The 111,885-nt window shown below is 72.5% G+C and carries 96 protein-coding genes and 1 riboswitch; of the genes, 51 read left to right on the plus strand and 45 right to left on the minus strand.

Features of this window, described 5'->3' with window-relative positions:
- The first annotated feature begins 63 nt into the window (after positions 1-63).
- From ACQB60_RS41680 to ACQB60_RS41700, 5 genes are all read left to right on the plus strand, one after another.
- The gene (locus ACQB60_RS41680) at positions 64-1,290 is read left to right on the plus strand and encodes an HD-GYP domain-containing protein (protein ID WP_496931398.1); all 1,227 of its coding nucleotides are present in this window, start codon (positions 64-66) and stop codon (positions 1,288-1,290) included.
- 168 nt (positions 1,291-1,458) lie between these two features.
- A complete protein-coding gene (locus ACQB60_RS41685) occupies positions 1,459-2,439 on the plus strand; it encodes a tetratricopeptide repeat protein (protein WP_496931314.1) in 981 nt (326 codons plus the stop codon).
- Positions 2,440-2,527: 88 nt separating this feature from the next.
- Positions 2,528-3,178 carry a peptide deformylase gene (gene def / locus ACQB60_RS41690; protein WP_496931315.1) on the plus strand — a complete coding sequence of 217 codons (651 nt, stop codon included), beginning with the start codon at positions 2,528-2,530 and terminating at the stop codon, positions 3,176-3,178.
- A gap of 312 nt (positions 3,179-3,490) precedes the next feature.
- Complete coding sequence (locus tag ACQB60_RS41695; protein WP_496931316.1) at positions 3,491-4,597, plus strand: terpene synthase family protein; 1,107 nt, start codon at positions 3,491-3,493, stop codon at positions 4,595-4,597.
- Complete coding sequence (locus ACQB60_RS41700) at positions 4,594-5,967, plus strand: bifunctional albaflavenone monooxygenase/terpene synthase (RefSeq protein WP_496931317.1); 1,374 nt, start codon at positions 4,594-4,596, stop codon at positions 5,965-5,967. Before ACQB60_RS41695 ends, ACQB60_RS41700 begins: the two co-directional genes overlap by 4 nt.
- Positions 5,968-6,015: 48 nt before the next feature.
- Here ACQB60_RS41700 and ACQB60_RS41705 read toward each other — a convergent pair whose 3' ends face one another.
- Positions 6,016-7,056, minus strand: a complete 1,041-nt coding sequence (locus ACQB60_RS41705) for a ribonucleotide-diphosphate reductase subunit beta (RefSeq protein ID WP_496931318.1) — start codon at positions 7,054-7,056, stop codon at positions 6,016-6,018.
- Positions 7,047-9,446, minus strand: coding sequence for a ribonucleoside-diphosphate reductase subunit alpha (locus ACQB60_RS41710; RefSeq protein ID WP_496931319.1), 2,400 nt, complete (start codon positions 9,444-9,446; stop codon positions 7,047-7,049). Before ACQB60_RS41710 ends, ACQB60_RS41705 begins: the two co-directional genes overlap by 10 nt.
- A gap of 142 nt (positions 9,447-9,588) precedes the next feature.
- A riboswitch (adenosylcobalamin-variant (AdoCbl-variant) riboswitch) is annotated at positions 9,589-9,687 on the minus strand.
- Positions 9,688-9,798: 111 nt separating this feature from the next.
- Between ACQB60_RS41710 and ACQB60_RS41715 the strand changes: the two genes are divergently transcribed.
- The gene (locus ACQB60_RS41715; protein WP_496931320.1) at positions 9,799-10,563 is read left to right on the plus strand and encodes a hypothetical protein; all 765 of its coding nucleotides are present in this window, start codon (positions 9,799-9,801) and stop codon (positions 10,561-10,563) included.
- Here the strand turns inward: ACQB60_RS41715 and ACQB60_RS41720 are convergent.
- The 6 genes from ACQB60_RS41720 to ACQB60_RS41745 all read right to left on the minus strand — a co-directional run bounded on the left by ACQB60_RS41720 (position 10,560) and on the right by ACQB60_RS41745 (position 16,549).
- Positions 10,560-11,189: a GNAT family N-acetyltransferase gene (locus ACQB60_RS41720; protein ID WP_496931321.1), complete on the minus strand. Its 630-nt coding sequence runs from the start codon at positions 11,187-11,189 to the stop codon at positions 10,560-10,562. The two genes, ACQB60_RS41715 and ACQB60_RS41720, sit on opposite strands and share 4 nt — an antisense overlap.
- Positions 11,190-11,263: 74 nt before the next feature.
- A complete protein-coding gene (gene mctP, locus ACQB60_RS41725; protein WP_496931322.1) occupies positions 11,264-12,904 on the minus strand; it encodes a monocarboxylate uptake permease MctP in 1,641 nt (546 codons plus the stop codon).
- Complete coding sequence (locus tag ACQB60_RS41730) at positions 12,901-13,170, minus strand: DUF3311 domain-containing protein (protein WP_496931323.1); 270 nt, start codon at positions 13,168-13,170, stop codon at positions 12,901-12,903. The genes mctP and ACQB60_RS41730 overlap by 4 nt, the downstream gene beginning before the upstream one ends.
- Before the next feature lie 110 nt (positions 13,171-13,280).
- Entirely contained in the window at positions 13,281-13,490 is a 210-nt protein-coding gene (locus tag ACQB60_RS41735) for a CstA-like transporter-associated (seleno)protein (RefSeq protein ID WP_496931324.1), read from the minus strand.
- Positions 13,487-15,610, minus strand: coding sequence for a carbon starvation CstA family protein (locus tag ACQB60_RS41740; protein ID WP_496931325.1), 2,124 nt, complete (start codon positions 15,608-15,610; stop codon positions 13,487-13,489). Before ACQB60_RS41740 ends, ACQB60_RS41735 begins: the two co-directional genes overlap by 4 nt.
- 153 nt (positions 15,611-15,763) lie before the next feature.
- Entirely contained in the window at positions 15,764-16,549 is a 786-nt protein-coding gene (locus ACQB60_RS41745; protein ID WP_496931326.1) for a GntR family transcriptional regulator, read from the minus strand.
- A 361-nt stretch (positions 16,550-16,910) separates the two neighbouring features.
- Between ACQB60_RS41745 and ACQB60_RS41750 the strand changes: the two genes are divergently transcribed.
- From ACQB60_RS41750 to ACQB60_RS41765, 4 genes are all read left to right on the plus strand, one after another.
- Positions 16,911-18,182 carry an extracellular solute-binding protein gene (locus ACQB60_RS41750; RefSeq protein ID WP_496931327.1) on the plus strand — a complete coding sequence of 424 codons (1,272 nt, stop codon included), beginning with the start codon at positions 16,911-16,913 and terminating at the stop codon, positions 18,180-18,182.
- A gap of 127 nt (positions 18,183-18,309) precedes the next feature.
- A complete protein-coding gene (locus ACQB60_RS41755; RefSeq protein WP_496931328.1) occupies positions 18,310-19,296 on the plus strand; it encodes a carbohydrate ABC transporter permease in 987 nt (328 codons plus the stop codon).
- Complete coding sequence (locus ACQB60_RS41760) at positions 19,293-20,123, plus strand: carbohydrate ABC transporter permease (RefSeq protein WP_496931329.1); 831 nt, start codon at positions 19,293-19,295, stop codon at positions 20,121-20,123. The genes ACQB60_RS41755 and ACQB60_RS41760 overlap by 4 nt, the downstream gene beginning before the upstream one ends.
- A 6-nt stretch (positions 20,124-20,129) precedes the next feature.
- Positions 20,130-21,623, plus strand: a complete 1,494-nt coding sequence (locus tag ACQB60_RS41765; protein WP_496931330.1) for a glycoside hydrolase family 3 protein — start codon at positions 20,130-20,132, stop codon at positions 21,621-21,623.
- A 61-nt stretch (positions 21,624-21,684) separates the two neighbouring features.
- Here ACQB60_RS41765 and nagB read toward each other — a convergent pair whose 3' ends face one another.
- Positions 21,685-22,470, minus strand: coding sequence for a glucosamine-6-phosphate deaminase (gene nagB / locus ACQB60_RS41770; protein WP_496931331.1), 786 nt, complete (start codon positions 22,468-22,470; stop codon positions 21,685-21,687).
- A 202-nt stretch (positions 22,471-22,672) separates the two neighbouring features.
- Here nagB and ACQB60_RS41775 point away from each other — a divergent pair, with 202 nt between their 5' ends.
- From ACQB60_RS41775 to ACQB60_RS41785, 3 genes are all read left to right on the plus strand, one after another.
- Complete coding sequence (locus tag ACQB60_RS41775) at positions 22,673-23,749, plus strand: SIS domain-containing protein (RefSeq protein WP_496931332.1); 1,077 nt, start codon at positions 22,673-22,675, stop codon at positions 23,747-23,749.
- Positions 23,750-23,806: 57 nt separating this feature from the next.
- Complete coding sequence (locus tag ACQB60_RS41780; RefSeq protein WP_496931333.1) at positions 23,807-24,400, plus strand: TetR/AcrR family transcriptional regulator; 594 nt, start codon at positions 23,807-23,809, stop codon at positions 24,398-24,400.
- A 355-nt stretch (positions 24,401-24,755) separates the two neighbouring features.
- Positions 24,756-26,222, plus strand: a complete 1,467-nt coding sequence (locus ACQB60_RS41785) for a histidine kinase N-terminal domain-containing protein (RefSeq protein ID WP_496931399.1) — start codon at positions 24,756-24,758, stop codon at positions 26,220-26,222.
- Positions 26,223-26,429: 207 nt separating this feature from the next.
- Here ACQB60_RS41785 and ACQB60_RS41790 read toward each other — a convergent pair whose 3' ends face one another.
- Together ACQB60_RS41790 and ACQB60_RS41795 are read right to left on the minus strand one after the other, a co-directional pair.
- Complete coding sequence (locus ACQB60_RS41790; protein ID WP_003992873.1) at positions 26,430-26,687, minus strand: WhiB family transcriptional regulator; 258 nt, start codon at positions 26,685-26,687, stop codon at positions 26,430-26,432.
- Positions 26,688-27,003: 316 nt separating this feature from the next.
- The gene (locus ACQB60_RS41795) at positions 27,004-27,972 is read right to left on the minus strand and encodes a diacylglycerol/lipid kinase family protein (protein WP_496931334.1); all 969 of its coding nucleotides are present in this window, start codon (positions 27,970-27,972) and stop codon (positions 27,004-27,006) included.
- Positions 27,973-28,051: 79 nt separating this feature from the next.
- Here ACQB60_RS41795 and ACQB60_RS41800 point away from each other — a divergent pair, with 79 nt between their 5' ends.
- Positions 28,052-28,504: a hypothetical protein gene (locus tag ACQB60_RS41800; protein ID WP_496931335.1), complete on the plus strand. Its 453-nt coding sequence runs from the start codon at positions 28,052-28,054 to the stop codon at positions 28,502-28,504.
- A 33-nt stretch (positions 28,505-28,537) separates the two neighbouring features.
- Here ACQB60_RS41800 and ACQB60_RS41805 read toward each other — a convergent pair whose 3' ends face one another.
- From ACQB60_RS41805 to ACQB60_RS41815, 3 genes are all read right to left on the minus strand, one after another.
- On the minus strand, positions 28,538-29,572 hold the full coding sequence (locus tag ACQB60_RS41805; RefSeq protein WP_496931336.1) for an RNA polymerase sigma factor SigF: 1,035 nt from the start codon (positions 29,570-29,572) through the stop codon (positions 28,538-28,540).
- A complete protein-coding gene (locus ACQB60_RS41810; protein WP_384842458.1) occupies positions 29,569-29,982 on the minus strand; it encodes an ATP-binding protein in 414 nt (137 codons plus the stop codon). Before ACQB60_RS41810 ends, ACQB60_RS41805 begins: the two co-directional genes overlap by 4 nt.
- Positions 29,983-30,241: 259 nt before the next feature.
- Entirely contained in the window at positions 30,242-30,502 is a 261-nt protein-coding gene (locus tag ACQB60_RS41815; protein WP_496931337.1) for a UBP-type zinc finger domain-containing protein, read from the minus strand.
- Between the two features lie 47 nt (positions 30,503-30,549).
- Here ACQB60_RS41815 and ACQB60_RS41820 point away from each other — a divergent pair, with 47 nt between their 5' ends.
- The gene (locus tag ACQB60_RS41820; protein WP_496931338.1) at positions 30,550-32,148 is read left to right on the plus strand and encodes a Na+/H+ antiporter; all 1,599 of its coding nucleotides are present in this window, start codon (positions 30,550-30,552) and stop codon (positions 32,146-32,148) included.
- A gap of 12 nt (positions 32,149-32,160) precedes the next feature.
- Here ACQB60_RS41820 and ACQB60_RS41825 read toward each other — a convergent pair whose 3' ends face one another.
- From ACQB60_RS41825 to ACQB60_RS41840, 4 genes are all read right to left on the minus strand, one after another.
- A complete protein-coding gene (locus ACQB60_RS41825) occupies positions 32,161-33,084 on the minus strand; it encodes a 1-aminocyclopropane-1-carboxylate deaminase/D-cysteine desulfhydrase (protein ID WP_496931339.1) in 924 nt (307 codons plus the stop codon).
- Positions 33,085-33,180: 96 nt separating this feature from the next.
- A complete protein-coding gene (locus ACQB60_RS41830; protein WP_496931340.1) occupies positions 33,181-33,771 on the minus strand; it encodes an N-acetylmuramoyl-L-alanine amidase in 591 nt (196 codons plus the stop codon).
- Positions 33,772-33,923: 152 nt separating this feature from the next.
- Positions 33,924-34,157: a hypothetical protein gene (locus ACQB60_RS41835; protein WP_384842474.1), complete on the minus strand. Its 234-nt coding sequence runs from the start codon at positions 34,155-34,157 to the stop codon at positions 33,924-33,926.
- 111 nt (positions 34,158-34,268) lie between these two features.
- A complete protein-coding gene (locus tag ACQB60_RS41840; RefSeq protein ID WP_496931341.1) occupies positions 34,269-36,917 on the minus strand; it encodes a rhomboid family intramembrane serine protease in 2,649 nt (882 codons plus the stop codon).
- Between the two features lie 180 nt (positions 36,918-37,097).
- Between ACQB60_RS41840 and ACQB60_RS41845 the strand changes: the two genes are divergently transcribed.
- The 5 genes from ACQB60_RS41845 to ACQB60_RS41865 all read left to right on the plus strand — a co-directional run bounded on the left by ACQB60_RS41845 (position 37,098) and on the right by ACQB60_RS41865 (position 42,076).
- A complete protein-coding gene (locus ACQB60_RS41845) occupies positions 37,098-38,504 on the plus strand; it encodes a family 2B encapsulin nanocompartment shell protein (RefSeq protein WP_496931342.1) in 1,407 nt (468 codons plus the stop codon).
- A gap of 98 nt (positions 38,505-38,602) precedes the next feature.
- On the plus strand, positions 38,603-39,649 hold the full coding sequence (locus ACQB60_RS41850) for a family 2 encapsulin nanocompartment cargo protein polyprenyl transferase (protein ID WP_496931343.1): 1,047 nt from the start codon (positions 38,603-38,605) through the stop codon (positions 39,647-39,649).
- A 147-nt stretch (positions 39,650-39,796) separates the two neighbouring features.
- On the plus strand, positions 39,797-40,042 hold the full coding sequence (locus ACQB60_RS41855; RefSeq protein WP_496931344.1) for a hypothetical protein: 246 nt from the start codon (positions 39,797-39,799) through the stop codon (positions 40,040-40,042).
- Between the two features lie 176 nt (positions 40,043-40,218).
- Complete coding sequence (locus ACQB60_RS41860; RefSeq protein ID WP_496931345.1) at positions 40,219-40,941, plus strand: ANTAR domain-containing protein; 723 nt, start codon at positions 40,219-40,221, stop codon at positions 40,939-40,941.
- A 118-nt stretch (positions 40,942-41,059) separates the two neighbouring features.
- Positions 41,060-42,076 carry a hypothetical protein gene (locus ACQB60_RS41865; protein WP_496931346.1) on the plus strand — a complete coding sequence of 339 codons (1,017 nt, stop codon included), beginning with the start codon at positions 41,060-41,062 and terminating at the stop codon, positions 42,074-42,076.
- On the opposite strand, the gene ACQB60_RS41870 is transcribed toward ACQB60_RS41865, so the two are convergent.
- On the minus strand, positions 42,073-42,669 hold the full coding sequence (locus ACQB60_RS41870; protein ID WP_496931347.1) for a CGNR zinc finger domain-containing protein: 597 nt from the start codon (positions 42,667-42,669) through the stop codon (positions 42,073-42,075). The two genes, ACQB60_RS41865 and ACQB60_RS41870, sit on opposite strands and share 4 nt — an antisense overlap.
- A 25-nt stretch (positions 42,670-42,694) precedes the next feature.
- Here ACQB60_RS41870 and ACQB60_RS41875 point away from each other — a divergent pair, with 25 nt between their 5' ends.
- Positions 42,695-43,594 (plus strand): EamA family transporter, encoded by a 900-nt coding sequence (locus tag ACQB60_RS41875; RefSeq protein ID WP_496931348.1) that lies wholly within the window; start codon positions 42,695-42,697, stop codon positions 43,592-43,594.
- A 2-nt stretch (positions 43,595-43,596) separates the two neighbouring features.
- Here ACQB60_RS41875 and ACQB60_RS41880 read toward each other — a convergent pair whose 3' ends face one another.
- Positions 43,597-44,367 (minus strand): tyrosine-protein phosphatase, encoded by a 771-nt coding sequence (locus ACQB60_RS41880; protein WP_496931349.1) that lies wholly within the window; start codon positions 44,365-44,367, stop codon positions 43,597-43,599.
- Between the two features lie 192 nt (positions 44,368-44,559).
- On the opposite strand from ACQB60_RS41880, the gene ACQB60_RS41885 reads away from it, so the two are divergent.
- The 4 genes from ACQB60_RS41885 to ACQB60_RS41900 all read left to right on the plus strand — a co-directional run bounded on the left by ACQB60_RS41885 (position 44,560) and on the right by ACQB60_RS41900 (position 47,541).
- On the plus strand, positions 44,560-45,174 hold the full coding sequence (locus ACQB60_RS41885; protein ID WP_496931350.1) for an HAD-IA family hydrolase: 615 nt from the start codon (positions 44,560-44,562) through the stop codon (positions 45,172-45,174).
- Between the two features lie 98 nt (positions 45,175-45,272).
- Positions 45,273-45,407 (plus strand): tyrosine-protein phosphatase, encoded by a 135-nt coding sequence (locus tag ACQB60_RS41890; protein ID WP_496931351.1) that lies wholly within the window; start codon positions 45,273-45,275, stop codon positions 45,405-45,407.
- A gap of 129 nt (positions 45,408-45,536) precedes the next feature.
- Positions 45,537-46,466: a sigma-70 family RNA polymerase sigma factor gene (locus tag ACQB60_RS41895; protein WP_496931352.1), complete on the plus strand. Its 930-nt coding sequence runs from the start codon at positions 45,537-45,539 to the stop codon at positions 46,464-46,466.
- 46 nt (positions 46,467-46,512) lie between these two features.
- Complete coding sequence (locus tag ACQB60_RS41900; RefSeq protein ID WP_496931353.1) at positions 46,513-47,541, plus strand: serine/threonine dehydratase; 1,029 nt, start codon at positions 46,513-46,515, stop codon at positions 47,539-47,541.
- Here the strand turns inward: ACQB60_RS41900 and ACQB60_RS41905 are convergent.
- Positions 47,507-48,040: a hypothetical protein gene (locus ACQB60_RS41905; protein ID WP_496931354.1), complete on the minus strand. Its 534-nt coding sequence runs from the start codon at positions 48,038-48,040 to the stop codon at positions 47,507-47,509. The genes ACQB60_RS41900 and ACQB60_RS41905 overlap by 35 nt on opposite strands.
- Positions 48,041-48,153: 113 nt before the next feature.
- The gene (locus ACQB60_RS41910) at positions 48,154-51,789 is read right to left on the minus strand and encodes a molybdopterin-dependent oxidoreductase (RefSeq protein WP_496931355.1); all 3,636 of its coding nucleotides are present in this window, start codon (positions 51,787-51,789) and stop codon (positions 48,154-48,156) included.
- A gap of 208 nt (positions 51,790-51,997) precedes the next feature.
- On the opposite strand from ACQB60_RS41910, the gene ACQB60_RS41915 reads away from it, so the two are divergent.
- Positions 51,998-53,218 carry a M20 metallopeptidase family protein gene (locus tag ACQB60_RS41915; protein WP_496931356.1) on the plus strand — a complete coding sequence of 407 codons (1,221 nt, stop codon included), beginning with the start codon at positions 51,998-52,000 and terminating at the stop codon, positions 53,216-53,218.
- Between the two features lie 397 nt (positions 53,219-53,615).
- Positions 53,616-54,587, plus strand: coding sequence for a helix-turn-helix domain-containing protein (locus ACQB60_RS41920; protein WP_496931357.1), 972 nt, complete (start codon positions 53,616-53,618; stop codon positions 54,585-54,587).
- Between the two features lie 46 nt (positions 54,588-54,633).
- Here ACQB60_RS41920 and sodN read toward each other — a convergent pair whose 3' ends face one another.
- Positions 54,634-55,029, minus strand: a complete 396-nt coding sequence (gene sodN / locus ACQB60_RS41925) for a superoxide dismutase, Ni (RefSeq protein WP_384842533.1) — start codon at positions 55,027-55,029, stop codon at positions 54,634-54,636.
- Between the two features lie 164 nt (positions 55,030-55,193).
- Here sodN and sodX point away from each other — a divergent pair, with 164 nt between their 5' ends.
- On the plus strand, positions 55,194-55,658 hold the full coding sequence (gene sodX / locus ACQB60_RS41930) for a nickel-type superoxide dismutase maturation protease (RefSeq protein ID WP_496931358.1): 465 nt from the start codon (positions 55,194-55,196) through the stop codon (positions 55,656-55,658).
- Here sodX and ACQB60_RS41935 read toward each other — a convergent pair.
- Entirely contained in the window at positions 55,562-56,191 is a 630-nt protein-coding gene (locus tag ACQB60_RS41935) for a CGNR zinc finger domain-containing protein (protein WP_496931359.1), read from the minus strand. The two genes, sodX and ACQB60_RS41935, sit on opposite strands and share 97 nt — an antisense overlap.
- A 91-nt stretch (positions 56,192-56,282) precedes the next feature.
- On the opposite strand from ACQB60_RS41935, the gene ACQB60_RS41940 reads away from it, so the two are divergent.
- A complete protein-coding gene (locus ACQB60_RS41940; RefSeq protein WP_496931360.1) occupies positions 56,283-57,065 on the plus strand; it encodes a class I SAM-dependent methyltransferase in 783 nt (260 codons plus the stop codon).
- A gap of 78 nt (positions 57,066-57,143) precedes the next feature.
- Here ACQB60_RS41940 and ACQB60_RS41945 read toward each other — a convergent pair whose 3' ends face one another.
- Genes ACQB60_RS41945 through ACQB60_RS41955 form a run of 3 tightly spaced genes read right to left on the minus strand, consistent with a single transcriptional unit; the run spans position 57,144 to position 59,975 of the window.
- Positions 57,144-57,950: an amino acid ABC transporter ATP-binding protein gene (locus tag ACQB60_RS41945; protein ID WP_496931361.1), complete on the minus strand. Its 807-nt coding sequence runs from the start codon at positions 57,948-57,950 to the stop codon at positions 57,144-57,146.
- A complete protein-coding gene (locus ACQB60_RS41950) occupies positions 57,950-58,960 on the minus strand; it encodes an amino acid ABC transporter permease (protein ID WP_496931362.1) in 1,011 nt (336 codons plus the stop codon). Before ACQB60_RS41950 ends, ACQB60_RS41945 begins: the two co-directional genes overlap by 1 nt.
- A gap of 43 nt (positions 58,961-59,003) precedes the next feature.
- The gene (locus ACQB60_RS41955; RefSeq protein ID WP_496931363.1) at positions 59,004-59,975 is read right to left on the minus strand and encodes an ABC transporter substrate-binding protein; all 972 of its coding nucleotides are present in this window, start codon (positions 59,973-59,975) and stop codon (positions 59,004-59,006) included.
- 661 nt (positions 59,976-60,636) lie between these two features.
- Here ACQB60_RS41955 and ACQB60_RS41960 point away from each other — a divergent pair.
- From ACQB60_RS41960 to ACQB60_RS41975, 4 genes are all read left to right on the plus strand, one after another.
- Positions 60,637-61,851 carry an NAD(P)-dependent malic enzyme gene (locus ACQB60_RS41960; RefSeq protein ID WP_496931364.1) on the plus strand — a complete coding sequence of 405 codons (1,215 nt, stop codon included), beginning with the start codon at positions 60,637-60,639 and terminating at the stop codon, positions 61,849-61,851.
- Between the two features lie 132 nt (positions 61,852-61,983).
- Positions 61,984-62,946 carry a zinc-binding dehydrogenase gene (locus tag ACQB60_RS41965; RefSeq protein WP_496931365.1) on the plus strand — a complete coding sequence of 321 codons (963 nt, stop codon included), beginning with the start codon at positions 61,984-61,986 and terminating at the stop codon, positions 62,944-62,946.
- A 110-nt stretch (positions 62,947-63,056) separates the two neighbouring features.
- Positions 63,057-63,266, plus strand: coding sequence for a helix-turn-helix domain-containing protein (locus ACQB60_RS41970; protein ID WP_384842560.1), 210 nt, complete (start codon positions 63,057-63,059; stop codon positions 63,264-63,266).
- Entirely contained in the window at positions 63,266-63,856 is a 591-nt protein-coding gene (locus ACQB60_RS41975) for a Clp protease N-terminal domain-containing protein (protein ID WP_496931366.1), read from the plus strand. The genes ACQB60_RS41970 and ACQB60_RS41975 overlap by 1 nt, the downstream gene beginning before the upstream one ends.
- Before the next feature lie 225 nt (positions 63,857-64,081).
- Here the strand turns inward: ACQB60_RS41975 and ACQB60_RS41980 are convergent, their stop codons facing one another.
- Positions 64,082-65,101 (minus strand): PadR family transcriptional regulator, encoded by a 1,020-nt coding sequence (locus ACQB60_RS41980; protein WP_496931367.1) that lies wholly within the window; start codon positions 65,099-65,101, stop codon positions 64,082-64,084.
- A gap of 1 nt (position 65,102) precedes the next feature.
- The gene (locus ACQB60_RS41985; protein ID WP_496931368.1) at positions 65,103-66,035 is read right to left on the minus strand and encodes a DUF4097 family beta strand repeat-containing protein; all 933 of its coding nucleotides are present in this window, start codon (positions 66,033-66,035) and stop codon (positions 65,103-65,105) included.
- Between the two features lie 173 nt (positions 66,036-66,208).
- On the opposite strand from ACQB60_RS41985, the gene ACQB60_RS41990 reads away from it, so the two are divergent.
- Positions 66,209-67,060: a hypothetical protein gene (locus ACQB60_RS41990; protein WP_496931369.1), complete on the plus strand. Its 852-nt coding sequence runs from the start codon at positions 66,209-66,211 to the stop codon at positions 67,058-67,060.
- 12 nt (positions 67,061-67,072) lie between these two features.
- On the opposite strand, the gene ACQB60_RS41995 is transcribed toward ACQB60_RS41990, so the two are convergent.
- On the minus strand, positions 67,073-67,708 hold the full coding sequence (locus ACQB60_RS41995) for a TetR/AcrR family transcriptional regulator (RefSeq protein WP_496931370.1): 636 nt from the start codon (positions 67,706-67,708) through the stop codon (positions 67,073-67,075).
- 110 nt (positions 67,709-67,818) lie between these two features.
- Here ACQB60_RS41995 and ACQB60_RS42000 point away from each other — a divergent pair, with 110 nt between their 5' ends.
- Entirely contained in the window at positions 67,819-68,817 is a 999-nt protein-coding gene (locus ACQB60_RS42000; protein ID WP_496931371.1) for a TIGR03620 family F420-dependent LLM class oxidoreductase, read from the plus strand.
- A 36-nt stretch (positions 68,818-68,853) separates the two neighbouring features.
- Here the strand turns inward: ACQB60_RS42000 and ACQB60_RS42005 are convergent, their stop codons facing one another.
- The gene (locus ACQB60_RS42005; protein WP_019075209.1) at positions 68,854-69,036 is read right to left on the minus strand and encodes a DUF6104 family protein; all 183 of its coding nucleotides are present in this window, start codon (positions 69,034-69,036) and stop codon (positions 68,854-68,856) included.
- A gap of 191 nt (positions 69,037-69,227) precedes the next feature.
- Here ACQB60_RS42005 and ACQB60_RS42010 point away from each other — a divergent pair, with 191 nt between their 5' ends.
- The 7 genes from ACQB60_RS42010 (at position 69,228) to fxsT (ending at position 80,948) form a co-directional block, all read left to right on the plus strand.
- Positions 69,228-69,608, plus strand: a complete 381-nt coding sequence (locus tag ACQB60_RS42010) for a CU044_2847 family protein (protein ID WP_496931372.1) — start codon at positions 69,228-69,230, stop codon at positions 69,606-69,608.
- On the plus strand, positions 69,601-71,667 hold the full coding sequence (locus tag ACQB60_RS42015; RefSeq protein WP_496931373.1) for a VMAP-C domain-containing protein: 2,067 nt from the start codon (positions 69,601-69,603) through the stop codon (positions 71,665-71,667). The genes ACQB60_RS42010 and ACQB60_RS42015 overlap by 8 nt, the downstream gene beginning before the upstream one ends.
- 154 nt (positions 71,668-71,821) lie before the next feature.
- Entirely contained in the window at positions 71,822-72,823 is a 1,002-nt protein-coding gene (locus tag ACQB60_RS42020) for an AAA family ATPase (protein ID WP_496931374.1), read from the plus strand.
- Between the two features lie 5 nt (positions 72,824-72,828).
- Positions 72,829-76,644, plus strand: a complete 3,816-nt coding sequence (locus tag ACQB60_RS42025; RefSeq protein ID WP_496931375.1) for an SAV_2336 N-terminal domain-related protein — start codon at positions 72,829-72,831, stop codon at positions 76,642-76,644.
- Positions 76,641-76,796 carry a hypothetical protein gene (locus tag ACQB60_RS42030; RefSeq protein ID WP_496931376.1) on the plus strand — a complete coding sequence of 52 codons (156 nt, stop codon included), beginning with the start codon at positions 76,641-76,643 and terminating at the stop codon, positions 76,794-76,796. Before ACQB60_RS42025 ends, ACQB60_RS42030 begins: the two co-directional genes overlap by 4 nt.
- Positions 76,793-78,019 (plus strand): FxsB family cyclophane-forming radical SAM/SPASM peptide maturase, encoded by a 1,227-nt coding sequence (locus ACQB60_RS42035; RefSeq protein ID WP_496931377.1) that lies wholly within the window; start codon positions 76,793-76,795, stop codon positions 78,017-78,019. The genes ACQB60_RS42030 and ACQB60_RS42035 overlap by 4 nt, the downstream gene beginning before the upstream one ends.
- A 70-nt stretch (positions 78,020-78,089) precedes the next feature.
- A complete protein-coding gene (fxsT, locus tag ACQB60_RS42040; protein WP_496931378.1) occupies positions 78,090-80,948 on the plus strand; it encodes an FxSxx-COOH system tetratricopeptide repeat protein in 2,859 nt (952 codons plus the stop codon).
- Positions 80,949-81,040: 92 nt separating this feature from the next.
- Here fxsT and ACQB60_RS42045 read toward each other — a convergent pair whose 3' ends face one another.
- The 4 genes from ACQB60_RS42045 to ACQB60_RS42060 all read right to left on the minus strand — a co-directional run bounded on the left by ACQB60_RS42045 (position 81,041) and on the right by ACQB60_RS42060 (position 87,709).
- Positions 81,041-84,847: a multifunctional oxoglutarate decarboxylase/oxoglutarate dehydrogenase thiamine pyrophosphate-binding subunit/dihydrolipoyllysine-residue succinyltransferase subunit gene (locus ACQB60_RS42045; RefSeq protein WP_496931379.1), complete on the minus strand. Its 3,807-nt coding sequence runs from the start codon at positions 84,845-84,847 to the stop codon at positions 81,041-81,043.
- Between the two features lie 266 nt (positions 84,848-85,113).
- On the minus strand, positions 85,114-86,193 hold the full coding sequence (locus tag ACQB60_RS42050; RefSeq protein WP_496931380.1) for a sensor histidine kinase: 1,080 nt from the start codon (positions 86,191-86,193) through the stop codon (positions 85,114-85,116).
- A gap of 13 nt (positions 86,194-86,206) precedes the next feature.
- Positions 86,207-86,947: a response regulator transcription factor gene (locus ACQB60_RS42055; RefSeq protein ID WP_384842611.1), complete on the minus strand. Its 741-nt coding sequence runs from the start codon at positions 86,945-86,947 to the stop codon at positions 86,207-86,209.
- A gap of 66 nt (positions 86,948-87,013) precedes the next feature.
- Complete coding sequence (locus tag ACQB60_RS42060; protein WP_496931381.1) at positions 87,014-87,709, minus strand: spermidine synthase family protein; 696 nt, start codon at positions 87,707-87,709, stop codon at positions 87,014-87,016.
- 8 nt (positions 87,710-87,717) lie between these two features.
- Between ACQB60_RS42060 and ACQB60_RS42065 the strand changes: the two genes are divergently transcribed.
- Together ACQB60_RS42065 and ACQB60_RS42070 are read left to right on the plus strand one after the other, a co-directional pair.
- Complete coding sequence (locus ACQB60_RS42065; RefSeq protein ID WP_496931382.1) at positions 87,718-87,960, plus strand: hypothetical protein; 243 nt, start codon at positions 87,718-87,720, stop codon at positions 87,958-87,960.
- A 92-nt stretch (positions 87,961-88,052) separates the two neighbouring features.
- A complete protein-coding gene (locus tag ACQB60_RS42070) occupies positions 88,053-88,937 on the plus strand; it encodes a rhomboid-like protein (protein WP_496931383.1) in 885 nt (294 codons plus the stop codon).
- Here ACQB60_RS42070 and ACQB60_RS42075 read toward each other — a convergent pair.
- The 5 genes from ACQB60_RS42075 to ACQB60_RS42095 are packed head-to-tail and all read right to left on the minus strand — an operon-like array spanning position 88,889 to position 93,396.
- Positions 88,889-89,527 (minus strand): hypothetical protein, encoded by a 639-nt coding sequence (locus ACQB60_RS42075; RefSeq protein ID WP_496931384.1) that lies wholly within the window; start codon positions 89,525-89,527, stop codon positions 88,889-88,891. The two genes, ACQB60_RS42070 and ACQB60_RS42075, sit on opposite strands and share 49 nt — an antisense overlap.
- Positions 89,524-90,894, minus strand: a complete 1,371-nt coding sequence (locus tag ACQB60_RS42080; RefSeq protein ID WP_496931385.1) for a hypothetical protein — start codon at positions 90,892-90,894, stop codon at positions 89,524-89,526. Before ACQB60_RS42080 ends, ACQB60_RS42075 begins: the two co-directional genes overlap by 4 nt.
- On the minus strand, positions 90,891-91,730 hold the full coding sequence (locus ACQB60_RS42085) for an ABC transporter ATP-binding protein (RefSeq protein WP_496931400.1): 840 nt from the start codon (positions 91,728-91,730) through the stop codon (positions 90,891-90,893). Before ACQB60_RS42085 ends, ACQB60_RS42080 begins: the two co-directional genes overlap by 4 nt.
- Positions 91,731-91,786: 56 nt before the next feature.
- Complete coding sequence (locus tag ACQB60_RS42090) at positions 91,787-92,815, minus strand: zf-HC2 domain-containing protein (protein ID WP_496931386.1); 1,029 nt, start codon at positions 92,813-92,815, stop codon at positions 91,787-91,789.
- Positions 92,812-93,396 (minus strand): RNA polymerase sigma factor, encoded by a 585-nt coding sequence (locus ACQB60_RS42095; protein ID WP_496931401.1) that lies wholly within the window; start codon positions 93,394-93,396, stop codon positions 92,812-92,814. Before ACQB60_RS42095 ends, ACQB60_RS42090 begins: the two co-directional genes overlap by 4 nt.
- Before the next feature lie 176 nt (positions 93,397-93,572).
- Between ACQB60_RS42095 and lon the strand changes: the two genes are divergently transcribed.
- On the plus strand, positions 93,573-96,002 hold the full coding sequence (gene lon / locus ACQB60_RS42100; protein WP_496931387.1) for an endopeptidase La: 2,430 nt from the start codon (positions 93,573-93,575) through the stop codon (positions 96,000-96,002).
- Positions 96,003-96,070: 68 nt separating this feature from the next.
- Here the strand turns inward: lon and ACQB60_RS42105 are convergent, their stop codons facing one another.
- A complete protein-coding gene (locus ACQB60_RS42105) occupies positions 96,071-96,922 on the minus strand; it encodes a lysozyme (RefSeq protein ID WP_496931388.1) in 852 nt (283 codons plus the stop codon).
- 240 nt (positions 96,923-97,162) lie between these two features.
- On the opposite strand from ACQB60_RS42105, the gene ACQB60_RS42110 reads away from it, so the two are divergent.
- Positions 97,163-97,672, plus strand: a complete 510-nt coding sequence (locus ACQB60_RS42110; protein WP_496931389.1) for a MarR family winged helix-turn-helix transcriptional regulator — start codon at positions 97,163-97,165, stop codon at positions 97,670-97,672.
- 18 nt (positions 97,673-97,690) lie between these two features.
- Here ACQB60_RS42110 and ACQB60_RS42115 read toward each other — a convergent pair whose 3' ends face one another.
- Positions 97,691-98,536, minus strand: a complete 846-nt coding sequence (locus ACQB60_RS42115; protein WP_496931390.1) for a hypothetical protein — start codon at positions 98,534-98,536, stop codon at positions 97,691-97,693.
- Positions 98,537-98,916: 380 nt separating this feature from the next.
- On the opposite strand from ACQB60_RS42115, the gene ACQB60_RS42120 reads away from it, so the two are divergent.
- The 5 genes from ACQB60_RS42120 to ACQB60_RS42140 are packed head-to-tail and all read left to right on the plus strand — an operon-like array spanning position 98,917 to position 104,798.
- A complete protein-coding gene (locus ACQB60_RS42120; RefSeq protein WP_496931402.1) occupies positions 98,917-101,967 on the plus strand; it encodes a sensor histidine kinase in 3,051 nt (1,016 codons plus the stop codon).
- Positions 101,964-102,458, plus strand: coding sequence for a roadblock/LC7 domain-containing protein (locus tag ACQB60_RS42125; protein ID WP_496931391.1), 495 nt, complete (start codon positions 101,964-101,966; stop codon positions 102,456-102,458). Before ACQB60_RS42120 ends, ACQB60_RS42125 begins: the two co-directional genes overlap by 4 nt.
- Complete coding sequence (locus ACQB60_RS42130; protein ID WP_496931392.1) at positions 102,455-102,886, plus strand: DUF742 domain-containing protein; 432 nt, start codon at positions 102,455-102,457, stop codon at positions 102,884-102,886. Before ACQB60_RS42125 ends, ACQB60_RS42130 begins: the two co-directional genes overlap by 4 nt.
- Positions 102,867-103,493, plus strand: a complete 627-nt coding sequence (locus ACQB60_RS42135) for a GTP-binding protein (protein ID WP_496931393.1) — start codon at positions 102,867-102,869, stop codon at positions 103,491-103,493. Before ACQB60_RS42130 ends, ACQB60_RS42135 begins: the two co-directional genes overlap by 20 nt.
- A gap of 48 nt (positions 103,494-103,541) precedes the next feature.
- Positions 103,542-104,798, plus strand: a complete 1,257-nt coding sequence (locus ACQB60_RS42140) for a styrene monooxygenase/indole monooxygenase family protein (RefSeq protein WP_496931394.1) — start codon at positions 103,542-103,544, stop codon at positions 104,796-104,798.
- Here ACQB60_RS42140 and ACQB60_RS42145 read toward each other — a convergent pair.
- The 3 genes from ACQB60_RS42145 to ACQB60_RS42155 all read right to left on the minus strand — a co-directional run bounded on the left by ACQB60_RS42145 (position 104,782) and on the right by ACQB60_RS42155 (position 111,712).
- A complete protein-coding gene (locus ACQB60_RS42145; RefSeq protein WP_496931395.1) occupies positions 104,782-107,076 on the minus strand; it encodes a serine/threonine-protein kinase in 2,295 nt (764 codons plus the stop codon). The two genes, ACQB60_RS42140 and ACQB60_RS42145, sit on opposite strands and share 17 nt — an antisense overlap.
- Before the next feature lie 5 nt (positions 107,077-107,081).
- Positions 107,082-109,400: an outer membrane protein assembly factor BamB family protein gene (locus ACQB60_RS42150; RefSeq protein WP_496931396.1), complete on the minus strand. Its 2,319-nt coding sequence runs from the start codon at positions 109,398-109,400 to the stop codon at positions 107,082-107,084.
- A gap of 155 nt (positions 109,401-109,555) precedes the next feature.
- Positions 109,556-111,712: a protein kinase domain-containing protein gene (locus ACQB60_RS42155; RefSeq protein ID WP_496931397.1), complete on the minus strand. Its 2,157-nt coding sequence runs from the start codon at positions 111,710-111,712 to the stop codon at positions 109,556-109,558.
- Positions 111,713-111,885 lie beyond the last annotated feature (173 nt).

A 111,885-nucleotide genomic window follows, 5' to 3' on the forward strand; every position in this document is an offset into this window, starting at 1 on the left:
GGCAAGCCGCCGGCCGGGAAGCCGCGCCCGCACCCGCTCACCGCGGTCACGCGCGCCGCGGCCGTGTTCCTCACCCTCTTCGCCCTCGCCCACACCCTCTGGCACGGCGTCGCCGAGCCCGGCACCGCCCTCGCCTTCGGCCTGTTCGTCGCCGTCGGCGAGCTCACCGGGTGGGGCGGCGCCGCGGACGAGCGGGAGCCCGCGCCGCTGGGGGCCGCCGGGGCGCTCGCCTACGCGCTGCTCGGGGAGAGCGCGGGCCAGGCCACGCACCACGGCGTCCCGCAGGTCATCTCCGTCGTCGTCGCGGCCGGGCTCCTGGGCGTCGTGCCGCATGTGGCGCTCGGCCGGGGGCCGGGCCCGGACTATCTGGCGCGCCGCGTGCTGACCGTGGGCTTCGCCGCCGTCTGCTTCCAACCCCTGTACAACTCGGGGAAGTTGGGGCAGGGGGCACCTCCCATGCCTTTAGGGCAATGGGGGAGGGTGGGGCAGGGGCCGGCCTACGCGCTGGTGCTCGTCGCCCTCCTCGTGCTCACCGCGCTCTGCGACGCCGTGCTCGCCGCGGCCCTGGCGCACGCCCGCACCGGCTGGCCGTTCGGGCCGCTGCTCCGCGACGAGCTGCGGGCCATGCTCGGGATCGGCTCGGCGGTGGGGGCGACCGGCGCCGTGATGGCGCTCGCGGTCGCCGTGGTGGGCCTGTGGGCGCTGCCGGTCTTCAGCCTGCCGCTGCTCCTCACCCAGCTGGCCTTCCGCCGGTACGACGCCGTGCGCACGACGTACCGGCAGACCATCACCTCGCTCGCCAGGGCCACCGAGATCGCCGGATACACCCCGCAGGGCCACGCCCGCCGGGTGGCCGCCCTCGCCCGTGCGGTCGGCCGCGACCTGGGCCTGTCCCGGGCCGACCTCACCGTCCTGGAGCACGCCGCCCTGATGCACGACATCGGCCAGCTCTCCCTGGTCGACCCGGTGCCGGAGGGGGCCACCGCGGCCCTGTCCGGGGTGGAGCAGCGGCGGATAGCTCTGCTGGGCGGGGCCGTGGTGCGGCAGACAGGGGTGGACGCGGAAGTTGCCGTCATCGTCGAGAGACAGGCGGATCCCTATCGCGACCAACCGCTCACCGCGCGTATCGTGCGGACGGCGAACGCGTACGACGAGATGGCCCGGGCAGCAGGTCCAGGAGGCCCGCTGAGCGCTCTGGAGCGGCTCCGGCTCGGTACCGGGCACGAGTACCAGCCGGAAGTGGTCGAGTCGCTGGCCCGAGTGCTCGTGCGGAGTGGGGACGCCCCGTAGGGGCTCGGTTGAGGGCGGTGGTGGGAGACGGGCGGGCTCGACTGAGGTCCGTCTCTGTTGGGTAACCCACGGGTAATGAGCGGGCGTCCGACTGCACGTGGTTGGATGCGAAGAGGCCCAGTCACCGGTGCTGGGCGCGACCAACCGGTAAACCGGCAGGCGGGAATCGTGAGGATCTTCGGCAAGGGACGGCACCGGCCCTCCGCCTCCTGGCGGCAGGCCACCGACCGCGCGTTCACGCTGATCGGCGACGGGCGGTACGAGGACGCGGGCGCGCTCCTGACGCGCGCGGCGGACCTCGAACCCTGGCTGTCCGAGTCCTGGTTCAACCTGGCCCTGTTGCACAAGTTCCGGCACGACTGGGAGCAGGCGCGGGCCGCGGGACTGCGCGCCGTCGCGCTGCTCGACCGCTCGGCCGGCGCCCCGGACTGGTGGAACGTGGGCATCGCCGCGACGGCTCTGCAGGACTGGCCGCTGGCCCGCCGTGCCTGGCAGGCGTACGGCCTGCGGGTGCCCGGGGGCGTCGCGGCCACCGGGGAGCCCGCGGGCATGGACCTGGGCAGCGCGGCCGTGCGGCTCTCTCCGGAGGGCGAGGCCGAGGTGGTGTGGGGCCGCAGGATCGACCCGGCCCGCATCGAGGTCCTGTCCATCCCGCTGCCGTCCTCCGGGCGCCGCTGGGGCGAGGTCGTGCTGCACGACGGCGTCCCGCACGGCGAGCGCACGACGGCCGCCGGGCACTCGTACCCGGTCTTCGACGAGATCGAGCTGTGGGCGCCCTCACCCGTGCCCACCTGGGTGGTCCTCCTGGAGGCCGCCACCGAGGAGGACCGGGACGCCCTGGAGAAGCTGGCCGCCGACGCGGGTTTCGCCGCCGAGGACTGGTCCTCGTCGGTGCGCCTGCTGTGCCGGATGTGCTCGGAGTCCCGGATGCCCAGCGACGAGGGCGACGGCGAGCACCTGGACCCGCACGACCACAGCGAGCCCGGCCACCCGGGTCCGCTCGGCCACCGCAGCCCGGGCGCCCTGTGGGTGCCGGAGCGGGAGTGCGGGATCGCGGCGCCGGCGGCGCTGGTGCGGGGGCTGCTCGACGGCTGGGTGGCGGACAGCCCGGACTCCCGTGACTGGCGGGACCTCGAAGAGGTCTGCTGAGGCCGGGATCCCGGGAAGGGCGGGTGCGTACGCCCCGTAGGCTGTAGCGGCAGTATCACTAGGGTTCCCAGGAAGGCGTACGGCGGACATGGCGCAGGACACTGAGCAGCAGGCTTCCGGCGGGGTGCTCCCCGTCGACGACGAGGGCTTCGTCATCGACACGGAGGACTGCGAGGAGCGCGAGACGGCCTACCGCGAGCGCGGCACGTCCCGGCCCATCACGGTCGTCGGCAACCCGGTCCTGCACAAGGAGTGCAAGGACGTCACGGCCTTCGACGACGAGCTCGCGCAGCTCGTCGACGACATGTTCGCGAGCCAGCGGACCGCGGAGGGCGTGGGCCTGGCCGCCAACCAGATCGGCGTCGACCTGAAGGTCTTCGTCTACGACTGCATGGACGACGAGGGCGTGCGCCACGTCGGCGTCGTGTGCAACCCGGTGCTGCAGGACCTGCCCGCCGAGCGCCGCAGCCTCGACGCGTCGAACGAGGGCTGCCTCTCGGTGCCCACCGCCTACGCCGAGCTGGCCCGCCCGGACTACGCGGAGGTCACCGGGCAGGACGAGAAGGGCAATCCGATCAAGGTGCGCGGCACCGGCTACTTCGCCCGCTGCCTGCAGCACGAGACGGACCACCTCTACGGCTACCTGTACATCGACCGCCTCTCCAAGCGGGAGCGGAAGGACGCGCTGAAGCAGATGGCCGAAGGCACCCCGCGCTACCCCGTGGTGTCCAACGACTGACGTACCCAACTCCTGGGAACGAAGCGCCTGTTGAGGCGCGTGTGCACCACCGACGGCGCCTGGCCGGGACCCCCTCCCGACCAGGCGCCGTTCGCATGTGTGGTCGATGGCCGCACTGAGAACGCCCTCGGATGATCCAGAATCAGTCACACATGGGGAGGTTCTCGGCACCTTGGGGTAGTGAATGGCGCAAATCTGTTCCCAGAACGGTCAGTTGTGATGCTGAATGGAAAGCGCGGGGATACGCAACGGCGCGCGCCCGGTACGGCGGGAGGGGCGCTCGCTCAACTGGCGGCTGAGAGGGGTTAGTTCGTGCCTGCTTTCTCACACAGCACTTCAAGGACACCGACAGCGGGACCCAGGGTGACGGTCCCACCGGCGCTCTCCCTTCCGGTGATCGAGTCCGCGTTTCCTCGCAATCTGCATCCGTATTGGCCAAAGCTTCAGGAGACAACACGGGTCTGGCTGCTGGAAAAGCGGCTCATGCCGGCCGACAAGGTCGCGCGGTACGCCGACAGCCTCTGCTACACGGACCTGGTGGCGGGCTACTACATCGGCGCCCCGGACGACCTGCTCTCCGCGATCGCGGACTTCAGTGCCTGGTTCTTCGCCTGGGACGACCGGCACGACCGGGACGTCGTGCACCGCAGGACGGAGGGCTGGCGACGGCTCTGCCGCGATCTGCACGCGGCACTCGACGCGCCCCGGCGCCATCTGCACCACCGGGATCCCCTGGTCGCAGCCTTCGCCGACTGTGTGGTGCGCATGTGCTCCCGGCTTAGTCGGAAGTGGGACACCCGGTTCGTCCGACACTTCCACGTGGTGATCGACGCGTACGACCACGAGTACGACAACCGCACGCGCCACACCGTTCCGACGGTCGCCGACTATGTGGAACTCCGGCGGCTCACCTTCGCGCACTGGATCTGGATCGACCTTCTCGAACCGACCGCGCGATTCGAACTCCCCACCGCGGCAAGGAAACACCCCGCATATCGGCGGGCCGCACTCGCCACACAGGATTTCTCCGCGTGGTACAACGACCTCTGCTCGCTCCCGAAGGAAATCGCGGGCGATGAGGTGCACAATCTCGGAATCAGTCTCATCCAGCACGAGGGCCTTTCTCTCGAAGGCGCGGTCGCCGAAGTCCATAGGCGCGTGAGTCGATGCGTCCAGGATTTCCTCAAGGCGGAACAGGAAGTATTCGCGCTCGCCCATGAATTCGCAGCCGACGGCTCGAAGCGTGGCCGGGAAATAGGCGAGGCCCTCACCGACTGCGTGACCAATATGCGGAACTGGTTCAGCTCCGTGTACTGGTTCCACCACGAGTCCGGCCGGTACCGCGTGGACAGCTGGGACGACCGGTCGACACCCCCGTACATCGACGATCTCGCGAGCGACCTGGCAGGTGAGGAATGAGCGTCGAATCCCGTAGCCCCGTCACCACGACCCGCCCGATAGCCGAGCCGCCCCTGGTGGCCGGCGGCGCACCGCTGCTCGGCCACGCCTGGAACCTGGTGCGCGACCCACTCGGCTTCCTCGCACAGCTGCGTGACCATGGGGATCTCGTCCGGATCAGGCTGGGGCCCAAGACGGCGTACGCGGTCACGGCGCCCGACCTGGCGGGGGCGCTCCTGAAGAGCCCGGAGTACATCGTCGGCGGACCCCTGTGGGACACCCTCGAAGTCCTCCTCGGCAAGGGCGTCGCGACCAGCAACGGGCAGCTGCACCGGCGCCAGCGGCGGATGATGCAGCCCGCGTTCCGGCCCGAGCGGATCGCCGACTACGCGAAGGTGATGGAAGAGGAGGCGCGCGCGACGGCGGCGCGCTGGCTCCCCGGCCAGACCGTCGACGTCAGCGCCGAGATGTTCCGCACGGCGGTGCGCATCGTGTCGCGCTCGCTCCTGGAGGTCGACTCGATCGGCGAGAAGGCGGACCGGATCGCCGACTCGCTGCACACCGTCTTCGAGGGCCTCTACCGGCGGATGGTGCTGTCCGTCGGGCCGCTCTACAAGGTCCCGACGCCGGCCAACCGCCGCTTCGAGAGGGCGCTCGCCGATCTGCACGCGCTGGTCGACGAGATCGTCGCGGAGCGCCGGGGCGGTGTCGCGGACGGCGCGGCGAAGGACGACCTGCTGGCGGAGCTGTTCGCCGCCCGGGACGAGACGGGAGCCCCGCTCACCGACGCGGAGATCCACGACCACGTGGTCTCCCTGGTGGTGGCGGGCGCGGAGAATGTGGCCTCGACCCTGGCGTGGACCTTCCACCTGCTCACCCAACACCCCGAACAGGAAAGGCGTTTGGTTGAAGAGGTAAAGGACGTCGCAGGCGGCCGGCCGATCACATTCGGCGATCTCGGTCGGCTGCCGCATACGCACAATGTGGTGACCGAAGCGATGCGCATACGGCCCGCCGCCTGGATATTCACCCGGCGCTCCGTGGCCGAAACCGAGCTGGGTGGCTATCGCATTCCAGCCAACGCCGACATCGTCTACAGCGTCTATGCGATGCAGCGCGATCCGCGTTCCTTCGAACGGCACTTGGAGTTCGACCCCGACCGCTGGACTCCCGGGCGCGCGGGAGACGTACCGGAGTTCGCGATGATGCCGTTCAGCGTCGGCAACCGAAAGTGCCCCGGCGACCACTTCAGCCTGGCGGAACTCACCATCATTCTGGGCACGGTGGTGCCACTCTGGCGGCTGACGCGCGTAGCGGAAACGGACAGCGGCACGAAGGTGGGGATCACCCTGCACCCCAAGCGCCTCGTGCTGCGCGCCGATCCGCGCTGAGTGAGGGGCTGGGGCTGGGGGGCCGCACCCCCCAGCCCCTCCTCGGGACTAGAACTCGTCGTCGAAGGAGACCGACCCCTCGACCGCGACCTGGTACGCCGAGGGCCGCCGCTCGAAGAAGTTCGTCAGCTCCTGCACGCCCTGCAGCTCCATGAAGGAGAAGGGGTTCTCGGAGCCGTACACCGGGGCGAAGCCGAGACGCTGGAGGCGCTGGTCGGCGACGCACTGGAGGTACTCGCGCATCGACTCGGTGTTCATGCCGGGCAGCCCGTCCCCGCACAGGTCGCGGGCGAACTGCAGCTCGGCCTCGACGGCCTCGGCCAGCATGTCCGTGACCTGCTGCTGCAGCGCGTCGTCGAAGAGCTCCGGCTCCTCCTTGCGCACGGTGTCGACGACGTCGAAGGCGAACGACATGTGCATCGTCTCGTCCCGGAACACCCAGTTGGTGCCGGTCGCCAGGCCGTGCAGCAGGCCGCGGCTGCGGAACCAGTAGACGTACGCGAAGGCGCCGTAGAAGAACAGGCCCTCGATGCACGCCGCGAAGCAGATCAGGTTCAGCAGGAAGCGGCGGCGGTCGGACTGGGTCTCCAGCCGGTCCAGCTTCTCCACCGAGTCCATCCACTTGAAGCAGAACTGCGCCTTCTCGCGGATCGACGGGATGTTCTCGACCGCGTCGAAGGCCGCCGCGCGGTCCTCCGGGTCGGGCAGATAGGTGTCGAGCAGCGTCAGATAGAACTGGACGTGCACGGCTTCCTCGAAGAGCTGACGGCTCAAGTACAGCCGTGCCTCGGGGGAGTTGATGTGCTTGTAGAGGGTGAGCACCAGGTTGTTGGCGACGATCGAGTCACCCGTCGCGAAGAACGCGACCAGGCGGCCGATGAGGTGCTGCTCCTCCGGCGAGAGCTTCGCCAGGTCGGCGACGTCCGAGTGGAGGTCGACCTCCTCGACGGTCCAGGTGTTCTTGATCGCGTCCCGGTAGCGCTCGTAGAAGTCGGGGTAGCGCATGGGGCGGAGGGTGAGCTCGAAGCCGGGGTCGAGCAGGTTCTTGGACGTCTCCGTCTGAGTGGCTTCGGTCGTCATTACTGGCATGCCTCGCAGGACTCGGGGTTTTCCAGGGAGCAGGCGACGGCCTCGGGGTCGGCGACCTGCTGGGGTACGGGGGCGGTGGCGCGGGCGGCGCGGGCGATCTTCGTGGCCGGGCGCGAGCGCAGGTAGTACGTCGTCTTCAGGCCCTGCTTCCAGGCGTACGCGTACATCGAGGAGAGCTTGCCGATGGTCGGCGTCTCCAGGAACAGGTTGAGCGACTGCGCCTGGTCGAGGAACGGGGTGCGGGCCGCCGCCATGTCGATCAGGCCGCGCTGCGGGAGCTCCCACGCCGTGCGGTACAGCTCGCGCACCTCGGCCGGGACCCAACTGAAGCCCTGCACCGAGCCGTTGGCCTCGCGCAGCGCCTCCCGGGTCTGTGCGTCCCAGACGCCGAGCCGCTTCAGCTCGTCCACCAGGTAGGAGTTGACCTGGAGGAACTCGCCGCTGAGCGTCTCGCGCTTGAAGAGGTTGGAGACCTGCGGCTCGATGCACTCGTAGACGCCCGCGATGGACGCGATGGTGGCGGTCGGCGCGATGGCGAGCAGCAGCGAGTTGCGCATGCCGGTCGCGGCGATCCGCTCCCGCAGCGCCGCCCACCGCTCGGGCCAGGTGAGCTCCACGCCGTAGTGGTCGGGGTGCAGCACACCGCGCGCGGTGCGGGTCTTCTCCCAGGCGGGCAACGGGCCGTTGCGCTCGGCGAGTTCGGCGGACGCCTCGTACGCGGCGAGCATGATCCGCTCCGCGATACGGGTAGACAGGGCGCGCGCCTCGGGCGAGTCGAAGGGCAGCTTCAGCTGGAAGAAGACGTCCTGCAGACCCATGGCGCCGAGGCCCACGGGACGCCACTTGGCGTTCGAGCGGCCCGCCTGCTCGGTCGGGTAGAAGTTGATGTCGACGACGCGGTCGAGGAAGGTCACGGCGGTGCGCACGGTGGCGTCGAGCCGCTCCCAGTCGATGCCACCGTCGATCGAACGGTCCACGAAGGCGCCCAGGTTCACCGAGCCGAGGTTGCAGACGGCCGTCTCCCCGTCGTCCGTCACCTCCAGGATCTCGGTGCACAGGTTCGAGGAGTGGACGGTGTGGCCGGGCTCCGCGGTCTGGTTGGCGGTGCGGTTGGCGGCGTCCTTGAAGGTCATCCAGCCGTTGCCGGTCTGCGCGAGGGTGCGCATCATGCGGCCGTACAAGTCCCGCGCGGGGATGGTCTTCTGGGCCTTCCCCTCGGCCTCGGCCTTCCGGTACGCGGCGTCGAAGTCGTCGCCCCACAGGTCGACGAGGTCGGGCACGTCGGCGGGGGAGAACAGCGACCAGTCCTGGTCGGCGGCGACCCGGCGCATGAACTCGTCCGGGATCCAGTGCGCGAGGTTGAGGTTGTGCGTGCGGCGCGCGTCCTCACCGGTGTTGTCGCGCAGCTCCAGGAACTCCTCGATGTCGGAGTGCCAGGTCTCCAGGTACACCGCCGCGGCGCCCTTGCGGCGCCCGCCCTGGTTCACGGCCGCCACCGAGGCGTCCAGCGTCTTCAGGAACGGGACGATGCCGTTGGAGTGGCCGTTGGTGCCGCGGATCAGCGAACCCCGGCTGCGGATGCGGGAGTACGAGAGGCCGATGCCGCCCGCGTGCTTCGAGAGCCGGGCCACCTGGTGGTAGCGGTCGTAGATCGAGTCGAGCTCGTCCAGCGGCGAGTCCAGCAGGTAGCAGCTGGACATCTGGGGGTGGCGGGTGCCGGAGTTGAAGAGGGTGGGCGAGGACGGGAGGTAGTCCAGGCGGCTCATCAGGCGGTACAGCGCGGCGACTTCGTCCACCGCGCGGTCGCTGCCGTCCTCCGCGAGACCGCTGGCCACGCGGAGCATGAAGTGCTGCGGGGTCTCCACGACCTTGCGGGTGAGCGGGTGGCGCAGCAGGTAGCGGCTGTGCAGGGTGCGCAGGCCGAAGTAGCCGAAGCGGTCGTCGCCGTCGAGGTCGATCAGCGCGTCCAGGCGGGCCGTGTGCGCGGCCACGAACTCCTGGGTGCGGTCGGCGATCAGGCCCTCGCGGTGGCCGACCGCGATCGAGCCGGAGAAGGACGTCACGCCCTGCGAGGCCGCTTCCTCGCGGATGCCGATGGTGAGGAGCCGGGCCGCGAGCCTCGAGTACACCGGGTCCTCGGAGATGAGCCCCGCGGCCGCCTCGGTGGCCAGGTCCCGCAGCTCCGCCTCGTCCGCCTTGGCGGAGCGGCCGCGCAGCGCGGCGGCGGCGACCCGGCCGGGGTCGGCGTCGGGAAGGTCGGCACAGAGGTCGGTGAGGGTACGCAGCAGGGCGGTGCCCGGCGCGTCCTGTACCTTGTCCGCCTGGTCCGCTGCCTTTTCCGCGGCTCGGGCCTGCTGGGCTGAGGCCGGTTCGGCTGGCGCGATGGTCACGTGGAGCACTCCCTCGCTCGGCTCTGGGCCCGAGGGGAGCACGGCGGTGCGGGCGCGTCCGCGCAGGGCGGGGCGCCGCGTCCACCGGCCCATTCCACGAGGCCCGGACGTCTCGGCACCCGGAGCGGATGCACCGGGCGCACTGTCAGCAGGTTCTCGGACTCATGGGTACGACAAAGACGTACACATACACCGTTGCGGGACAGTTCCGGACTTCCACCGGATTCCCCTGCGGCGACAGCGAGGACGAGCATACATCTTGTGCTGGGTTTCGGAGGCAGCACCACATCTTGTGTCGGCTGGGGTGTGGTGAGGGTGGCGGCTTGACGGATCAAGCGGCGCGGGAGGGGCGGTGAGGGCGGGGCGGGGTGCGGCCTGCGCGGCCCTCTGCGGGGCGCTGATCGCGCCGCTCGCGGGCTGCGGGGCGGGCGGCTGGCTCTCGGACGGGCCGCCGAGCGCGGAGGGCGTCGACGGGCGTGCGGGCGCCGCGCAGACGTTCGGCGACGGCCAGTTGGAGGGGGCGCTGCTCGCGGACGACGCCTTCGCCGAGCGCGCGCGGCCGACGGACATCGCGGTGGGGCTCTTCGGCAAGAGCCTCGGGCGCGGCGACTGGGGCTCCTGCGCGCGCGGCAAGGACGCGAACGGCGAGCTGTACGACATGCGGGGTGCGAGCGCGCAGCAGGTGCTGGTCTTCGACGGCGGGGCGGGCGAGGGCGGTGCCGGGGCGGACGAGGCCGACGGAGGGGCGGACGAGACGGGCGGCGGGGCGGATGAAGCAGGCGGCGGGGCGGGCGAGTTGGGTTCGGCGTCCGAGCAGGCGGCGGCGTCCCGGCCGCCCGTGAGCCGGCGCCTCGTCTCGCTGAGTCCCGCTGACGCCGGCCGCTACCTCCAACTCCAGAGCAAGCCGCGGTACTTGTGCCCCGATGTGACGGAGGACACCGAGGCCGCCCCGATCACCCGGCACCACTCGGTCGGACAGCTGCCCCGCATCGGCGACGAGGCGACCCTGGAGACCAGCCGCGTCCTGGGCGGCGACGAGCACGACGGCACGCCCACGCACACCGCCGAGGTCCGCGTCGGCGGAGTGCTGGTCACGGTGAGTGCGGGCACGGCCTAGGGCAGGCTCCCGGGCCTGAGCTCCAACTCGTAGGCCAGCAGCCGCACATCGGGCACCGGAAGCCAGTCCCGCTCCGGTACCCGTACGAAGCCGAGGCGCTCGTAGAGGCGGTGGGCCGCGTGCATCGTGGGCTGGGTCGACAGGATCACGCGGACGCAGCCCTCGACCGCTCGGGCCCGCTCCACACAGGCCCGCACCAGTGCCTCGCCCGCACCCCGGCCGCGCGCGTCGGGGGCGACCGCCAGCATGCGGATCTCGGCCTCGCCGGCCCGCGCCAGTTCCGCCATGGGGCCGCCGGACTCCACGAAGGTGACGCCGCCGAGCACCCGGTCGCCGAGCACTCGGCCGCCGTCGCCCTCGCGGCCGTCCGTGCCTCCCCCGCCCGCGCGGCCGCCTGTGCCGCTCTCGTCCGTGCCGCCCCCGCCCGCGCCGCTCCCGCCCGTGCCGCCGTCCACCGCGACCAGGATGCGCGCGGCGGCGGCCCGGCCCGCGACGTCCCGCAACTGCTCCTCGTAGCCGTCGCTCTCCTCGAAGTCGAGGAGCCCGTCCGCGCGGTACGCCCGCGCCACGACGGCGCCCAGTGCCTCGTACTCCTGCGTGTGCGCCTGCCTGATGGTGAGGTCCATGCCGGGAGTGTCCCGCACGCGTACGACGACGGGCCGCCGGATTTCCCGGCGGCCCGTCCACGTGCAGGGAAGGCTCAGTGGCCCGCGCCCACCTTGGGGAGCTCGACCTGGACGCCCTTGTCGCCCGCGTCGGCCGTGTAGTCGCCGGGGGAGGTCTCGTCGACGCCCTCGGGGGCCTTGAGGGCCTTCAGGACGAAGGTGAGGACCACCGTGACCACGATGTTGAGGACGAACGCCGTGAGACCGATGTAGCCGATCTCGCCGATGCCCGGGATCTCCTTGGAGTTGCTGGCGAAGTGCGCCTGCTTCGGGGAGGACATGCTCCACGCCGCCCACGTGCCGTAGACCATGCCGACCGCCCAGCCCGCGAGCAGTGCCCAGCGGTGGAACCAGCGGGTGAACAGGCCGCCGACCAGGGCGGGCATCGTCTGCAGGATCCACACGCCGCCGAGGAGCTGGAAGTTGATGGCGACGGTCTTGTCCATGGTGAGGACGAAGACCAGGGCGCCCACCTTCACGAGCAGCGAGACGAGCTTGGAGACCTTGGTCTCCTGCTCGGGCGTGGCGTCGGGCTTCAGGAAGTCCTTGTAGATGTTGCGCGTGAAGAGGTTCGCGGCCGCGATGGACATGATGGCCGCAGGGACCAGCGCGCCGATGCCGATCGCCGCGAACGCGACGCCCGTGAACCAGTCGGGGAACATGTCCTCGAAGAGCTGCGGGATCGCCAACTGCCCGTTCTCGACCTTGATCCCGGCCGCGATCGCCATGAAGCCGAGCAGCGCGAGCAGGCCCAGCATCAGCGAGTACAGGGGCAGGATCGTGGTGTTGCGGCGGATCACGTCGCGGCTCTTGGAGGAGAGGGTCGCCGTGATCGAGTGCGGGTACATGAAGAGCGCGAGCGCGGAGCCCAGGGCGAGCGTCGCGTAGGTCCACGTCCCCGCCGAGCCGGGCACCAGGCCCGAAACCGGTTTGCCCGCCGCCTCGTTGGTGGCGTCGAACTTCGCGGCGGCACCGGCGAAGATCTCGTCGAAGCCGCCCAGCTTGATCGGGATGTAGATGATCGCGACCGCGATGACGAGGTAGATCAGCCCGTCCTTCACGAAGGCGATCAGGGCGGGGGCGCGCAGACCCGAGGAGTACGTGTACGCGGCGAGGACCGCGAAGGCGATCAGCAGCGGCAGGTCCTTGATGAACCAGTTGGTGCCCGCGTCGCCGCCGATGCCCATGACGTCGAGCACGGCCTGGATGCCGACCAGTTGGAGCGCGATGTACGGCATCGTGGCGAGGATGCCGGTGACCGCGACGGCCAGCGAGAGCCCCTTGGAGCCGAAGCGGCCGCGGACGAAGTCGGACGTCGTCACGTACCCGTGCTTGTGCGAGACGGACCACAGGCGCGGCAGGAAGGTGAAGATCAGCGGGTAGACCAGGATCGTGTACGGCACCGCGAAGAAGCCGGACGCGCCCGCCGCGTAGATCGCCGCCGGGACGGCCACGAAGGTGTACGCGGTGTAGAGGTCGCCGCCGAGCAGGAACCAGGTGACCCAGGTGCCGAACGACCGGCCGCCGAGGCCCCATTCGTCCAGGCTCTGCTCGTTCTCGGCCTTGCGCCAGCGCGCGGCCAGGAAGCCCATGACCGTGACGGCCAGGAAGAAGAAGATGAAGACGGCGAGCGCGACGCCGTTGACGCCGCCCGTTCCCGCTGCGAGCTCCTTCACTTGTCAGCCCCGCCTTCGATCTTCTTGGCGTTACGGTCGCCCTGGTCGCGCTGCCACAGCTTGTACGCGATCATCGTCAGCGCCGTGGAGATCAGCACCCACAGCATCTGGTACCAGTAGAAGAACGGGATGCCGATGAAGAGCGGCTCCACCTTCGCGTAGGAGCTCACCCAGAGCATGGCCACGAAGGGCGCGACGAGGCAGAGGGCGATGACCACGCGGACCGGCGTCACGACCGGTCTGCTCACTTCGGGCGCATCTGACATACGGCGGCTCCGCTCCCTCACTTATCCCATGCTTAACGTGCGGGAAATCTAAGCCACAGTCTCGCCGTATGGAACCCCTGTCCGGATAACGGACGCGCCAAGGTCCCTGCTCAGCAGCAGCGGAACCCCTGCCGTGGGTCCGACTCCTGCCGGTCTGTCCGCATGCGCTCAAATGCGCGGCGGCTGGGGACGGTTGCGGCCGGATGCTCCCTGCGGATATGCGCCACATACCGGTCGTACGCCGACTCGTCCGTCAGCTCGCGCAGGTACCACCGCAGCCACTGCAGCCCGTGCGCGGCGCGCCCCAGAGCCGCCCTCACTTCGCCAACTCCCGCGCCTGTGCCCGCTCTTCCCGGGTGGGCACGAGCCCGGCGGGAGCCACCAGCTTCGACTTCACATAGGGCGCCTCGCTGAGCGTCGTGGCCCCCGGGTCGCGCAGATGGCGCGCGCACATCCGGGCCGCGTCGGCGATCACCACGACGATGAGGACGGCGAGGAGGGCGGAGAGGACGCCGTCGACCGTCGAGTTGGTGACGACGGTGTGCATGTCGTCCATGGACTTGGCGGGCGGCAGGACCTTCCCGGCGTCGATGGCGTCCTGGTAGACCTCGCGCTGCTTGAAGAAGCCCACGCGCGGGTCGTCGGAGAACACCTTCTGCCAGCTCGCGGTGAGCGTGACGGTGGCGTCCCAGGCGAGCGGAACCGCCGTGATCCAGGCCCACTTGAGCCGGCCGGACTTCACCAGGAGCGTGGTGCAGACGGCGAGGGCGACCGCCGCGAGCAGCTGGTTGGCGATGCCGAAGATCGGGAAGAGCTGGTTGATCCCGCCGAGCGGCTCGTGCACGCCGACCCAGAGGAAGTAGCCCCACAGCCCGGTGACGGCGGCGCTCGCGAGGACAAGGCCGGGCTTCCAACTCACGTTCTTGAAGGGCTTGTAGAGGTTGCCCAGCATGTCCTGGAGCATGAAGCGGCCCACCCGGGTGCCCGCGTCGAGCGCGGTCAGGATGAAGAGCGCCTCAAACATGATCGCGAAGTGGTACCAGAAGGCCCGCCCCTCGCCCGCGGTCGCCTTCGAGAAGATCTCCGAGACGCCGATCGCGAGGGTGGGCGCCCCGCCGGTGCGGTGCAGCAGCGAGCTCTCCCCGACCTGGTCGGCGGCGCGCGCCAGGTCGTCCGGGGAGATGGTGTACCCGAGGTGTCCCACGGCCTGGGAAGCCTGCTGCACGGTGTCGCCGACGACGCCCGCGGGCGCGTTCATCGCGAAGTACAGGCCGGGGTCGATGATGGACGCGGCGACGAGCGCCATGATCGCGACGGACGACTCCATCAGCATGGAACCGTAGCCGATCATCCGTATCTGCGTCTCCTTCTGGATCATCTTCGGCGTCGTGCCGGAGGAGATCAGGGCGTGGAAGCCGGAGAGCGCCCCGCACGCGATGGTGATGAAGACGAAGGGGAAGAGCGAGCCCGCGAAGACCGGCCCGTCGCCGCGCGAGGCGAAGTCCGTGACGGCGTCCATCTTCAGCGTCGGCAGCGCCACGACCACGCCGACCGCGAGCAGCCCGATGGTGCCGATCTTCATGAAGGTGGAGAGGTAGTCGCGCGGCGCGAGCAGCGTCCACACCGGCAGGATGGAGGCGACGAACCCGTATGCCACCAGCCAGATCACCAGCGTCGACGGCGCCAGCGTGAAGGTGTCGGCGAGCGACGACTCGGCCACCCACTTCCCCGCCGCGAGCGCGATCAGCAGCAGCCCGACCCCGATGAAGGTCACCTCGCTGACCTGGCCCGGCCGCAGCACCCGCAGGTAGAAGCCCATGAACAGGGCGATGGGGATGGTCATCGCGATGGAGAAGGTGCCCCAGGGCGACTCGGCGAGCGCGTTCACGACGACGAGCGCCAGCACCCCGAGCAGGATGATCATGATGACGAAGGTGGCGATCAGCGCGGCGGCCCCGCCGAACGGGCCGATCTCCTCGCGCGCCATCTGCCCGAGCGACTTCCCGTCCCGCCGCGTCGAGAAGAACAGCACCACCATGTCCTGCACGGCGCCCGCGAAGATCACCCCGGCGACGATCCAGATGGTGCCCGGCAAGTACCCCATCTGTGCGGCCAGTACGGGCCCCACCAGCGGCCCCGCGCCCGCGATCGCGGCGAAGTGGTGGCCGAGCAGCACCCGCCGGTCGGTGGGGTGGAAGTCGATGCCGTTGTCGAGCCGCTCGGCGGGCGTGGCCCGGGTCGCGTCGACCTTGAGGACCTTGTGCGCGATGAACTTGGAGTAGAAGCGGTACGCGATGGCGTACGAGCCGAGGGCCGCGGCCACCATCCAGGCGGCGGAGACCTCCTCGCCCCGGGAGAGCGCGAGGACGGTCCAGCCGGCCGCGCCGACGAGGGCGACGAGGGTCCAGGTGACGATGGTGCGGGGGCTAGCTGTGCGCACGGGGCGTCCTCCCGTTCACCGATCAGGCGATGACGGGAGGACCGTATGGCAGGAAGGAGGCCGGCGCTATACCGCAGGCACGGTCAACTCCTTTGCCCCGGGGGCCTCTTGGGCTGGTCCCGCGGTCTCCTGGGCCGGTCCCGCGGACAGGCCCTAGTCCTGCGGTCTCTTGAGCCGCGCCACGAACTTGTACCGGTCGCCCCGGTACACCGACCGCACCCACTCCACCGGCTGCCCGCCGCCGTCGAGGGAGTGGCGGGAGAGCAGCAGCATCGGCAGGCCCACGTCCGTGCCGAGCAGGCCCGCCTCGCGGGGGGTGGCGAGCGAGGTCTCGATGGTCTCCTCGGCCTCGGCCAGGTGCACGTCGTAGACCTCGGCGAGCGCGGTGTAGAGCGAGGTGTACTTGACCAGGGAGCGGCGCAGCGCGGGGAAGCGCTTGGCGGACAGGTGCGTGGTCTCGATGGCCATGGCCTCGCCGTTGGCGAGCCGGAGCCGCTCGATCCTGAGCACCCGGCCGCCCGCGCTGATGTCGAGGAGCCCGGCGAGGGTGTCGTCGGCGGTGATGTAGCCGATGTCGAGGAGCTGCGAGGTCGGCTCCAGGCCCTGGGCCCGCATGTCCTCGGTGTACGAGGTGAGTTGGAGGGCCTGGGAGACCTTGGGCTTGGCCACGAAGGTGCCCTTGCCCTGGATCCGCTCCAGGCGGCCCTCGACGACGAGCTCCTGCAGCGCCTGGCGCACCGTCGTGCGTGAGGTGTCGAACTCGGCGGCGAGGGTGCGCTCGGGCGGGACCGGGGTGCCCGGCGGGAGCGTCTCTGTCATGTCGAGCAAGTGCCGCTTCAGCCGGTAGTACTTGGGCACGCGGGCGGTGCGGCCGACGCTCGCCCCGTCCGAGGGCGCGCCCGCGTCGGTCCCCGTGCTTCCCGCATCGGTGCTGCCCATGCCCTGCCCACCCGTCTCCCGGCCGCCACCCCTGCCGGACGCTCCCCCAGAGCTGGACACCTGGGGGGACCCCCTGCGCGGGGCGCTGTTCTGCGGCTGTGCTGCTGCCGTCACCGGCTCCTCCGTCTGTCGCGGCTCACATCGTGGCACGGGACGGGCCGACCCGGTCGTGCCCGCTCAGGTGTCGGTCCGATAACGGACGCGACAGCCCTTCTTATACACCCTTGACACCCCTAAAGGTCTAGGCCAAGCTCCCCGTACTGGTCTACACCATTAAAGACCAGGTTCCGGTCCCACGGGCAGTTCTCGTCCTATTGGTCGCTGCGGGTGGGGGGTTGATGGCACTCCTGAGGAGGGTGACATGAAGCGCAAGCTCATAGCGGCCATCGGTGTCGCGGGCATGCTGATCTCGGTAGCGGCCTGTGGCGGCGACGACGGTGACAAGAAGGCCGGGGCGGACGGCTTCAAGGGGGAGACCCTGACGCTCTGGGCCATGGACGGTTCGACGCCGGACACCTGGCAGAAGGACGTCAAGGCCGCCTTCGAGAAGAAGACCGGCGCCAAGCTGAACATCGAGATCCAGCAGTGGAACGGCATTCAGCAGAAGCTGACCACCGCCCTCTCCGAGGAGAACCCGCCGGACGTCTTCGAGATCGGCAACACCCAGACTCCCGCGTACGCCAAGACCGGCGGTCTCGCCGAGCTCGGCGACCTCAAGGAGTCCATCGGCGCCGACTGGACCAAGTCGATCAACGAGTCCTCGGTGGTGGACGGCAAGCAGTACGCCGCCCCGTGGTTCGTGCTCAACCGGGTCGTGGTCTACAACAAGAAGATCTGGGCCGACGCCGGCATCAAGACCACCCCCAAGACCCGCGACGAGTTCTACGCGGACCTGAAGAAGATCGGCTCCAAGACCGACGCCGAGCCGATCTACCTGCCCGGCCAGAACTGGTACCACTTCGTCGGCCTGACCCTCGGTGAGGGCGCCGAACTGGTCAAGAAGGACGGCGACAAGTACGTCTCGAACCTCGACGACCCCAAGGTCACCAAGGCCATGGAGACGTACAAGAAGTTCCAGGCGCTCTCCAAGGCCCCCAAGAACAAGGACGAGGCCACCCCGCAGCAGGCCGAGGTCTTCGCCAAGGGCAAGACCGGCGCCTTCATCGGCATGAGCTGGGAGGCCGGCACGGCCATCAAGGCCAACAAGAAGATCGAGAAGGACATCGGCTACTTCACGATCCCGGGTGCCACGGCCGACAAGCCCGAGGGCGTCTTCCTCGGCGGCTCCAACTTCGGTGTCGCGGCGACGAGCAAGAAGCAGGAGCTCGCCAAGGAGTTCCTGAAGATCGCTCTCTCCGACAAGTTCGAGGGCCAGCTCGCCAAGGAGAACGGGATCATCCCCAACAAGGAGTCCCTGAAGTCCAACCTCAAGGGCAATGCGGCCGCCGAGGCCGCCGCCCCCGCCACGGCCGGCGGCGGCACCACGCCGCTGATCCCGGAGTGGGCCCCGGTGGAGAACACGCCGAACCCGATCAAGAACTACATGACCGCGGTCCTGAACGGTAAGTCGCCCGCCGACGCCGCCAAGCAGGTCGAGGGCGAGCTCAACAAGCGCCTGTCGCAGAAGCAGTAACGACGCGCTCCCGCCGGGGGCGGAGGGCAGGGCCGGGGCCGGGGAGAGCCGACCGGCCCGTGCCCGCCGCTCCCGGCGCCGCGCTGCGTACCGCGATACCGCTAGGCCCACGAAAGAGATGGCGAGCATGACCGTGCAGAAGACCGAACGGCCGCCCTCCGGCCCGACGGAGGTGCCGAAGAAGGACGGCCCGGCGCCGGGGGCGCCCCGCAGAGCCCCGGGCCGCTTCGCCGCCCTGACGCCCTATCTGCTGCTGCTTCCCGCGCTCGCGGCCACCCTGCTGCTGCTGGGCTGGCCGCTGGTCAACAACGGGATCCTGTCGTTCCAGAACCTCAACATGCGGCAGTTCATCCTGCACTTGACCGAGTGGAACGGATTCGACAACTACAAGGAGATCCTCACCGGCGAGGACTTCTGGCGGGTCACCGGCCGCTCGGTCGCCTTCACCGCCGTCAACGTCGTGCTGATCATGGTTCTCGGCACGCTGGTCGGACTGCTCCTCGCGCGCCTCGGCCGGAAGATGCGCACGTTCCTCCTGCTCGGCCTCGTGCTCACCTGGGCCATGCCGGTCGTCGCGGCGAGCACGGTCTACCAGTGGCTGTTCGCGCAGCGCTTCGGTGTCGTCAACTGGATGCTCGCCAAGGTCGGCTTCGAGTCCATGGCCGACCACGACTGGCTGGCCTCGCAGTACTCGACCTTCTTCGTCGTCCTGCTGCTGATCGTCTGGATGTCCATCCCCTTCGTGGCGATCAATCTCTACGCCGCCACGACCACCATCCCCAAGGAGCTGTACGAGGCCGCGGCGCTGGACGGCGCGGGGGCCTGGAAGCAGTTCACCCAGGTGACGCTGCCGTATCTGCGGCCCTTCCTCTACGCCACGACGTTCCTGGAGATCATCTGGGTCTTCAAGGCGTTCGTGCAGGTCTTCACGATCAACGAGGGCGGCCCCGACCGGCTCACCGAGATCCTGCCCGTCTACGCCTACATCGAGGGCATGGGCAACCAGCACTTCGGCATGGGTGCCGCGATCGCGCTGCTCACCATCGTCATCCTGCTGGCCATCACCTCGTTCTACCTGCGGATCGTGCTCAAGCAAGAGGAGGACGAGCTGTGAAGCGCTCGCTGATGGGCCGCCTGTGGCCGAACCTGGTCGCTGTCGTCATGTTCGTCTTCTGCGTCTTCCCCGTGTACTGGATGTTCGCGACGGCCTTCAAGCCGACCGGCGACATCATCGCCGAGGACCCGGTCTGGTTCCCGACCGACGCCACCCTCGAGCACTTCAAGAAGGCGATCGACGCCGACCACTTCTGGACCATGGTCGGCAACTCCCTCACCGTGACGATCCTCGCGGTCCTCTTCTCCCTCGTCATCGGCGTGACCGCGGCGTTCGCCCTCGCCCGGATGCGCTTCAAGGGCCGCAAGGGCTTCATCGTCGGCTTCATGCTGGCGCAGATGGCGCCGTGGGAAGTCATGGTCATCGCGATCTACATCATCGTGCGCGACGCGGACATGCTGAACAGCCTGATCCCGCTGACCCTCTTCTACATGGTGATGATCCTGCCCTTCACGCTCCTCACGCTGCGCGGCTTCGTCGCCGCGGTGCCCAAGGAGCTGGAGGAGTCCGCGATGGTCGACGGCTGCACCCGCATGCAGGCGTTCCGCCGCGTGATCCTGCCGCTGCTCGCCCCCGGTCTGATGTCGACGTCCCTCTTCGGCTTCATCACCGCCTGGAACGAGTTCCCGCTGGTCCTCGTGCTCAACAAGGAACCCGGGGCCAAGACCCTGCCGGTGTGGCTCTCCAGCTTCCAGACCGCCTTCGGTGACGACTGGGGCGCCACGATGGCGGCGGCCTCGCTCTTCGCCATCCCGATCCTGATCCTCTTCGTCTTCCTGCAGCGCAGGGCCGTCAGCGGCCTGACAGACGGCGCCGTGAAGGGATAACGCCACATGACGACGCTCACCCGCGCCACCGACACCCTCACCCGCGACGCCCTCACCGTCCTGCAGCCCGGCTTCGTCGGCACCACGGCCCCCGACTGGCTGCTCCGCCGCCTCGGCGAAGGGCTCGCCTCCGTGGGCCTGTTCGGGCGCAACATCGCCTCGCCCGAGCAACTGGCCGCGCTCACCGCCCAGTTGCGGGCCGAGCGCGACGACGTGCTGGTCGCCATCGACGAGGAGGGCGGCGACGTCACCCGCCTCGAAGTGCGCACCGGCTCCTCCTTCCCGGGCAACCACGCGCTCGGCGCCGTCGACGACACCGCCCTCACCCGGGACGTCGCCGCCGAGCTCGGCCGCCGCCTGGCCGCCTGCGGCGTCAACCTCAACTGGGCGCCCTCCGCGGACGTCAACGCCAACCCGGACAACCCCGTCATCGGCGTCCGCTCCTTCGGTGCCGACCCGCTCCTGGTGGCCCGCCACACGGCCGCCTACGTCGAGGGCCTCCAGTCCTCGGGAGTGGCCGCCTGCACCAAGCACTTCCCCGGGCACGGGGACACGGCGGTCGACTCGCACCACGCGGTGCCGCGCATCGACGTGGACGTGGAGACGCTGCGGGCGCGGGACCTGGCCCCGTTCCGCGCGGCCATCGCGGCGGGCAGCCGGGCGGTCATGAGCGCCCACATTCTCGTGCCCGCCCTCGACCCGGAGCGCCCCGCGACCCTCTCGCACCGCATCCTGACGGGCGTCCTGCGCGAGGAGCTGAACTTCGACGGCCTGATCGTCACCGACGGCATGGAGATGCAGGCCATCGCCTCGACGTACGGCATCGAGCGCGGCAGCGCCCTCGCCATCGCCGCGGGCGCCGACGCGATCTGCGTGGGCGGCGGCCTCGCCGACGACGAGACGGTCCTGCGCCTGCGGGACGCCCTGGTCGCCGCGGTCCGCGCCGGCGAACTCCCCGAGGAGCGCCTCGCGGACGCGGCACAGCGGGTGCGGGCGCTCGCCTCCTGGACCTCGGTGTCGGGCGCGGCCGATCGTTCGGGGGGCGCGCCCGACACCGGGATCGGCCTCACCGCGGCCCGCCGCGCCCTCACGGTCACGCACGGCGAGACCTATGCGGGCCCGGTCACCGAGGCCCCGTACGTCGCCGCCTTCACGCCCCTGGCCAACATCGCGGTCGGCGACGAGACCCCCTGGGGCGTCGCCGCCGAACTCCAGCGCCGCCTCCCGGGCACCGGGACGGCCAGCTTCTCCGGCGACACGGCGGGCGCGGACGCCCTGGCGGCGGCGGGGGAGCGCCGCATCGTGGCGGTGGTCCGCGACGCCCACCGCCACCCGTGGATGGCGTCGGCCCTCGACACCCTCCTGGCGGCCCGCCCCGACACGATCGTGGTCGAGATGGGCGTGCCCCAGTCGACCCCGCGCGGCGCCCTCCACATCGCGACGTACGGCGCGGCCCGGGTGTGCGGGGTCGCGGCGGCGGAGGTCATCACCGGTTCCTGACGCGCGCATACGACGGTGGGGCGCCCCTTGCGCAAGGGGCGCCCCACCGTCGTATGCCCGTCTAAATGCCTTGCCAGGCGGGCTTGTTGGCGAACGTGTGCCGGAAGTAGTCCGCCAGCTTCAGCTTCGACGCGGCGGCCTCGTCGACCACGACGGTCGCGTGCCGGTGCAGCTGCAGCGCCGACGCGGGCACCACGGAGGCCACCGGCCCCTCCACCGTCGCCGCGACCGCGTCCGCCTTGCCCTCGCCCGTGGCGAGCAGCACCAGGTGCCGCGCCTCCAGGATCGTCCCGATCCCCTGCGTGATGACGTGGTGCGGCACCTGCTCGATGTCCCCGTCGAAGAAGCGCGCGTTGTCCACCCGCGTCTGCTCCGTCAGCGTCTTGATCCGGGTGCGCGAAGCCAGCGACGAGCAGGGCTCGTTGAACCCGATGTGCCCGTCGGTCCCGATGCCGAGCAGCTGCAGGTCCACGCCGCCCGCCTCCGCGAGCGCCTTGTCGTACGCGTCGCAGGCCCCCTGCACGTCCTCGGCGCTGCCGTCGGGCCCCATGAACGACGCCTCGCTGAGCCCGAGCGGCTCGACGACCTCGCGCAGCACGACGGAGCGGTAGGACTCGGGGTGCCCGACGGGCAGCCCGACGTACTCGTCGAGCTGGCAGATGCGGGCGCGCGCCACATCCACGGCGCCGGAGCCGACCTTGGCGGCCAGGGCCTCGTAGATGGGCAGCGGGGTGGATCCGGTGGCGACACCGAGCAGGGCGTCCGGCTTGCGGCGCACCAGGGCGGCCATGGCCTCCGCGATGAGCTCGCCGCCTGCCTTGGCGTCCGGGACGATGACAACTTCCACGCTGGGCCTGCCGATCTGGAGAGGGGACTCATACGGACTGTGGTATAGACCAATCTAGCAGAGCCGCACCGCCGTGACGCCGGGTACTCCGCAACGGCTGCCGGGGGCTCCGCACCTGCTTCCGCCCTCCATGCTCGGCCGTTCACCGGCTCCCCGCCCGTCGGGCGGGCGCCGTTCGCGCCGAGCGGGGACAGTGGAAGGCATGACCGACACGACACCGTCGGAGGCGCACGCCGAGCGCCCGGGCCGGATGATGTCCCGCGAGATGGCCGAGCAGCCCGAGGTGCTGCGCCGCATCCTCGACACCGGAGCCCCCGCGATCCGCGCCACCGCCGAGGCCATCGCGACCCGGCGCCCCCGCTTCGTCCTGCTCACCGCGCGCGGCACGTCCGACCACGCCGCCCTGTACGCGAAGTACCTCCTGGAGATCCGCCTCGGCATCCCCTGCGGCCTCACCTCGATGTCCACCATTACGGCGTACGGCGCCAAGCCCGACCTGCGCGACGTCCTCGCCGTCACGGTGAGCCAGTCCGGCGGCTCGCCCGACCTGGTGGCCTCCACCCGGGCCGCGCGCGAGGCGGGAGCGATCACCCTCGCCGTGACCAACAACCCGGACTCCCCGCTGGCCGCCGTCTCCGAGCACCACATCGATGTCCTCGCAGGCCCCGAGCGCGCCCTGCCCGCGACGAAGACGTACACCGCGGCCCTGCTCTGCCTCTACCTCCTGGTCGAGGGGCTCGGCGGCCGCGACGGGCCGGCGGTGGCGGCCCCGCTGCCCGGCCTCGCCGCCGGGCTGCTGGCCCGCCAGGGCGAGGTCAAGGACCTCGCGGCCCGCTACCGCTTCGCGGAGCGCATGGTGATCACCTCCCGGGGCTACGGCTATCCGACCGCGAAGGAGGCTGCCCTGAAGATGATGGAGACGAGCTACATCCCGGCGCTCGCCTACTCCGGCGCCGATCTGCTGCACGGCCCGCTCGCCATGGTCGACAACATCTCGCCCGTCATCGCGGTCGTCACCGACGGCAGCGGCGGCACCGCCCTCCAGCCCGTGCTCGACCGGCTGCGCGGCCGCGGCGCGGACCTCGTGGTGGTCGGCCCGAAGGCCCAGGTCGAGCAGGCATCCGCGGGCTTCGTGCTGCCGACCGGCGGCGTGCCCGAGGAGCTCCAGCCGGTCCTGGAGATCATCCCGCTCCAGCTCCTCGCGTACGAGGTCACGATCGCCCGGGGCCAGGACCCCGACGCCCCGCGCGCCCTGGCCAAGGTGACGGAGACCCGCTGACCGTCCGTGCGCGGCCGCGCCCCTCTCATTCTCTAGCGTCCGCTATACAATTTCCGCATGGCGACGAAACAGCGGGGCCGCCCCCGCTCCTTCGACCGCGAGGCCGCGCTGGAGAAGGCGCTGCACACGTTCTGGGAACACGGTTACGAGGCGACGTCGGTCGCCGACCTCACCCGCGCCCTCGGCATCGGCGCCCCCAGCCTGTACGCGGCCTTCGGCGACAAGAAGACGCTCTTCGAAGAGACCGTGCGGGTCTACGGAGAGCGGTACGACGTCGGTTCGCGCGCCTTCGCCGAGGAGCCGACCGCCCGCGCCGCCGTCCACCGCATGCTCCGCCGGGCCGCCGCCGTCTACACGGAGGACGGCCACCCGCACGGCTGCCTGGTCATCCATGCCGCCACCAACTGCGCGACCCCGGAGGTCGAGGACGCCCTGCGCGAGCGGCGCGAGGCCAACATCGCGTCCTTCGCGGACCGCATCAGGTCCGACGTGACCACCGGCGTGCTCCCCGCGGACACCGACCCCGAGGTCCTGGCCCGCTACGCCGGCGCCGTGCTCCAGGGCATGTCGCAGCAGTCCCGCGACGGCGCGGGACTGCGGGAGCTGGAGGCGGTCGCCGACCTGTCGATGCGGGCCTGGCCGGGAACCTGAGAGGCGCCCGGATCGTCTTGTGGAGGGGTCGGCCCGGTCTTGGAGGAAGGGCCAACGATTAACATCGCCCCACGCATGGACATCGGAGAATGGTCTAGTCCACAATGCGTGAGTAAAGCCTCCGCTCTCCCCGCACAGGAGGGCGGACCGAGGAGTCGGCGCTCTCTGCCCTGACCGCGTCGAGTCCTCCCGGTCGGCCCGCCGGTACCGCACATTCTGGCGGCCGATGCACCTGAAGGGCTGCGGTGCCAGGCAGGCTGAGGGTCCTGCCTCGGCGCCGCGGCTCGACGGGGCCGGACCCCGTCTCCCGGCGGCCCCGCGAGAGCCGCCAGGTACGCTCGCACACGTGCCCTCCATGAACGACCTCGTACGCCAGCACACCGCCCTCGGCGACTCCGATCTCGAGTGGCTGCATCTGCTGGTATCGGAGTGGCAGCTGCTCTCCGACCTCTCCTTCGCCGACCTCGTGCTCTGGGTCCCCACCCGCGACGGCACCCGCTATGTCTCGGTCGCCCAGATGCGCCCCAACACCGGCCCCACGTCCTACCAGGACGACATGGTCGGCCACCTGGTCCCGCGCGGCCGCCGCCCGCTCCTGGACGCGGCCCTGGACGAGGGGCGCATCGTGCGCGAGGGCGACCCGGAGTGGCGCGAGGAGGTCCCGGTCCGGGTGGAGTCCATCCCCGTACGCAGGGAGGGGCGTGTCCTCGGCGTCATCGCCCGCAACACCAACCTCCTGACGGTGCGCACCCCGTCCCGCCTTGAGCTCACCTATCTCCAGTCGGCCTCCGACCTCGCCCAGATGATCGCCGCAGGATCGTTCCCCTTCCCGAACCAGCAGGTCGACATGGACGCGTCCCCGCGCGTGGGCGACGGTCTGCTCCGCCTCGACGCCGACGGCATCGTCCAGTACGCCTCGCCGAACGCCCTGTCCGCGTACCACCGCCTCGGTCTCGCCTCCGACCTCGTCGGCCACCACCTGGGCAAGGCCACCGCCGAACTCGCCCCGTCCCGGGGCCCGGTGGACGAGGCGCTCACCAAGCTCGCCAGCGGCTGGGCGCCCCGCGAGTTCGAGATCGAGGGCGGCGACGGCGTGATCCAGCTGCGCGCCATCCCGCTCAAGCCCAAGGGCCCGCGCATCGGTTCGCTCGTCCTCCTGCGCGACGTCACCGAACTCCGCCGCCGCGAGCGGGAGTTGATCACCAAGGACGCCACCATCCGGGAGATCCACCACCGGGTGAAGAACAACCTCCAGACGGTGGCAGCGCTGCTCCGTCTCCAGGCCCGCCGCATCGACTCGGCCGCCGGCCGCGAGGCCCTCGAAGAGGCGGTGCGCCGCGTGGGCTCCATCGCCATCGTCCACGAGACGCTCTCCCAGAACCTGGACGAGCGCGTGGAGTTCGACGAGATCGCCGACCGCGTCCTCGCGATGGTCGCGGAGATCTCCCCGGGCAAGGTCACAGGGCGTCGCACCGGCCGCTTCGGGATACTCGACGCCGAGGTCGCGACCCCCTTGTCGATGGTCCTCACCGAGATCCTGCAGAACGCCCTGGAGCACGGCTTCGGCCCCGGCGACACCGGCACGGTCGAGGTCTCCGCGGTCCGCGGCGGCACCACCAAGGAGTCCCGCCTGCTCATCACGGTCCAGGACGACGGCGTCGGCCTGCCCGCCGACTTCGACCCGCACCGCTCCGGCAACCTCGGCCTGCAGATCGTGCGCACCCTCGTCGAGGGCGAGTTGAGCGGGACCTTCGACATGGTCCGGGCCCCGGAGCGCGGGACGCAGGTCCTCCTTGACATTCCCGTACGCGGTGACAAGTAGCCGTACGCAGAAGCGAATTCGGCACCCGCTCGGCGCGGAGCGCGGGGGAGCGGCCGGCACACAGCAGAAGGCCCCGGACCACTGAGTGGTCCGGGGCCTTCTGCTCACGTTGCTATGCGCATCGGGGGCACTGCGCGCTGCGGTTCGGGAGGCGGGAGTTGCGTACTCGCTGTACGCGCCGCCGGGCCCAGGCTGGGGCAGTGGGCGTCAGGCGCTGGCCTGACGCGCACGGTTGCGGGCGGCGCGGCGCTTCATCGCGCGACGCTCGTCCTCGCTGAGGCCACCCCAGACGCCGGAGTCCTGGCCGGACTCGAGCGCCCACTGCAGGCACTGCTCAATGACAGGGCAGCGACGGCAGACGGCCTTGGCTTCCTCGATCTGCAGCAGCGCAGGACCGGTGTTGCCGATGGGGAAGAACAGCTCGGGGTCTTCCTCGCGGCAAACGGCGTTGTGACGCCAGTCCATGGCTGCTACCTCTCTTGGTGTGACATGCAGGTTGCTTGTGAATGTGAACGCTTTCACGAATCCCCCCGCACGGGAAGGGCCGACTCCCAGTTGCCTGGTGTGGACCTTGTGAGTGAGGTGGGGTTCTGGCTCTCTGTGGGGCCGATGTTGCGGGCCGTCCCGATCGCCATGTAGAGATTCGCAAACCTCGGCGGCGGATACAACCCCTTCAGGAAAGTTTTTTTTGATTCCTCAGTGTCGGCTGGGTCACAGCCGTACTTCTATGGGGTGGATCGTGGTCTAAACGTTCGAGTGAAAGGACTTTAGGCCCTTCCACTCACACAATCACACGCAGTGCACGGCGAACGCCTGTGAACGTCACGCTGGTCCGCAGCCCCAGATGGTCACCGTCCATCTGAAGGGGGAGGGGCACCTTCGAATGCAAGGTGAAGTCGACGAGGTCATGGAGCGTAACCGCGTGCTTGCCGTGGGGTCCCCGCTCGGGCGAGGAGGTCAGCAGCTGCGTCCCGTACCGGGCGACGGCGGCGGTGGAAAGCCTGCTCAGGCCCATGATGTCCAGGCCCGTGTCGAAGGACGCCTGGGGTGACGCGTAGAGCGGGCGGTTGCCGAGGAAGCTCCACGGAGAGGTGTTGCAGACTATCGACATCACCAGGTCCGTCACCGGGTCCTCGCCGGGCCGCTCCAGCGTGATGGTGCCGTGCCTGCGGTTGGGCTCCTGAAGGAATTGGCGCACCACCTGGCGCACATAAAGGGCGTGTGTCGAGCGCTTTCCGCGCTCCCGCTGCTGTTCGACCCGGCCGACCACTCCCGCGTCGAAGCCGAATCCGGCGGCGAAAGTGAACCAGCGCGGCGGCACCGTCTCGTCCTCGCTGCCGGGAGTTCCCGAGACGCGGCCGAGGCTCACCGTCCGCTCCGAGCCCTCGCGCAGGGCGTCGAGAATCGCGCCGGTCGCCTCCACCGCGTCGTTCGGCAGGCCGAGGGCGCGCGCGAAGACATTGGTGGAGCCGCCGGGGACCACCGCGAGGCGGGGCAGGCGGTCGGGGTCGGGGCCGTGGTGGAGCAGGCCGTTGACGACCTCGTTGACGGTGCCGTCGCCGCCGAGGGCGACGACCAGCTCGATGTCCTTGCTCTCCGCCGCCTGCCGGCCCAGGTCGCGGGCGTGCCCGCGGTACTCCGTGGTGACCGCCTCGAGCTTCATCTCGCTCGCCAGGGCGTGGATGAGGACATCGCGCGTGCGCGCACTGGTGGTGGTTGCCGCCGGATTGACCACAAGGAGTGCACGCATGCGCAGCAGACTACCTACCGCTCTTTACCTGGCCCAGACCCAGGTCCGGACCCTGGACACGCAGAGCTACCCTGCTGAGGTGAGCACTGAGCGGAAGTCCACCCCCGAAGCCCCGGACGAAGCCCCGGTTTCCGGCCCGCGGCCCGCGCGCCTGACGGCCGCCGCGGCCCTTGCCGCCGTGGAGGGGCTCGCGCTCCTCGCCGGGGGTGTGTACATGCTCGTGATGGGTCTCGCGGGTGACCCCGACAACCCGGAGCAGGCCACGACCGGCGGAGTCACGCTGATCGTCCTCGCGCTGCTTCCGCTGCTCGCCGCGCGCGGTCTGCTCCGCCTTCGCCGGTGGAGCCGCGGGCCCGCGATCATCACGCAGATCATGGCGCTGCCCGTCGCCTGGCAGCTGCTCCAGGTCGACAGCGCCCTGATCGTCGCCGGGATCGCGCTCGCCGTGGTGTCCGTCACGTCGCTCGTCCTGCTGGTGAACGCCGAGACGACCGAGGCCCTCGGCATCCGGGGGCCCGGCAACACCGCGTGACGGGTCCGCCCGGCGGGCCCGTCGCTCCGCGGCTCACTCCTCGACGAGGAGCTTCTCCCGGAGCTGGGCCAGCGTGCGGGCGAGCAGCCGGGAGACGTGCATCTGGGAGATGCCGACCTCCTGCGCGATCTGCGACTGCGTCATGTTGCCGAAGAACCGGAGCAGCAGGATGCGCTTCTCGCGGGGCGGCAGGTCCTCCAGGAGCGGCTTGAGCGACTCGCGGTACTCGACGCCCTCCAGGGCCTCGTCCTCCGCGCCGAGGGTGTCGGCCACCGCGGGCGACTCATCGTCCGTGTCGGGGACGTCCAGGGACAGCGTGGAGTACGCGTTCGCCGACTCCAGGCCCTCCAGGACCTCCTCCTCGGAGATGGCGAGCTTCTCGGCGAGCTCGTGCACCGTGGGGGAGCGGCCGTGCAGCTGGGAGAGCTCCGCCGTCGCCGTGGTGAGCGCGAGCCTGAGCTCCTGGAGGCGGCGGGGCACCCGGACCGCCCAGCCCTTGTCGCGGAAGTGCCGCTTGATCTCGCCGACGACCGTGGGCGTCGCATACGTGGAGAACTCCACGCCGCGCTCCGGGTCGAAGCGGTCCACGGACTTGATGAGGCCGATGGTGGCGACCTGGGTGAGGTCGTCCAGGGGCTCGCCGCGGTTGCGGAAGCGCCGGGCCAGGTGCTCGACGAGCGGCAGGTGCATGCGGACGAGCTGATTGCGCAGCTCCGCGTACTCCGGGCTGCCGTCCTTCAGGGAGCGCAGCTCGACGAACATCGCTCGCGCGCCGCTGCGGTCCTGTGGATCGTGCCGGCTGTGCTGCTCACCGTGTCGCTCGTGCTCGCTCATGGGCCCGCCCGTCACCCGCCGCCGCCCCTTCGGGGCGGTCGGCTCTGCCTGCTCCGACACATCGGCCACCGTGCGGGGCCCCGACTGCTCCGGGTCCTCGGGATGCGGCCTGGCCTGCTGCTCGGGGATGGTCATGCGCGTACCTCCCCGGCTTTCGGCGGGCAGGCCCCGTGTGCTGCGTGGCTCACGTGTTCCGCGCTCTTCGTCCCGCACCGGCCCGTCCCCGTTCCTCACGCCGGCCCGGGTCCCGCGCCGCGTTGCTTGTAGAGGCTGATCGAAACGGTTTTGTCGTCGGCGACGTCGGAGCCCACCTTGCCCGCCAGGGCCGAGAGGACGGTCCAGGCGAAGGTGTCCCGCTCGGGGGCGCGGCCGTCGGTGGTCGGCGCGGAGACCGTCACCTCCAACGAGTCGTCCACGAGCCGGAATACGCAGCTGAGCACGGAGCCGGGCACGGCCTGTTGCAGCAGGATCGCGCACGCCTCGTCGACCGCGATGCGGAGGTCCTCGATCTCGTCGAGGGTGAAGTCCAAACGCGCTGCCAGACCGGCCGTCGCCGTACGCAGCACCGACAGGTAGGCACCCGCAGCCGGCAGTCGGACCTCGACGAAGTCCTGATTCCCGGGCTCGCCTGCGATCTGGGACACCCTCACCTCCAAGGGGGTACAAGCACTTTCGGGGCTCCAGGCCCACCGCGACTGCGGCAGTCCGGACCGCGTCACTCGGGTAACGCGCCACGTGGTTCAGCGGTGACGCTACCGCGCTCCGCAGTTCTGTGTCCCGGGGACCCCGCCCCGCTGCTGTCACTCATAGTAAGCCTACGGGTACGGACAGTGGCTAGGGGTCTGCGGGCCCAATTGGAAAGTATGGGCGGTCACTTCAACAGATGGGTGACGTACCCAGGCGTCAGACGATCGAACCGTCGACGAAGCACCAGCGCCACTTCTCGCCCGGTTCGAAGGTGCGCATGACCGGGTGGCCGGTGTCCTTGAAGTGCTGCGTCGCGTGCCGGAACGGCGAGGAGTCGCAGCAGCCGACGTGGCCGCAGTCCAGGCAGAGCCGGAGCTGGACGGGGTGGCTCCCGGCGGCCAGGCACTCCAGGCAGGTGTCGCTCAGGGGTGCCGGCTCGGGGTGCGGCAGCGCGGGGACGTGCGAGCACTCGTTCATGATTGCCAGGTTACGACGTGCAGAGAAACCGTGAAGGGGCTTGCCCGATGGACGTATTGCCACTGGTGGCGCTGATCGCGGCCAGTGCCGCTGTGGCCGGGGCAGCACGGCGCACGCCGGTGCCCGCGCCGCTGCTCCTCGTCGCGGCCGGCCTCGCCGTCTCGTACATCCCGAAGGTCCCGGACTACCACCTGGACCCGCACGTCGTGCTGCCGCTCATCCTGCCGCCGCTGCTGCACACCGCCGCCCTGGAGAGCTCGTACCTGGACCTGCGGGCCAACGTCAGACCGGTGGCGCTGCTCTCCGTCGGCTACGTCCTGTTCGCCACCGTCGCGGTCGGCTGGCTCGCGTATCTGCTCGTGCCCGACCTGCCGTTGACGGCCGCGCTCGTGCTCGGCGCGGTGGTCGCGCCGCCGGACGCGGTGGCCGCCACCGCCATCGCGCGCCGGGTGGGGCTGCCCTCCAGGATCACCACGATCCTCCAGGGGGAGTCCCTGGTGAACGACGCCACCGCGATCACCGCCTACAAGGTGGCGCTCGCGGCGGCCGTCGGGGCGGGCGCCAGCTGGGGCAGCGGCATCAGGGAGTTCCTGATGGCGGCGGTCGGCGGGGTCGGCGTCGGGCTGCTGCTGATGGTGCCGATCCACTGGCTGCGCTCGCACCTGAAGGAGGCGATGCTGCAGAACACGCTGTCGCTGCTCGTCCCCTTCGTCGCGTACGCGGCGGCGGAGCAGGTCGGCGCCTCCGGAGTGCTCGCCGTCGTCGTGGTCGCCCTCTACCTGGGGCACCGCTCCTGGCAGGTCGACTTCGAGACGCGGCTGCAGGAGGCCGCGGTGTGGAAGGTCGTCGCGTTCATCCTGGAGTCGTCGGTCTTCGCGCTGATCGGGCTGCAACTGCGCGTCGTCGTCGGGGAGCTGGGGGAGTACGGCGCGGGGCAGGCCGTCTGGTACGCGGTCGGGGTCTTCGTCTTCGTCGTGGTCACGCGCTTCGTGTGGTCGTATCCGGCGACGTATCTGCCCTTGTGGCTGCGGCCGCGGATCAGGGAGCGCGAGGGGGACATGGACTGGCGGCGGCCGCTGATCGTGAGCTGGGCGGGGATGCGGGGCGTGGTCTCCCTGGCGATCGCGTTCTCCATCCCGGAGCACATGGACAACGGGGACGACTTTCCCGCGCGGAACCTGGTGCTGTTCCTGACCTTCACCACGGTGATCGGCACGCTGGTCGTGCAGGGCCTCTCGCTGCCCTGGCTGATCAAGGTCCTGAAGCTGCCGGGCCGCGATTCCCGGGCGCAGACCCTCGCGGAGGCGCAGGCGCAGAGCGTCGCCTCGCAGGCCGCGGAGGAGCGGGTGGACGAACTCATGGAGGACGAGCGCAACAGCCTTCCGCCGCCGCTCCAGGACCGTCTGCACACCGTCCTGGAGCGGCGCCGCAACTCGGTGTGGGAGCGGCTCGGCCAGCCGAACCCGGTGACGGGGGAGTCCGCGGACGACACCTACCGGCGCCTCGCGCGCGAAGCGATCGCCGCGGAGCGCGAGGTGTTCGTGAAGATGCGGGACGAGCGGCGCATCGACGACGAGATGATGCGCACCCTGCTGCGGAAGCTGGACCTCGAAGAGGCCGCCGCGCACCGGGAGATGGAGGACTGAGGGGCCGCGCGCTCAGCGGGCGGGCGGCTGCGGGGTGCCGGTGATCACCGCGGTGACGGTGGTGCCGGGCGGGAAGGCGCCCTCTTCGGAGAGGGCGGTCAGTCCGTGGAGCAGCTTGGCGACGTAGAGGGGCTCGACGGGCAGGCCGTGCCGGTCCTCGAAGTCCTGCGCGAACGCGGTGAGTTCGGGGGAGGTGCGGGCGTAACCGCCGCAGTGGAAGCGCTCGTCCAGGGTCCAGTTGGTCGTCGCGGCGCCGAACGCCTGGCGTTGCAGGGCGGCTATCTCAGGGCCCAGGAAGCCGCCCTTGAGCACGGGTATGCCGAGGGCCCGCCGGCCGGGGCCGAGCCCTGCCGCGAGCCCGGCGAGGGTGCCGCCGGTGCCGCAGGCGACGGCCGCGACGTCCGTGTGGGCGCGCAGCTCGGCGCCGAGGGCCGTGCAGCCGCGCACGGCCAGGGAGTTGCTGCCGCCCTCGGGGATGACGTACGCGTCCGGGGCGTCGGCGGCGCGCAGGAGCGAGGCCAGCGTCTCCGGTTCGCCCTTGCGGCGATACGTCGATCTGTCGACGAAGTGCAGGCGCATGCCGTCGGCCGCGCACTGGGAGAGGGAGGGGTTGAGCGGGCGGGCGGCGAGTTCGTCGCCGCGGACCACGCCGACGGTGGCGAAGCCGAGGAGACGTCCGGCCGCGGCGGTGGCGCGCAGGTGGTTGGAGTAGGCGCCGCCGAAGGTGAGCAGCGTGCGGTGGCCGGCGTCGGCGGCCGCTTCCAGGTTCAGGGCGAGCTTGCGGTACTTGTTGCCGGGCAGCGCCTCGTGGATGAGGTCGTCACGCTTCAGCAGGAGACGCACGCCGTGCCGGGCGAACCGCTCGTCCCTGGCCTCCCGCAGCGGGCTGGGGAGCCGGGGGTCGAGGGGGGTGCGGAGCGGCGGGGCGGTGGACACCCCGCCATTGTCCCTCGGGGCGGTGAGGGCGGCCCGCGGTGGCGCCGGGCGGTACCCGGGGTCACCGCGGACAGCCCCCTGTGACGGCTTCGGCGATCACTTCAGGCGTTCGCCGATGCGCTCCCGCATCCAGTCCATCGTGAAGCCCTTGGGGTCTATCTTCCCGGGCTGCCATTCGAGGTGTCCGATGACGGACCGCTCCGTCCAGCCGTGCACCCGGCAGATGGCCGCCGAGACCTTCTCGATGGCGTCCAGCTGGGCGTCGGGCCAGGGGTCGTCGCCGTCGCCGAGGTTCTCGCACTCGAAGCCGTAGAAATGGCGGTTGCCGTCGGTGTTCGCCTCGTTGTCAGGAGGGAGGCGCTTCTCGGCGATGACCGCGCGCAGCACGTCGTCGTCGCCGAGACCGGCGTGGTTGGCGCGGCCGTAGCCGACCAGGTGGACGCGGCCGTCCTTGGTGATCACGCCGTGGCACAGCGGGCCCGGCAGATCGGACCAGCCGTCCCAGCAGATCTGGACGGTGCGCTCGCTGCCCTTCGTCGCGGTGTGGTGGATCACCACGCCGTGCACGGGCCCCCAAGGACCCTTGTGATTGCGGTTGTGCTCGCGCCAGCCGTCGAGCTCGACGACCGTCACGCCTTCGTCTCTGAGGGCTTTCAGAAACGTGCTCGCGGACATGGGTGGGGACATGACCGCCTCCTTTGGGGAAGGCGGGAGCCGCCGTGCGCAGACCCCCGTACCGCATGGTTGTACCCGAACTGCGGTGCCCGTACCGCCAGTTCAGAGGCTGTTCGGGCACCGTGCGAGCCGATCCGGTCAGCGGTCGGGGGCCGTGCCGGGGGTCAGCCCTTCAGGAAGCCGTCCCCGTGCGTCGCGATGTGGGCCTCCAGGGCCGTCAGGGCCTGCTGCGTGGCGTCCGGGGTGCCGCTGCCCCGGCGCTCCGCGTAGTACGCCGCGCCCAGCTTCTTCAGGAGGTCGCCGCCGGCGCGCTGCGCCTGGACCTCGTCGACCTTCTGCTTGCCCTGGTTGAGGGCGCTCTGCGCCTGCTCCTTGGCGCGGTCCAGGAAGCCTGCCATTGCTCTCTCCTACAGGTTGGTGCGGATGTGTCTGGTTCAACGGAGGTGCAGATCTTGGAGTTCCCGCCGGGTCGGCCGTGTATGCCGTGGTCCGGGGGCTCCCGGGGTCTCTCACGAGGCGAGCTTGCGCATCAGGCGCACGCCCTGCGCCGGGGACATGTGGGGGAGGTACGCCTTGCCGATGGCGCGGGTGATGTTGGGCAGCGCCGCGGGGTCCGGGTAGCACATGTACATCGGCCGGTATTCCGGCTGGAACTTGGCCTTGAAGTTGAGCAGCGAGCGGAATCCGTAGACCGGCTCCATGGTGCGGCCCGCGTAGTCGAGGAGGCGCTGCAGGGCGGCGGGCGGCTCCGCGGTGTCGGAGCGGGCCAGTGGGGCGCCGGAGAGGCTGAGGAACTGTGCGCCCTCCTCCTTGAAGCCGAGTGCGGCGGACGCGATCAGGAACTCCATCGAGCCACGGAAGCCGTCGGAGCGGCGCCGCATGAAGTCCAGCGTCCAGCCCACGGGTTGGACGCCCGCGTCGCCCGCGTCGCCCGCGCTGTCCGCGCCGTCCTCGCCCTCCTTGTCCGCGTCGTCCCCGGAGTCGCCGTACACCGGCATCCAGCTGGTGATGCCGTGCACCGTGCGGTCCTCGTCGACCGCGACCAGGCAGCGCACGTGCGGGTCGTCCAGCTCGTCCAGGCCGCCGAGCGTGAAGCCCATCTCCGGGAGGCCCTTGTCGGCGACCCACTCCTCGGAGATGGAGCGGATCTGGTCGGTCAGGGAGAGCGGCGCCTCGGGGAAGACGTGCCACTCCGCCGTGATGCCCTCCTTCTTGGCCTTGTTCAGGGCGGTGCGCACGTCCTGCCACTTCTTGCCCGTGAAGGCCAGCTCCGGCAGCGGCACGACGGTGTCCTCCGCGACCTGTACGGAGCTCCAGCCCAGCGCGTCCGTACGGGACTTGGCCTCCGCCGTGACGCTGTAGAAGCAGGGCGTCCAGCCCTTGCGGTCGCAGTACTCCGCGAAGCCGTCGACCGCGTCCGCGCGCGCGGAGGGCGCGCCGAACGGGTCGCCCGTGGTGAGCGCGACCGTCGAGTGCACCCGGTAGGCGACCGCGGCCCGGCCGTCGTCGGAGAACCAGTAGTGGTTGCCCGGCCAGGTCGTCAGATACGAGAGCGTGGAGCCGCCGTGCGCGGCGAGCAGGGCACGCGCGCGTGCCGCGGCGTCCGCGTCGGCGTGCATCGACGGGCGCCGGAACGCCACCAGGAGGGCGACGACGCCGACCACCCAGAAGAGCATCCCGCAGTACTCGTACAAGGAGAGGGCGGTGCCGCCGACCGGGATGGGCGCCTCGCCCTGGAAGAAGAACGGTTCGTAACTCGGTGGCAGGAACTGCGAGGGCAGCCCCGACACCAGCTTCCCGAACGTCGCGTCAGGCGAGAACTGGCCGCGCACCGCGTACCCGATCCCCACGTACGCCAGGCACGCGAGCAGCAGCGTGCCCCCGACGACGCCGGTGAGCCAGGTGACCGTGGAGCGCGGCAGGTCCAGGTCGAACAGGCGCCAGGTGAACAGCAGGAGCACCAGGACGAGCAGCGGCAGCATCATCTGCTCCACCACCGCCTGGACCATCGCCGCCTTCTGGTCGGCGGAGTCGCTGCCGTCCAGGACGTACTGGTCGGGGTTGGAGACGATGTCGCTCAGCAGGTACGCCATGAGGCCGAGCCACACCAGCTGGGCGACCACGGTGATCCGCCAGGCGAGCCTGAGGCCGCGCCGCAGCCCCTCCGCGAGGACCAGGAGCAGGGCCGGAATCGCGATGCCCATGATCATCGCGGGTGAGTTGTAGAAGTGGTCCTGGGCGCGGATCCGGTCGCACGCCGCGCCCGCCTGCGCGCACGTGTCCGCGATGTCCTGCGGGCTCGGACCCCCGGAGACGTACAGGTCGAGGACGTTGAAGGGACCGAGCGAGTCCTTGTAGAGCGTCGCGATGATCGGGCCGAGCGCGGAGGCGGCCACCACCAGGGCCACCAGGACCCGGCCCTCGGAGTGCGAGGCGTGCGGCATGCGCAGGCGGTGGCTGTCGCGGTGCGCGAGGGCGCCCATGGCGAGGCCCACCACCGTGCCCGCGAGCCGCAGCACCCCCTGGAGGTGCCCCACGTACAGCGCGAGCATCAGCGGGACCAGGATCAGGGCGAGCTGGAGCCGGCGCCGCCACAGGGCGCTGAGCCGGAAGCTGAGGAAGGCGCCGACCGCGCAGGTGCCGATGCTCGGGGTCGCGGTGAGGTTCCGGGCGAGCTCGTCCAGCCAGTCCTCGCCGGCGACGGAGCCCAGCTTCACGACGCCCACGCCGAGCAGCGAGCCGAGGATCTGGCCGAGCACGAGGACGACGCCGGTGCGCACCGAGCCCATGCGCTGCTCGGCGGCCCCGCCCAGGAGCAGCAACAGCAGCGTGGAACCGATGTAGTTGCCGATGCCCGAGCACCACAGGATCGAGGTCAGCGGGGTCCACCAGCGGCCTTCGGCGAGGGCCGGCACGCCGACGCCGACCTGGTCCAGGAGCGAGACGGGCGGGCCGCCGCCGAGGCTCGCGGTGGCCGCGCCGACGACCCACAGCGCCACGACGACGAACACCGTCACCGGGGCGCGGGTGACGGGTTCGAATGCGCGGGCGACGGCGCGCAGCCACCGGACGGGCCCCCGCTCGCCGGGCGGGGCCAGGGGCGACTGCGGAGCCGGTTCCTCCGCGGCGGGACCGGCAGAAGCCTCGGAGCTGCTCATTCACCGAGCCCACCAGCCGCACGGACCCGGCACACCCCGGGCGGGGCCGAACGAGGGAATTTCGATCTAGTGCCCAGCCAGCCGGTGATCCAACCCCGCTCTTTTGTGTAATGGCGTCAACACAGAGCGTGATGAGAGTGTGGCCGCCGCAGATCATCCGTTTTCTGGAGGGCATAACCCATGTCGGTAGGCGAAGAGATCCGTACGGAGACGCCCAGGCCTCAGCAGAGCCTCGGCACGTCGGCCGCGCGGAATCTGGCCACCACCACCAAGTCGGCGCCGCAGATGCAGGAGATCAGCTCCCGCTGGCTGCTGCGGATGCTCCCCTGGGTGCAGGTGCAGGGCGGCACGTACCGGGTCAACCGAAGGCTCAGCTACTCGGTCGGGGACGGCCGCGTGACCTTCGTGAAGACCGGGGACCAGGTGCAGGTCATCCCGGCCGAGCTCGGCGAGCTCCCGGTCCTGCGCGACTTCGAGGACCAGGACGTGCTCGGTGAGCTGGCCCAGCGGTGCCACCAGCGCGAGTTCGCCGCGGGAGAGGTTCTCACCTCCTTCGGCAGCCCGGCGGACGAGGTGTTCCTGCTGGCGCACGGCAGGGTGGAGAAGATCGGCACGGGCCCGTACGGGGACGACACGGTCCTCGGCACCCTCGCGGACGGCTCGTACTTCGGCGAGCAGTCGCTCCTCGACCCGGAGGCCATCTGGGAGTACACCGCGCGCGCGGTGACGGCGGGCACCGTGCTCACGCTGCCCCGCCAGGACCTGGAGCAGGTCGCGGAGCGCAGCGAGTCCCTGCGCGCCCACCTCCAGCAGCTGCGGTCCATCCCGGCGCAGCGCACCAACACGTTCGGCGAGGCCCCCATCGACCTCTCCGCGGGCCACGTCGGCGAGGCCGTCCTGCCCGGCACGTACGTGGACTACGAGTCGGCGCCGCGGGAGTACGAGCTGAGCGTGGCCCAGACGGTGCTGCGCATCCACACGCGCGTGGCCGACCTCTACAACCAGCCGATGAACCAGACCGAGCAGCAACTGCGGCTCACCGTCGAGGCGTTGAAGGAGCGCCAGGAGCACGAGCTCATCAACAACCGCGAGTTCGGCCTCCTGAACAACTGCGAGTACGACCAGCGGCTCCAGCCCCACGACGGCGTCCCCAGCCCGGACGACCTGGACGAGCTGCTCAGCCGCAGGCGCGGATCGAAGCTGTTCCTCGCCCACCCGCGCGCGATCTCCGCGATCGGCCGCGAGTTCAACAAGCGCGGCCTGGTGCCCGAGACCATCGAGATGAGCGGCAACAGGATCCCCACCTGGCGCGGCGTCCCGATCTTCCCGTGCAACAAGATCCCGGTCACCGAGGCCCGGACGACGTCCATCATCTGCATGCGTACGGGCGAGGACGAGCAGGGCGTCATCGGCCTGCACCAGGCGGGCATCCCGGACGAGATCGAGCCGAGCCTGTCGGTGCGCTTCATGGGCATCAGCGAGCAGGCGATCATCTCCTACCTCGTCTCCACCTACTACTCGGCGGCCGTCCTGGTCCCCGACGCCCTCGGCGTCCTGGAGAACGTGGAGATCGGCCGCTGGCGGTGACCTGCGTGTCCGTGGCGGCGCGTGCGGGTACACCGTCCCCGTACGCGCCCACCGGCCAGGGAATCGCCACCGTCCGCATTCCTTCCCGGAGTGAGCTCATGACGGACACGACGGACCTCACACAGGCGGCAGAGATCATGGCGTCGGCGCGCGCGTGCGTCGACCCGGAGCTGCGCCGGGCGATCGAGACCCTGCCCGGCTCGATGCGGCGCGTGGCGCTCTACCACTTCGGCTGGGAACACGCGGACGGCACGCCCGCGGCAGGGCACGCGGGCAAGGCGATCAGGCCCGCGCTCGTGCTCGCCGCGGTGCGGGCCCTCGGCGGGGACACCGCCTGTGCCGTGAAGGCGGCGGCGGCCGTGGAGCTGACCCACAACTTCACCCTGCTGCACGACGACGTGATGGACCGGGACACGACGCGCAGGCACCGGCCCACCGCGTGGACCGTGTTCGGCGACGCCGACGCGATCCTCGCCGGGGACGCGCTGCAGGCGCTCGCCCAGCGGCTGCTCGCCGAGGACCCGCACCCCGCGGCCCCGGCGGCCGCCGCCCGGCTCGCCGCCTGTGTGCTGGAGCTCTGCGCGGGCCAGCACGCGGACTGCGCCCTGGAGCACCGCGGTCCGGACGAGGTGACGCTCGCCGAGTGCCTCACCACGGCCGAGGCCAAGACGGGGGCGCTGCTCGGCTGTGCCTGCGCGCTGGGCGCGCTGTACGCGGGCGCGGGCCGCGAGGTGACCGAGGCGCTCGACGGCTTCGGGCGCCAGGCGGGACTGGCCTTCCAGCTGATCGACGACGTCATCGGGATCTGGGGCGACCCCCGGCGCACCGGCAAGACCGCGGGCGCCGACCTCGCGGCGCGCAAGAAGTCCCTGCCGGTCGTCGCCGCGCTCACCTCGGGCACGGCGGCCGCCGCCGAACTGGCGCGGCTGTACGGGTGTTCGGGCACCCCGGGGGAGATGACACGGGCCGAGGTGGAGCGCACCGCGCAGGCGGTCGAGGGCGCGGGCGGGCGGGACTGGGCCCAGCTCCACGCGGCCGACCGGATGTCCCGCGCGGTCTGCCAGCTGGCCGGGGCGGTCCCGGACCCCGAGGCGGCGGGCGGGCTGCTCGCGCTCGCGGAGTTCGTGACGCGGCGCACGCAGTGACGTGAGGGCGGCGGTGAGCCGATTGCTGGACGAGATGATGACGGGGAAGTGATCATGGCGCGCCCACGTCAGGGCCATAACCGGGGCAAGTGGGCGAAGGCGGGCTAGAACAAGCCGCGACCGACTCCCCTCCTGGAAGGACCCACCATGCCAACTGCCCGCCGAGTGCTGGGAGCCGCGGCCACGGCCGCCCTGGCCCTCCTCGCCGTCCCCACCGCGGCCCACGCCGATGACGAGAACCTGACGACGGTCTTCGTCCCCGCCGGGAGCCAGGTGAACAGCCCGGTCAAGACCGAGCAGCTGCGGTCGGTGCCCGACGCGCTGGAGAAGGTCGTCGGCAAGCTGGCGGTGGACCGCGACGACAAGGTCAAGCAGAAGGTTCTGGGAGGCTGAACCGGTTGTTCTCACGGGCCCCGCATGCATCGCGATCCGGCCATGCGTGCGGGGCTCGTCCCTGTGTGTACGCATCCGGTTCCCGTGTGTAAAGGTAACCCTCTGCGCCGCAACGGCGAGTGGGAAACGTGGAGTTGAGTTGAGCCTGGAGGGGCGGACGGGCGATGTGTGGTCCGATGGCTCGTGAACACCGATTAGCGGAGGCGTTCGTCGTGGCGGCGGACTCCTCGGGGGACGACTTCGACGTCGATGAGTTCCTGCGGGGCGTCTCGGCGCGCTGCGTGGAGCTCCTGGACGTCGCGGCGGCGGGCTTCCTGCTCGTCGATGACGGGGGTGATCCGCACACGGTCGTGGCGTCCGACGAACGCGCAGGGCAGCTCGGCCACTTCACGGTCGAGCGCGGCGAAGGGCCGCTTCTGGACTGCTGCCGCTCGGGCACGGCACGCGTGAACATGGATCTGACCCGGAGCGAAACGGCCGAGGAATGGCCGGACTTCGTCCTCCGGGCCCGGGTGGCGGGGTTCGCCACGGCGCAGGCGCTGCCCCTGCGCCAGCGAGGGCGGCCGGTGGGGGCGCTGGGGCTCTTCCAGACGGGCGGCCCGCTGCACCGCGACGAGATCGCGCTCGCGCAGGGCCTCGCCGACGTGGCGACGATCGCGATCCTGCAGCGACGCTCCCTGGACCGCGGATCGGTGGAGCGCAGCCAGTTGCAGGCGGCGCTCACCAGCAGGATCGTCATCGAACAGGCCAAGGGGATGCTGGCGGAGCGCTGGGGGTGCACGGTCGACGAGGCGTTCATGGCGCTACGGGCCCATGCGCGTTCGCACCGTCTCCGGCTCGCGGAGCTGGCGGCGCGGGTGGTGGCGGGGGAGACCGACACCGCGCGGATCTCCCGCTGAGGGTGCGGGGGGCTCCCGCTGGGTTCGAGCGGATCTCCCGCTGGGGCCAACTCCTCCTGGGGGTAGGGTCGTCCGGCTGATGGCCGGTGAGGCTGTGAGGCTGCCTGGGGAGGAGCTGATGGTGGGGGTGGGACGTCGCGGTGCGCGGTGGGGTGCGGGGGTGCTCGCCGGGTTCCTGGCCGTGGGGGTGGCCGGGTGTGGGGCGGAGGACGGTGCCGGAGGGGGCGCCGGGGGCGACGCCGTGCCGGAGGTGTCCGGGACTCCGCGGGTGCGGGAGAAGAAGGACCTCCCCGAACTGCCGCTGGCGCGCTACGAGTTCAGCCACGACGACTACGCCCGGCAGACGGAGGCCGCGGCCCGGCTGGCCCAGCGCTGCATGAAGAGGTACGGCTTCGACGACGTGCCGTTGTACCCGAAGCCGCCCGGCGGCAGTGTCGTCGGGCTGACGGCGGTGGCCGGGGACCCCTTCGGCCTGCTCGACCTCGGCAAGGCGCGGCGCTGGGGCTATGGGTGGGATCCCGAGCGCGCGGGGAAGGGCCGGGAGGCCAGAACCGGGCGGGCCGCGACGCAGGCGGAGTACGAGGTGCTGTACGGGCTTGGGGAGCGCGGGACCCTCAAGGCCATCGAGGCCCCCAAGGGCCCCAAGGCTCCCAAGAGCCCCGGGGCTCGCAAGAATCCCAAGGTCCCCGAGGGCGGCTGCTCGGGGGAGGGGCAGCGGCGGCTCATGGCGGGCGTCGAGGACGAGAAGCGCCTGACCTCGTACGCGTTCCAGGGCTCCCGGCGGGTCGAGCGGGCCGTCGCGCGGGATCCGAAGGCACGGCGCGCCCTGAAGGCGTGGTCGCAGTGCGTCGTCGACAAGGGCTTCAAGCGGTACGCGCGGCCGTCGGCGGCGTTCGGGGACAAGGCGTGGAGGCGCGGCCAGGACGGCAACACCGAGCACGGGAAGCGGGAGTTGGGCACGGCTGTCGCCGACGTCGAGTGCAACCGTGCGCACAACCTCGCCGGGATCCTGTGGGCCACCAGGGCGCGGGAGGAGCGCCGCGAGATCGCCCGGCACCAGGCCACGTACGACGCGGCGCGGGAGGACCGGGAGCGGGTGCGGGTGACGGTGCGGGGTGTGCTCGGCCGGAGCTAGCCCCCAGGGGGTCGACCCCCGGTCTGCCGTTGGCGGTGGCGGGCCACCGCGTCGTTGTTGGCGCAGCGCACCGAGCAGTAGGTGCGGCGGCCGTTGCGGGAGGTGTCCACGAACGCGAGGCCGCAGCCCGCGCGGGCGCAGCGGCCCAGGCGGTGGGCGTCGGAGAAGCACACGACGTAGGCGAGCCCGGCCGCCGTCAGGGCGCGGACGTGGGCGGCCGGTCCCGTGCCGGGGGCGCTGTAGTGGAAGTGGGCATCGCCGTCGTGCAGCGAGATGTACGGGCGGCTGGAGGCGTCGGCGAGCAGTTCGTTGATCGTCCGGCAGCGGCGGTCGAGCTCCTGTGGCCCGAAACAGTCGGTGAGGCGGCGGGCCCAGTGGCGGAGTTCGGTCTCCTGGGCGGGGGTGAGGCGGTGGTCGGTGATGCCTCGGGTGGCGAGGAGGGGGGACAGGGGCTCGTTGAGACCGTTGCCTTCGGCGCTGTTGCCTTCGGTGCCGGTGCCTGCGGCGTCTGCGGTGTCCTCGGTGGTGCGCACCGCGTTCACCAGGTCCGCGGCCAGGAGCGCGGCCTCGCCTCCGTAATGGTTGAACTGCATAAGGCCATGACATCACGCTGAGCCCATGAGCGCCCCCCTTCGTGACGGGAGCAGCGCCGCGCTGCTCGTGCTGGCCCAGCTCCTCAGCCTTCAACTCGGCTCCGCGGTCGCCAAACAGGCGTACGGGGAGGTCGGTCCGCTCGCGCTCGCGGGGCTGCGGCTCGGGTTCGCGGCGCTGGTGCTGTGGATCGTGGTGCGCCCCCGGATCGGGCGGCTCACGCGGGCGCAGTGGCGGGTGGTGGCCGCGCTCGGTGTGGTGTTCGCGGGCATGAACACCGCCTACTTCCAGGCGATTCAGCACCTGCCGCTCGGCGTCGCGGCCACCCTGGAACTGCTCGGCCCGCTCGCCCTCGCGCTCGCCCTGTCGCGGCGCGTGGAGCACCTCGTGGTGGGCCTGGTGGCGCTCGCCGGGGTGCTGCTGCTCGCGGCGCCGGGCGGGGCGGTGTCCGGGGCGGGGGTGGCGCTCGGGGCGGCGGCCGCGGTGTGCCGGGCCGGGTATGTGGTGCTCAACCGGCGGGTGGGGAGCCTGTTCCCGGACTGGAGCGGGCTCACGGTGGCCCTGGGGATCGGGGCCTGTCTGCTGGTGCCGGTCGCCGCGGTGGCGGAGGGGCGGGCCGTCGCGGCCCACCCCGGCGTCCTGGGCACCGGCTTCCTGGTGGCCCTGCTGTCCTCGCTCGTCCCCTACTCCCTCGACCTGCTCGCCCTGCGCCGCATCGGCGTCCGGGCCTTCGGGGTACTGCTCGCGCTCGGGCCCGCCGTGGGGGCGGGGGTCGGGTTCGTGGTGCTCGGGGAGTCGCTGAGCGTGCGGCAGTTGGGGGCGGTGGTGCTGGTGGTGGGGGCGGGGGTTTGGGCGGTGCGGGGGGCGAGGGGCGAAGGGGAGAGGGGCGAAGGAGAGAGGGTGAGGGGGGAGAGGGTGAGGGGGTGAGGTCAGGCCGGTGCGGGTTCCAGGAGGCTGTCCCGCAGTGCCGTCACCAACTTCTGGTCCACGCCGAGGAGTTCGGTGGCGTACGCCTGTACGGAGCCGTACCGCTCGGTGAGGTCGTCCAGGAACAGGCGCATCACCGCGGCCGGGGCGCGGCCGTAGCCGGGCCAGACCGGGCCGTGGTCGGGGTGGGCGGCGCGCCAGTCGGCGAGGAGGCGCTCCGTGGCGAGTTCGGTGAGCGTGAAGTCCTCGACGATGACGTCCTCCGGTACGCCGAGGAGGGCGAGGACCAGGGCGGCGAGCAGGCCCGTGCGGTCCTTGCCGGAGGCGCAGTGGAAGGCGACGGCGCCCTCGTGCGCGTACGCGATGACGTCGAGGGCCTCGCGCAGTTCCTTCACGCCGTCGTGGGCTACCTCCCCGTAGCGGTCGGCGAGGTAGCGGCCCGGGTCGACGTCGGGGCCGAGGGCGGGCTGGTCGTACGGGCGGTGCTCGATGCTGAGGTGGTGGTAGGCGAGCCCGGGGTGGTCCGGCACCCGGCCCTTCGCGTCGATCTCCCAGTCGTAGCGGAGGTCGATGACGGTGCGCACGTCGAGGTCGAGGTAGCGGGCCCAGTCCGTGCGGTGGGCCTCGTCCGCCGCTGTGTCGGCGGTCAGCTTGCCGAGGGAGTCGGCGCGGTAGAGGCGTCCCCAGCGGAGGGTGCGGCCGTCGGCGGTGGGGTGGCCGCCCAGGTCGCGGACGTTGTGGAGGTGCTCGAAGGGTATGTGTCTGGTGGTCACGTGCGGAACTTTAGGGGGTGGCGGGGGAGTTGGGTCTTTTCCCCGATCCCGCCCCTTCCCGATACGGCGACTCCGTCGCCCCTGACCCCCGTATCGGCCTGGACGGCCTCGTCCTCAAACGCCGGACGGGCTGCAGAGCCCCCGGACGGGTTGGAGAGTGGTGCTCGGGGTCCGTGTGTTTTGCTGGCGGGCATGACGCTCTGCGCCGTGCTGTCCGACCTGGACGGGGTCATCCGGTTCTACGACATGTCCGGTGTCGAGAAGTTGGAGCGGTCCGCCGGGCTCGCCCCGGGGCGTACCGCCGAGGTGGCTTTCGCGCCCGAGAACGACCTGCCGTTGATGCTGGGGCGGATCAGCCGGGAGCAGTGGGTGGGGTCCATCGCGCGGGGGCTCGCCGGCGGCGGGCAGGTCTCGTGGGAGCAGGGGCGTGAGCTGGGCGAGGCGCTCGCCGGGGCCGGGTTCTCGGCGGACGCCGACGCCGTGGCGCTGCTGCGGCGGGCCCGCGCGGCCCGGCTGCACGTCTCACTGGTCACCAACGCGACGCCCTGGCTCGACGAGGACCTGGCCGCGCTCGGCCTCGCCGATCTCGCCGACGACGTGGTCAGCAGCGCGGTGGTCGGCCTCGCCAAGCCCGACCCGCGGATCTACGAGCTGGCCGCCCGGCGCGCGGGCGTCCCGGCCGAGCGCTGCCTGTTCGTGGACGACCGGCAAGAGAACGTGGACGCGGCCGTGGCCCTCGGCATGACCGGGGTGCTGTACCGGGAGCCCGGGGACCTGCGGGATGCGCTCGCTCCCCTCCTGGCATAGGAGTTCCGGGGGGGAGGGGGGAGGGGGGAGGAGGGAAGGGAGGGGGAGGGGGCAGTCCGTTCGGTGATGCGGTGGATCCGGTACGCCACCGTGTTCGGGTGCACGTGCAGCGCCGTGGGCGCACCGGCTGGGGCACCGCCGTGCTGCTCACGCTCCTCGGGGTCCCGCGCACGACCGTCGAGGCGGACTTCCTCAGCTACGTGCACCACAGGGGCTCGGCCTCGACGACGTGACCATCCAGGGGCTGCGCTCCGCCCTGCTCACCCCGTAAGGCCGCCGCAGCACGCCCCTGTCACATAAGGTCCGGCTGGACCGTCAGAGCGATGACGGAACGCGCCGAGGGAATGTGACGGGTGGGGCAGATGGACACGAAGAACCCGACGGGTACCGGACACCCGGACGACGCGCTCGCCGCGCGCTTCGAGGAGAACCGCAGCCATCTGAAGGCCGTCGCCTACCGCATGCTCGGTTCGCTCAGCGAGGCCGAGGACGCCGTCCAGGAGGCGTGGCTGAAGCTCAGCCGCGCCGACACGGGCGGCGTCACCAACCTGGGCGGCTGGCTCACCACCGTCGTCAGCCGCGTCTGCCTGGACATGCTGCGCTCCCGTACCTCGCGCCGGGAGGAGCTCCTCGACACGCACGTGCCGGACCCCGTCGTCCGGCGCGCCGCCGAGAGCGCCGCCCCGCCCGTCCTCGACCCCGAGGAGGAGGCGCTCCTCGCCGACTCCGTAGGGCTCGCGCTCCTGGTCGTCCTGGACACGCTGGCGCCCGCCGAGCGGCTCGCGTTCGTCCTGCACGACATGTTCGCCATGCCCTTCGACGAGGTCGCGCCCATCGTCGAGCGCACCCCGGCCGCCACCCGGCAGCTCGCGAGCCGTGCCCGGCGCCGGGTCCGGTCGACGGCCCCCGAGCCCGATCACGCGCGCCAGCGCGAGGTGGTCGGCGCCTTCCTCGCGGCCTCGCGCGGCGGGGACTTCGACGCCCTTGTCACGCTGCTCGACCCGGACGTGGTGCTGCGCGCGGACAGCGGTGCCCTGGAGCCGGGCGGCTGGTCGCGCCTGGTGCGCGGCGCTGCGGACGTGGCGCGGCAGGCGGCGGCCTTCGGCCGGTTCGCGCACGAGCCGCGCCTCGTCCTGATCAACGGGGTCCTCGGCGTCCTGTCGCTGGCCGACGGCAAGCCGCAGTCGCTGATGGACCTCACCGTCGTGGACGGCCGCATCGTGGAGATCAACATCCTGGCGGACGCGGAGCGCCTCGCCGCCCTGGGGGTCCCGGAGGTCCTGGCGGACTGAGGGGCGCATACGGTCGGTGGGGTCACCGAAGTCCAGGAGAGCCGCCATGAACCCTCGCCCCGCCGACCTCTCGTACGCCGAGGTGGCCCAGGCCCGTACCCGCGTCGCGGGCCACACCAGGACCGTGACGGTCTCGCCGTCCGACCACCTCGGCCCCGACCACCTCGGCCCCGACCACCTCGGCCCCGACCGCTTCGGCCCCGGGGTCCCGGCGGGTGCCGAGGTCTTCTTCGCCCACGAGTACCTGCAGCACACCGGCTCGTTCAAGGCCCGCGGCGCCGCCAACTTCGTCTCCGCACACGCGAGTTCGGGCACGCTGCCCCCGGCGGGCGTCGTCATCGCGAGCGGCGGCAACGCGGGGGTGGCCTGCGCCTGGGCCGCCCGGCGGCACGGCGCCGTGGCCACCGTCTTCCTGCCCACCACGGCCCCCGCCGTGAAGGTCGCCCGGCTGCACGCCTTCGGCGCGCGGGTGCGGCAGGTCGGCAGCGAGTACGCCGAGGCATTGGAGGCGGCACGCAAGTACGCGGCGGAGTCAGGGGCGTTGGAGAGCCACGCCTACGACCATCCGCTGATCGCCGCCGGAGCGGGCACCCTCCTGGAGGAGATCCGGGAGGCCCGCCCCGACGTGGACACCGTCGTCGTGGCCGTGGGCGGCGGCGGGCTCTTCGCCGGGGTCACCGCCGCGGCCCACCACCACGGCATCCGCGTCGTCGCGGCCGAGCCGGAGCACTGCCGTGCCCTGAACGCCGCGCTCGCCGCCGGGGAACCCGTCGCCGTCCCGGTGGACTCGGTCGCGGCCGACTCCCTCGGCGCCCGCCGCGCCACCCCGCTGGCCCTGGACTGGGCCCGCCGCACCGACTCGCCCTCGGTCCTCGTACCGGACGAGGCGATCGTCGCTGCCCGCCAACTCCTGTGGGACCAGCACCGGTTGGCCGTGGAACACGCCGCCGCCACCGCGTGCGCGGCCCTGCGCACCGGCGCCTACGCGCCCGCCCCCGGGGAGAAGGTGTGCGTGGTGCTGTGCGGTGCGAACACGGACCTCAGCGACCTGATGACTCCGCGGCCGTCTCAGTAGCAGCCGCGTCAGCCGTGGCCCCGCCCGCCGACCTCGCCCGCCGCCGGCTGACCCAGACCGTGAGACCGGCGAGGCCGGCCAGCGTCAGGGCGGCCACGGCCAGGCCGAGGGCCCCGGGGTTGACGTAGCCCGGCACCCCCACGTCGTACGTCGCGCCGCCCTTCACGTGGCAGCCGAAGCGCAGCGGCAGATAGGTGGGCCGGTAGCCGTCGATGTCCCCCGCGTGCGCGGGCCCCACCGCGTCCTGGCAGGCGTCCGTGCGCGACGTCTCGTCGAAGGTCATCAGGTGCACGGCGCCCCAGGCGTACAGGGCGATCGCCCCGGCCCCCGAGAGCGCCGCCGTCGCGCGCAGCCACACGGCCGGGCCCGCCAGGGGGAGGCCGTGCCGGGTCAGGGTGGTGCAGGCGTACACGCTGAGCGAGGTGGCGAGGATGAGGCCGAGCAGGGCGATGCCCATCAGGCTCATCCAGTCGTGGCCGTCGAACGGGTCGGTCGTCATGAGTGGGGAGCCCCCCGCTCCTACCGGTGAATGAGTCGCCCGAACTTATCAGGGCCGGTCATCGCCGCAGGAACTTCGCCACTGTGAGAAAACGGACGGGGGCCGAGGGGAACTCAGGCGTCGATCACGACATCCGACACCGGCACCGACTGACACGTCAGGGCGGCCCCGTCCGGCAGATCCTCCGACGGCGTCACCAGATGGGCGACCTCGCCCTCGAGCACCCCGCACGCGCAGCTCTCGCACTGGCCGACCCGGCAGCCGCTGGACATCCGCACGCCCGCGCGCTCGCCGAGGGCCAGCAGGCTCCCGGAGTCCTTGGTCCACGTCACCTCGCGGCCCGAGCGGGCGAAGCGCACCGTGAACTCCGCGCCGTCCGGCAGCTCCACCTCGCGGCGCGCGGCCCGGAACCTCTCGCTGAAGATCTCGAAGCGCGGCACACCCCGTGCGCGCAGCCCCTCGGTGAGCGCATCGAGCATCGGCGCGGGTCCGCACAGGTAGAAGCGGGCGCGGCGGGCGATCAGGTCCGGGGAGACGGCGTCGACGGTGATGCGGCCCGCACGGTCGTAGTCGCGGCCGCACACGTCCCCCGCGCCGGGGTCCGAGTAGTGGTCGATGATCCGCAACGCCCTTATCCGGCCCTGGAGTTCCCGCAGCCGGTCCCGGAACGGGTGGTCGGCGGAGCCCGCCGTGCCGTAGTGCAGCACCACCTCGGGGACGGTGCCGCCGGTCGCGGCGAGCGTCTCCAGGTAGCTCATGAAGGGCGTGATGCCGATGCCGCCCGCGAGCAGCACCACGGGGGTGTCGGCGTCCGTGGGGATGCTGAACACCCCGCCCGGCTGCGCGAGTTGCAGCCGGTCGCCCGGCTGCAGCTCCTCATGGACGTACGAGGAGAAGGCGCCGTCGGGGAGGCGGCGCACGGCGACTTCGTACGCGGTGCGGCCGCCGTCGACGGCGGGGCCGGTCAGCGAGTAGCTCCGGCCTTCGGCAAGAGGGGTGCCTTCAGCCAGGGGGGTGCTTTCAGCGAGGGGGGTGCCTTCAGCCAGGGGGGTGCTTTCAGCGAGGGGGGTGCCTTCGGCGAGGGGGGTGCCTTCGGCGAGGGGAGTGGAGGCGCCTTCCGCGCCCTCGGCCCGTACCGTCACGTGCTGCCCCGGCCGGTAGTCCGGCAGCGGCCCGCCGTCCACCGGCTCAAGGCGCAGCGTGCGCACGCCCCGGGCCTGGTCCGCGACGGCGGCCACGGTGAAGGGCCGCGTGCCGCTCCACGAGCCGTCGTCCGGTGCCGGGCGCACCTCGCACACGGCGGACCGCAGCGGCACCGAACCGCTCAGCGGGTCGGTCGTCTCGTGCCCGACCAGCAGGTTGAAGTTGCTGCCGAGGCCGCTGACCGGGTCCGCGCCGGGCAGGCCCAGGTCGGGGGCGTCCTGCCACCAGCCGTACTCGCCGACCACCACCGACGGGTGCAATGACTCGTCGAAGCGGGCCCGCAGACGGATGGAGCCGCGCGGCGTCGACACGTCCACCCACTGCCCCTCCCGGACGCCGCGCGCGGCCGCCGTCCGCGGGTGCAGGTCCACCGACGGGTCGGGGGAGCGGCGCCGCAGCGAGGTCAGGGCGCGCTGCTGGCTGTGCACGAAGTAGCCGTGCTTGGCGCAGGTGAGGACGAGCGGGTGTGCGGAGTCGGGGGCGGCGGGGTCGCGGTGCTCGGGCACGGCCGGGTAGCCGTGCTCCAGGAGCCGCTCCGAGTAGAACTCCACGCGCCGGGTCGGGGTGTTGAAGCCGGTGACAGTGGTGACAGCAGTGACAGCAGCGGAGTCCGTGGAGTCCGTGGAGCCCATGGCATCCGTGTCGCCCGTGACACGGGTGACGCTCGCGGCGTCAGGGGCGTCGCTGCCGTCCGCCGTGGGCCGCGCGTACTTCTCGTACGCCTCCGGCCGGGGCACCCGCACCCCGCCCGGGCGCCCGCGCAGCTCCTCGGCGGTCAGGCCGAGCGGCTCCAGCTGCCAGTCCCAGGCCGCCTCGACGTCCCCGCCGAAGAACAGCTCGCCCATGCCGAGGCGGCAGGCCAGGTCGAAGACGAACTCGGTGTCGGAGCGCGACTCGCCCTGCGGCGCGACGACCCGGGGCCGCAGCTGCACCTGCTCCTGCGCCCGGTGGCTCACCTCGAACCCGAAGCGCAGCGCCTCCCGTTCGTAGGCGCTGTTCACCGGGAGCACGATGTCGGCGCTGGCGCTGGTCGGGTTGTGGAACAGGTCGAGGTGCACCTGGAAGTCCAGGGCGCGCAGGGCCCGCGCGGTCCGCTCCGAACCCGGCTGCGCCACCACGAGGTTGGACCCGAAGGCGATCAACGCCCGTACGGGATAGGGACGGTGCTCCTCGATGGCGCGGCACAGGTCGCCCGCGTTGATGTACCCGGAGGCTTGCGGGCCGAGCGGGTGCCGGTCCAGGCCGAGGGCCTTGGCGCGCTGCTCGGGGGCGAACTGGCCGGGGTTCGAGGCGGGCCGGAAGGGCGGCGGGGCCACCACGTGGTTGCCGCCGCGCCGGTCGAAGGACCCCGTCAGGGCGTACAGGGTGGCGAGGGCCCGCTCGGTCTGCGCGGCGTTGGCGCTCTGCCCGACGCCGGTCCAGCCGTAGTAGGTCACCGACCGCGCCCGGCCGATCTCCCCGGCGAGCGCGCGGATCTCCTGCTCCGGGATCCAGGTGGTGCGCGCCACCCGCTCCACCGGCCACGCGGCGCAGGCGTCCACGTACGTCTGGAAGGCGGGCACGCACGCGAGCGCGCTGCCGTCCGCGAGGGTCACCTGCCGCGTCCCGCGCAGCGCGAACCGCTCCGGGCGTACGGCGGCGGCGTTCGTGTCGTACGTGACGGCCGCCCCCGCCTCCTCGTCCCATACGGTGAACTCGCCGCCGGACAGGCCCAGTTCCGCTGCGCGCAGGAACCGTCCGCTGTCGGTGCGCACCAGCAGCGGCGCGTTGGTCCACGCCCGCACGAAGTCCTCGTCGTACGCCTCGTCCTCGATCAGCAGCCGGGCGAGGCCGAGGGCGAGCGCGGCGTCCGTGCCGGGCCGGACCCGCAGCCAGTGGTCGGCCTGGAGCGCACTGGTGGAGCGGCGCGGGTCGACGACGGCCAGCTTCATGCCGCGGGCCTGCGCCGCGGAGACGGCGGCGGACTGGGCCAGCCACGTCTTGGCGGGGTTGAAGCCCCAGAGCAGGGCGAGGTCGGCGTGCGCGTAGTCGGGCGGCGGGATCGGGCAGCCGAACGTGAAGGCGTGCGCGACGTCCTTGTGCCAGTTGCAGATCTCGGCGCTGTAGACGGTGTTGGGGCTGCCGAAGTGGCGGACGAACCGCTCGATCCACTCGGTGGCGTCCGACACCGAGGTCCCGCTCGGCGTCGCCACCCCGAAGGCCACGGCCTCCGGCCCGCTCTCCTCGGCGATCCGCCCGATCCGCCGGGCGATCTCCGTCATCGCCTCGTCCCAGGAGATCGGCTCCCAGCCGGGGTCCGGGTCGGACTTGGGCCGGGTCCGCCGCAGGGGCGTGGTGAGGCGCCGGGTGCTGTGCGCGAGCTCCGCCGCGGACCGGCCCTTGGGGCACATCGCGGTGCCCGTGGGGTGCTCCGGGTCGGGCCGTACGCCGGTGATCCGGCCGTCCTCGACAGTGAACACGGCGCCGCAGCGGGACTTGCAGAGGGTGCAGAACCCTCGTATCTCCTCGGCGGCGGCCGACTTCTCGTGGGCCTCTTCGACGGGCACGGGGACCTCCGGACGCGTGCGGCGGCGTTGCTGCTGTCCCTACCCGGAGGGACCTCTCCATAGGACACCCGGATGATCGATCATCCGAGCCGCCGAAGGTACCTTTCGACGGGCCGAAGGCCCTGTATCGGCCACGGTGGCGTCAGGGCTCCGACAGATACGGGACATGTCCAGAAGAGGCCGCCGATGCCCGTGGGAAGCTCTGGCCATGACAGCCGGGGCCCCGCAGGATCAACTGGACGCACTGCTCGCACACGCCCGCACGATCCTGCCCGACGTGATCGACCTCCGCCGCCGCCTGCACCGCCACCCCGAGCTGGGCCTGCATCTGCCCCGCACCCAGGAGGCCGTGTGCGAGGCCCTGGCGGACATCGGCCTGACCCCGGTGCGGGGCAAGGCGCTCAGCTCGGTGACCGCCACGATCGACGGCGCCGCCCCCGGGCCGACCGTGCTGCTGCGCGCCGACATGGACGCCCTGCCCCAACAGGAGGAGACGGGGCTCGAGTTCGCGTCCGAGGTGGCGGGCCACATGCACGCCTGCGGCCACGACATGCACACCTCGATGCTGGTCGGCGCGGCCCGGCTCCTCGCCGCGCGCACCGAGCGGCTCGCGGGCCGGGTGGTCCTCATGTTCCAGCCCGCCGAGGAGTCGGACGGCGGCGCGCTGCACATGATCGACGAGGGGGTCCTGACGCCGCCCGGCGGCGACCCGGTGGAGGCGGCGTTCGCCCTGCACGTCACCACGCGCTACCCGTCCGGCACGGTCCACCTCCGGCCCGGCCCCACCTTCGCCGCCTCCGACACGCTGCACCTCACGGTGCACGGAGCGGGCGGCCACGCCTCGACGCCGCACCTCGCGCTCGACCCGATACCCGTGGCCTGCGAGATCGTCCAGGCCCTGCAGACGATGATCACCCGTACCGTGAACGTCTTCGACCCGGCCGTCCTGACCGTCGCCCGCATCGACGCGGGCACGACGACCAACATCATTCCCGAGACGGCCCGCATCGACGGCACGCTGCGCACCCTGTCCCCGGAGGCCCGGGCCGCGGTCCTGGACTCGCTCCGCCGGGTCGTCCACAACGTGGCGGCCGCCCACGGCGCCACCGCCACCGTCGAACTCAGCGAGGGCTACCCGCCCGTCGTCAACGACACGGACTTCGCCGCCGCCACCACCCGCTGGGCGACCGCCGCGCTCGGCACGGAGCGGGTGCACCGGCTCGCGGAGCCCTTCATGGGCGCGGAGGACTTCAGCTACGTCCTCGAACACGTCCCCGGCACCATGGCGTTCCTCGGCACCAGGCCCCCCGGCCAGCCCCCGGAGAACGCCCCCGACTTCCACTCCAACCGCGTCGTCTTCGACGAGCCCGCGATGGCCACGGGAACCGCGCTGTACGCGGCGGTGGCATGCGGCCACCTGGCTCGCTGAGGTCCGTCGGGGTCCGCCCTGGCGACTGGCTCCCCGCGGTTTCGTTCCCCGGACCGACCGGGGCGGACGGCGCGGTTCGGTTTCGTTTCCCGGCTAGGTGATGCGGGGCGCCGCCGCGAAGATGGAACCGCGGGATCGCGATGGGATGCCCACGGCCGCCGCCGGGTGATGTCCGCGGTGGCGGCCCCCCTGCGCGAGGGCGCCGCGGCCCGACTCCCCTCCTCGCCGCGCATCCCCTCGCGCGTTGCCGTCCTCCCCGGGGCCGGGGCACGCGGGAGTTGCCCCCGGGCTGGAACTCGCAGGGAGGACGCGAGCCCAGGCCGCGGCGCCGGCTGGCGCCGCGGCCTGGACCGTCCGAGCGGTACCGTGGGACGGGCCTGCCTGGGGCGGTGGAGCGATGGCTTCGCAAGTGTTCGACAGCGACGACATAGAACTGGCCGAGGACTTCTTCTGCCGGGCGTATGCCCGTCTGCGGGTCAGCAGCAGCACGCCGCACCACAGCCGGACGCACTTCCGCCGCGAGTCCATGCCGATGGTCACCGTCGACGAGCTCGATCTGGGTTTCGACATGAGCTACGCGGTGACCCCGCTGGGAAAGTTCTGCCTGTGCCTCGTACACGAGGGGGTCATCCAGGACCACGCCTTCCACGGCGTACGGGACTCCTTCGGCCCTGGCGACATGGTGCTCCTGGCGCCCCCGGACCTCCCGTACGCGGGGCGGATCTCCACCGCCCGCTACAACCTCACCCTCCTGGACCCCGCCCTCCTGGACCAGGTCGCCGCCGGGGACGGCCCGTCCCGCGAGCCGGTGCGGCTGACCGGGCACCGGCCGCACTCACCGGGCGCGGCCCGCCAGTTGACGAACACCGTCATCTATCTGCGCGACCACGTCCTGGCCGACCCGGCCACCGCCGGCGAGCCGCTGATCGCCGCGGCCGCCGGCCAGCTCCTCGCCGCGAGCGTCCTCGCCGCGTTCCCGAACACGGCACGCGTCGAGCCGACGGCCCAGGACCGAAACGACGCCCACTCGGCCACCCTGAGGCGGGCCATCGCCTACATCGACGACCACGCCGACCAGCCGCTGTCGGCCGCCGAGATCGCCGCCGCCGCCCATGTGTCCATCCGCGCCCTGCAGTACGCGTTCCGCCGGCAGCTGGACACCACACCCCTGGCCTACGCGCGCAGGGTGCGCCTCGCCCTCGCGCACCAGGACCTGCGCACGGCGCAGGGCAGCGGTGCCACGATCGAGCGCATCGCCGCACGCTGGGGCTTCGCCCACCCGGGGCGTTTCGCTGCCGCGTACCGCAGGGCCTACGGCGCTGTGCCGTCCGCCGTGCTCCAGAAAAAAACCGCACCCGGACCGCCGTGAACGCCGTGCTCGGCGTAGTGCGGTCCGGGTGCGGAGAGACAGGCGGTCAGGCCTTCTTGGTCTCCCAGAAGATCTTGTCGATCTGGGCGATGTAGTCCAGCGCCTTCTGGCCCGTGGCCGGGTCCGTCGAGCCCTTCGCGGCCGAGAGGGCCTTCAGGGCGTCGTTGACCAGCTGGTGCAGCTCCGGGTACTTCTCGAAGTGCGGGGGCTTGAAGTAGTCGCTCCACAGCACCGAGACGTGGTGCTTGGCGAGCTCGGCGCGCTGCTCCTTGATGACCGTGGCACGCGCCTGGAAGTGCGGGTCGTCGTTGCCGGCCATCTTTTCCTGGACGGCCTTCACCGACTCCGCCTCGATGCGGGCCTGGGCCGGGTCGTACACGCCGCAGGGCAGGTCGCAGTGTGCGCTGGCCTTCACCTTGGGGGCAAACAGGCGGGAGAGCATTGAGCTGTCCTTCCTCGTGATCGTCTTCTCAGGTGGGACATTACTCCGTGAGAGACGGGTTTTCGCGGGTGCCCCCATGGGCTTAGGACAAAAGTCCAGGGCCACACTGGGACTGGTGGAGGATGGAACCGGAGGCCGGACAGGAGTGAGCGGGAGGTTGTCTGATGCCTGAGACCGCGGGGGTTGACGGGCGCGAGACGCGGGTGCCGTTCCAACTCATCGAGGTGGACGGGCCGTCGATGGTGCCGACGCTGTACCCGGGCGACTGGATGCTGGTGCAGCACGGGGCCCGGGTGCGGCCGGGGGACGTGGTGATCCTGCGTCATCCGCTGCAACAGGACCTGCTGGTGGTGAAACGTGCCGTCGAGCGGCGCGAGGGCGGCTGGTGGATGCTCGGGGACAACCCGTACAACACGGGCGGGGACAGCAATGTCTACGGAGTCGTCCCCGAGGAGCTGGTGCTCGCCCGGGTGCGCGGCCGGTTCCGGCCGCTGACGCGGGTGCGGCAGGAGCGGGAGGCCGCGGGCCGGAGTCAGCTGTCGCTCGCCGCGCTGGCCTCCTGGGCCGTGTCCGCGGTGCGGCCGGTGCTCGCCGACCGCTCCGTCTCCAAGCGCTTGCGGGCGCGGTAGGCGGCGACGTTGGCACGGGTCGCGCAGCGGTCCGAGCAGTAGCGGCGGGAACGGTTCGTCGACGTATCGAGATAGGCGTTGCGGCACGGCGCTGCCTCGCACAGGCCGAGCCGCTCCACCCCGTGCTCCGTCAGGTGGAAGGCGAGGCCCATCGCGGCGATGGCCGCGAACCCCGCCGTCGCGTTGGACGAGTGGTCCGCGAGGTGCATGTGCCACAGCGGCCGCCCCTCGTCGTCCCGGTTGTCGTGCCCCGAGATCTGCGGACTGACGGGGAACTCCATCAGCAGCGAGTTCAGCAGGTCCACGGCGAGCGTCTCGTCCCCGCCGTCGGCAGCTTCGAAGACGGCCCGCAGCCGCCCCCGCACGGAGCGGAAGCGCGAGAGATCGGACTCGGTGGCCCGGCGCGCCATCTGCGTATGCGGCCCGAACAGCTCCCGGATCACATCGACCGACGTGAGTGAGTCCTTGTTGCGGCCCGGCTCCTCGGTGTTGACCAGGCGCACCGCGTAGTCCGAGTAATAGGCCAGTTCCACTTGTAGTCCTTACGGGGTCGGGCTAGGGTCAGCTCATCGGCACGTAATGGTCGATCTCAGTATCAGGGTATTACGGAGTGGAGTGTTCCTGATGGCGCACACAGCGACCGACGACGCGACCAACCCGACGGGCACCGACTGGCGCGCCTGGCAGAACAGCTGGGACCGCCAGCAGCAGTGGTACCTGCCGGACCGCGAGGAGCGGTTCCGGATCATGCTCGACATGGTCGAGGCGCTGGTCGGCACCGAGCCCCGCGTGCTGGATCTCGCGTGCGGTACGGGGAGTATTACGGACCGGCTCCTCCAGAGGTTCCCGGACGCGACCAGCACGGGCGTCGACCTCGACCCGGCCCTCCTCACCATCGCCGAGGGCACGTTCGCGGGCGACGACCGCGTCACGTTCGTGACGGCGGACCTCAAGGACCCTTCCTGGACAGCGGAGTTGCCGCACGCCACGTACGACGCGGTCCTCACGGCGACGGCCCTGCACTGGCTGCCCAGCGGCCCGCTCGCCACCCTCTACGGCCAGATCGCCCAACTGGTGCGCGACGGCGGCGTGTTCATGAACGCCGACCACATGCCCGACCCCGCCACCCCGCGCATCAACGCCGCCGAGAGCGCCCTGCGCCACGCCCGCATGGACCGCGCCAAGGCGGAGGGCGTCCTGGACTGGAAGGAGTGGTGGCAGCTCGCGGCCGCCGACCCCGTCCTCGCCGGGCCGACCGCCCGCCGCTTCGAGATCTACGGCGACCACGCGGACGGGGACATGCCGCCCCTGGAGTGGCACGTGCGGACCCTGCGAGAGGCGGGGTTCGGGGAGGCGCGGGGGGTCTGGGGGTCGCCGGCTGATGCGGTGGTGCTCGGGCTGAAGTGAGGCCACCCGCACGGGAGAAGAGCGAAGGGGCGGTACGGGTGTCCGTACCGCCCCTTCGCTCATGCCACCTGCGTACTGCTACAGCACCTTCGACAGGAACGACTTCGTCCGGTCGTGCTGCGGGTTCGTCAGGACGTCGCGCGGGTGGCCCGACTCGACCACCACGCCCTCGTCCATGAAGACGAGGCTGTCGCCGACCTCGCGGGCGAAGCCCATCTCGTGGGTGACCACGACCATCGTCATGCCGGACTCCGCCAAGTCCCGCATGACGTCCAGGACATCGCCCACCAGCTCCGGGTCGAGCGCCGACGTCGGCTCGTCGAAGAGCATCAGCTTCGGGTCCATCGCCAGCGCACGGGCGATCGCCACGCGCTGCTGCTGGCCGCCGGAGAGCTGCGCCGGGTAGTTGGCCGCCTTGTCGGCGAGGCCGACGCGGTCGAGCAGCTGCTGGGCGCGGGCCCTCGCGGTGGCCTTCGTCTCGCCCTTGACCTGGACGGGCGCCTCCATGACGTTCTCGAGCGCCGTCATGTGCGGGAAGAGGTTGAAGCGCTGGAAGACCATGCCGATGTCCCGGCGCTTCAGGGCGACTTCGCTGTCCTTGAGCTCGTAGAGCTTCGTGACCGGCGGCGCCGTCTCGCCCCTCTTGTTCTTCTTCGGCTTGCTCGTCTTCTGGCGGTAGCCGACCAGCTCCCCGTCCACGTACAGGCGACCGGCGTTGATCTTCTCCAGGTGGTTGATGCACCGCAGGAAGGTCGACTTGCCGGAGCCGGACGGGCCGATGAGGCAGAACACCTCGCCCTGGGCGACCTCCAGGTCGATGCCCTTCAACACCTCTACGCTGCCGAAGGACTTGTGGACGCCCTCGGCCTTCACCATCTGGGACATCAGAGAGCTCCTCGGTTCGACCCGCCGAGCAGGTTCACCTTGATCTTCTGCAGCGGAGTCATCGGCAGCGACCGCAGCGACCCCCGCGCGAACCTCCGCTCCAGGTAGTACTGGAAGACGCTGAACACGCTCGTCATGACCAGGTACCAGATCGACGCGACGAAGAGCATCTCCATCACGGCGTACGAGGTGGAGCCGATCACCGTCGTCGAGCGCAGCAGCTCGTTGTAGGTCACCGCGTACACCAGCGCCGAGGTCTTCAGCATGTTGATGAACTCGTTGCCGGTCGGCGGGACGATCACGCGCATCGCCTGCGGGATCACGATGCGGCGCAGCGTCTTCGCGTGGCTCATGCCGAGCGCGTGCGAGGCCTCGGTCTGGCCCTCGTCGACCGCGAGCAGGCCCGCGCGGCAGATCTCCGCCATGTACGCCGCCTCGTTCAGGCCGAGGCCGAGCAGCGCGCACATGAACGGGGTCATCACGTCCGTCATCTCGTCCTTGTAGATAGGACCGAGGTTCAGGACGGGGAAGATCAGCGCGAGGTTGAACCAGAGCAGCAGCTGGACATAGACCGGCGTACCGCGGAAGAACCAGATGTAGAGCCAGGCGACCGTGGACGTCACCGGGTTCTTCGAGAGCCGCATCACGGCCAGGATGATGCCGAGCACCACGCCCATGACCATGGCGAGCACGCTGATCAGCAGCGTCCGTCCGGCGCCCTTGACCACCGAGTCGGTGAAGAGCTGGTCGGAGACGGTGTGCCACTGGATGTCGCCCTGCGAGAAGGCGTATCCGAGCACGATCAGGATCGCGAGGACCAGCGTGCCGCTGACCCAGCGGCCGTAGTGGCGGACCGGGATCGCCTTGATGGCGACCGGCGCGGCGGCCTCCTTGGAGACGGACACCGAGGCGCGGGGGGCCTTGGCGGCCCCGGAGTCGGCGGGCGCCCCGGAGTCGGCGGGCGGAGTGTCCTCCGGCTCCTTCGGCTCCTTGCTCAACTTGTCAGTCATCGTGACTGCCCTTTCAGTGGTACGACGTCAGTGAACCGGCAGGTCACTTGCCGCTGTTGATGGCCGCGGCGTCGATCGCGCCGGTCTCGGCGCCCCACTTCTTCAGGACCTTCTCGTACGACTTGTCCTTGATGATCGCGTCGACGGCCTCCTTGAGGGCGTCGCGCAGCTTCGTGTTCTTCTTGTCGACGGCGATACCGAACGGCCCGGCGTCGTACTGCTCGCCGACGATCTCGAAGGTCTTGCCGCCGCCCGCCTTGCGGGTCAGGTCGAGCGCCACCGGGTAGTCGTTGACGCCGGCCACCGCGCCGCCCGAGCGCACCCGGGTCTGGGCCTCGGTGTCGTCCTCGAAGGACTGGATGTCGATGCTCTTCTTGCCGCCGTCCTCGCACTTCTTGGACTGCGTCTGCAGCGCCTTCTCGTACGTGGTGCCCTGCTGGACGGCCGCGCCCTTGCCGCACAGGTCCTCGATGGACTTGATGCCCTGGGGGTTGCCCTTCTTCACGTACACGGCGGTGCCCGCGATGAAGTAGTCGACGAAGTCGACGCCCTCGCCGAGCTTCTTGCCCTTGTCGTTGAGGCCCTCCTGGCGGGCCTTGGTGTCCGTGATGGAGGACATCGCGGCGTCGTAGCGGCCCGCGTTCACGCCGGTCACGAGGGTGTCGAACTTGGTCGAGGTGAACTTGACCTTGACCCCGAGCTTCTTGCCGATCTCGGCGGCGAGGTCCGGGTCCACGCCGATGATCTCGCCGTTCTCCTGCGACTCCATGGGGGCGTACTCGGCGTTGGTGCCGATGTGCAGCTCGCCCTTCTTCTGGATCTTCGCCGGGAGCTTGTCGAAGAGGGGCGCGTTGTTGTTCTTGCTGCCGCCCCCGTCGTCGTTGCCGCCCTCGGTCTGGTCGCCGCAGCCGGTCAGCAGGAGGGAGCCCGCGACCACGACCGCGCCGACCACGGCTATCCGGGACTTCGCGGACTTCGCAGCCGTCGTACAGGGGGTGAAGCGTGCGGTCGTCATGGTGGGGTCCTCCGGCGGATGAAGGGGGAGTTGCCGTGCGGCCGGGCACACACCTTCGGGTGTCGCGACCTCGTGTGATGAGGCATCTTGCCATTCGGACTGCCCGATTATGGGTGCCAGAGATGTCAAAATCGGATAACGGGGTGTGCGCGAGGCCGGAGGGCCCGGCAGGGCACGGGTGGGACGGATCGGAGTGAACCGTCACTAACTGGACGGCACGTCCCGTATCTCGCCATGTGGACCGTTCCGAGGGCTTCGGTGGGCGGATGCCGGGCGGACCCCGAGCCGGTGGCGGGCGCGTGCCGGGTGCGTGCGGGACTTTGGTCCGGTGTTCGACTGCGCGTGATTGAGGTCCTTGGGCCCGGCCCGGAGGATGCTGTCCCCCGCAGCGGCCCCCGCGTCCTTGACCGGGGTCCGGGCCGGAAGTCTGTCTTCCCGCCGTACCGGGGCGGAGTGAGGCCAATGCCACTCGCCCCCGCCTACTGCCTTCAGGTAGAAAGGTGCGTTACACCCCTCATCCGGGGCCCAGGGCGCGTGTGCGGCGCGCCCGCGTGTCCGTACCTCCCTCCGCCGACAGGTGGAGAACGGACGCGGTGCCCGCCCCACTTCTCAACACGGAAGTGGTCACCCTCGACGAATATGACTTAAGGGGTCAGAAAAAGTGGCAGCGGAGATCGTCAATCCTCGCAGCGACAGCAGTACGGATCACGAAGGCGCCGAAGAGCCCTTCGATCCGGCCTTCGCGCTGCACCGTGGCGGCAAGATGGCCGTGCAGGCCACCGTGCCCGTCCGCGACAAGGACGACTTGTCCCTCGCGTACACGCCCGGCGTCGCGAAAGTGTGCAGCGCGATCGCCGAGCAGCCCGAGCTCGTCAACGACTACACCTGGAAGTCGAACGTGGTCGCCGTCGTCACCGACGGCACGGCCGTGCTCGGCCTCGGCGACATCGGGCCGGAAGCCTCGCTCCCCGTCATGGAGGGCAAGGCCATTCTGTTCAAGCAGTTCGGTGGTGTGGACGCGGTGCCGGTCGCGCTCGCGACCAAGGACACCGACGAGATCATCGAGACCGTCGTGCGGCTCGCGCCCTCCTTCGGCGGCGTCAACCTCGAGGACATCTCGGCCCCGCGCTGCTTCGAGATCGAGCAGCGCCTCAAGGAGCTCCTCGACATCCCGGTCTTCCACGACGACCAGCACGGCACGGCGATCGTGACGCTCGCCGCCCTGCGGAACGCCGCGAAGCTGACCGGGCGCACGCTCGGCGACCTGCGCGCGGTCATCTCGGGCGCGGGCGCGGCCGGCGTGGCCATCGCCAAGTTCCTGCTGGAGGCGGGCATCGGTGACGTCGCCGTCGCCGACCGCAAGGGCGTCGTCAGCAAGGACCGGGACGACCTCACGCCGGTCAAGCGGGAGCTCGCCGAGATCACCAACAAGGCGGGGCTCAGCGGTTCGCTGGAGTCCGCCCTCGCCGGTGCCGACGTCTTCATCGGTGTCTCCGGCGGTACGGTGCCGGAGCCGGCGGTCGCCTCGATGGCGCCCGACGCGTTCGTGTTCGCCATGGCCAACCCGAACCCCGAGGTGCACCCCGACATCGCGCACAAGTACGCGAAGGTCGTCGCCACGGGCCGTTCGGACTACCCGAACCAGATCAACAACGTGCTGGCCTTCCCCGGGATCTTCGCGGGCGCGCTGCAGGTGCGGGCCTCGCAGATCACCGAGGGCATGAAGATCGCCGCGGCGGACGCGCTCGCGGGTGTCGTGGGTGACCAGCTCTCCGCGGAGTACGTGATTCCGTCGCCGTTCGACGAGCGGGTCGCCCCTGCGGTGACCGCGGCTGTGGCCGCTGCGGCTCGGGCCGAGGGTGTTGCTCGGCGCTGAGGTCTGCTCGCGCTGTTTTGAAGGTCCCGCCCGTTGTGGCGGGGCCTTCTTTTTCTCCCAGGGCGGTGAGCGGTGCGTGTCACAGCGGGACACGGTTCCGTACGAGGTGGGCGCCCGCCTATCGTCGGCGCCATGTTCGCTGCCTATGCCGCCCGTATCGACCGTGACCAGCCGCTCAGTGGCCTCGAATTGGGGGAGCGGCCCGCTCCCGAGGCCCGGTCCGGCTGGAGCACCGTGACGGTGCGCGCCGCCTCCCTCAACCACCATGACCTGTGGTCCCTGCGCGGGGTCGGGCTCGCCGAGGACAAGCTGCCGATGATCCTCGGGTGCGATGCCGCCGGGGTCGACGAGGACGGGAACGAGGTCGTTCTCCACTCCGTCATCGGGCAGACCGGGCACGGTGTCGGGCCGGGGGAGGGCCGGTCCATCCTCACGGAGAAGTACCAGGGGACCTTCGCCGAGCAGGTTGCCGTCCCCACCTGGAACGTGCTGCCCAAGCCCAAGGAGCTGTCCTTCGCCGAGGCCGCCTGTCTGCCCACGGCGTGGCTGACCGCCTACCGCATGCTCTTCACCAACGCCGGTGTGCGGCCCGGGGATTCGGTCCTCGTGCAGGGTGCGGGCGGGGGCGTCGCGACCGCCGCCATCGTGCTCGCCAAGGCCGCGGGGCTGCGGGTGTTCGCCACCAGCCGCGACGAGGCCAAGCGCAAGCGGGCCCTCGAACTGGGCGCCGTCGAGGCCGTCGAGCCGGGTGCGCGGCTCCCGCAGCGCGTCGACGCCGTCATCGAGACCGTGGGCGCCGCGACCTGGTCCCACTCGATCAAGTCCCTGCGGCCCGGTGGGACTCTGGTCATCTCGGGTGCGACGAGTGGCGACCGGCCCTCGCACGCGGAGCTCACCCGGATCTTCTTCCTGGAGCTGCGCGTCGTCGGCTCCACGATGGGCTCCAAGGACGAGTTGGAGGATCTGTTGTCGTTCTGCGCGGCCACCGGTGTGCGGCCCGTCATCGACGAGACGCTGCCGCTGGACCGGGCGCGTGAGGGATTTGAACGGCTTGCTGCGGGTGATCAGTTCGGGAAGATCGTGCTCACGGTCTGACCCGTTGAGCGGGTGAGCAGAGGGGTCGGTGGTGTCCGCCGGCCCCTTTTTCGCGGGCATCGCGTCAACTTTGGTTGACATCGGCTTTGTGTCAACGTAAGTTGACATGCATGACCGAAGCAACAGATCTCGCCGAGCGTGCGGGCGATCGCGACCCACGGGTCGGGTTGCGGGCCGTCGCCGCGCTGCGGCGGCTCGTGGAGCGTCTTGAGGCCGTGCAGGTGCGCAGCGCGCGCCAGCAGGGCTGGTCGTGGCAGGAAGTCGCCACGGAACTCGGAGTGAGTAGGCAGGCCGTGCACAAGAAGTACGGGAGGCAGTGATGTTCGAGCGGTTCACGAAGGACGCCCGCGCCGTGGTGACCGGTGCGGTCGAGGCCGCGGAGGAGGCGGGTGCCGATGCCATCGACGACACCCATGTGCTCCTCGCGCTGCTCGACCGTGAGGCCAGCCGGGCCTCGTTCGCCCTGGCCGCGCTCGGGGCGGGGGAGCGGCGGGCGGAGATCACGGCGGCGCTGGCCGAGGCGCGGCGGCGTGGTGGGCTCTCGCAGGCAGATGCGGAGGCCCTGGCCGGGCTCGGCATCGATGTGGAGGAGGTGGTGTCCCGGGTGGAACATGCCCATGGGGAAGGGGCGTTGGCGGGTGCCGGGGGTGGAGGTGGGGGTGGAGCTGGGGCTCGGCGGGGGAAGCCGGGGCTGTTGAGCCTCGCGGCCTGGACCGGGCATCGGTCCTTCACCCGGGAGTCCAAGGACACGCTGGAGCGGGCGCTGCGCATCGCCACGGCGCGGCGGGACCGGCAGATCGGTGACGAGCACATCCTGCTTGCCCTGACGACCCGGCCGGGGGTCGTGGCGGAGGTGCTCGCCGATCATGGGGTGACGCATGAGGGCGTGGAGCGGGTGCTGTACGGGTAGGGGTGGCTGGTTGGTTGGCTGGGTTCGCCTGCTGCGGGTGCGTGGGGGCGGGGCGGGGACGCGGCGGTATGTCCGTCCTCGAAACGCCTCGGGCGCTGTGCGAGTACATGAGTACTGGCTTGGGCGGGGTGCTGTACTGCGGGCGGACATACCGCCGCGTCCCCACCCCTTGCGCCGTCGCGCGCCTGCAGGCCGCCGTCTTTCGTCGCCGCTTGCCCCCTCGCCTTACGAGTGGGGTGTGCTCAGCGTTGCCGCGATGAGCGTTGCCGCCGTCGCCAAGTGGTCGCGGGACTCGCGGAGTTGGGCGTCGGTGACGCCGTGGTCGCGGGCCCGGTCGCGGATGTCGTCGCGGAAGCGGTCCAGGAGGCGCTCCAGGTCGCGGGCCGGGTCGCCCGTCGTCCCGGGCTCCTTGGCCCAGTCCGGGGTGAACTCGACCGGGAGGGGTTGGGTCGGCTTCTCCTCCGGCTCCTTCTTGAGGTTCGGGGTGGGGGGATCCTGCCGAGGTGTCTTGTCGGTGGGGCGGCTCATGTTCTTGCCGAACTCCATGCTGAACTCGCCGAACTCCTTGGCCAGTTCGGACAGTCCCTCGCGCACTCCCGTCGGCCAGTCGCCCTGGGCGAAGTGGTCCTGGACGCGGGTGGCGATGCGCTGGAGCTGTTCCTGGACCTCAGCGTGTGCCTGCTCCTGGGCGTCCTTGGCCTGGCGGCGGGCCTGCTTGGCCTCCTCGCGGGCCCGGCGGCTCTCGTCCTTCGCTCGCCGCGCCTGCTCCTTCCACTCCTGCTTGGCGCGCTTGAACTCCTCCTTGGCCTGGCCCCAGCCTTCCTTGTCGGCCCAGTTGCCCGTGGTGCCGGCGGAGGTGCGGGCCTCCTTCGCGGCGGCGCGCATCTCGCGGCGCAGGTCGCCGACGGCGCCCTGCACCCCGTCCCTGATCTCGGCGGCGAGTTCGGCGACGGACTCGCGGATCTCCAGCTCCAGGTCGGCCAACTCGCCGCTGCGGTCGGCCAGTTCGGCGCGGCCCGCGTCCGTGATCGCGTACACCTTGCGGCCGCCCTCGGTCGTGTGGGTGACCAGGCCCTCGGCCTCCAGCTTCGCCAGGCGCGGGTAGACCGTGCCCGCCGAAGGCGCGTACAGGCCCTGGAAGCGCTCCTCCAGGAGACGGATGACCTCGTAGCCGTGGCGCGGGGCCTCGTCCAGGAGCTTCAGCAGGTACAGGCGCAGGCGGCCGTGGGCGAACACGGGGGGCATCTCAGAGCACCTTCTTGTCGGTCGGGGCGGAGGTGTCGGAAGGAGTCCTGTCGGTGGGGGCCTCGACAGTGGGCGACTCGTCGGTCGGCGTTCCGTCCGGTGGGGTCGGCTCGTGAGGGTCCTCCTCCGCCGGTGGCCTGCGCAGCAGTGCGATCGAGCCGGACACCGTCGTCGCCCGGAGCTTGCCGCGGCCCTCGCCGAGCCGTCCCGTGATCTTCTTTGCGCCCCACTGGCCGCCGACGCGGAGGTCCTCGAAGGCGTTCGACACCGAGCCGCTCGCCGTGTTCGCCTCGACCTCCGCGTCCGCCGGGTGGGGGATGCGGATCGCGATCTCGCCCGACACGTTCAGCAGCGTGACGTCGGCGGGGCGGTCCGCCGGGTCGAGGTCCACGATCATCGAGCCGCTCACCGACTCCGCGCGCACCGAGGGGCCCGCGCCCTCCATGACCGTCAGGTCGCCGGAGACCGACTTGAAGGTCAGGTCGCCGCTGACGCCCTGCATCTCGACGTCCCCGGAGACGGAGTCGGCGCGGACCGGGCCGGAGAGGCCGACGAGGGTGGTGGCGCCGGTGATCGTCTTCACCTGTGCGGGGCCCTCGATGCCGGAGACCATGACCGCCGCGCCGACGGCGCCCACCTCGACGCGGGTCCCGGCCGGGACGGCCAGCGAGACCGCCGCGCTGCGCCGGTGGCTCTTGAGGTCGAGCAGCCGGAACAGGCCCGTGCCCTTGTGGTCGTCGTGGACGACGGAAAGGGTGCCGTCCTCGTGCGTGACGGTGAGGGCGGGGCCGTCGATGTCGGAGATCTCGAGGCGGGCCGAGGTCTCGTCCGTGCCGACCACGTTCACCGTGCCGTTCACCGTGCGGACGCGGACGGTCTTCAGGGGTGCGCCGAAGGTGAGCTTCCTGGGCTCGTCGACGATCCACTCGGACATGGGCTTGACCTCCCTGGTCGACGCGACGCGCCATATCGCGTCTTCGCTATACACGATATATCGCGGTTCGCAGAAGTCAAGGTGCGGTCCGGCCTCCTCGTGGCCTCCCGTCTTGTCGCTCGCTGCGCCTAGTTCTCTGCGCCAAAGATGGTGAATTGTCCTAGCGTGGGGCCATGTCGTCCGACGATGCCGCCGCCTCCGCCGGCTCCGTGAGCGGGCCCGCCAAGGGTGTGGGCGCGCTGCTGCTCTGCAGGTCCGAACCCGAAGCGGTCGAGTCCGTCGCCCAGTTGCTGCGCGAGCGCATGCTGCTGGTGCCGGCGGGGCCGGAGTGGAGCGTGCTCGTCCCCGAGGGCAAGCCCTGGCTCGACGGCGGCGAGCCCGTCGACCGGGTGCTCACCGGGTGGGCCACCGCGCTCGCGGTCGGCGCGCCCTGGCCGGTGCTCGCCCTGTGGTGGGACCCCGACCGCTCCGGCTACACCCTCGCGTCCGGGTTCCGGCGCACCGTCGGGTACGTGTGGCTCGCGAACGGCACGCCCGTCGGGGAGGACGAGGCGATGCGGACCTTCGCGGCCCGGCTCGGTCTCGATCCCGTCCTCGACATGCAGTCCCTGGAGGCGCTGACCCGGCCCGACTCGGAGGCGGACGCGCGGGCGCGGATGCTGGGGCTCGTCGCCGTTCTCTCGCGGGCGGGGCTCGTTCTGCCGCCCGGTCTGGGGCCCGGTGAACCGGCCGATCGGCTGCGGGAGGTCGCTCGCGTGCAGCGCGCCGTGCGACAGGTGGAGTGGTCCGGGTGGCGTGATGCGGTGCGGGCCGAGCTGGACGTGGTGGAGAGCGGGCCCGCCGGGGCGTGGCTGCGGGGGCCCAGGGCCCGGGGGCTGGCCGTCGCCCAACTGGCTGCGGGGGTGCCGCTCGCGGTGTGGGCGGCCCGGCGTCGCAGTGGTGGGTGGGCCGTCGCCGGGGTGCTGTTGATGGTGCAGGGGGCCGTGGGGCTGGCGTACGACCGGGTGCGGGGCGGGCGCGGCTGAACGCGCTCTTCCTCAAGCGCCGGACGGGCTTGCGTGCACCGCGTCCAGGACCAGCCCCAGCAAGCGGTCCGGCTGTTCCGGGTCGCTCGTGCCCCGTGTCGTGGACAGGGCGATCCCCACGACCAGTTGGACCAGGTCGCCCGGGGCCAGGTCGGGGCGGGCCGTGCCCTCGCGCTGGGCTCGGGTCAGGAGTCCTGCCGCCGTTTCGAGGATGCGCTGATGGCAGTCGAAGCCCAGTGCGTCGGGCGTCGCCGTCTTCTCCAGGACCAGCGCGCCGCCCATGCCCTGGTTCACGCGCGCGTGGGCGAGGAACGCGCTCAGCCAGTCGGCCAGCGCCTCGTCCGGGGAGAGCGGGGACGCGGGGGAGAGGAGCTCGTCCGCCCGCGCGCACAGGGTCTCGATGCGGTCCTTGAGCACCGCCGTCAGCAGGGCGCTGCGGTGCGGGAAGTGGCGGTAGAGGGTGCCGGGGCCCACGTCGGCCCTGCGGGCGATCTCGTTGAGCGAGGCGTCGGGGCCCAGCTCGGCGAAGGCGTCCCGGGCCACGGCGACGATCCGCTCCCGGTTGCGGCGGGCGTCCGCGCGCGGGGGGCGTGTCCGGTCCGTCGTTCGCGGGGTCTGTGCCTCGGGTGCCCGTGCCTTCCGTGTCATCGCCGCATCGTACAAGGGGGGTGGCTAAGCGGAGAAGTTCTCCGTATGGTGTCGAGGGTTATCCGGAGAGGGTCTCCGGAAAGTTCGGACGGGGTTGGGGAGGTACCGGGATGTTCACCGGGGATCCGGGGCGGGTCGGGGTCTGGACGTTCGCCTTCGACGCGCAGCCCGCATGGCTGGTGCGGGAGGCCGCCGCGGAGATCGAGGAGCTGGGGTACGGCGCGCTCTGGTTCGGGGAGGCGTACGGGCGGGACGCGGCGGGGCAGGCGTCGCTGCTGCTCTCGGCGACGCGGCGGCTCGTCGTCGCGAGCGGCATCGCCAGCGTCGAGCGCCGGGACCCCGTCTCCATGGCGATGGTGGAGCGCACCCTGGGCGAGGCGTTCCCCGGGCGCTTCCTGCTCGGCATCGGCGGGCACCGCACCGCGAGCCAGCCCGGCGCCGGACCGGCGTACGGAACCGGCGCCGAACCGGCATACAGAAGTGGGCGGTCCGGGCGGACGGGCGCCCCGCGCGCGGGGGCCCTGGGGATGATGCGGGACTACCTGGACGCCATGGACGCCGCCGCCCGGCTGCCGGGCGCGCTGCCCGTGCCGGAGCCCGTACCGGAGTCGGCGTCGGAGCCCGTGCCGGGATCCGCGCCGCGCCGCGTGCTCGCCGCGCTCGGCCCGAAGATGCTTCGGCTCGCGGCCGAGCGGGCCTGGGGCGCCCACTCGTACTTCGTCCCCGTCGCCCACACCGCCCGCGCCCGCGCGGCCCTCGGCCCCGACGCCTTCCTCGGGGTCGAGCAGGCCGTGGTGCTCGACCGGGACCCGGACCGGGCCCGCGAGGTCGCGGCGGCACACGTCGCGGGGTACATGGCGATGGCCCACCACCAGATCGCGAACGTGCGGCGGCTCGGGTTCGGGGACGAGGACTACGTGGACGGGTGGCCCAGCCGTCGGCTCGTGGACGCGATCGTCGCCTACGGAGACGTCGACGCTCTCCACGCGCGCGTGCGGGAACATCTGGACGCGGGCGCCGACCACGTGTGCGTACAGGTGCTGACCGCCGACCCGGGTGCGCTGCCGCGCGCGGAGTGGCGCGAGCTGGCGCCCGCCCTGGTGGGGTGAGGTCCGGGGCCGGGAGACCTGGGAGGGGCGGAGCGGCTACTCGTCGTCGTCCTCGTCGTCCAGGCGGGCCAGCCACGTCGCCAGGCGTTCGACCGGGACCTCGAAGTCCGGGTTGAGGTCCACGAAGGTGCGGAGCTGCTCGGCGAGCCACTCGAAGGTGACCTCCTCCTCGCCGCGCCGCTTCTCCAGCTCCTCGATGCCACGGTCGGTGAAGTACAACTCGTGCTCCTGTGTTCCTGGTGCGTAGGGGGCCGGATCCGCGTACGGAATTCCGGCGAGAATCCATCGTAGGCCGTGCCGGAACACGGTCGCCCTGCAACCGCGTCCGCCCTTAACCTCGTCGTGGATCAAGTGAGGTCGCCGAGGGGTGAGTTGGGCCGCTCGCGAGGCAGGGAGACGGGGGACGGGGCGTGGCCGGACAGGTGCAGCGGATCGAGCTGCCGGGCGGGCAGGTCGTGTACGCCCGGGTCTCCACGGGAACCGGAGCGGGCGAGGACGACGAGGACGTCGGCGTCCTCGACACCGCCGTGGCCAAGGTCGAGGAGCTCGGCGAGCTGATCCGCAGGGTCGGCGGCTCCGTGCTCGACGCCGCGAGCGCGGTCGCCCCCGACGAGGCGAGCATCACCTTCGGGGTGGAGCTCAGCGCCAAGTCCGGCAAGGTCCTCGCCGTGCTCGCCGAGGGCGAGGCCAAGGCGTCGGTGCAGGTCCAGCTGACCTGGCAGTTCGACCGCCAGGGCCGTAGCCCCGAAGGCGGCGGCAACGACTCCGGCGCCGGCGGCCCCCATGCCTGAGCCCCACCTCCGCCTCGACGCCCTCGCCCAGGCCGCCACCGTCCAGCTGCTCGCCGCCGAAGAGGACGGGGACGGGGCCTCGCTGTGGGGCAGCGGGTTCTTCGTCGCGCCCGGGTGGGTGCTGACCTGCGCGCATGTGCTGATGCCGCACGTGGGGCGGGACCTCGGGCGGGTGTTCGCGGTGCGCGGGACCGAGCTCAACGACGGGATTCCCGTGGCGGCGCGGCTCGACCAGTGGCTGGTGACCGACGCCGGGCGGTCCGTGGTGCCGCCGCACGAGGACCTCGCCCTGGTGCGGCTCGTCGGTGCCGAGAGCGAGAGCGAGAGGGAGGGGGAGGGGGAGGGGGAGGGGGTGTACCGGGACGCGTACGGGTCTCCGCACGAGCACGAGTGCGTGTGGCTCGCCGATCGTGCCGTCCGGCACCTCGGGCCCGTCACCGTCTACGGGTACCAGCCCGACGAGGCCGGCGGGCGCGCCGCCGGGGCCAAGCCGTGGAGCGCGGAGGCCGAGACGAACGCGCGCGACGGTGACTGCGGGCTGCGTCTCGCCCCTGACGTGGCCTTCCCCAAGGGGGTCTCCGGCGGGCCGCTGCTCGACCCGCGCACCGGGGCTGTCGTCGGCCTCGTCAAGGCGCGCCGCAAGGAGCGCGACGGGGGGCTCGCCATCGCGCTGCCCGCGCTGCGCCGGTTCGGTGCTCGCTACCGCGAGGTCATGGCCGCGCACGACCGCTGGCACGCCACGTCGCCGCGTCCCGTCGTCGGGGACAACTGGATCGACGAGCAGCAGCGGCTCCTCGGCAGCGATCCGCGGCCGGGGCCCGAGCACTGGACGCCGAAGGACCGGCGCGCCGCCCTCGGCCTGCTCGCCGGGCTGCCCGCGCCCGCCGCCGAGCCCTCCGTCGCCCGGCTCGTGCGCAAGGTGCGCGGCCGCAAGCCGCCCGGCGCCCCGCCGTCCCTGCTCGGCTGGCGCGACGGCCACGGGCTGCTCTACGACGGTGAACTCCCGCAGGACGCCCTCACGTTCCTGCACTACCTGCGGCTCGTCGCCCTGTATGTGCGGGAGCGGGGCGGGGACGTGGGGGCCCTGGAGAGGTGGGTCGACGAGCGGCTCGGGGAGGATGACCGGGCCCATCTGCACGCGCTGGTGACCGACGCCCGGCTGCCCGACGCCCTGCTGCCCGCCCCCGAAGCCCCGCCGCGCTCCCTCGTCGCCTACCCGGGGCCCGGCGAAGGGCCCACGGTCACCGTCCTCCTCGACCCCGTGATCGGTGCGCGGCCCGTCCGCTTCCACTGGCAGATCTGGGTCAACGACAGCGTGTACGACGGTGAGACGCACATGGTCGCCGAGGACTACTCCGGAGAGGGCTCTCTGCCGAAGGATCTGGTGCAGTCGCTGCGTGATCCGCTGGCCCGGACCCTGCACGGGCAGGACGGCGAGGGCCCTCCCGTACCGCTCGAATTCGCCCTGCCCGCCGAGCACTTCGACACCCAGGTGCACCGATGGCGGCTCGACGACATCGGGCTGCTCCACGCCGGCGAACACCTGAGCACGCAGCGCGCCGTCGTCCTGCGCGCGCTCACACGCCGGGGAGAACCGGACAAAGAGTGGGGCGACCGGTGGCTGGCCCAGGCGGACGCGGGCGGGGTGGCGGCGGCCCGGGTGCCGGTGCGCGACAGCAGGCCGCAGGCGCGGCACCTCTCCCGGCTGCCGCACGCCGCGGTCCCGGTCATGTGCCGTCCCGCCGGGCGCGGCACCGGGCGCGAGGTCATGCGGCTCGTCCTCGGCACCGGGCACGGCGTGGCCCTGTGGGACATCGACGGGCACGCCACGCGCGGGTGCCACGATTCCTGCGACGCGCTGCACGCGCGCGTGGAGCGGCTCTTCGGCGGGCTCGACTCGGTGGCCGAACTCCCCGACCGGCTGCGCCACATCCGGCACCACATCAGCCGGGGCGGCGACGGCGGGCACTGGCGCTGGGCCGAGCCGATGGCCCTCCTGTACGACGACCCGAGGCGGCCGCTGCCGCCGGAGGACACCACTCCGGCGGACTCACCATGAGCGCGCCCACTCGTTCAACCACCCGGCTGGATAAGGATGTTCAGGCGCGCGGGCGTGGGTACATCTTCAGGGGCCCGCTGTGGACGCCCGTCGCCCCCGTCGGCCATGACCCGGCCAGCCACCGACCGTCACGACCGTCGACGAGGAGCACGCAGTGACCGGATGGTTCATCTACGAGGGTGTCGGTGGTCCGGATCCGGACAAGATCGACCGGCGGCCCGCGCCGCCGCCCTGGCGCGACTTCGACGCCGAGCCCGTCCCGTACGAGGTCCCGGACATCGACACCGCCACCCAGCGCCGCCTCGGCTCCAGCGCCGTCCCGATGTCCGTCCAGGACGCCGAGACCCTTGAACTCATCAACGCCGCCCTGTACTTGAGGCGCCCCCTTCTGGTGACCGGTGAGCCCGGCTCCGGAAAGAGCACCCTCGCGCACTCCCTCGCCCATGAGCTGGGCCTCGGCCGGGTCCTGCAGTGGGCCGTCGTCAGCCGCAGCGAACTGAAGGACGGCCTCTACTCGTACGACGCGATCGGCCGCCTCCAGGACAACCAGCTCGGCCGCGACCAGGCCGAGGACATCGGCCGCTACATCCGGCTCGGCCCGCTCGGCACCGCCCTGATCGCCGCCGAACGGCCGCGCGTGCTGCTCATCGACGAGCTCGACAAGAGCGACATCGACCTGCCGAACGACCTCCTGAATGTGCTGGAGGAGGGCGAGTTCGGCATCCCGGAGCTGGAGCGCATCGCCGACCGGCCCGGCCAGGAGACCGTGCACGTGCTCACCGACGACGGGCGCCGGGTGCCCGTCACCCGGGGGCGGGTGCGCTGTCGTGCCTTCCCCGTCGTCGTCATGACCAGCAACCGCGAGCGGGAGTTCCCCGGGCCGCTCCTTCGCCGCTGTGTCTCGCTCGACCTGGAGCCGCCGCGCGACCAGCGGCTCGCCGCGATGGTCCTGGCCCACTTCGGGCTCGACGCGTACGACGAGAACATCGACATCGTCGACCAGTTCACCGACGCCGAGTCGGACGGCACCCTGCTCCCCACCGACCAGCTCCTGAACGCCATCTTCCTGGCCCAGCACGCCGCCCGGCAGCAGCCCGGGCGGCGCGAGGAGATCGCCGGGCTGCTCCTTCGGCCCCTCGACCGCGGGCCCCGGTGACCTGAGTGACCGCCTCCCCGCCCGGACCCGACGCCGCCGCGAGCCGCGCGCTCGCGGTGCTCGTCGCGCGGCTGCGGGAGGCCGGGCTCGCCCCCGGAGCGGAGGAGCTCGCCGACACGCTGTGGCTGGCCGGGCAGGTCGCCGGGCGCAGCGGCGCCCGCAAGCTGCGGCCCGCCGAGCCCCTGCCGCCGCCCGGACCCGGAGGCGGCGGCAGCCTGGGCGGCCAGTCGATGCTCCGGCCGCCCGAGCCGCGCCTCGACACCGGCTCGGCACGGGTGCCCGAACAGGCGGGGCGCGCCCGGCTGTTCGCGCCCACCACCGGCGAGGGCGAACCCGGCGGCCGGGGCGTGCCCGTGCGGGTGCCCGCCGCCGCGGTGCTGCCCGACCCGCTCGGACTGCAGCGCGCGCTGCGGCCGTTGCAGCGCTACCGCCCTCCCGTCCGGCCCGTCCCGCGCCACTTGGACGAACAGGCGACCGCCGAGCGCGCCGCCGACACCGGGCTGCTCGTGCCCGTCCTGCGGCACGCCCGGCGGCGCGCGGCCCGGCTGCTGCTCCTCATGGACATCTCGACCTCGACGGTCGTGTGGGAACAGGCACTTGGCGAGCTGCGGCAGGTCTGCGAGCGCTCCGGGGCGTTCCGCGAGGTGCGGGTGGAGTTCCTGCACGAGGGACCCGGCGGGCGCCCCGGACACGCCGCCACCGCCCGGCCCGGCACCCCGCTCCAGGACCCCGGCCGCCTCAGCGACCCCACCGGCAGCCGTCTCACACTCGTGCTCAGCGACTGCGCGGGACCGATGTGGCGCAGCGGCCGGATGCAGCGGCTGCTCCACCGGTGGGGCGCCCTCGCGCCGGTCGCCGTCGTCCAGCCGCTGCCCCAGCGCATGTGGCTGCGCACCCACCTCCCGGCCCGCCGCGGACTGCTGCACCGGTGCGAAGGGCCCGCCGGGCGGCTGGAGTTCGAGCCCGCGGATGGCGGCCGGGCCCCGGGCGGGGGCATCCCGGTCCCGGTGCTCGCGCTGCGCCGCTCCGCCGTCGAGGGCTGGGCGGGGCTCGTCGCGGGCGCGACCGGACAGTGCCTGGAGGGCGCCGCCGGGTGGGCCCTGCCGGGTCACGCGCCCTCCGGTGCGCCCGTGCGGGCCCGGCAGGAGGTCGGTGGCGCGGAGCGGGTGCGGGCCTTCAAGCGGACGGCGTCGGGACCGGCGTGGCAGCTCGCCGTGTATCTGTCGGCGGTGCCGCCGATCCTGCCCGTCATGCAGCTGGTGCAGCGCGCGATGCTCGCGGGCAGCGGGCCCGAGGTGCTCGCCGAGGTGCTGCTCGGCGGGCTGCTGCGGCGCAGCGAGCGCCAGGCCGAACCGGAAGTCCTCGGCTACGAGTTCCTGGACGGCGTGGAGGCCGCGCTCCTCGACCACCTCGCCGAGGACGACGTACGGCTGCTGCAGAAGCACTGCTCCGACTACCTGGAGCGGCGCTTCGGGCGCACCGTCCACAACTTCCCCGCGACGGCGGTGGCGCTCCTCGGCGACGCGGCCGAGCCGGACCAGCCGGCCGAGCGCGGGGCCACCGCGGACCACCCGGTGCTGCGGGCGTTCGCGGAGGTCTCCGGGGAGGTGCTGCGCAGGTTCCTGCCGCGGGAGCCGGTACGGGTACCGGAGCCGGCCCAGGGGCAGCGCGGCACGCCCGACGTGGCGCCGCTGCGGGAGCGGGCCCGGGAGGCGTGGCGGCAGTACGCCCGCAAGGGGCAGGCGCGTGAACTCGACCGCGCGGTGGGCCTGTTCGAGGCGCTGGTGCAGGCGCAGACCGTGGGCGGCGGGCAGGCGCCGGGCGCGGACCTCACGGAGCTGGGCGAGGCGCTGCTGCTGCGGTGGGCTGTCCGGCGCGATCCCGCCGACCTGCGGGCGGCCCTCGACACGGCCGCCGCCCGCGGCCCGCACGCGCCGCGCGGGGCGCTGCTCTTCGGCCAGGTCCTCGTGGAACTCGCCGAGGAGGTGGAGCGGGCGGGGCTCGGCGCGGAAGTGGTCCCCTCGTACGTGCGCGAGGAGGCCGCCGAGCACGCGGGTGACGGCGGACCGGCCCTGCTGTGGGTCGAGTTCATCCTGCTGCGGGACGCGGTCATCGAGTTCGGCGTCCTCGCGGCCGATGCCGACCTGGACGACGAGGCGGACCTCGGCTGGCCCGCCACGCGCAGCCTCGCGGTCGCGCTCGGGCAGCTCGCGGTGGTCGCGGCGCGGGTGGTGGAGGGCGGCGGCCGGATCGGCGCTGGGGACGCCTACCAGGCCCCGGGGGCGAGTGCGCGCGACGAGGCCGGTCGGGGCCAGGCTCCGGCCGACGGCGGCGGGCTGTCGTCCGCCGCCGCCTCCCGGTACGGCGTGGAGCACGTCGAGAGCGGAGTCGCCACCGGGAGCGGCGAGCGGACGGGCGGGACGGGCGGCGGCGGAGCCGGGTATCCGTCCGGGCGCGGCATGGTGCCGCGGCAGGAGCTGGACGAGGGGGCCGGAGACTTGCCCGTGCCCGGCACCCGCCCCGCCGCCGGGGCGGGGCAGCTGTCCTGGCTCGTCATCCGGCACGACGACAACGGCAACCGCTTCCGCGTGGGCCGGTACGCGACCCGGGCCGAGGCCGAGCGGGTCATGGAGGCCCTCGACCGGCGCGGCCGTGAGCCGCTCAGCGTCGCCGCCGACCGGAGCGCCCAGGACTGGTACGAGCACTACATGCTGCGCGCCGTCGACGCCGCGGGCACCCTCACGGAGGGCCCCGACCCCGCCGACGGCTACCTGCTGCGCGGACGCCACCGGCTGCGCCTCGCCCGCCACTACGACGGGACGGGCGAGGTCGCCCGCGAGACCGCCCTCGACCCCCGCGCCGAGGTCGACGCGCATGCCCTCGCGAGCGACGCGACCGACGACCTGCGCACGGCCGTCGCCCAGGGCAGCCTGGAAGGCGCCGAACTCGCCCAGACGTGGCTGGACATCGCGGACGCGCTCTGGCTCTCGCGGGACGACGAGGCCGACGAAGGGGGCCGGCGCATGGTGCTCGCCGCCCTGGGGGAGGCCCTGGACGCGTCCGGGGACGACGAGGAGCTCACCCTCGTCTGTCACATACGCAAGGCCGAGGCCCACTGGTCCCGCTACCGCTTCACCGACCGCGCCGACCAGCTCCAACTCGCCGTCGAGAGCCTGGACTCGGCGCTCATCCTGGTCGGCGCGGACGACCCGCGCCGCGCCCCGCTGCTCGCCCGGCTCGGGGAGGCGCTGGTCTACCGGGGCCTCGCCGAGAACTCCGCCGCCGACACGGACGCGGCCGTCCGTGCGCTGCGGGATGCGTACGAGTCGACGCCGGGCGACCACCCCGAGCGGGAGGAGGTCCGGATGCACCTGGCGTACGCGTACATCGAGCGCTTCCGGGTGCAGGAGGTCCTCGCCGACCTGTACGAGGCCGACTGGATCCTGAGCGCCATCGTCCGCACCCTGCGCCGCGTCCGCCCGGTCCAGCCGCACCTCCTGCCCGTCTGCTGGCTCAAGCGCGGCGAGGTGGCGACCCTGCTCTCCGCGCGCACCGACTCCCTGGAGCAGCTGCGCCAGGCGGCCGAGTACTACTCCCGCGCCGCCGGGGCCGCCGCAGAGGCCGGGTACGGCGACATCCAGGCCGAGGCGCTCCAGTCCCGGGGCGAGGTCCTGGAGCAACTCGACGACCCCGAGGCGGCGTTGGACTCCTACCGCAGGGCACTGGCCCGCCACGGCGACACCGGCGCGGACCCGGCCCGCGTCCAGGAGCTGGCCGCCGCGGTCAGCCGCCTCGAAGAGCTCCTCGGCGGCCACGCGTGACCACCCCCGCCGATCCCCACGACACACCCCTGCCCGCGATACCCCGGCCGCAGGACACCACGCACCCCGTGTACGCCGCGCTCCTCGGCGAACTCGCGGAGCGCGCGGCCGCCGGGGAGCCGGTCTGCGCCCAGTACGAAGACGCCCCGTGACCCGGCCGTCCGGGGCGCCGCCCGTCCGGCACCCGCGGTGGCCGCACGCCGCTCTCGACCTCAGCGGTCACCGCCCCACGCCCTTCAGGCAGTTCGTCCTGAAGGTCCACGGCCGGTGCAACCTCGACTGCGCGTACTGCTACATCTACCGCTCCCCGGACACCAGTTGGCGCGAGCGGCCCGCGCGCGCCGACGCCGTGACGATGCGGGCCGCGGCCGCCCGCATCGCCGACCACGTCACCGCTCACCGGCTGCGCCGCATCCGCGTCGAACTGCACGGCGGGGAGCCCCTGTTGGCGGGTCCGGGGCCGCTGCTCGACTATGTGGCGGCGGTGCGCGAGGCCGTGCCCGCCGGGTGCGAGGTCGCCGCCACCGTGCAGACCAACGGCACCCTGCTCACCGCCGCCGCGCTCGGCCGGCTCGCGGCCGCCGGGGTGCGGGTCGGGCTCAGCCTCGACGGCGGGCGCGCCGCCCACAACGTGGCCCGCGCCGACCGCGCGGGCCGTCCCGCCTGGCCCGCCGCCCGCGCCGCCGCGCGACTGCTCGCCGCGCACCCCGCCTCGTACGCCGGGATCCTGTGCACCATCGATCCGCGGACGGACCCCGTCGACGTCTACGAGTCGCTGCTCGGCCTCGCCCCGCCCGGCATCGACTTCCTTCTCCCGCACGGCAATTGGGCCACGCCGCCGCCCGGACTCGCGGCCGAGACCCGGCCCGGGCGGTGGCGGCCGCGGCCCACGCCGTACGGGGACTGGCTGGCCGCCGTCTTCGACGCCTGGTGGGACGCGGGGCGGATGCGGGCCCGGGTGCGGCTCTTCCGGGAGATCGCGGCGCTGCTGCTCGGCCTGGACAGCACCGCCGAGGCCGTCGGGCTCTCGCCGCTCGCCGCCGTCGTCGTGGACACGGACGGGGCGATCGAGCAGGTCGACTCGCTCAAGTCCGCCTACCCGGGGGCGCCGGAGACCGGGCTCGACGTCTTCCGGCACTCCTTCGACGCGGCGCTGCGCCACCCGGGCGTCGCCGCCCGGCAGTTGGGCATCGAGGGGCGCTGTGCCGCGTGCCGGGACTGCCCCGTGGTGCGGGTGTGCGGCGGCGGGAACTACGTGCACCGTTACGCGCCCGGCAGCGGCTTCCTGCACCCCAGCGTGTACTGCGCGGACCTGGAGCGGCTCGTCCGGCATGTCGCGGGGCGGCTCACTTCTGCCTCAACAAGCCCTGGCTGACACTCTTTTGACGCACAATTGGGTACCCCCTGCACACACCCGTGCCAGGTTCAGCCGAGGAGAGGTCCGGATGGCGGAAGCGACGGTGGAGCGGCGGCCGCATGTCACCGTGGTCTTCGCGGGCCAGAGCGAGTCGTGGGCCGCCTGGATCGAGCACCAGATCCGCGGCGCGGGCCGCGCGACCGCGCTGGTCCGCTGGAACCCGCTGGAGCGGCCCCCCACTCCCGAGGCGCTCACCGATCTGCTCGCCGCCCCCGGCCGCGTCCTGCTGATCATCGACGACTGGTACGAGAAGCTCGGCGAGGAGCGCTTCCAGGCGTGGGCCGCCGTCCTGCGCGAGGTCCTGCCCGCACACCGCGACCGCGTCGCGGCCGTCAGCGTCACCGCGCAGCCGCTGCCCGTCGCCGTCGTCGCCCTCGCCCCCGTCGAGCTGCGCGGCCTGCGTCCCGAGGTCGCCCGCAGCCGTGTCCTGGAGTGCGCGGGCATCCCCGCCCCGGCCACGCTCGTCGCCCTCGCGCGCGGCCCCCGCTTCCCCGACGACCTGCCCGACGTGTGGAACGTCCAGCGCCGCAACCGGCGCTTCACCGGCCGCACCCGGCTCCTGGAGACCGTCCACGACGCGTTCGGCGCCGCCGGCACCGAGGGCTGCACCCTGGTCCTGCACGGGCCCGGTGGGATGGGCAAGACCCAGCTCGCCCTCGAATACGTTCACCGGTTCGCGGGCGAATTCGACATCGTGTGGTGGGTCACCGCGGTGGAGCGCGTCATCGCCCGTGAGCAGTTCGCCGCCCTCGCGCCCGACCTCGGCATCGAGGTGTCCGGGCAGCTCGACGAGGCGATCCGCGCAGTGCGCCGCGAACTGGCCCGCACGGCCCGCCCCTGGCTGCTCGTCCTCGACGGGGCGGGCCACCCCGACACGGTGGCCGACCTCCTTCCCGAGGGGCGCGGCCGCGTCCTGGTCACCACGCTGCACGCCGACTGGGCGGGGTACGCCGACGCGGCCGTGCCCGTGCCCGCCTTCGAGCGCCGGGAGAGCGTCGCCTTCGTCGGCCGCAGGGCCGCACGGCTCACCGAGGGCGACGCCACCCAACTCGCCGAGGCCGTCGAGGACATGCCGCTGCTCCTCGACCAGATGGCGGCCTGGCTCGACGTCACCCCGACCGCCGACGTACCCGGCTACATCAAGGACATCCGCGGCGGCAAGCCCGACCGCTTCGGCATCATGGAGTCCCGGGACTACCCGGAGTCCTTCCAGGTCGCCTGGGCCAAGACCCTCAACACCCTGCGCGACGGCGCCGCCACCGCCTGGCAGCTGCTCAACCTCCTGGCCTGCTTCTCGCCGGAGGTCGTCCCGGTCCGCCTGCTGCAGACGGCGCGCCACGGCGACCTGCCCCGCCCGCTCGCCGACCTGGTCTCCGACCCCAGCAGCTGGAACACCGCGCTGCGCAGGCTCTCCGAGATCACCTCGATGCGCGTCGAGTACGAGCCGGGCCCCATGGAGACCCAGCGCGTCAGCACCCTGCGCATGCACCGGCTCTTCCACCGCTACGTGGTCGGCATCCAGTCCCCGCACGACCGCCGGCGCTACTCCGAGGCCGCCCGGAAGGTGCTCGTCACCGCCGACCCCCGCGACCCCGCGTCCGCCGCGAACTGGGCGCGCTACGCGGAGCTGATCCCGCACCTGGAGCCCTCCGGCGCCCTGGAGTCGACCGACGACGACGTCCGTGACCTCGTCCTCAACTGCATCGAATACCTGCGCATGCGCGGCGAGGAGCGGGACGGCTGGTGGCTCAGCAAGGAGGCCGTCGAGCGCTGGCGCCCGGTGTCGGGACCCACCGACCGGGCCGTGCTCGTCGCCGTCCACCAGCAGGCCAACATGCTGCGCAGCCTGGGCAACTACCAGGACGCGGAGACCCTCGGGCGCGACATCCTGCACCGGCTGAGCAGCACGGCCGACGTCCGCCCCATCGAGCTGATCCGCGCCAAGGACGGTCTCGGCGGCACCCTGATGGCGCTGGGCCGCTACGACGAGGCGCACGCCCTCTTCGAGGCGGCCGCCGGTCAGGCCGCGGCGGAGCTGGGCGGCGACATGGTGCCGCGCACCCTCGCCATCCGCAGCAACCTCGCCGTCACCATCGGCCTGCAGGGCCGCTATGCCGAGGCACTCGCACTGCACCGCCGCATCTTCGAGGCCCGCGTCGAACTCCTCGGCGGCAAGAACCCGTTGACGCTGCACTCCGCGCTGCGCACCGCCTGGATGCTGCGGCTGCGCGGTGACTACACCGAGGCGCAGCGCATCCAGGAGCACAACTCCCGGCTGCACAGCCAGGTCCTGGACCACAGCCACAGCCAGACCGTGTACGCCGAGCACAACCTCGCGCTGTGCGTGCGCCGCACCGGCGACCCCCGGTCCGCGCAGGCCATGATGCACGAGGTCCGCGAGAAGGTGGTGCGCCGCCGGGGCCGCGGACACCCCGACGCCCTGATGATCACCGGCGACTACGCCATGCTGCTGCGCGGCCTTGGCCACCTGGAGGAGGCCCGGGAGCTGGCGGAGGCCACCGCCCACGGGTACGCGACGCTGATGGGTGACACCCACCCGTACGCGATAGGAACCCGCGACAACGTGGCCACGATCCTCCGTGACCTCGGCGACCACCGGGCCGCGCTCGACCTGTCCCGGCGCACGATGGCGGAGATGGACGCGGCGGTGGGCCCCGACCACCCCTGGGCGGTGGGCAGCGCCCGCAACGGGGTCGCGGCGCTGGCGGCAGCGGGTGAGCCCGAGGAGTCCCGCGCCCTGGCCCGGGACGCGGCCCGGCGCTCGGTGCGCGCCCTCGGCGAGAACCACCCCCTGACCCTGGGGATCCGGCAGGCCCGCCTGGTCCCCGGCGAGACCGGCTGGGACTTCGAGGCCCAGCCGATCTGACGGGCGGCAGCGCGCATACGCCGGGGCCCGGCCCCGAGTCAGTCGCTGACTCGGGGCCGGGCCCCGGCAATCCGTTGGGGTCCGCTCGAGGACTATGCCTCGAAGACCTCACGGATCAGCTGCTCCTGCTCCGCCTGGTGGCGCTTCGCGGAGCCGACCGCCGGAGAGGAGCCGTGCGGCCGCGAGATGCGGCGCAGGCGCTCGCCGTGCGGGATGTCGGCGCCGACCGCCAGGTCCAGGTGGTCGATCAGGTTGAGCGCGATGAAGGGCCAGGCGCCCTGGTTCGCGGGCTCTTCCTGGGCCCACAGGTATTTCTCCGCGTTCGGGAACTTGGCGATCTCCGCCTGGAGTTCCGCACCCGGCAGCGGGTACAGACGCTCGATGCGGATGATCGCCGTGTCCGTGGCGCCGCGCTTGACCCGCTCCGCCTCCAGGTCGTAGTAGACCTTGCCCGCGCAGAAGACGACCTTGCGGACCGCCGCCGGGTCGACCGACTCGTCGCCGATGACCGGGCGGAAGCCGCCCGTGGTGAACTCCTCCGCCTTCGACGCCGCGGCCTTCAGGCGCAGCATCGACTTCGGGGTGAAGACGACCAGCGGCTTGTGGTGCGGGTTGTGCACCTGCCACCGCAGGAGGTGGAAGTAGTTCGACGGGAGGGTCGGCATCGCGACCGTCATGTTGTTCTGCGCGCACAGCTGGAGGAAGCGCTCCGGGCGGGCCGACGAGTGGTCGGGGCCCTGGCCCTCGTAGCCGTGCGGGAGGAGCAGGGTGACGCCGGACGTCTGCGCCCACTTCTGCTCCGCCGACGAGATGAACTCGTCCACGACCGTCTGCGCGCCGTTCACGAAGTCGCCGAACTGGGCCTCCCACATGACGAGCGACTCGGGACGGGCCAGCGAGTAGCCGTACTCGAAGCCCATCGCCGCGTACTCGGAGAGGAGGGAGTCGTAGACGTTGTAGCGCGCCTGGTCGTCCGAGAGGTACAGGAGCGGCGTGTAGTCGTCGCCCGTCTCCCGGTCGATCAGCACCGCGTGGCGCTGGCCGAACGTGCCGCGGCGGGAGTCCTGGCCCGCCAGACGGACCGGGGTGCCCTCCAGGAGCAGCGAGCCGATGGCGAGGGTCTCGCCCATGCCCCAGTCGATCGTGCCGTCCTCGACCATGGCCGCGCGGCGCTGCAGCTGGGGCAGCAGGCGCGGGTGGACGGTGACGTGCTCGGGGATGTTGACCTGGGACTCGGCGATCCGCTTGACGACCTCCTGGGTCACCGCGGTGTTCACCGCCACCGGGAACTCGGCCTGGGCGTCCGGGACTTCGGCCGGGGCGGGCTGCGAGGTGGCCTCGCGGACCTCGGTGAAGACCTTCTCCAGCTGGCCCTGGTAGTCCTGCAGGGCCTGCTCGGCCTCTTCCAGGGTGATGTCGCCGCGACCGATGAGGGACTCGGTGTAGAGCTTGCGCACCGAGCGCTTCTTGTCGATCAGGTCGTACATCAGCGGCTGCGTGAACGCCGGGTTGTCCGACTCGTTGTGCCCGCGGCGGCGGTAGCAGATGAGGTCGATCACCACGTCCTTGTTGAACGCCTGGCGGAACTCGAAGGCGAGCCGCGCGACGCGGACGACGGCCTCGGGGTCGTCGCCGTTCACGTGGAAGATCGGGGCCTCGATCATGCGGGCCACGTCGGTCGAGTACATGGAGGAGCGCGAGGACTCGGGCGCCGCCGTGAAGCCGACCTGGTTGTTGATGACGACGTGGACCGTGCCGCCCGTGCGGTAGCCGCGCAGCTGCGACATGTTGAGCGTCTCGGCCACCACGCCCTGGCCCGCGAAGGCCGCGTCGCCGTGGATCGCGACGGGCAGGACGGTGAAGTCCGTGCCGCCCTTGTTGATGACGTCCTGCTTGGCGCGGACGACACCCTCCAGGACCGGGTCGACCGCCTCCAGGTGCGAGGGGTTGGCGGCGAGGGAGACCTTGATCTGCTCGCCGTCCAGGCCGGTGAAGGTGCCCTCGGCGCCCAGGTGGTACTTCACGTCGCCGGAGCCGTGCATCGACTTCGGGTCGAGGTTGCCCTCGAACTCGCGGAAGATCTGGGCGTACGACTTGCCGACGATGTTCGCCAGGACGTTCAGCCGGCCGCGGTGGGCCATGCCGATGACGACCTCGTCCAGGCGGGACTCGGCGGCGGAGTCGATGACCGCGTCGAGCAGCGGGATGACGGACTCGCCGCCCTCCAGGGAGAACCGCTTCTGGCCGACGTACTTCGTCTGCAGGAAGGTCTCGAACGCCTCCGCGGAGTTCAGGCGGCGCAGGATGCGCAGCTGCTCCTCGCGCTCCGGCTTCGTGGCGTGCGTGCGCTCGATGCGGTCCTGCAGCCACTTGCGCTGCTTCGGGTCCTGGATGTGCATGAACTCGACGCCGGTGGTGCGGCAGTACGAGTCGCGCAGGACGCCGAGGATGTCGCGGAGCTTCATCATCGACTTGCCGGCGAAGCCGCCGACCGCGAACTCCCGCTCCAGGTCCCACAGGGTGAGGCCGTGCTCGGTGATGTCCAGGTCGGGGTGCTTGCGCTGGCGGTACTCCAGCGGGTCGGTGTCGGCCATGACGTGGCCGCGGACCCGGTAGGAGTGGATGAGCTCGAAGACGCGCGCGGCCTTGGTGACGTCGTCGTCGTGCGAGGCGTCGATGTCCTTGAGCCAGCGGACCGGCTCGTAGGGGATGCGCAGGGCCTTGAAGATCTCGTCGTAGAAGCCGTCCTCGCCGAGGAGGAGGTTGGCGACGATGCGCAGGAACTCGCCGGAGGCGGCGCCCTGGATGACCCGGTGGTCGTAGGTCGACGTGAGCGTCATGACCTTCGAGATGCCGAGCTTGTTGAGGGTGTCCTGGCTGGTGCCCTGGAACTCGGCCGGGTAGTCCATGGAGCCGACGCCCATGATGACCGACTGTCCGGGCATCAGGCGCGGCACGGAGTGGACGGTGCCGAGGCCGCCGGGGTTGGTCAGGGAGACCGTGACGCCGGTGAAGTCGTCCATGCCGAGCTTGCCGTCGCGGGCGCGCCGGACGATGTCCTCGTACGCCTGCCAGAACTCGAAGAAGTTGAGCGTCTCGGCCTTCTTGATGCCCGCTACAACCAGTTGGCGGTCGCCATTGGGCTTCACCAGGTCGATGGCGAGGCCGAAGTTGACGTGCTCCGGCTTGACCAGGGTGGGCTTGCCGTCCTTCTCCGCGAAGGAGTAGTTCATCGACGGCATGGCCTTGATGGCCTGCACCATCGCGTACCCGATGAGGTGCGTGAAGGAGATCTTCCCGCCGCGGGCGCGCTTGAGGTGGTTGTTGATGACGATGCGGTTGTCGAAGAGCAGCTTCACCGGGACCGCGCGGACCGACGTCGCCGTCGGGACCTCGATCGAGGCGTTCATGTTCTTCGCGACGGCGGCGGAGGGGCCGCGCAGCGTCACGTACTCGGGACCGGCCGGGGCCTCCGTGGCGGGCTCCGTCTTGGCGGCGGGCTTAGTGGCCGCGGGCTTCGCGGCGGGAGCGGCCGGGGCGGCCTTGGCCGGGGCCGGGGCGGCGGCCGCGGGCTTCGCAGCGGCAGGGGCTGCGGGCGCGGCGGGCGCTGCGGGAGTACTGGGTGCGGCCGGTGCGGCCGGGGACGTGGTCGACGCAGCCCCCGCGGCTGCGTTGCCCGACGGCTTCGCCGGAGCGGCGGTGGCGCCCGCCCCTGGCTTGTAGTCGGCGAAGAAGTCCCACCAGGCACGGTCGACCGAATTCGGGTCCTGGAGGTACTGCTGATAGATCTCGTCGACGAGCCACTCATTGGGACCGAAGGCTGCGGCAGGGTTCTTGCCCTGCCCGGCTTGGTCGGTCTCGGTGGAGATGCTCGAGTTACTGGGGGACTGTGGCGACACGGCGGTAACCGCCCTCTTCCGCTTCACAAGGTGATGGACAGCGGAAATAAAGGCTACGCCCCCAACCTCGCCAGGTGCAGGCCGGGCCCTGCATCCGTCGCGTAAGTCACACTGGATCGTGGGTTTCGGGGCTGTGAATGGCGGGAAACAAGCGAGGTTTCGTACACGTGGGGAGCCGCGTGGGTGTGTCGCCCCGCGGCTGCGTGCCTGACCATCGGCTCCGTCGTGTGCGCGATGCCCGGCCCGGTTCGAACCCTACGTCAAGTTCAGTCTTCGGGCAGGCCCGGAAGGGTGACCTCGATCCGGCAGCCCCGCGAGGATTCGGCCACCCCGATGTGGCCGCCGTGCAGATCGACCGCCCAGCGCGCGATGGCGAGGCCGAGTCCGGTGCCGCCGTCGCTGCCGGGGCCGTGCGGGACCGCGCCCGCGCCGCTGCCCCGGTTGAACCGCTCGAAGACCCGGTGCCACTCCGACTCGGGGATGCCGGGCCCCTCGTCCAGGACCTCCAGGTCGAGCGACTCGGGGTAGGGGCCGCGGCGTGCCCGGACGGTCACGCGGCCGTGCGGCGGGCTGTGCTTGACCGCGTTGTCGATGAGGTTCGCGACGACCTGGTGCAGGCGCTCGGCGTCCGCGTACGCCGTCAGTTCGGGCGGCGAGACGTCGAGGTGCAGATGGACGTCCGTACGGGTGTGGCTGCCGGAGCCGGACGGCATGCCCTTGCGCGCGGAGGCCACCATGTTGGCTTCCTTCAGGACGCCCGAGAGATAGGGCCAGACCTCGAAGCGGCGGGCCTTCAGGGGCACGACCCCGTTGTCGAGCCGGGACAGGTCCAGGAGCGTCTCGACCAGGCGGCCCAGGCGCTCGGTCTGCTTCAGGGCGGTGCGCATGGTCTCGGGGTCGGCCTCCACGACGCCGTCCACGACGTTCTCCAGGACCGCGCGCAGGGCCGCGATGGGGGTGCGCAGCTCGTGCGAGACGTTGGCGACGAGCTCCTTGCGCTGCTGGTCCTGGGCCTCCAGGTCGTCGGCCATGCGGTTGATGGTGGTGGCCACGTCGCCCAGCTCGTCGCGGCGGTCGGCGCCCTGCACGCGGCGGGTGTAGTCGCCGTGCGAGACGGCGCGGGCCACCGAGTTCATCTCGTCGAGGGGCGCGGTGAGGCTGTGCGCCACGAACTGGGTGATCAGGAGCGTCGCGATCACCGAGAAGACCGTGATGAAGCGCAGCTCGGTCTCGGTCTTCATGGCGACCACGAGCAGGCCCGTGGTGATGAAGACCGAGACGACGACCAGAGCGCCGAGCTTGGTCTTGATGGAGAACGGCCTCAGGGCTCCGAAGGGCCCGCTCATCTCGCGGCCGCCCTCACGGAGTGGGGGTCTCCAGCGCGTACCCCACGCCGTGCACCGTGCGGATCCGCTCCGCGCCGATCTTCCGGCGCAGCGCCTTGATGTGGCTGTCGACGGTACGGGTGCCCGAGGCGTCCGCCCAGTCCCAGACCTCGGCGAGGAGCTGCTCGCGGGAGAGCACCGCGCGCGGCGTGTTGGCGAGGCAGACCAGGAGGTCGAACTCGGTGGGCGTCAGGTGCACGTCCTCGCTGCGCACCCGGACCCGGCGCTGGGCGTGGTCGATCTCCAGCTCGCCGAGGCGCAGGATGCCGGAGCGCGGCGTGGTCGCGGCCAGGGCGGCCCGCTCGACCCGCCGGAGCAGGACGTGCACCCGGGCCGCCAGCTCACGCATCGAGAACGGCTTGGTCATGTAGTCGTCGGCGCCGACGCCGAGCCCGACCAGCATGTCCGTCTCGTCGTCACGCGCGGTCAGCATGAGGACCGGCACGGGGCGCTGGGCCTGCACGCGGCGGCAGACCTCCAGGCCGTCGAAGCCCGGCAGCATGACGTCCAGGATCAGCAGATCCGGCTGCCACGCCTGGGCGGTGTCGACGGCCGAGGGGCCGTCGGCCGCTGTCTGCACCACGAAACCCTCGGCCCGCAGCCGCACGGCGATGGCGTCGACGATGGTCGGATCGTCCTCGACCACCAGCACCCGGCGCTGCGCGCCGGGCATCGCCGCCGTGGCGCCGTTGTGGGAGGTGTGTGTCTGCTCCATCGCCCGCCCCTGACACTGATCGCTTGGTGTTCGGTCAGCAGAGTACGGGGCGTGACCGCACCTCGGCTACGCAGCCCTTACGGCGAGGTGGACCACGTCCGGTACGCCCCGGGCAACGGGGATCTCTTCCGTACGTACCTGCTGGAACCCGGCATTCCGTAGAGCGTCGTCGAAAGCGGGCGAGGGCTGCGCGGACCAGACGGCGAGGACGCCGCCGGGTGTGAGGCGGGCCCGGCAGGCGGCGAGTCCGGCGGGGGAGTAGAGGCTGTCGTTGCCGTCGGTGACGGTCCAGTCGGGGCCGTTGTCGATGTCGAGGCAGAGGGCGTCGTAGGTGTCCGCGGACTCCCGTACGTAGTCGACGAGGTCCACGAACCGGATGCTCGTGCGCGGGTCGGCGATCGCCTCGCGGGAGAGGGCGGACAGGGGCGGCCTGGGTCCGGAGCAGTGCCAGTGGATGATCGCGGGCTCGCGCTCCACGACGGTGATCCGGCCCCAGCGCGGGTCGGCGGCCGCGTGCGCGAGGGAGAAGCCGACGCCGAGGCCGCCGATGAGGACGCCCGGTGCGGGGCGGTCGTCCAGGGCGTCGCGGGCCGCGTCGACGAGGAGGCGCTCGGAGCGGCCGTCCGAAGTGTCCATCAGGAACGTGCCGTTGGCGATGATCTGCAGCAGCGCGCCGTGGCGGCGCAGCACGACCTCGCCGTAGGGGCCTTCGCGGCGGTCGAGCACGACCGGGGCGTTGGTGTCTTCGTGCATGCTCCCCATCCTCACCCATGCGGCCGGGTGCGGTCCCCCGCGGTGAGGACGGGGAGAGCCCGCTCGGATCCGCGGGCCGGAGCGACCCTGGACGGGCCGTCGAGCACTTCGCGCAGTGCGGCTTCTCCAGTGCGCTCGACCCGGAGCACTACGACATGACGGCGCGTCTGCGGGCCTACGTGGACCGGCTCCTGAGGTCGCTCACGGCGGACGGTTCGGGGCTGCCCGCAACGCGGGACCGGCCTGAGAGGTTGCTGTGAACTTCTGTGAATCGCGCCTCACGTGGCGTCGGTCATAGACAGCGCCGCAAAACTGGGCAAAGGGTGGGCGCAGACGGAAGGAGCGCCTCACTGTGAACTTGAGTTCCACCGCTGCCGCGGCGACCGCCGAGCCTTCGACCACCGACGCGCCGCCGCTGGACGGGATCCCGCGCCAGCAGGGCCGGGCCGGTGGCGTGAGACCTCCTGTGGTGAGTGCGCCGGATGCGGTGGACCAGGATCCGGGTGCGGCTGCCCAGGGCGCTGCCGCCGTCGCCGAGGCCGCGGCTCCGGCCGCGGGTGCGTGCGCCCGCACCGCCTCCTGGCGGAAGCTGCGCCCCTGGCGCATCCTGCCGACGCCCACCGGCACGCCCTTCACCTTCGGCTACGCGGCCGTGCTCACCGCGACCTCGCTGCTCGCGCAGTACGCCGACCCGTCCTTCGTGTCCGGACTGCAGCAGGGCTCCAGCACGGACGTCGCGCACCTCACGCAGCAGCCGCTGCTCGTCCTCGTCGCCAGCGCGCTGTGGATCGCGGGCGGCATCACCTCCCCGTACGCCATCGGGTTCCTGCTCGTCCTGACCGCGCTCGAACGCCGCATCGGCGCGCTGCGCACCGCCGGGGTCTTCCTGCTCGGGCACGTCGTGGCGACGCTGGCCACCGAAGTGCCGGTCGGGCTCTCGGTGTTGGCGGGCCATCTGCCCGACAGTTCGCTGCACCGGCTCGACTACGGCATCAGCTTCGGCGTCGCCGCCAGCGTCGGCGCGCTCGCCGGGCTGCTCACGCCGTGGCTGCGCTGGACGGTGCTCGCCGGGTTCGGCTGGATGCTCGTCGACGACCTCATCGCCTTCACCGACCCGATGACCAACTGGGGCCATCTGCTGTCCCTGGTGATCGGCGTCTCCACCTGGCCGCTGGTGCGGCGCTGGCGTCAGGCCCGCGGACCGGGCTCCTCCGGGCGGGCCCCGCGCAAGGCGTAGAGCACCCCGCCCGCGGCGAACAGCCCCACGGCCACCGCCCAGGCCGCCCCCTGCGGCCCCGGCTGCATCACCCACGCCCACACGGCGGGCGCACCCCCCGCCTCCCTCGGCGCCGCGAGGTACACGGCGCTCCCGTACACCGTGACCGGCAGCCAGCTCAGGCGCGCCCCGAGGAGGGCCGCCGACGCGGCCGCGAGCCCGGTGTCGCCCAGTGCGTTGCGGACGATCGCGGCGGCGCCCCACCGCCCCGGATCCCCTGGCACGGCGAGCGCGAGCAGGCATGCGGCCAGGGCAGTCAGGACGAGCAGTTGAGCGGCCCGGCGCGGCCACCAGGGGCGCACGGCCGTGCGGTCGAGGTCGTCGCTGTGGCTGTGCAGTCCGGTGCCGATCGCCGAGGCGGCGAGCAGCGGGGCGAGCACCACCACGGGGACCCGGGCGTTGCCCCCGTACCCGAGCTGTTCCTGCAGCCAGTGCGCGCCCCACGCGGCGACGGCGGCGGCCCCGGCGAGGGTGGTGAGGGTGAGAGGGAGGGCGCGGGAACGGGCGTAGAGGAAGGCGCCGTTGCGGTGGGTGAGAGGGAGACCGGTCATGGCACGGGCACCTGCTCCGGGTCGCAGGAGTCCACGGCGAAGTACCGCGTGAGGTACGCCTTCCGCTCCTTGTCCGACATCGCCTCGATCTTCTTCAACTGCCGCTCGGCGCCCTCTCCGTAGTACGAGAAGGAGGGCACAGGGGCGAGCCACTGGAGCACGGCGTCGCTGATGTTCGTGGCGCGCTCCCCGTACCGGTTGCCGTCGTCGACCTCCGCGCTCGTGCAGTCCCGGTCCTGAAACAGTTCGCCCGCGGCCGTGTTCGCGTAGAAGTCGGGGTCGGTGAGGTGGTCGCGGAGGACCGAGAAATCCAGTCCCGCGAGCCGGTCCGCGCCCTTCGCGGGCGCGTAGCGGGGCTTGTCGCGCTGCCTCGGCCGCGCGTCCCAGGGCCCGCCCACCAGCCGCTCCGGCACACCCCCGACGCCGCGCAGCTTCGCCCGGAAGCCCGCCGTCGCCCGGCTCACGTCGGGCAGCAGCTTGCTCTCGACGGCGGTCACGCACACCTGGGGCGTGCCGCCGTCGCAGACCAGGGCGGCGGCCTCGGGGTCGGGGCGCCACAGGTCGTCGGCGGTGTGCACGAGGAGCGCGCCCGCGCAGGCCGCGGCGGCCAGCGGGACGAGGGCGACGGCGCGCACGCGGGCGGCGTACCCGAGCAGCACGGCGCCCGCGATCCCCGCCGCCCACACCACGGCGGCGGCCCCGAACCACCACACCGGCCGGTCCCAGTCATAGCTGTGCTCCAGGGCGGGGCTCAGCCAGCGGGCGTCGCGCGTCGAGTAGGTGGGGGCGCCCAGGGCGAGGTAGCCGAGCGCGGCGAGCAGCGGCGCGGTGAGCCGCCACGGGACGACCCTGCCCGCCACGAACCCGATCAGCGACAGCGAGGCGAGGGCCACCGCGTCGGCCGCGATCAGCGACAGGAAGGGGCTGCCGCCGCCCGCGTACGGCCAGGTCGCGAGGAGCGAGCCGGCCGCCGCGAGCAGATATCCGGCGGCGGGCCAGAACGCGGTGGGCGCGGCGGCGAGCAGGGTCTGGCGCAGTGGGGTGCGGGGCAGCGAGGCGCGCAGCGGACCGGTGCGCCGGCGCCGCTCACGGCCGCCGCTCCAGCACCCCGCGGCGAGGGCGAGGGGCCCGCCGAGCAGCAGCCCCGACGACCGCAGCAGGTCGCAGGTGCGGGCCCAGTGGCCCTGCCAGTCGTTGGTGTGGGCGCCCATGCCGAACGCGACGACGGCCACCACGGCGAGCCCGGACCAGGGGCCGATGCCGCGCCGGAGTTCGGTGGTGAGGGGGTGGGCGCGCAGGCGGAGGGAGAGGGGGGTGGGGGCGGTGGGCGCCGTGCCGGGTGCGGGGGAGGCGCCGAGGAGGGTCATCGGGCGCCCTCTGTGCGGGAGTTGGGGGCCGTGGCCGTTGCCGTGCCCGACCGGTGGCTGCGCAGGGCCGCCGTGTAGCCGCGCTCGATGGGGCTGCCGCCGGGGCTGCCGGAGCCGTCGTCGGTGGCTCCGGCGGTCTCGGTGCCGAGGCCGGCGAGCGTCGCGGGCGTGCCGCGGTAGGCGACCCGGCCCGCCTCGACGAGGGTGACCTCGGTGCAGGCCGCGGCCACGTCCTCGACGAGGTGCGTGGAGACGACGACCGTCGCCTCCGTGCCCAACTCCTGGAGCAGCGTCCGGAATGCGACGCGCTGCTCCGGGTCGAGCCCGGCGGTCGGCTCGTCGAGGAGCAGCACGTCGGGGTCGTTGACGACGGCCTGCGCGATGCCGACGCGGCGGACCATGCCGCCGGAGAGCGTCTTCACCTTCGCGTCGATGCGGTCGGCGAGCCCGACCCGGCGCACCGCGCGCTCCACCGCGGCCGCCGTCCGCGCGGGCGGCATCTCCTTGAGCCACGCGACGTACGCCACGAACTCCCGCACCGTGAAGCCCGGGTAGTACCCGAACTCCTGCGGCAGATAGCCGAGCCGGCGCCGCGCAGCGGACCGCTCGCGGTGCCCGGCCACGTCGGCGCCGAAGAGCTCGACCCGCCCGCCGTCCGGCTTCGCGACCGTCGCGAGGACGCGGATCAGCGAGGTCTTGCCCGCCCCGTTCGGGCCGAGCAGGCCGTGCACGCCGGTGCCGAAGCCGAGGTCGACCGCGTCGAGGGCGAGGGTCCTGCGGTGGCGGACGGTGAGCCCGCTGACGCGGACGGCAGGGTCAGGAGGAGCGGCGCGCAGCGCCTCGGTCGAGGGCGGTGGTGGGAGACGGGTGGGAGTGCTGCTCTCGTGGTCGGTCACGGTGCCTCCGTACGGCGGTGGAAGTCGAAGGAGTGGCGGCGCAGCCCGAGCAGGGCGGCGCCGAGGGCGGCCGCGAGGGCCCAACTCCCCTGCGACGCGGGCCCGGAGACATACCGGGCCAGCTGCTCGGCGAGCGCGCCGCTGGGGAAGACGCCGGGCGCGCGGCCGTCACCGGACGCCGCGAGGGCGGGCCCGAGCACGGCGAGCAGCCAGGCCGTCGCGGTGACGCCGGTGGCGGCGCGGCAGCCGACGCAGGAGCCGAGGGCGAGGGCGGCCAGGGTGAGGGCGAGGCACGGCAGGAGCAGCGCGGCGGCGCCCGGTGCGGCGCCCATGGCGGGCAGGGCGGCGCCCACGGCGGTGAGCAGCGGCAGGCTCACGCCGAGGACGACGGCGGTCCGCGTCAGGAGCAGCCGCAGCCCGCCACCGGGAGTCGAGGCGGTGATCTCGTACATGGGGTCGGCATGCGCCCCGTAGGACAACCCCACCCCGGCCAGCGGCAGTACGGGCGCGAGGGCGAACAGCATCGGCCTGGCCCCGCCGAACCCGGCCCCGTGCGCGAGCCCGAGCGCCCCCGCGCACACGACGAGCAGGGCCGCCACCCAGGCCCCGCGCAGGGCGGGCCCGACGGCCCACAGCAGCCGCAGCGCCCAGCGCGGCCGTGACGGAGGGGACCCGTCGGGCGCGGATCCCCGTACGGCCCGCGACGGCCGGAGCCGCGGCCCCCGCCGCGGCCGCGCCGAGGAAGACCCGGCGGCGACGGACCCCCGTACCGTCGCCGCGGTCTCCACGCGGACGGTCTCCACGCGGACGGCCTCCGCGAGCACGGCCTCCCGCACTGTGCCCAGCACGGCCCCCGCCGTCCCGTCCCGCACCGCCGCCGACACCGCCCCCGCGCAGTCCGCGCAGGACTCCACGTGCTTCTCCAGCGACCACGCGTCCGGTTCCGGCAGGTCGCCGGTCGCGTACCGGGCCGCCAGGTCGCCGGTCACGTGCCAGGGCGGGCGCCCCGGCTCTCGTACGGTCATGTCAGTCCTCCCAACGGGTCGCCGCCTGGGGAGAGTTGGGCGAGCGCGGCGCGCAGCTCGCGGCGGGCGCGCATCGCCCGGGTCTTCACGGTGCCCTCGGGTATGCCGAGGAGCCGTGCGGTCTCGCGGGTGGTGAGCCCGTCCACGACGGTGGCCCGGAGCACCTCGCGCAGCTCGGGGGAGATCCGGTCGAGCGCGGTGCCCACGTCCCCGTACTCGAGCGCGGCGAGCACGCGGTCCTCGGCGGACGGCGCCGCCTGCTCGGGGGCGCTCTCCGTGGCGGCGCGCTGCGCCGCGACGGCCCGTGCCTGCGCGCGCCCGGCGTCCACCAGGCGGCGGGCCGCGATCACCCAGAGCCAGCCCCCGGCCTCCCCGCCCCGGTGCGCGGCGGCCGAGCGCCACACGGTGAGGAAGGTGTCCTGGAGCACTTCCCGTACGACGTCGGGGTCCGCGCACCGCCGGGTGAGCCGCGCGTGCAGCCACCCGGCGTGCCGGTCGTAGAGCACGGCCAGCGCCTGTGCGTCCCCGTCGGCGACGGCCCGCAGCAGCGCCGCGTCGTCGTCCCCCCGGTCGGCCCCCATGGGGCGGAACAGTCTCACGTCCCCTCTATCGCCCGCGCCCCGCCGGGCGGTTCACGGACCCCTCGGAGCCACACCGCCCCACGGTGATCGCTCACAGCGAACACCCCCGGGGGAACAATGGCGCGCTCACGAGCATTGAGTCGGCATAGCTCAACTTGAATGCCTAAGGGGAGATCATGGCTGCTGAGTCCAACACGGCGAACACTCTGCTCACGCTGCCCGTGCTGCCGCTCGACGACGAGGTCGTGCTGCCCGGCATGGTGGTCCCGTTCGACCTGTCCGACACTGATGTGCGCGCGGCGGTGGAGGCCGCCCAGGCGGCCGCCCGCTCCGGTGCCAGCAAGCCGCAGGTGCTGCTTGTTCCGCGCATCGACGGGACCTACGCCGCGACGGGTGTCCTCGGGACCGTCGAGCAGGTGGGCCGTCTCTCCGACGGCGACCCGGGCGCCCTCATCCGGGCGCGCGGCCGCGTCCGCATCGGCGCGGGCACCACCGGCCCCGGCGCCGCCCTCTGGGTGGAGGGGCTGCGGCTCGACGACTCCGGCCCCGACCCCCTTCCCGGCGCCGTCGCCGAGCTCGTCACGGAGTACAAGGCGCTCGCCACCAGCTGGCTCAAGAAGCGCGGCGCCTGGCAGGTCGTGGACCGCGTCCAGCAGATCGACGACGTGTCCGCGCTCGCCGACAACTCCGGCTACTCGCCCTTCCTCAGCATCGGGCAGAAGATCGAACTCCTGGAGACCGCCGACCCGGTCGCCCGGCTGAAGCTCGCCACCGAGCAGCTGCGCGAGCACCTCGCCGAGCAGGACGTCGCCGAGTCCATCGCCAAGGACGTCCAGGAGGGCGTCGACAAGCAGCAGCGCGAGTTCCTGCTGCGCCGCCAGCTCGACGCCGTCCGCAAGGAGCTGCGCGAGCTGAATGGTGAGAGCGGTGACGAGGACGAGTCCGACGACTACCGGGCCCGTGTCGAGGCCGCCGACCTCCCCGAGAAGGTCCGCGAGGCCGCCCTCAAGGAAGTCGAGAAGCTGGAGCGGGCCAGCGACCAGTCCCCCGAGGGCGGCTGGATCCGCACCTGGCTCGACACCGTCCTCGAACTCCCCTGGAACGAGCGGACCGAGGACGCCTACGACATCCGCGGCGCCCAGGAGGTCCTGGACGCCGAGCACGCGGGCCTCCAGGACGTGAAGGAGCGCATCACCGAGTACCTGGCCGTGCGCAAGCGCCGCACCGACCGGGGCCTGGGCGTGGTCGGCGGCCGCCGCGGCGGTGCCGTGCTCGCCCTCGTCGGCCCGCCCGGCGTCGGCAAGACCTCGCTCGGCGAGTCCGTCGCGCACGCGATGGGGCGGAAGTTCGTGCGCGTGGCGCTGGGCGGCGTGCGCGACGAGGCCGAGATCCGCGGCCACCGGCGCACGTACGTGGGCGCCCTGCCGGGCCGGATCGTGCGCGCGATCAAGGAGGCCGGGTCGATGAACCCCGTCGTCCTCCTCGACGAGATCGACAAGGTGGGCTCCGACTTCCGGGGCGACCCGGCCGCCGCCCTCCTCGAAGTCCTCGACCCGGCGCAGAACCACACCTTCCGCGACCACTACCTGGAGGTCGAACTCGACCTGAGCGACGTGGTGTTCCTCGCGACGGCCAACGTCCTGGAAGCCATCCCGGAGGCGCTGCTCGACCGCATGGAACTGGTCCGGCTGGACGGCTACACCGAGGACGAGAAGGTCGTCATCGCCCGCGACCACCTGCTCCCGCGCCAGCTGGAGCGCGCGGGCCTCGCGACGGGCGAGGTGGCCATCGACGAGGGCGCGCTGCGCAAGCTCGCCGGCGAGTACACCCGCGAGGCCGGGGTGCGCACCCTGGAGCGGACCGTCGCACGGCTGCTCCGCAAGGTCGCGGCCCAGCACGAACTGGGCGACCGCGAGCTGCCGTTCACGGTCACCGAGGACGAGCTGCGCGGCCTCATCGGGCGCCCGCACCACGTGCCCGAGTCCGCCCAGGACCCGGCCGAGCGGCGCACCGCGGTGCCGGGCGTCGCGACCGGGCTCGCGGTGACCGGGGCGGGCGGCGACGTGCTCTTCGTCGAGGCGTCGCTCGCCGACCCGGAGACGGGCGCGGCGGGCCTCCAGCTCACCGGCCAGCTGGGCGACGTGATGAAGGAGTCCGCGCACATCGCGCTCTCCTTCCTGCGCTCGCACGGCGCCGAACTGGAGCTGCCCGTGGCCGACTTGAAGGACCGGGGCGTGCACATCCACTTCCCGGCGGGCGCGGTCCCGAAGGACGGCCCGAGCGCGGGCATCACCCTGACGACCGCCCTCGCGTCGCTCCTCTCCGGCCGCCTGGTCCGCACGGACGTCGCCATGACCGGCGAGGTCTCGCTGACCGGCCGTGTCCTGCCCATCGGCGGCGTCAAGCAGAAGCTGCTCGCCGCGCACCGCGCCGGGATCACCACGGTGATCGTCCCGAAGCGGAACGAGGCGGACCTCGACGACGTCCCCGCCGAGGTCCTGGAGAGGCTGGACGTGCACACGGTGACGGACGTCCGCCAGGTGCTCGAACTGGCCCTGACCCCGGCGAAGGTGGACGGCGAGGTGCAGGTTCCGGCGGCCGCGTGAGGGAGGCTGCCGGTGCGCGAAGGCCCGGACCCTGTATGGGGTCCGGGCCCGCGTGCGTCCGAGTGCGCCTAACCGTTCGCGAGCGCCTGCAAGCGGTCGTACGCCCCGTTGAACTTGTTGTGGTCGCCGACCGTGGGGCCCGTCGACGTGTACTGCCAGATCGTGTGGAAGCCCCAGCCCGCGGGCAGTTCGCCGGGGCTCGTGTTGTAGCGGGCGATCCACAGCGGGTTGTTCGCGGCGAAGCCGCCGTAGTTGCCGGTGCACTGCTTCCACCAGCTCGTGGCCGTGTAGATCACGGCGTCCCGCCCGGTGCGGGCCTTGTACTGGTTGAGGAAGTCCCGGATCCAGCTGACCATGCCGCTGGCCGACTTGCCGAAGCAGGCCGCCCCGTACGGGTTCCACTCGATGTCGAGCGCGCCCGGCAGGGTCTTGCCGTCCTTGGACCAGCCGCCGCCGTGGTCCACGAAGTAGTTGGCCTGGGTGGCGCCGCTCGTGGTGTCGGGGGTGGCGAAGTGGTACGAGCCGCGGATCATGCCGACGTTGTAGGAGCCGTTGTACTGCTGGGCGAAGTACGGGTTCGTGTAGGAGGTGGACTCCGTGGCCTTGACGTAGGCCCACCGCACCCCGCTGTTCCAGAGGGTCTGCCAGGCGACGTTGCCCTGGTGGCTGCTGACGTCGACGCCCTCGACGCTCGCTGCGTTCCCGTCACTCGGGGCGGGCCCCTGGCCGTCGTGCTCGGCGACGCCCATGCCCATGTGGGCCGAGCCGCGCGGCGGCACGTCGTCGGACCGGGCGGCGGCCGCCCCGGGCAGGGTGACGAGGAGAGCGAGCGAGGACAGGGCGGACACGACGGCGAACAGGAGCGCCGTCCGGCGGGAGCCGGGGGATCTGCGGGCGGTACCGGGTCTGTGCACGGGCATTGCGTGCCTCCGAAGGGCCTCGATGGAGCTCGGGCGGAGCTCGGTGGGGGGACCAACTGTCGGGCCGGTCGACATGTCGCCGAGTAATGGTGTGAACATGTCACCGATGACGCTACGCACGTAGACCCGTGTGTGGGAAGAGGGCCAGGGGGCTGCCGTTGGTCTACGCCTGCGAAATACTGGCGGAGCTGCGGCGATGGCCGAGAATGGCGGAAACTTTCAGGATCGGGAAAGTGCGGGATGGGTGCTGACGTGCACGAGGGTGTGGACCGAGAGAGTGCCCCGGGCGGGCTGCCGGGGCGTCCCGAGAGTGGCGTAGACCACGAATTCCTGGCGCTCGAACGGGAGTTGACGGTATTTCTGCGACGCGCTCGGGCCTCGTCCGGCGAGATGGCGCGCGAGGTCCACCCGGACCTCGAACCCGCCGCGTACGGCCTGCTGGTGCGCCTGGACGAGGCGGGGCCGCAGCGGGCGACCGACCTCGCCGCGTACATCGGCGTCGGCAAGGCGACCATGAGCCGCCAGCTGCGCGCCCTGGAGGAGCTGGGCCTCCTCGCCCGCGAACCGGACCCGGCGGACGGCCGCGCCTGGCTGGTCCGGCTCACCCCGGACGGCCGCGACCGCTTCCGCACGGTACGGGCGGGCCGCCGCGAACGCTACGTGCGCCAACTCGCCGGGTGGGACCGGCGGGAGGTGGCGGAACTGGCGCGGTTGCTGCACCAGTTGAACCTGGGCGCCGAGGGGGCCTGAGGCCCGGCCGTCCCCGGGTCACAGCTCCACGTGCACCAGCGCGGCGTCGTCGTGGACCTTGCCCCGGGGGAACTCCGCACACTGCGGGTCTCCCAGCTCCAGCTCCCTCACCCGCTCCACGACCCGCTCCGGCCCCTCCTTCCGTACGAGGGCGAAGAGGTCCTCCCACCCGCCTTCACGGAAGGTCTCCACCCAGCGCCCCACCCCGTCAGTGAGCGCCACCATGCCGGTGACCGCGTCCCGGTCGTCCGACCCGGTCACGGCGAGCCCGGCCACGGCAGGGTCCGCCGCCGCGGTGAAGAAGCCGCCCTCCGCGTTCCGGAGGGCCTCGACCGCCGCCGCGTACTCCCGCCCCGCGACCTCCCGTTCGGCCGACCCGCGCGGCAGCGCCCGCACCGCGTCCCGCCGTGCCCGGACCGCGGGCGGCAGCTGCGCGAGACGGTGGTCCAGGACGGCCGCCACCTCGCCCCCGGGCCGCGCGAGCAGCAGCGCCGAGTCCGACAGGACCAGGTGCTCGACCCGCTCCTCGTCCCACCGGACGAGGACCACCGTGGCCTGCGGCGTGCGCGGGTGAGAAAGGTCACAGGTTTGACGATGGGCCTCCGCTGTGCGCTCGATCGCGGCCGAGAGGACCTCCGGCAGCGCCATATCCCGCCGTGAAACGGACAGTTCACCCAGTGCGCCGCCGAGCCGGGCCGTGAACCAGTGAACGGAATGCAGACAGCCGTCGTCCCCGCGCGGGGGCGTCACGCCGTCGAGGAGGACGAGCGCACCGCCCCGACCGGACGCGGGCAGGGCTACCGACGCGTAGTCCTCATTGGGGCGGGCGGGGTCACCGGGTCGAGTGGCGAGTTCGATGCGCATCCGGCCAGTCTGCACGACCCCTTCACAGCACCCACAAGAAGCCGAATCGATACGGGAGATCGGCCCTCAGGGGCGGCGCAACCGCCGGGTTTTGGCTGGAATGATCACTTCCGGCGGGGTGTGGCGGCGCATCTTGCCAAAGCCCGCCGGAGACGTCCAACCGGCGCCCCGTCGCAGGCCCGTGCGGTCCGGGACGGGACTTGCTCGCCAACTCCCGGCCGATGTTCACTCCTTCGGGTGGCCAGGCAGGCGATGCGCGACCGCCGTTCACCGGCACTGGAAGGGTCAGGACCCGTAGCCGGGGAGCGTCGCTCGTGTTGACGGATCGTCACCCGGGCCCAAGGGCAGACGAGTCAAGAATGTGAGCACCGGTGCAGAAAATGCGGCCTCGGCGCAAAGGCAAGCAGGCCACCACGGCCACGCCGGGCGCGACCACCACCTCTGGCCACGCCCCCGACGACGCCGGCCCGGCCCACAGCACCGACAGAGCTGACGGCGCCGACAGAGCTGACGGCGCCGACAGAGCCGCCGGACCTGACGGAGCCGCCGGACCCGAAGAAGGCCCGCAAGCCCCGCAGACCCCGGAGGCGACGGCCCCTGCTCCCGCCGCCCCCGCCACCCGCCCCGCCCCGCCCACCAAGCGCGTCCGCTCCCGCCTGATCGTCGCCGTCGCCGTGGTGGCCGCCGCCGTCGCCGGAGCGGGAGCCCCCGCCGTCGTCGCCGCCTCCGACAGGCTGAGCGACGCACAGGACCTGGTGACCCTCGGCGAGCGCACCCAGCAGGCCGTCTCGCTCAGCCACGCCCTCGCCGACGAGCGCGACGACGTCACCTCCTACATCGCCGCAGGGCGCCCCAAGAGCAAGCGCCCCGCCGACAGCCGCAGCGCCCGCGTGGACCGGCAGATCGACGAGCTGCGCGCCGGGGAGCTCCCCGGAGAGCTGCGCCGCGACCTCGCGGACATCGCGGCCGTCCGCAGATCGGCGGTCACCGGCCGGGCCAGCGCGCTCGCCGCCCACGTCGCGTACTCGAAGGCCATCGGGGAACTGCACGGGCTCACCCGCGAGCTGGCCGAGAAACTGCCGCCCGAGGCGGGCCCCGGCGGCCTCGCCCTCGCCGACCTCGACCACGCCGTGGAGCAGGCCGCCGCCACCCGCGGACTGCTGCTCGCCGCCCTCGCCGTGCCCCGCTCCACCGGCACGGCCACGACCCTCGACCCGGTCACGGGCCTGCCCCGCGCCGCCGGGGGGTCCGCCGCCGACGCCAAGCGCCGCGACGGCCTCAGCGCCGCCGCCCAGCAGGCCCGGGTGCGCGAACAGGCCGCCCTCGCGGACTTCCTGGACGCCGCCCCCGACGAGGCCCGCACCACCTACGAGTCGACCGTGACCGGCTCCGAGGTCGACACCGCCGACAAGTACCTGGCCCGGCTCACCGACCAGCCCACGCTCTCCGCCGCCGAGCAGCGCTACGACCGCGCCAAGGTCGACGCCGCGCTCTCGGCCCGCGTCGACACGATGCGCGGCGCCGAGTCCTCGCTCGCCGACCGGCGCACCAAGGACCTGGAGCGGCTGCGCGACGACGACGTCACCGCCCTGGAGCTGCGCGTCGCCCTCGTCGGCGGCTGCCTGCTGGCCGCCGTGGGCGTCGCCATGGCCACCGCCCGGACGCTCACCCGGCCGCTCGCCGTGCTGCGCCTCGGCTCCGCGCGCCTGGCCACCGCCGAGCGGGCCGCCGGTGCGCCGCCCGCGGAGCCGATCCGCTTCACCGGCCGCGACGACGAGTTCGCCCAGGTCGTCCGCTCCGTCAACATCCTGAACGAGCGCGCCGCCGCGTTGACCGAGCGCCTCACCACGCTGGAGTCCGACCGCAAGCACCTGGTCGGCCGGGGCCAGTCCATGGCCGACGAGCGGGAGGAGCTGCGCGCCGAACTGGCGGCAGCGGCGGCCCACTTGGAGCAGGTCAAGCAGTCCATCCACGGCACGTTCGTCAACCTCGCCCTGCGCACCCTCGGCCTGGTCGAGCGGCAGCTCGCCGTCATCGAGGGCCTGGAGGACCACGAGCAGGACCCCGACCGGCTCGCCACGCTCTTCAAGCTCGACCACCTCGCCACGGTCATGCGCCGCCACAGCGAGAACCTCCTCGTCCTCGCCGGGGCCGAGCACGGCCACCAGCACCCCGGCCCGGTGCCGCTCGTCGACGTCGTGCGGGCCGCGGTCAGCGAGATCGAGCGGTACGAGCGGGTGCGCATCGCCGCGCTGCCGCCGCACGCCCACGTCGCGGGCTTCGTCGCGGACGCCGTCAGCCACCTGCTCGCCGAACTCCTGGAGAACGCCACGTCGTTCTCGCCCCCGGACCTCTCCGTCGAGGTCTCCGGCTGGCTCCTGGAGGGCGGCGAGGTGATGCTCTCCGTGCGCGACGAGGGCATCGGCGTCACCACCGAGCGGATGCGCGAACTCAACGCGCGCCTCGCGGACTTCAACCCGGACGCCGCGTACGAGCAGCACGCCGACGAGGAGGCCGGACTCGGCCTCGGCCTGTACGTGGTGGCCCGGCTCGCGGCCCGGCACGGGGTGCGGGTGCGGCTGCGCGAGCAGAAGCCGGGCGGTGTCGCGGCGGTCGTGGTGCTGCCCACGGACATCCTGGCCGACGCCCCGTCGGCGGTCGTCCCGCCCCTGGGCGGCGGCGCGTCGCTGGGCGGGGGAGTGCCGCTGGTGCATCTGCCGGGCGCGGACGCCGAGGCCAACTCCAATGTCCTGCCCAGCCGTTCCTCCGCCCAGCCGGACCCGCTGATCGCGGCGGCGGAGTGGTCGCTGGGGGAGCAGCCGGAGCGCACGCCCGAGCCGGAACCCGAGCCCGCGCTCGCACCCGAGCCCGAGCCCGAGCTCGCACCGGAACCCGAGCCCGAACCCGAGCCCGCGTTCTCGGCCGAGACCACCATGGAGCTCATCCCGCCCCAGCCGCCCGAGGCGACGCCCGGGCGCGGGATACGGGAACCCCTGGCGCCGGAGCCCGCTGCCGCGGAGCCCGTGCACGAGCGTGAGCCCGACCCGGACCCCGCGGCCCCCGCCGAAGAGTCCGCCCGGGCCCCCAAGTGGGAGCGCGTCACCGACAAGGGCCTGCCCAAGCGCACCCCCAAGGCGGCCGCGCCCGCGCCCGCCGCCCCGCCGAAGCCCCGTACCGGATCCGTGGACGCGGAGGCGCTGCGCCGCCGTCTCGGCGGCTTCCACCAGGGCGCCAAGAGCGGCCGCCGCGACGCCGAGGCCGAGATCGCCGGAGAGACGGCGGAGACGGCGGAGGCGATGGGGACGACGGGTTCGACGGGTTCGACGGGTTCGACAGGGCGCACGGAACGTACCGAAGGCACCAGCAGTAACAAAACCACCGCAGAAGCCGCAGACGTCATGGGGGACACAGTCGAGGAGGCAAGCAGTTGACTGCGCCCACGCGCACCGGACTCAGTACCGGACTGAGCAGCGAAGCCCGCAACCTGCACTGGCTGTTGACGAACCTCGTCGAGGAGGTGCCAGGGCTGCTGTCGGTCGCGGTGGTCTCGTCCGACGGGCTCCTGCTGCTCTCGTCCGACCCCGGCCAGAACATCGACCGGCGCCCGCTGGCACAGCCCGAGGGCCCCAAGGGATCCAGCGCCGACCTGGCCACCATCGTGTCCGGGCTCGGCTCCCTCACCCTCGGTGCCGCCCAGCTCATGGAGGGCGGCGGGGTCAAGCAGACGGTCGTCGCCATGGAGGAGGGCAGCCTCTTCGTCATGTCGATCAGCGACGGCTCCCTGCTCGGCGTGCACGCGACGCCGGACTGCGACATGAGCGTCGTCGCGTACCACATGGCGCTCTTCGTCGGCCGCGCCGGACACGTGCTCACCCCCGAACTCCGCAGCGAGCTGCGCCAGTCGATGGGGAGCCCCCGATGAGCACGCCGGGCGCAGCGGCGAACACCGCCAAGCTCCCGGTGCGCGGCGGCCACCGGAAGTCGGCCCGGGTCCGCCCGTACTCCCTCACCGGCGGCCGCACCCGCTTCGGCCACGTCCTGCTGGTGGAAACGTTTGTGGCGGCGCTCGAAGCGCCGGAGGAGCGACGTGAACTGACGCAGGGGCAGGGCGGCGGCGCGGGTGCGGGACGGGGCATGCCGGAGATGCGCGCCATCGTCGAACTCTGCCGCCGCATGCGCACCGTGGCCGAGATCGCCGCGCTCCTGAAGATGCCGCTCGGTGTGGTCCGCGTGCTGCTCAGCGACCTCGCCGACCAGGGAAAGATCCGCGTGTACGGCACGGGCCACGGCCCCGGACGCCCCGAGCGCGCGCTGCTGGAAAGGGTGCTGAGTGGACTCCGCCGCCTCTGAGGCCATCGAACTCGCCGAAGACGCGGGCGAGTTGCGGGCCTGGCAGACCGACACCACCCGCGCCCCCATAGCCACGAAGATCGTCGTCGCGGGCGGCTTCGGCGTCGGCAAGACGACGCTGGTGACCACCGTCTCCGAGATCACGCCCCTCCAGACGGAGGCGCTGATGACCCGGGCGAGCGAGGACACCGACGACCTCACCCCGACCCCCGACAAGACGACCACGACGGTCGCCATGGACTTCGGCCGCATCACGCTCGACGACGACCTGGTCCTCTACCTCTTCGGCACCCCGGGCCAGGAGCGGTTCTGGTTCATGTGGGACGACCTGGTGCGCGGCGCGATCGGCGCCGTGGTCCTCGCCGACACCCGCCGCCTGTCCGACTGCTTCCCGGCCCTCGACTACTTCGAGAGCTGCGGCCTTCCGTACGTCGTGGCGGTCAACCACTTCGACGGCACCAAGGAGTTCGCGGCGGAGGACGTCCGCGAGGCGCTGACGGTCCCGCCCTCGATCCCGGTCCTCATCATGGACGCCCGCCAGCGCATCCCGGTGATCGAGTCGCTCCTCGCCCTGGTCGGGCACGCCCTCGAAGCGGCCCCCGAGTAAGGCCCGTACGCGTCCCCCTCCCCGCCCCCGTTCCCCAGAAGGTTTCCCATGCGCAAGATACTCGTCGTCGGAGCCGGCCAGTCCGGGCTCCAGATCGCCCTCGGACTCCAGGCGCAGGGGTACGAGGTCACCCTGATGTCCAACCGCACGGCGGACGAGATCCGGTCCGGCCGGGTCATGTCCACGCAGTGCATGTTCCACACCGCGCTCCAGCACGAGCGCGACCTGAAGCTCAACTTCTGGGAGTCCCAGGCCCCGAAGATCGAGGGCGTCGGCGTCTCCGTGGCGGGCCCCGAATCGGCTCGCGTCATCGACTGGGTCGGCAAGCTGGACGGCTACGCGCAGTCGGTCGACCAGCGCGTGAAGATGGCGGGCTGGATGGAGACGTTCGCCCAGCGCGGCGGCCAGCTGGTCATCCACGGCGCGGCCGTCTCCGACCTCGACTACTTCTCCCGCACCTACGACCTCGTCCTGGTCTCGGCGGGCAAGGGCGAACTGGTCTCGATGTTCGAGCGCGACGCGGCCCGCTCCCCGTACGACGTCCCGCAGCGCGCCCTCGCCGTCGCCTACGTCCACGGCCTCGGCCCGCGCCCCGAGCACCCCGAGTTCGACGCGGTCCGCTGCAACCTGGTCCCCGGCGTCGGCGAACTCTTCGTCATGCCGACCCTGACCACGTCGGGCCGCGCCGACATCCTCTTCTGGGAGGGCATTCCCGGCGGCCCCCTGGACGTCTTCCGGGGCGTGAAGGACCCCTCCGAGCACCTGGCGCTGACGCTCGAACTCCTGGAGAAGTTCCTGCCCTGGGAGTACGCGCGCGCCACGAACGTCGAACTCACCGACGCGGGCGGCACGTTGGCGGGCCGCTACGCCCCGACAGTGCGGGGGCCGATCGGCCGGCTGCCCGGCGGCGGCCTGGTCCTCGGCGTGGCCGACGTGGTCGTCGCCAACGACCCGATCACCGGCCAGGGCTCCAACTCGGCCTCCAAGTGCGCCGCTTCATACCTCGCGTCGATCGTGGAGCACGGGGACGCCGCGTTCGACGAGGCGTGGATGCAGTCGGCGTTCGACCGCTACTGGAACACGGCGCAGCACGTCACGAAGTGGACCAACGCGATGCTGGGCGCCCCGCCGGAGCACGTCCTGAACCTGCTGGGCGCGGCGGGCCAGCTCCCGCCCGTGGCGCATCGATTCGCCAACGGCTTCAACGACCCGGCCGACTTCGAGAACTACTTCTACGAGCCGGAGAAGGCCGAGGCGTACCTGGCGGAGGTCGCGGAGGTCGCGGAGGTCACAGGGGGAGCGTGAGGACGCGGGTGCCGACGGAGAGGTGGAGGCGGCGGTCGCTGAGGATCATCGAGGTGCGGCTGAAGTCCCCGGTGACCGTCAGGCGGCCGTCGTCGGGGATGCCGCTGCGGTAGGTCCAGGGCGGCCGGCGGGTCTTCAGGTCGACGGCGAGGAAGGGCTGGGGGACCGCGCCGGTGTCGGCGTACAGGCGGCTGCCGTGGAAGCGCGGCGGCGGGGTGTCCCGGACCGCGCCGTCGACGTGGTACCTCCACAGGAGCTTGCCGTCGGCCGCGCGCAGGGCCAGCAGCTCGGTCCCGTTCCCCTCCGGGTTCTGCTTGCTGCGGACGCCGCCCGCGAAGACGTAGACGGTCTCGCCGCGCACCGCCGGGGTCCCGTAGTAGGGGCGCAGGGCGGCGGTGGCGGACTCGCGGTACACGCGGTAGCGCCAGCGGACCTTCCCGGTGGCGATGTCCACCGCGCGCACCTCGGAGCCGCCGACGTGGACGACACCGTTCCCGATCGCCTCGGAGTGCACCGCATCGAGGCGGGGCGTGTCCTTGGCGACGGCGCGCACCCGCCAGCGCTCCCGCCCGTCGTCGCAGCCCATCGCCACGATGTCCGTGAGGGTGGTGAGGAGCAGCACGTCGCCCTCGACCGCCCCGGGGCTCAGGGTGTCGCCGTCCCCCGACCGCCGCAGCCAGCGCCGCTCACCGCTGTCGACGGCGTAGGCGGCGACGGCCGCGTGGTCGGAGGTGTCGCCCTGGAGGTACACGGTGTCGGTGGTGGCGGCCACGACGCGGAAGCCCCGCAGCCGCGGCTTCTTCAACTCCCCGGGGAACCGGGCCAGTTTGCCGGTCGCCGGATCGAGCCGGAACAGGTCTGCCTCGTCCCCCCAGGGCGACCAGTCGCGTACGAGGAGTCCGTCCGCGTCCGTCCCGGCCGCTCCGACCGCCCCGGCGGTCTCGAAGGCGAGGTGCTCCGGCTGCCGCCAGATCACCGTCCCGGACTTGGCCTCGATGCCGATGGCCGACCGCTTCTGCTTCTCGTCACCGACGGAGACGACGAGCGTGCTGCCCCGGAAGGCTTCCAGCGTGGCCTCGGCCTTCGTGTCGTGCGTCCAGATCGGCTCGGGCGCCAGCCCCGGCGCCCGCGACGACGCGGCCGACCGCGGCGTGCCCGACGAGCCGCCGGAACCGTTCACCGCCCACACCGCCCCCGCCGCCCCGAGGGCCAGCACCCCGCCCGCCCCGCCGAGCAGCAGCCGCCGCCGTGAGAGCCCCCGGGCGGGCGGCACCTCCGTGCGCTCGGGGCCGGGCAGCCGGGACGGGCGCAGCTCCCACACCCCGGCGGCGCGGCGGCCGAGGTCGGCGAGGAGCGGGCCGGGCAGCAGACCGGCGAAGTCGCCGTTCCCGTCGTCGAGTTCGGCGGCGAGCCCGGCGGCATCCGGGCGCTCGGCCGGGTCCTTGGCCAGACAGCGCGCCAGCGTGGGGAGCAAGGCGTCCGGCACCCCGGCAAGCTCCGGCTCGCCATGCCGTACGCGGTGCAGGACCTCCGCGTTCCCGGCACCGCTGAACGGCCCGTGCCCGGCGGCCGCGAACACCAGGACGGCGGCGAGTGCGAACACGTCGCCCGACGGCTCGTGTTCGCGCCCCATGGCCTGCTCGGGCGACATGTAGGCGGGCGTCCCGAGCACCTGCCCGGTGCGGGTCAGCCGTCCCGCGCCCAGGGCGCGGGCGATCCCGAAGTCGATGACCCGGGGCCCCGTGGCCGTGACGAGGACGTTCGAGGGCTTGAGGTCGCGGTGGACGAGCCCCGAGCCGTGGATGTCGGCGAGGGCGCGGGCGAGCCGGGCGCCGAGGGCCCGTACGGCGGGCTCGGGCAGCGGCCCGTACCGCTCGACCGCCTCGGCGAGCGAGGGCCCGAGCACGTACTCCGTGGCCAGCCACGGCAGCGTCCCCTGGGTGTCGGCGTCCACGACGGTCGCGCCGTGCCGGGCCCCGATCGTCCGTGCGGCCTCGGCCTCCAGCCGGAACCGCACCCGGAACTCCGGTTCGCGCGCGAGGCGTTCGTGCACCGCCTTCAGGGCGACGACCCGGCCGCCGTCGGACCGGGCCAGATAGACCGCGCCCATGCCGCCCTCGCCGAGCCGCCCGAGGAGGGTGAAGCCGCCGACGCGGTCGGGGTCCTCGGGGCGCAGGGGCCGGAGCAGGGACGCGTCCGGGGCGTGGCCGGGGGTGTCGGGGCTGCCAGGGGTATGAGGGCTGTCGGGGCTGCCGGGAGTGTCGGGCACTGTGTACACGGCGCTCACCCGACCGGTAGGGCGAAGTAGTGCTTGCCGGTGCCGCGCGCGAACACGGCGGTCTTCGTGCCGCTGTAGACCTTCCAGCCCAGCCCGTCGTTCTCCTGTTCCCCCACTCCCTGGAAGACCCACAGCTTCTTGCCCGACTCGGGGTCGACCGCAGTGACGCCCGCCCAGCTGAGGCAGTACAGCGGGGCGCCCGGGGGCCCGGCGGCCATGTCCATGTAGTCGTTGGTGATGATCTCGTCGTCCGGCGGCCGGGAGACCCAACGGGAGGCGCCGTCGCGGGGGTTGACGCTGAACATGGTCCTGCCCTTGTCGACGGCGTACAGAGAGTCGCCCCGGCGGACGACGGCGCGGGGCGTCGCGACGGTGTCCCCGAACTCGTTCTTGTACCTCCACAGGCGCTTGCCGCTCTCCAGGCCGTACGCCGTCAGCGTGGAGTCCTCGTCGGCGTACAGCACCCCCTCGGCCGTCGGCCACGCATGGTCCTTGGCCATGACCTTGCCGTACGACTTCTCCCACCGCTTCTCGCCGGTGCCCCGGTCGAGGGCGAGGAACCGCGCCTTCCCCTTGATCCCCTTGGCCAGGTCGTCCGTGGGGTCCGGGAAGCGCTGCACGTAGACGGTCTTCTTCCCGAGGGCCACCCGCGCCTCCTTCGGGTAGTCCTGCGGCAGTTTGGCGCGCCACACCTCGTCGTTCTCCTTGGTGTCGTAGCAGACGAGGTGCAGCCCGTCCGCCCCGTCGACCGTGCACCACACGCGCTCGCCGGTCTGCCCGACGAACGCCTGGACGGACTCGTCCTGCGCGTACTTCCTGACGGTGTCGCGAATGGTGCCCGTCTCGGCCGAGAACCGGGTGAGGCCGCGGTCCGTCTGTGCGATCAGGAGGTCGCCGTGGGCGGTGGCCAGGCCGTAGTGGCAGGTGAAGGGCTTGGTCCAGCGCACCTTCCCGGTGCGCAGGTCGATGCCGGCGGTGTTGCTGACGGTGGGCACGACCAGCACCTCGTCGCGCCACACGAGCGGGTGCCCGGAGGTCTGCGTGGTCGCCTTGAAGTGCCACAGCGCGGTCGGCGCCGTACCGGCCACGCGGCGCGCGCCCGCCGCGACGGTCCTGGCGGACCGGCGGCCGCCCCCGACGCTCCGGGCGAGCGGAACGGCGACGCCCGCCCCCACGACGACCCCCGCCGCACCGGCCAGCAGGGTGCGGCGCGACAGGAGGCGGGCGGGGGCGGAGGAGCGGGGCGGCCGCTGCGGCTGCCCCTGGTCCTGGGCCGGGTCGACCCGGGTCTCGGCGGCCGAGGGCGCCACCCCGGGCACCGGGGGCATCCGCGGCTCCTGGGGCGACACGGACGCACCGGCCTTCGCCCCTCCTCCCGCCACCCCGTCGGCCGCTCCCACGGTCCCCCTCTCCGGAACCTCCAACCCCAGCACGTCCGCGGCCTGTTGGCTGAGCCCCGCCACCACCGCCCCCGGCAGCCACCCCTCCCGCACGAGCCCCGCGACCCCGCCCGGCGCGAGCCCCGCCGCGATCACCTCGGGCTCGGGGCGCCGCGCCGGGTCCTTGTCGAGGCACCGCGAGAGCAGCGGACGCAGCCGCTCCGGCACCCCCGCGCCGCCCAGGTCGGCCTCGGCCGCGGCGATGACGTCCGGGGTGACCGGGGCGGACGGGCCGAAGGGGCTGCCCCCGGTGGCCGCGTACACCAGCAGCAGCCCGAGGACGAAGACGTCGGACGCGGGCCCGGGCGCCCGCCGCGCGACCTGCTCGGGGGTGAGGAAGCCGAGGGAGAGCCGAAGTCCCGTACCGGGCCCGTCGACACCGACCTCCGTGGCGGCGGCCAGCGGCCCGAACCCGGCGAGCACCGGTCCGTCGGCGGCCAGCAGCACCGTGTGCGGGGCGAGCCCCTGATGGACCGGGACGAGCGGGCGCAGCCGCGTCAGGACCTCCGCCAGGGCCGCGCCGAGGACGCGTACGGCATGTTCCGGGAGCGGCCCGTGCCCGGCGACGGCGGCGGCGAGACTGACGGCGGGCCGGTACGCGGTGACCAGGTGCCCGTCCTCGGCCTCCCGTACGGCGGCGACCCACGGCCCGGCGGCCCGGGCGGCCAGCTCGCCCTCGCTGCGGAACTTCCCCGACAGGGCGGGGGAGCCGGCGAGCCGGGGATGCGGGACACGGACGGACACGGTGTCGGCGTCGGCGCCCCGGCCCACGTACTCCGTGGCGGACGCGCTCTCCCGCAGCCGGGCGAGCAGAGAGTACGTCCCGACGCGTGCGGGATCCGTGTCCCGCAGCGCTTCCAGGCCGCCGGTCAGCACTGCCGCCACAGCTCAACCCCCGTTCATCTCAAGGTGGTTATGGTCCCATCGCGCGCAGTGGAGCGGTATGGCGCGAGGGGGAGGACGAGCGGCCGGGAGTGATCGGTTCCGCGAGTTCCCCGAGTCCGCGGGCGCCGTTCGCACGCTGAGCCAGGCCCGGCGGCTCAGAACCGGGGCAGCGCGTACACCCGCCCCCCGTTCTGCACCGCCATCACCCCGCCTGCCGTCGCCACGGCCCAGGCCCCGTCCCCCTCGGCGGCGGGCGCGAACCGGTACCGCTCCGTGTCGCCGCTCAGCGGGAGCGCGGCCACGCCGTCCGCCCCGGACGCCAGCGGTACGTACAGTCCGTGCGCCGCCACGACGGGCTGCGCCTGCGCGTAGATCCCGTCAGGACCGGTGATCTGCCGGACGTCGGACCCGTCGTCGAGCCGCAGACAGCGCACCGTGGCGCCGTCGGTGGCGTACACCAGTCCGTCGTGGACCACGGGCGCCCCGAACCGCTCGGTGTCCCCGTTCGGCAGGGCGTCCCACCGCCGACGGCCGCTCCGCAGATCGAGCCCGCGCAGCGTCGCCCCGCCGAGGACCGCGAGCCCACCTGCGAGGACGACAGGTACTCCACCGGGAGCCCCCGAGGCACTCCAACCCCCCTCCTCCTCACTGGAGTCACGAGAGCCGGCGGAGCTACCGGAGCGGGAGCTGGAGCCGGAGCTGGAGCCGGATTCGGAGCTGGAGCTGGAGCCGGAGCCGGAGTCGAGCGCATGCACGGTCCCGTCCTTGCCGGTGACCACGATCCGCCCGCCCCCGACGGCGGCCACGGCGCCGTCCCCGGCGAGGTCTTCCGCCGACCGCCACAGCGCCCGTCGCGCGCCGTGCCGGACGGCGACGACGCGCCCGTCGGAGTCGGTCGCGTACACGAGGTCGGAGTCGGCGGCGAGCAGCCGTGCGAGCCCGCCAGGCCCTCGCCAACTCACGTCTCCCGTACGGGAATCGAAGCCCCGCAGCACGCCGTCCCGCCCGACGAGCAGGGGCCGGGAGGCCGTCGGAGCGGGTGCCCGGCCGCCCGCGTACGACCAGAGCCGGTCGCCCGTACGCGGATCGAGCGCGGCCACCCGCCCACTGTCCGCGACCAGCAGCACGTCCCCGGCCCGTGCGGGCCCGAAGGGCATGTCCGGGTCGAGCCCCGAGACGCTCCACAGGGGTTCGGGCCGCTCGCCCGCGGCCCCGTCCCACAGCGGCGGCGCACCGCCGGGTCCGTTAGCCCCGTCGCCCCCGTCGCCCTTGCCCGGGCCGAGCCACCGCCACCCGGCGACCCCGGCCCCGGCGAGCGCGACGGCTCCGCCCGCCGCGGCACCGAGGACCCGCCGCCGGTTCCACGCCCCCGAGGCGGACGTCAGCCGCACACCGGAACCGGTCAACTCCCGTGCCTGCCGCTCCAGTTCGCGAAGGTCGCGCACCACGTCGACGGGCAGCCACGCGTGCTGGCGGCCCGTTCCCCGAGCGCTGCCGGTGTCCCGCCACAGCTCCACCAGCTCCCCGGCCGTCGGCCGCCCCGCCGGGTCCTTGGCCAGGCAGCGGCGCAGCGCACCGGCCAACGCCCCCGGAACCCGCGACAGATCCGGCTCTTCGTGCGCGATGCCGTAGTCGGCGAGCGCGAGGCCGTCGCCGCCGAAGGCGTGGTGCCCGGTGCTCGCGTACACCAGCACCGACGCGAGCGTGAACACGTCGCTGGGCGGCCCGAGTTCACCTCCCAGGACCTGTTCGGGCGACATGTATCCGGCGGAGCCGGGGCGCTGTCCGGTCACCGTGACGGCGGTCGCCGCGGGCATCCGGGCGATGCCGAAGTCGACGAGGCGGGGCCCGTCGGCGGTGAGCAGGACGTTCGACGGTTTGAGGTCCCGGTGCACGACCCCGGCCGGGTGCAGCGCGGCGAGCGCGGCGGCGAGCAGGGCACCGAGGGTCCGTACGGAGTCGGCGGGCAGCGGCCCGCGCTCCTCGACGCACCGTTCCAGGGTCGGCCCGGCGACGAACTCGGTGGCCAGCCAAGGGGGTTGCCCGCCGGTGCCGTCGAGGTCGGCGCCGAGCGCGCGGGGAACGTACGGACTGCGCACGGCCCCGGCTGCCTGCCGTTCCCGCCGGAACCGGGCGAGGAAGTGCGGATCGTCGAGGAACTGGGTCCGCAGCGTCTTGACGGCAGCCACCCGCCGCCCGCTCCGCCCCAGATAGACGCTCCCCATGCCCCCCTCGCCGAGCACCCCCAGGAGCCGCCACGGCCCGAGCGAGACGGGGTCCCCCGGCCGCAACTCCCTGATCAGTTCGGTCACGGCCGCTGATGGTAGGGGCTGGAGGACGCGGGGGCCATGGGCCCGCGGGGCGCGGGCCCCGCACACGCCCACCCCGGCGACGCGCCCGAGCCGCCACACGCCGTGGGCTGGAGCCACCCGCCACCCGCCACCCGCCGCGCGTCGTCGGTCGCCCGCCGCCCGCCGCTCACCGT

The organism is Streptomyces odontotermitis, assembly GCF_050510915.1.
Lineage (GTDB): Bacteria > Actinomycetota > Actinomycetes > Streptomycetales > Streptomycetaceae > Streptomyces.

Excerpts from the sequence above, each read along its gene's own strand:
- ACQB60_RS41720 (WP_496931321.1), bottom strand. The coding sequence starts at position 11,189 with ATGGACCTCACCATCAGGCAGGCGCACACGCAGGAGTACGAGGCACTG.
- ACQB60_RS41950 (WP_496931362.1), bottom strand. The coding sequence starts at position 58,960 with ATGACTGACAAGTTGAGCAAGGAGCCGAAGGAGCCGGAGGACACTCCG.
- ACQB60_RS41940 (WP_496931360.1), top strand. The coding sequence starts at position 56,283 with ATGGCGCACACAGCGACCGACGACGCGACCAACCCGACGGGCACCGAC.
- ACQB60_RS41965 (WP_496931365.1), top strand. The coding sequence starts at position 61,984 with ATGTTCGCTGCCTATGCCGCCCGTATCGACCGTGACCAGCCGCTCAGT.
- ACQB60_RS41955 (WP_496931363.1), bottom strand. The coding sequence starts at position 59,975 with ATGACGACCGCACGCTTCACCCCCTGTACGACGGCTGCGAAGTCCGCG.
- ACQB60_RS41750 (WP_496931327.1), top strand. The coding sequence starts at position 16,911 with ATGAAGCGCAAGCTCATAGCGGCCATCGGTGTCGCGGGCATGCTGATC.
- ACQB60_RS42090 (WP_496931386.1), bottom strand. The coding sequence starts at position 92,815 with ATGACCGTACGAGAGCCGGGGCGCCCGCCCTGGCACGTGACCGGCGAC.
- ACQB60_RS41970 (WP_384842560.1), top strand. The coding sequence starts at position 63,057 with ATGACCGAAGCAACAGATCTCGCCGAGCGTGCGGGCGATCGCGACCCA.
- ACQB60_RS41920 (WP_496931357.1), top strand. The coding sequence starts at position 53,616 with ATGGCTTCGCAAGTGTTCGACAGCGACGACATAGAACTGGCCGAGGAC.
- ACQB60_RS41875 (WP_496931348.1), top strand. The coding sequence starts at position 42,695 with ATGAGCGCCCCCCTTCGTGACGGGAGCAGCGCCGCGCTGCTCGTGCTG.
- ACQB60_RS41840 (WP_496931341.1), bottom strand. The coding sequence starts at position 36,917 with ATGAGCAGCTCCGAGGCTTCTGCCGGTCCCGCCGCGGAGGAACCGGCT.
- ACQB60_RS42000 (WP_496931371.1), top strand. The coding sequence starts at position 67,819 with ATGTTCACCGGGGATCCGGGGCGGGTCGGGGTCTGGACGTTCGCCTTC.
- ACQB60_RS41900 (WP_496931353.1), top strand. The coding sequence starts at position 46,513 with ATGAACCCTCGCCCCGCCGACCTCTCGTACGCCGAGGTGGCCCAGGCC.
- ACQB60_RS42115 (WP_496931390.1), bottom strand. The coding sequence starts at position 98,536 with ATGCGCATCGAACTCGCCACTCGACCCGGTGACCCCGCCCGCCCCAAT.
- ACQB60_RS42120 (WP_496931402.1), top strand. The coding sequence starts at position 98,917 with ATGCGGCCTCGGCGCAAAGGCAAGCAGGCCACCACGGCCACGCCGGGC.
- ACQB60_RS42140 (WP_496931394.1), top strand. The coding sequence starts at position 103,542 with ATGCGCAAGATACTCGTCGTCGGAGCCGGCCAGTCCGGGCTCCAGATC.
- ACQB60_RS41785 (WP_496931399.1), top strand. The coding sequence starts at position 24,756 with ATGAACGACCTCGTACGCCAGCACACCGCCCTCGGCGACTCCGATCTC.
- ACQB60_RS41790 (WP_003992873.1), bottom strand. The coding sequence starts at position 26,687 with ATGGACTGGCGTCACAACGCCGTTTGCCGCGAGGAAGACCCCGAGCTG.
- ACQB60_RS41700 (WP_496931317.1), top strand. The coding sequence starts at position 4,594 with ATGAGCGTCGAATCCCGTAGCCCCGTCACCACGACCCGCCCGATAGCC.
- ACQB60_RS41730 (WP_496931323.1), bottom strand. The coding sequence starts at position 13,170 with ATGTCAGATGCGCCCGAAGTGAGCAGACCGGTCGTGACGCCGGTCCGC.
- ACQB60_RS41980 (WP_496931367.1), bottom strand. The coding sequence starts at position 65,101 with ATGCCCCCCGTGTTCGCCCACGGCCGCCTGCGCCTGTACCTGCTGAAG.
- ACQB60_RS41815 (WP_496931337.1), bottom strand. The coding sequence starts at position 30,502 with ATGAACGAGTGCTCGCACGTCCCCGCGCTGCCGCACCCCGAGCCGGCA.
- sodX (WP_496931358.1), top strand. The coding sequence starts at position 55,194 with ATGCCTGAGACCGCGGGGGTTGACGGGCGCGAGACGCGGGTGCCGTTC.
- ACQB60_RS41990 (WP_496931369.1), top strand. The coding sequence starts at position 66,209 with ATGTCGTCCGACGATGCCGCCGCCTCCGCCGGCTCCGTGAGCGGGCCC.
- ACQB60_RS41860 (WP_496931345.1), top strand. The coding sequence starts at position 40,219 with ATGGCTCGTGAACACCGATTAGCGGAGGCGTTCGTCGTGGCGGCGGAC.
- ACQB60_RS42060 (WP_496931381.1), bottom strand. The coding sequence starts at position 87,709 with ATGGGGAGCATGCACGAAGACACCAACGCCCCGGTCGTGCTCGACCGC.
- ACQB60_RS42015 (WP_496931373.1), top strand. The coding sequence starts at position 69,601 with ATGCCTGAGCCCCACCTCCGCCTCGACGCCCTCGCCCAGGCCGCCACC.
- ACQB60_RS42105 (WP_496931388.1), bottom strand. The coding sequence starts at position 96,922 with ATGCCCGTGCACAGACCCGGTACCGCCCGCAGATCCCCCGGCTCCCGC.
- ACQB60_RS41830 (WP_496931340.1), bottom strand. The coding sequence starts at position 33,771 with ATGTCCCCACCCATGTCCGCGAGCACGTTTCTGAAAGCCCTCAGAGAC.
- ACQB60_RS41745 (WP_496931326.1), bottom strand. The coding sequence starts at position 16,549 with ATGGGCAGCACCGATGCGGGAAGCACGGGGACCGACGCGGGCGCGCCC.
- def (WP_496931315.1), top strand. The coding sequence starts at position 2,528 with ATGGCGCAGGACACTGAGCAGCAGGCTTCCGGCGGGGTGCTCCCCGTC.
- ACQB60_RS42130 (WP_496931392.1), top strand. The coding sequence starts at position 102,455 with ATGAGCACGCCGGGCGCAGCGGCGAACACCGCCAAGCTCCCGGTGCGC.
- ACQB60_RS41755 (WP_496931328.1), top strand. The coding sequence starts at position 18,310 with ATGACCGTGCAGAAGACCGAACGGCCGCCCTCCGGCCCGACGGAGGTG.
- ACQB60_RS41870 (WP_496931347.1), bottom strand. The coding sequence starts at position 42,669 with ATGCAGTTCAACCATTACGGAGGCGAGGCCGCGCTCCTGGCCGCGGAC.
- ACQB60_RS42095 (WP_496931401.1), bottom strand. The coding sequence starts at position 93,396 with ATGGGGGCCGACCGGGGGGACGACGACGCGGCGCTGCTGCGGGCCGTC.
- ACQB60_RS41855 (WP_496931344.1), top strand. The coding sequence starts at position 39,797 with ATGCCAACTGCCCGCCGAGTGCTGGGAGCCGCGGCCACGGCCGCCCTG.
- ACQB60_RS41945 (WP_496931361.1), bottom strand. The coding sequence starts at position 57,950 with ATGTCCCAGATGGTGAAGGCCGAGGGCGTCCACAAGTCCTTCGGCAGC.
- ACQB60_RS41995 (WP_496931370.1), bottom strand. The coding sequence starts at position 67,708 with ATGACACGGAAGGCACGGGCACCCGAGGCACAGACCCCGCGAACGACG.
- ACQB60_RS42110 (WP_496931389.1), top strand. The coding sequence starts at position 97,163 with ATGGGTGCTGACGTGCACGAGGGTGTGGACCGAGAGAGTGCCCCGGGC.
- ACQB60_RS41780 (WP_496931333.1), top strand. The coding sequence starts at position 23,807 with ATGGCGACGAAACAGCGGGGCCGCCCCCGCTCCTTCGACCGCGAGGCC.
- fxsT (WP_496931378.1), top strand. The coding sequence starts at position 78,090 with ATGGCGGAAGCGACGGTGGAGCGGCGGCCGCATGTCACCGTGGTCTTC.
- ACQB60_RS42065 (WP_496931382.1), top strand. The coding sequence starts at position 87,718 with ATGCGGCCGGGTGCGGTCCCCCGCGGTGAGGACGGGGAGAGCCCGCTC.
- ACQB60_RS41905 (WP_496931354.1), bottom strand. The coding sequence starts at position 48,040 with ATGACGACCGACCCGTTCGACGGCCACGACTGGATGAGCCTGATGGGC.
- ACQB60_RS42050 (WP_496931380.1), bottom strand. The coding sequence starts at position 86,193 with ATGAGCGGGCCCTTCGGAGCCCTGAGGCCGTTCTCCATCAAGACCAAG.
- ACQB60_RS41705 (WP_496931318.1), bottom strand. The coding sequence starts at position 7,056 with ATGCCAGTAATGACGACCGAAGCCACTCAGACGGAGACGTCCAAGAAC.
- ACQB60_RS42080 (WP_496931385.1), bottom strand. The coding sequence starts at position 90,894 with ATGACCCTCCTCGGCGCCTCCCCCGCACCCGGCACGGCGCCCACCGCC.
- ACQB60_RS41835 (WP_384842474.1), bottom strand. The coding sequence starts at position 34,157 with ATGGCAGGCTTCCTGGACCGCGCCAAGGAGCAGGCGCAGAGCGCCCTC.
- ACQB60_RS41895 (WP_496931352.1), top strand. The coding sequence starts at position 45,537 with ATGGACACGAAGAACCCGACGGGTACCGGACACCCGGACGACGCGCTC.
- ACQB60_RS41795 (WP_496931334.1), bottom strand. The coding sequence starts at position 27,972 with ATGCGTGCACTCCTTGTGGTCAATCCGGCGGCAACCACCACCAGTGCG.
- ACQB60_RS41820 (WP_496931338.1), top strand. The coding sequence starts at position 30,550 with ATGGACGTATTGCCACTGGTGGCGCTGATCGCGGCCAGTGCCGCTGTG.
- ACQB60_RS41850 (WP_496931343.1), top strand. The coding sequence starts at position 38,603 with ATGACGGACACGACGGACCTCACACAGGCGGCAGAGATCATGGCGTCG.
- ACQB60_RS41885 (WP_496931350.1), top strand. The coding sequence starts at position 44,560 with ATGACGCTCTGCGCCGTGCTGTCCGACCTGGACGGGGTCATCCGGTTC.
- ACQB60_RS41765 (WP_496931330.1), top strand. The coding sequence starts at position 20,130 with ATGACGACGCTCACCCGCGCCACCGACACCCTCACCCGCGACGCCCTC.
- lon (WP_496931387.1), top strand. The coding sequence starts at position 93,573 with ATGGCTGCTGAGTCCAACACGGCGAACACTCTGCTCACGCTGCCCGTG.
- ACQB60_RS41975 (WP_496931366.1), top strand. The coding sequence starts at position 63,266 with ATGTTCGAGCGGTTCACGAAGGACGCCCGCGCCGTGGTGACCGGTGCG.
- ACQB60_RS42055 (WP_384842611.1), bottom strand. The coding sequence starts at position 86,947 with ATGGAGCAGACACACACCTCCCACAACGGCGCCACGGCGGCGATGCCC.
- sodN (WP_384842533.1), bottom strand. The coding sequence starts at position 55,029 with ATGCTCTCCCGCCTGTTTGCCCCCAAGGTGAAGGCCAGCGCACACTGC.
- ACQB60_RS41845 (WP_496931342.1), top strand. The coding sequence starts at position 37,098 with ATGTCGGTAGGCGAAGAGATCCGTACGGAGACGCCCAGGCCTCAGCAG.
- ACQB60_RS42075 (WP_496931384.1), bottom strand. The coding sequence starts at position 89,527 with ATGACCGGTCTCCCTCTCACCCACCGCAACGGCGCCTTCCTCTACGCC.
- ACQB60_RS41775 (WP_496931332.1), top strand. The coding sequence starts at position 22,673 with ATGACCGACACGACACCGTCGGAGGCGCACGCCGAGCGCCCGGGCCGG.
- ACQB60_RS41865 (WP_496931346.1), top strand. The coding sequence starts at position 41,060 with ATGGTGGGGGTGGGACGTCGCGGTGCGCGGTGGGGTGCGGGGGTGCTC.
- ACQB60_RS41985 (WP_496931368.1), bottom strand. The coding sequence starts at position 66,035 with ATGTCCGAGTGGATCGTCGACGAGCCCAGGAAGCTCACCTTCGGCGCA.
- ACQB60_RS41915 (WP_496931356.1), top strand. The coding sequence starts at position 51,998 with ATGACAGCCGGGGCCCCGCAGGATCAACTGGACGCACTGCTCGCACAC.